We start from the raw sequence: 114872 nt of genomic DNA, 5'->3' as shown, positions 1-114872 counted from the left end.
TCGGCACGCGCCGACCGGGCGGCGGTCGACAGCTCGGCGATCCGCCGCTCGGCCTGGTGGCGCTGGGTCTCGGCCTCCTTCTGGGCCGCCGCCACCACCCGCACGGTCTCCTTACGGGTGTCCACCTCGGCGCGGGCGGCCTCCAGCTGGGCGCGCAGCCGCTCGCCCCGGCGTTCGGCCTCGGCCCGGCGGTCGCGGGCGTCGTCCACCGCCGCCTGGATCTCCAGCGTGCTCTGCGCCTTGGCCGCGCCGCCCGCCGCCTCGACCGCGCCCACGACGTCGCCCTCGGGCGTGATCGCACGGACGCCCGGTTCGCGGGACACCAGCGCGCGGGCCGCGTCCACCGACGGAACGCACGCGACCTGGTGGAGCGCGCGCCGGACCGCGGGACGCAGGTCGTCGGCGACCTTGACCAGGTCGACCGCCCATCGGGCGTCGTCCGGCAGGACCGGCCACGGGCCGTCCGCGGCGTCGCCGCCGCCGGCCACCAGCAGCGTGGCCCGGCCGGCGTCTGCCGACCGCAGCCACTCGATCGCGTCCACAGCGCTGTCCACCGACGCCACCGCGACCGCATCGGCGAGTCCACCGAGCGCCGCGGCGAGCGCCGCCTCGTACCCCACTTCGACGCTGAGCAGCCCGGCGACGCCGCCGAGCAGTCCGGGCACCTGGTCACCGGCGGACAGCAGGGCACCCGCGCCGTCCTTCCGGGACAGTCCGAGGGCCAGCGCTTCCTGGCGGGCCTTCCACTCCGACGCCTCGCGCTCGGCGACCCGCTCGCTCTGGGTGAGCTCACGGACCCGCGCCTCGGCGACCTCCAGCTCCTCGCGGGCGGCGGCGTGCCGGGCGAACAGGTCGGTGTCGCCCTCGTCCAGCCCGTCGGCGGCCTCCTGGGCGACCTCCAATTCGGACTGTGCGACGTCGGTCCGCGCCCGGGCCTCGCCCAACGACGCGGAGAGCCGGGCGATCTCGTCCTCGGCCGCGGTTGCCCTGGTGCGCAACGCGTTGACCTGGCCGGTCAGCCGCGCGAAGCCTTCCCGGCGGTCGGCGACCGCCTTCATCGCGGCGACGTGGGCGCGCTCGGCGTCGTAGGCCCGCCGCTCGTACTCGGCCCGGGCCTCGGTCGCCTCGGCCAGACGCTCCTGATCGGCCTCCAGCGCCTCGGTGAGCGCCTCGTGCTGCCCCCGGACCACGGCGGCTTCCTGTTCGAGCACCTCCGGGTCGCGGGTCGGGCGGCTCTCCTCCGGCTCGGCCGAGAGGTACCGCAGACGTTCGTCGGCGAGCTGCGCCAACCCGCGGAAACGCTCCTGCAACGCGGACAGCCGGTACCAGGTGTCCTGCGCACGGGCGAGCACCGGGGCGTCGGCCGCCATCGCGGCGTCCAGTTGGGCCTCCCGCTCGCGGTCGGCCTCCAGATCGGCCTCGACCTGCACCCGCCGGGCCCGGACCGCGGCCTCGTCGGCGACGTCCTGCTCCAGCGCCGTGCGCAGGGTGACCAGGTCGTCGGCGAGCAGCCGCAGCCGCGCGTCCCGCAGGGCGGATTGGACACCGGCGGCCCGGCGGGCGACCTCGGCCTGACGCCCCAACGGCTTGAGCTGACGGCGCAGCTCGGCGGTGAGGTCGGTGAGGCGGGTGAGGTTCGCCTGCATGGCGTCGAGCTTCCGCAGTGCTTTTTCCTTGCGTTTGCGGTGCTTCAAGACGCCGGCGGCTTCCTCGATGAACCCGCGACGGTCTTCCGGGCGCGACTGGAGGACGCTGTCCAGCTGCCCCTGGCCGACGATGACGTGCATCTCCCGGCCGATACCCGAGTCCGAGAGCAACTCCTGGATGTCGAGCAGACGGCACGAATCGCCGTTGATCTCGTACTCGGAGTCGCCGGTACGGAACAGGCGCCGGGTGATCGACACCTCGGCGTACTCGATCGGCAACGCACCATCGTGGTTGTCGATCGTCAGCGTGACCTCAGCCCGCCCGAGCGGCGCGCGACCCGCGGTACCGGCGAAGATGACGTCTTCCATCTTGCCGCCCCGCAGCGCCTTCGCACCCTGCTCGCCGAGCACCCAGGCGATCGCATCGACGACGTTGGACTTGCCCGAACCGTTCGGCCCGACGACGCACGTGATGCCGGGCTCGAACCGCAGGGTCGTCGACGAAGCGAAGGACTTGAAGCCCCTCAGCGTGAGGCTTTTGAGGTGCACGACTCTCCGGCTGGTGGGATCTCCGCGCGGTCGTCCCTGCGCGGACAGGCGCGAGTAGGGGAAGGTTTTGGACGACCATACCTTCCCCACCAGCGGCTATCTGCGCAGACGGGTTCGTGTCGGGGCGGGCCGGTGCGGCGGCCCCCCACAGCACAGCCGGGGCGGTGCCTTGAGTAGTTCTGCCGGATCGGACGGGCTGGTGACCAGCGAAGCCCTCGCCCAACCGGATCTGCCGGGTCCTCGGCGGGGTGCTGACCCTTCGCCGCCCGGCCCGGTCGAGGTCAGACGGGCTGGTGCTCCAGCTCGGAGACCCGGCTCAGCTCCGAATCGCGGTCGGAAAGCTCGGCAGCGAGTCGGTCGTTCTCGGCGCGGAGTCGAGCGATCTCGAACTCCAACGTCCGTACCGTCCCGCGCAGCCGCACTACCTCGTCGCGCAGTCGGCCGTCGGCAACATTGCCGACATGGCCGAAGAGGGCCTTCGCCATGGTGTCTCCTCGTATGGGCGTTCGAACGCCGTGTTTATGGTGACCCGTGGACGCGCAGACACCGACCCCACTGGCGATACCGACCCGGGCAACCAGGCTGGTCCTCGCAGGGCCGGTACGTGTAGGGCGACGGTCAACCCCTGCTCACGCAGTCCACTGAAATGGTCCGCAAACAGCTTACGGTCTCTCGCGGCCAAGGTCACGCCAGGCGTGGGGATGTGGTCTGCCACATTCGGCCGTACCCGTCTCAGCGCTCGGAAAAACCCGACAGTCCACCCTTCGGGGGACTGAATCGTTCGGCGACGTGATCGACGTGACCCGGAGTTCCGCCGCCACGCAGCAAGGCCAGCAGCGCATCGCAGTCACTTCGGGGTCCTTCGGCGACCACCTCGACCCGTCCGTCGGCCGCATTCCGGGCCCAACCGACCAGTCCGAGCTCCAGCGCGCGGCTCCGCGTCCACCACCGGAAGCCGACTCCCTGAACCCGGCCACGGACCCACGCGGTCAGTCGAACCGGGTCGGGCAGCGGTACGTCTTGGGGGTGACGAGTCACTTGACGCGGGCTGCCATCCTCGGATGGTTCACCCGGGTACACGGGAGTGCTCACAGAGCCCAACTCTAACCGCGCATTAAACCGACCTTGTAGTTGCGGCGTGGGCCTGGTGCGTCGGCTGCGGCGGTTCCTAGGCTCGCCGCCGATGGAGCAGCAACGGAGCAGTTACCAACCACGCCACCGGCGGGCCGACAGGGTCAGCCCGACCCCCTGGCGTTCCGCCGGGGGACGCGGCAGCGCACGTGAGCGCGCCGGCTTCAGCACGCGCAGCGTCCTCGTGCTGGTCGTGCTCGCCGCCATCGCCGTCGGTGCGTGGATCCCGTGGTACCTCGGGCGCGCCGGCGCCGACACGCTGCAGACCGCGAAGGGTTCCCCGGTGTCGATCGACGCCCCGGCGAGCCAACCGGTCGAGGCGGCGACCACCGACCCGGCCAAGTCCGGCGGTGACACCGCGAGCCGCTCCAAGAGGCCGGCGGCCGCCGGGCCCGGTGCCACGCCCACCTCCGCCGCGCCGTCGGCGAGCGCCGCCCAGTCCCCCAGCAGCGCCGGGTCGTCGGCGCCGACCGCCGAGAAGAGCGCCGAAGAGCCCTCCACCGCACTGGCCGGGCCGGCCAACGAGAGCGATCAGGTCATCGAGCTGGTCAACACCGCGCGGGCCGAGGCCGGATGCGACCCGGTCCACGCCGACTCGCGTCTGGCGGCGGCCGCGCTGAAGCACAGCGAGGACATGATCGCCCGCGACTACTTCGCGCACATGACGCCGGACGGCGTCTCGCCCTGGGACCGCGCGAAGGAAGCCGGGTACGAGGTGCCGACCGGGGAGAACATCGCGCTGGGCCAGAAGGACGCCGCGGCCGTGATGGACGCATGGATGAACAGCGCGGGACACCGGGCGAACATCCTGAACTGCGCCTCGAAGGCGGTCGGGATCGGCGTGGCCACCGACTCGGCGGGCACCCCTTACTGGACCCAAATGTTCGGCGCTGAGTAGGGGGCGGCCCGCCCGGTCAGGTTCGGGCGCGGCTGAGTAGGGCCGTCACGCGGCTTTGGAGTTCGCGGGGGCTGAAGGGCTTGACGATGTAGTCGTCGGCCCCGACGCTGAACCCGGCCTCGACGTCGGACTCCTGGCCGCGGGCGGTGAGCAGGATGACCGGGATCGCGCTGGTAACCGCGTCGGCCCGCAGTTCGCGACACACGTCCAGCCCCGACATGCCCGGCATCGCGACGTCGAGAACGATGATGTCGGGGACCGCCCGGCGCGCCTCGGTGAGCGCCGTGGCGCCGTCGGTCGCGGTGATCAGCTCGTGCCCGGCCGCGCTGAGCTTGAAGGCGACCAGGTCGAGGATGTCGCGGTCGTCATCCGCGACCAGGATCGTGCTCATCCCGCGCCCCCCGTGCGAGTTGACCCTAGATAGAAGATGTAACCACAAATAGGGGGCTTTATCCGCACCTACCACCGCGCTCGGCGGGGCCGTGGTTGACACTTCGGGCAGGTGTACGAGGAGCGGTTCATGAACGCGTCGCGGCGGATCAGCGTCCCGCAGCGCGGACACGCCTGATCCGCGCGGCCATAGGCGGCCAGCGACCGCTCGAAGTACCCGCTCTCCCCGTTCACGTTGACGTACAGCGCGTCGAACGATGTCCCGCCCTGCTCCAGCGCCTCGAGCATCACGTCCCGGACGGCGTCGAGCAGGCGACGGATCTGCGGCCCGGTCAGCGACTCGGTCGGGCGCGCGTAGTGCAGCTGCGCACGCCAGAGCGCCTCGTCGGCGTAGATGTTGCCCACGCCGGAGATCAACGTCTGATCCAACAACGCCCGTTTGACGCCGGTGCGCTTGCGCCGCAGCGCGACCGCGAACGCGTCCGGATCGAAGTTCGGGTCGAGCGGGTCACGGGCGATGTGCGCGATGCTCGGCGGGACGTTCTCGCGGTCCCAGTGGTCGACCGCATTGCCGGGGACCGGTAGCGGCTCCACCGACAGGCCACCGAACGTCCGCTGGTCGACGAAGCGCAGCTCGCGGTTCTCGTGGTCACGACCGTCGTCCGGAGCGAACCGGATACGGGCGCGCAGATGCGTCTCGTCGGGCGCGTCCGGAGGCTGGACCAGGAGCTGCCCACTCATGCCCAGGTGGCCGACGAGCGCGTCACCGCCGTCGGTCGGCAGCCAGAGGTACTTGCCGCGCCGGTGGGCGGCGAGCAACGTCCGGCCGGTCAGGACCTCGGCGAAGTGCAGCGGTCCGGCGGTGTGCCGGCGGATCGATCGGGGGTTGTAGACCTCGACCGTCTCGATCGGGCGACCGAGGATCCAGCGGTCGAGGCCGCGGCGGACGACCTCGACCTCGGGGAGTTCAGGCATCCGGTCAGCCGTCGGACTCGCGAGCAGAGCCGTCGTCGTCGGGCGCGGACCCGTCGGCGGGTACCGGGCCATCGGCGGATGTGGAGCCGTCGGCGGATGTGGAGCCGTTCAGGACGCCGACGTTCCGGATCTTCCGGACCTCGGCCTGCGGGGCCCTGGTGTCGGCGGCTCCCGGGTCGGCGAACGCCGGGTTGACCGCGCTCTGCGCAGGCGCGGCCCCTGGCGTCGCGCTGCTCCCGGCGTCGATGCGGTTGCGCAGCGTGCGCCAGGCGAGCTCGGCCGCTTTCTGCTCGGCCTCCTTCTTGCTCCGCCCCTCGCCGGTGCCCAGTTCCTCGCCCCCGACGACCGCCGTCGCGGTGAACGTCTTGGCGTGGTCGGGACCGGCCTCGGTGACCCGGTACTCCGGGACGCCCAGCGCGTTGCTCGCGGTCAGCTCCTGCAGGCTCGTCTTCCAGTCCAGCCCGGCGCCGCGCTGCGCCACGTCGGCCATCAGTTCGTCGAACAGCCGGTGGATCACCTTGGACGCGGTCTCCAGGCCGTGTTCGAGGTAGACGGAGCCGAGCAGCGCCTCCAGCGTGTCGGCGAGGATGCTGGCCTTGTTCCGGCCGCCGGTCGCCTCCTCGCCCTTGCCGAGCAGGAGATGCGCACCCAGGCCACCGGGCCCCAGGTCGCGCGCCACGCCGGCCAGCGCACGCATGTTCACCACCGACGCACGGAGCTTGGCCAGCTGGCCCTCCGGCAGGTCGGGGTAGCTCAAGTAGAGCGAGGACGTGATGACCAGGCCCAGCACGGCGTCCCCGAGGAACTCCAGCCGCTCGTTCGTCGGCAGCCCGCCGTTCTCGTACGCATACGACCGATGCGTCAGCGCGCGTTCGAGCAAATCCGCGTCCAGCTCGACGCCGATCGCTTCCTCCAGCAGCGCTGCGGGGGGTCGCTCCCTCATCGCCGTGCCTTCTCTCAGGTCGCCGCCGGTGCGGCGGTCATTCGTGCCTGCGGGCGGTTCTGCTGCCGGGCGGCCGACCGGTGCTGCTCGTCCGGATCGGCTTCCGGCGGTGGTGCGATCTCGGACGCCTGCGCGGAGTGGTCGAGCACCGCGCGGAGGTGGAGCAGATAGTTGTCGCGGACGGCGGCCGCGGCCAGCGCGACGCAGTCGGCGACGTCCGCGGAGCCAGCCGCTCCGTGGCCGATGACGACGGTCCCTGCGACGCCGAGCAGCGTCGCGGCCCGGCGCGAGCCGCCACCCAGGACGCCCGACGCGGAGCTCGCGAAGTTCCTCGCAGCCCCGTGCGGACAGGAACTGTTGGAGCAGACACCGTTCGGACCGGCGCCGTTGGTCGCGGCGTCGTTCGTCGCAGCCAGCGCCAACGAGCCCTCCAGGGTCTTCAGCACGACGTTGCCGGTGAATCCGTCGGTGACGACGACGTCGGCACGTCCGCCGAGCGGGATGTCGTAGCCCTCGACGAGGCCGACGTAGTGCAGGCCACTGCCGGTCAGGCCGCGATCGGCCTTCTTCCGGAGCGAGTCGCCCTTGCCCGGCTCGGTGCCGACCGACAGCAGACCCACCCGCGGCCAGTCGAGACCGAGCGCCGTCCGGGCGAACGCGGAGCCGAGGCGTCCGTGCCGGACCAGATCGGCGTCGGAAGCTCCGGCGTGTGCACCGACGTCCAGAAGCACCACGGGATGAGCGACCGCGGGCAGTACCGCCGCCAGCACGGGACGGCGGTACCCCGGAAGCTTGCCCAGCTCGGTGACGGCAGCGGCGACGGCGGCGCCGGTCGGACCGATGCTCACCACCGCGTCCGCGGCACCGTTGCGGACCGCCTCGACGGCGAGCCGCACCGAGGTCCGACGGTTGCGGACCGCCCGCACCGGGGCGTCCGCCATACCGACTCCCTCGTCGGTGGGGAGCAGCGTCACCCGGTCGGCGACCGAAGCCCACCGCGGCCGCAGGCCGGACGGGCCGGCCACGACCAGGTGGAGCTGAGGGTCCTCCGCGAGGGCGGCGAGCGCTCCTTCGACGACGACGTCCGGCGCGCGATCGCCGCCGAGCAGGTCGAGAGCGACCCGAACCGGACGTGTGGCCATCACCGCAGCGTCAGTGGACGCCGTGGCGAGGTCACACGCCGGATCACCGGGTCGGGATCTCCTCCGGCTCAGACCGCGACAACCTGACGGCCGTTATAGGTGCCGCAGTTGGAGCACGCCGTGTGCGGCAGCTTCGGCGACCGGCAACGGTCACACGGCTGGGTGTTCACCACGGTGGTCTTCCACTGGGCGCGGCGCGAGCGGGTGTTGCTGCGCGACATCTTCCGCTTCGGTACGGCCACGGCTCTAGCTCCTGATTTCTCTGGTCGCCGGCCCCGGGGGGCCTTCGGTCACGAGGCCCCGAGGTGGGGCCGACGTTCGTTCAGTTCGGCTGGCTACCGCGGTGGGCGCCGAAGGCGTCCGTCGACTCCGACGCCGGCTCTTGCAGCGACTGCAGCGCGGCCCACCGGGGGTCGGTTACGTCGTGCGAGTGCTCCGGCGGCAGATCGTCCCAGTGCACCCCGCAGTCGGGGCACATCCCGGGACAGTCGTCGCGGCACAGCGGGTTGGTCGGCAGCGCGAGCACCACCGCATCCCGCAGCGCCGGCTCCAGGTCGAGGAAGTCTCCCTGCAACCGGCTGACCTCGTCCTCGTCGGTGGTGTCGTCCGTCTCGCTGTCCGGGTAGGCGTACAGCTCCTGGATGTCCACGACGAGGGTGTCCTGGAACGACTCCAGGCAGCGACCGCACTCACCCTCGAGCGGCACGGTGACGGTGGAGGAGGCGAGTACGCCTTCCAACACCGACTCGAGCCGTACGTCGAGGTCGAGCGTGGTCCCTGCCGGGACCCGGACCAGGTCCAGCGCGAGGCCCTCCGGCACGGGGACGGGGCGGCGTAGGCGCTTCATCGACCCTGGACGGCGGCCGACCTCGCGTGCATCGAACACGAGGGGCTTCCGGGGGTCGAGGCGCTCCTGCGTCTTCCTGTTCTCGGGCATGATGATCTCTCGGCGCTGGTGAGGCCGTCGGGGAACTCTACCTGAGTCCGACGCCCCCAGTCGATTCGGCCTCTCATGAGGTCCGACGTACAAGCGTACTGCGAACAAATCCAAGCGCCGAAGGCGCTGATGCTCTGACGTGGAACCCGCCCTCAGAAGGGGAGGGGGCGTTCTTCTTGGGCGGGGTCGAAGCCTTGGGCGGCGTCGTAGCCGCCGATCTCGGAGAGCGCCCGCATCTTGTCGCGGCCTCGCTCGACCGTGGCCAGCGTCCGGTTCAGCATCTGCTCGAAGTTGGCGAGCGTCGTGTCGACGTACTCCTCGACCTCGTCGCGCAGCCGCTGGGCCTCTGCCCGCGCCTCACCCACGATCCGGGCGGCCTCGTGCTCGGCCGAGACCGTCACCTCGGCGACCGACACGAGCCGGGAGTGCTCCACCTCACCCTCGCCGATGATCCGGTCGGCCTCGCGCTGCCCGGCGGCGATCACCTTGTCGCGCTCGTCGAGCAGCGCTTGGGCGCGTCGGATCTCGGTCGGGAGGTCGGCCCGCAACTCGTCGAGCATCGCGAGCAACTCGTTGCGGTTCACGATCGCGTTCGACGACATCGGCATCGAACGCGCCGACTCCACGAACGCGCTGATCTCGTCGATTCGGTCGAGAGGATCCACAGCACTGCTCCGGTTCGATAGCTCCGACGGTCAGATCTGCTGCCCGGCAACAGAACCCTTACAGCCTCCGGCCCTCTCCGAGATCGAGTGACCCCGGTAGTCGCCGGTCGAGAAGAGTTCTTGCCCCGCGGGAGACCAGGCACACGTCATCTGCCCGCGGCGTCATCCTGCCGCCTCCGGGTGCCTCCGGCGACCTCGACGGGCATTGCAGGACTTACGTCTGAGTGGAGAGCCGCTCGACCAGCCGACGCCGTACCGCCTCCGGCACGTGCGCGGACACGTCGCCACCGTACTTGGCGACCTCTTTGATCAGGCTGGAGGAGAGGAACGAGAACAGCGGGTTGGTGGCCATGAACAGCGTCTCGACGCCGGCCAGGCCGTGGTTCATCTGGGCCTGCTGGAGTTCGTAGTCGAAGTCGCTGACCGCGCGGAGCCCTTTCACGACGACCGGGATGTCGTTCGCCTTGCAGTAGTCGACGAGCAGCCCCGTGAACGTGTCCACCCGGACGTTCCCGTACGAGGCGGTGACCTCGGTCAGCAGCTCGATGCGCTCTTCCACCGTGAACAGACCGGCTTTGCGGGGATTGATCAGGACTGCCGCCACGACCTCGTCGTACAGGCGGCTCGCCCGTCCGATGATGTCGAGGTGACCGTTGGTCACAGGGTCGAAAGATCCGGGACACACCGCGCGTCTCACGAACGGCGACCGTACCAAAGGGTTCCTTCGCCGTATCGCCGCTCACGTACCGCGACCAGTGGCTTCGGCCACACCCAGGGCTGGTCCCGGGTGCGGCGTTCCACGATCACCAGGGCGTCTGAACCGAGCCAACCAGAGGATTCGAGGTCGGTGAGTACGGCCGCCAGTGCCGCTGCGGCCAGCTCGTACGGCGGATCGGCGAAAACCAGGTCGTACCGGCGTGAAGCGGGCGACGCGGCGAACCGCTCGACCGGTCCGGACCAGATCTCGGCGCCCGGCAGCTTCAGCGCGCCGACGTTCGCGCGCAGCGTCCGGACCGCGCGGGGGTCGGACTCGACGAGCAGGGCGTGGGCGGCCCCGCGGGACAGCGCTTCGAACCCGACCGCACCCGATCCGGCGTACAGGTCCAGCACGGCCGCGCCGTCGAGGTCGAGCGTCGCCTGCACCGCGCTGAACATCGCCTCCCGCGCCCGGTCGGACGTCGGGCGGGTGCCGCGGCCCGGCGGCACGTCGATCCGCCTGCCACCGGCGGCGCCGGCCACGATCCGGGTCACGTCTTCTCCAGGTAGTCGGCCGCGTCGGCGTCGACCAGCGCGTCGACGGCGGCGGCCAGCCCCGGGTACGCCCGTAGCTCCGGGTCCTCCGCGACCAGCGTCATCGCCTCGGTGCGGGCGTCGCGGATCAGCTCTTCGTCGTGCAGCAGCGAGAGCAGCTTGAGCCGGGAACGCCGCCCCGACTGGGCGACGCCGAGCACGTCACCCTCCCGACGCTGTTCGAGGTCGAGCTGCGCCAGCTCGAAGCCGTCCGTGGTGCTGGCCACCGCGTCGAGGCGTTCCCTGGCCTTCGTCCCCGCCGGAGCGTCGGTGACCAGGAGGCACAACCCGGCCGCGCTCCCCCGCCCGACCCGGCCGCGCAGCTGGTGGAGCTGGCTCACGCCGAAGCGGTCGGCGTCCATGATCACCATGACCGTGGAGTTCGGCACGTCGACGCCGACCTCGATCACGGTCGTGGCCACCAGGACGTCGAGGCGGCGCGCGGCGAAGTCGGCCATCACCGCGTCCTTCTCGTCCGGGGGCAGTTTGCCGTGCAGTACGCCGATCCGGAGCTCGGCGAGCGGCCCTTCAGCGAGCCTCGGCGCGACGTCGAGCACCGCCAGCGGCGGACGCTTCGCCGACGCGTCGTCCTCGGGCGGCGGCTCGACCTCGGGGTCGTCGGCCCCTCCAGCCCTACGCCCCCCACCCGCCCGCTCTTGATCGGAAGCTGCGCTTCCGGGCTCCTCTTCCGCGTCACCGGCGAGCGCCTCACCGATCCGCGGGCAGACCACGTAGGCCTGGTGACCCGCGGCCACCTCCTCGGCGACCCGCTGCCAGGCGCGCGCCAGCCAGGCCGGCTTCTCGGCGACCGGCACCACCGACGTGGCGATCGGCGACCGGCCACTGGGCAGCTGGGTCAGCGCCGACGTCTCCAGATCGCCGAACACGGTCATCGCGACCGTCCGCGGGATCGGCGTGGCGGTCATCACCAGCACGTGCGGCGGCGTCTCGCCCGCCTTCGCCCGTAGCGCGTCGCGCTGTTCGACGCCGAAGCGGTGCTGCTCGTCGATGACGACCAGGCCCAGGTCCGCGAACTCGACGCCCTCCGAGAGCAGCGCGTGGGTGCCGACGACGATGCCCGCGGTGCCGTCGGCGGCCTCGGCCAGCGCCGCTCGGCGGGCCGCTGCCGGGAGCGAGCCGGTGAGCAGCGCGACCCGGGTGGCGGTCTCGGCCGCGTCCAGCTCGCCTGCCCTCGCCATCGGCCCGAGCATCGCGCGGATCGACCGGGCGTGCTGCGCGGCGAGCACCTCGGTGGGGGCCAGCAGGGCGGCCTGCCCTCCGGCGTCGACGACCTGCAGCATCGCCCGCACGGCGACGACCGTCTTGCCGGAACCGACCTCGCCCTGGAGCAGCCGGTGCATCGGGTGCGCGGCCGCCAGGTCGTCGGCGATCTCCTGCCCGACCTCGGCCTGCCCCTCGGTCAACGCGAACGGCAGCGCCGCCTCGAACGCCGTCAGCAGACCGCCGGGCCGGGAGGGGCGTGCGGTGGCCGGACGTGCGGCCGCGGCCAGCCGCCGCTTGGCCAGCGTTGCCTGCAGACCGAAGGCCTCGTCCCACTTCAGCCGGTGCCTGGCCTGGTAGAGCTCGGTCTTGGAGGCCGGCTGGTGGATCGCGCGCAGTGCCGTGGAGAGCTCGACCAGATGACGACGGCGCCGGATGCCCTCCGGCATCGGATCATCGACGTCGGCGACGATGTCCAGCGTCGCCCGCACCGCCCGGGCGATCACCCAGGTCGGCACGTTCGCCGCAGCCGGGTAGACCGGGATCAGCGCGTTCGCGAACTCGGCGAGCGCGTTGCTGCCCTCGCCGTCGGCCAGCTCACCGGGTTCGGCCAGCAGCTGGTAGTCGGGCTGGTTGAGCTGGAGCTTGTCGCGGAACTGGCCGACCTTGCCGGAGAACAGCCCCCAGCGGCCGAGCGTCAGCTGCTTCTCTCGCCACGCCTGGTTGAAGAACGTCAGCTGCAGGTTGCGCCGGCCGTCGGTGACCGTCACCTCGAGCATCTTGCTGCGCGGCTTCTGCCGCATCGGGCGCACGCTGATCTTCTCGATCTTCGCCGCGACCGTGACGTGCTCGCCGATCTCCAGCGCACCCAGGTCGGAGACCTCGCCGCGCTCCGCGTACCGCCGGGGGTAGTGGTGCAGCAGGTCGCCGACCGTCTGCAGGTCGAGCTTCTCGGCCAGCGCGTTCGCGGTCTTGGCTCCGACCGCGTCGCGCAACGGCGAAGCGAGGGTGGGGCGCTGCACCGATGTCACCTCTCCGGCTCTGGTCGACCCTGGCGGCTCAACTCCTACCAGGCGCCTGCGACAAGTCCAGCCCGCCCCGGCCGCTCCAGCCGGCCCCGGCAGCGCGGCGCACCGCCTATTCGACGCCGAGCAGGACCACCGCGCGGGGCTGACCGCCGTCGAACAGGTGCACTTCGCAGAACGGCCAGCGGGCTCGGAGATGGGCGCTCAGCGCGTCGCCGAGCGTCGGGGCCGCGTCCGACCCGAGGACGACCGTCACGAGTTCGCCGCCGGCGTTGAGCAGGCGGTCCACGAGGTCCCGGGTGACCCGCTCGGTGTCCGCGCCGATCGCCACTACGTCGCCGTCGACCAGCCCCAGCACGTCACCGGCTCGGCAGGGGCCGACGACCGTCAAGCCCGCCTCCTCGGCGACCGTGACCTCGGCCCACCGGGTCGCCGCTGCGGCCTCCGCCATCGCGACGACGTCGTTCCGGAACGGCCGGGTGCCGTCCGCCACGGCCAGGGCGGCGATGCCCTGCACCGGGGAACGGGTGTGCAGCACCGAGACCGTGCAGTCGGCGTCGGCCGCGGCCGATGCCGCTTCGGCCACCGCGGCGTACGCGCCGTCGTTCGGCAGCAGGACGACCTCGGTGGCACCGCTGCGCTCGATCGCGGCGCGCAGCTCCCCGACCGTCGGAAACGTCCCCGGCGCCACCTCCACCGGTACCGCGCCCTCGGCGGCGAAGAGCTGGGCCAACCCGGCGCCCGGCACCACCGCGACGACGGCTCGCGCGGCGCTCGGGTCTGGGTCTCCACCGGAGCTGTGACCGGAATGGTCGTGTTCGTCCAATCCTCCGGTCACGATCAACGGGGTCACCACGACCTGGTGCGGGCGCCCGGCCACCAAGCCGGCCTCCAGCGCCGGGCCGATGTCGTGCGCGTGCACGTGGACCGTCCAGACCGCGTGTCCACCGTCGTCCGGGTCGGCGCACGCGACCACCACCGAGTCGCCGACCTCGGTCAGCCGGGTCCGCAGCGCAGCGATGCGGTGGTCGTCGCCGGTCGAGCCGTTGAGCGGGACGTCCAGCAGGTACTGGATCTCCCAGCCCTCCTGCGCGCCGAGGGCCGGCTGCTCGTTCACCGGGTCGGCGGGTGGCGCGCCGAGCGCGTCGAGGAGCGGCACGTCGTCCCGCACGACCGCGTCCAAGGCGTCCAGCATCACGACGAGGCCCCGCCCGCCGGCGTCGACCACACCGGGCAGTCCCATCGCGGCGAGCTGGGCAGGCGTGCTCTCCAGGGCGAGCGCAGCCGCGCGCAGCGCGGCGGCACTGACCACCGCGAGGTCGTCGGAATCGGCCGCGGTCGCGCCCCGCGCGGCCGCGTCGGCCACCGAGAGCACGGTGCCCTCCACGGGCTGGGCGACGGCTGCGTACCCGGCGGCGACCGCCGCCCGCAGGGACGCCGCCAGCGCGCGGCCGCGCACCGGCTCGTCGGCGGGCAGCGCGGCGGCCGCACCCGCGAGCAGCTGCGAGACGATCATTCCGGAGTTGCCCCTGGCGCCCAGCAGCGCGCCGCGCGCCATCCGCTTCCAGACGCCGCGAGCCGACTCGCCCCGCGCCGACTCGCCCCGCACCGACTCGCCCTGTCCGTTCGCCGCCACGGCTTCGACCGCCGCCTGCAGGGTGAGGACGAGGTTCGTGCCGGTGTCGGAGTCGGCGACCGGGAAGAAGTTGAGCGCGTCGATCTCCCGCTGCTCACGCCGGAGCGCGGCCAGCGTCGCGGCGCACCACCGCCGGACCGAACCGGCGTCGAGGCGGTCTGGCACGCAACCCCTCCCGGTCCGACCCGTGGCTGCCACGGTCCTGTCTCGCACGTATGGTGGCCCATCCGCCCGAGCCGCCACCCGGCGCCCCGGCCCGAGCTGCCGCCGTCGGTCCGCCCCACCTGGCCGTCGGTTTGGCGCCGGTCAGTGGAGTAGGTAGGCTGTTGCGGTGCCCCGCTCCAGGCGGGCGCGTCCACGTGTTCAGAACGTGGTCAGGGCGGTTCTGATCCCGGCCGCCTGTTGTCCAACCAGTGCAGGAGTGTTTCCGTGGCGAGCGTGTGCGACGTCTGTGGCAAGGGGCCGGGCTTCGGCATGTCGGTCTCGCACTCCCACCGGCGCACCCACCGCCGGTGGAACCCGAACATCCAGACCGTGCGGGTCCCGGCGGGTGGCGGCACGACCGTGCGCAAGCAGGTCTGCACCTCGTGCATCAAGGCCGGCAAGGTCGTCCGGGGCTGAGAGCCCCCGCCTGACCGTTCGACGACGCGTAGTCCGAGTGGGCTACGCGTCGTTCGTGTGTCCGGAGAACGTCACAGCTCCTTCGCGAAGTAGAGCGAACCCTCCTCCTCGACGTAGAGCCCGAACGGTGCGGCCTCGCGGTATCCCGCGGCCGTGTAGAGCGCCACGGCCTCCGGTTGCTGGTCACCGGCCTCCAGGATCAGCCGCGCGTACCCGGCCGCCGCAGCCGTGCGCTCCAGCTCGGCGAGGAGCGTCCGGGCGACGCCGCGACGCCGCGCGGCCGCCGCGACGAACATCCGCTTGATCTCGGCCGCCGACGCGCTCCCGCCCGGCAGCGGGTGCGCCCGCCAGCCCCCGCAGCCGACCGGTGTGTCGCCGATCCAGGCGACGACGAACCAGCCCTGGGGCGGTGCGAACTCCGCCGGGTCGACCGGCGTCTCGTCGTAGCCGCCGTAGCGGACCAGGTACTCCTGCTGGAGTGCCGCGATCAGCGTTCCGGCTTCGGGTGAGTCGAAAGCGGTCGGCCGCAGCTCGACTCCGGTGGCAGCGAGTGAATCCTGCTGAGGCGCCTCGACCTCGGGGTAGGCCGACGGTTGAGAAGGGTTCCCGGTCACGCCCACCACCGTGCCACAGCGCCCGGCCCGCCCCAGCCGGAGCGACTAACTCGCGCGGGACTCCGGGGTGCCCGCTCGGCCGCGCGCCAGCCACAGCGTGGAGCCCAGGCCCGCGCCGCGCCGCCGGCGGTGCGCGCCGGTGGTACGGCGACGACGGGCACGCGCGGGATCGACGGCCTCCCCGACCTCCTCCGCGCCGACGCCGACCGCCCCGGTGACCACGTCATCGTCGGCCACGTCGTCCGGCGACTGGTCATCCGCCGGGTCGTCCAGCACGTCGAAGACGTCGAGCCCCACGTCCAGACCCTCGTCCCGACGCTGTTCGGCCCCGACCGGAACCGGGTCCGCCTCCCGAACCGGGTCCGGCTCCCGAACCAGGTCCGGCTCTCGAACCGGGTCCGGCTCCGGGACGACGTCCGCAGCGGGCGCTTCGCCGAGGGCAGCGGCGACCAACACCTCCGCGGTCGGCAGGTCGGCGCTGTCCCACCGCGCGCCCGGGGTCGCCTGCGCGCCCACCGGCCGTTCGACCACGACCGGCTCCAGCACCGGCATCCCGGCCGGGAACGTCGGACGGGAGAGGTTCGGATCGTGCACCGCGAGCAGCTTGCGGCACTGGAGTGCGGTGGGGCGCGCGGCGGGGTCCAGTGCGGTCATCGCGCGGATCAGGCGACCGAGCGGCGCCGGCGTGTGATCCGGTACGACCGGCTCGCGGTGCAGCCGGGCCATCGCGGCCTCGAGCTGCCCACCGGGGTACTCGCGCTTGCCGGTCAGGCACTCCAGTAGGACCAACCCGAGCGCATACACGTCACAGGGCGGTCCGACCGGACCGCCCTGCACCTGCTCCGGCGCCAGGTAAGGCGCGGTTCCGACGACGACGCCCGAACCGTTGGTCTCCTCGGCGCCGGCGGGATGGGATATGCCGAAGTCCGCCAGGAACACTCCCCCGCCGTTCCCGCAGAGGACGTTCGACGGTTTCACGTCGCGGTGGACGATGCCGCGAGCGTGCACGTGGTGCAGCACGTCGGCGAGGACGGCCCCGATCCGGACGACGTCCTTCGGCGGAAGCGCGCCGGCAGCGATGCAGCGTCCGAGCGTCCGCCCCTCGATCAGCTGCAGCACCAGGTACTCGCGGTCGTCGTGCCACCCCGCGTCGTAGACCGCCACCAGCCCGGGGTGGTTGAGCGCGGCCAGCAGGCGGGCCTCGTCACCGCACCGCCGGTCGGAGTGCGCTCCGGCCCGAACCCGGAACATCTTCACCGCTACCGGCCGATCGAGTCGCAAGTCACGGGCCCGATAGACGTCCGAGGCGCCACCGCCGCCGAGGCGGTTCTCGATCTCGTACCGGCCGTCCAATACGAGCGGAGGAGGAGCGGAGGACCTGGTGTCGGTGTCGATCGCCTGCACAGTCCACCCTGCCCCTCGTTCACACGTCGGCCCGCTGGAGGTAGCGACTCACTGGAGGCGGGTTAGCCTCCGGCCCGAAGGACGAAACGCCGAATTCGACGCACACGGCCGGTGTGCACGCCTGTCTCGGGATGCCCATTCCAGGTCAAATCACCCATCGGCGACGATAGTCGAAGGCTGAGACGAAGCTCACCCAGGGGTGGAGCCGGGCTCAGCGGAAATGGTCGAAGCCCTGGTCAGCGCTGGGCTGCCCGTCGACGTACACACCACGGCCGCGCACCACACGGCCGATCGTCCGCCAGGATTCCGGAAGATCGACGCGTGCCGGGAACGTCGCGATCAATGCGTGATCTTCGCCCCCATCCAGCAGCCACCGGACCGGGTCGATCCCGAGCGCCTGGGCGGCGTCCCGCATCTGCGCCGTGACCTCCAGCACCTCGGTGGTGATCTCGATCGAGACGCCGCTGGCGACCGCGATCGAACGCAGGTCCGCGACCAGCCCGTCGGAGACGTCACACATCGCGGTGGCGCCGAGATCGGCTGCGGCCGGGCCTGCCGCGTACGGCACCGACGGGTACCGATGCGCGTCCACCAGCGCCCGGGGTGTCCGGAAACCGCGGGACAGCACCGCGAGACCCGCCGCCGACCAACCGACCCGGCCGGCGATCGCAACGACGTCACCCGGCTTGGCACCGGCGCGGGTCACCGGCTCCCGGCCACGCATCGAGCCGAGCGCGGTCACCGCGATCGTGATCCCGTGTTCGGAGCGCACCACGTCGCCGCCGACGACACCGGCCCCGATCAGGTCGCACTCCTCGCGCAGCCCGTCGTAGAACCCCTCCGCCCAGCTCACCTCGGTCTCACCTGGCAATGCCAAGGCGACCAGCAGCGCGGTGCCGACGCCGCCCATCGCGGCGACGTCCGCCAGGTTCTGCGCGGCGGCCTTCCGCCCCACGTCGCGCGGGCTCGACCAGTCCAGCCGGAAGTGCCTTCCCTCGACCAGCATGTCGGTGGTGGCCACGACCCGACCACCGCGGACGGCCACGAGCGCGGCGTCGTCGCCGGGCCCCAGCAGGGTCGCGCGACTCTGTGGCAGCCGGGGGAACAGCCGCTCCAGCAGACCGGCTTCCCCGATGTCCGAGACGGTCACGCCGCCCTCTCCTCCCCTGCCCGCGCCCGAAGCTCCCGCGGCCTAGAAACATCGCGCTGCCGCGACCTGGACCACACCGCTGACCCGGTGCCGGACTGGGCCATATTTCCGAACATGGTGGTGCGGTAGCGTGCACCCGTCCTACCATCCGTCGTTCCGGTACGGACGGTGTCGAATGGCGTTACAGGGAGCGTGTCCGTGGTCCAGGCATACATCCTCATCCAGACCGAGGTCGGCAAGGCCCGGGATGTTGCCGCTACGGTCAGCGACCTGCCCGGCGTCGTCCAGGTGGACGCGGTGACCGGCCCGTACGACGTCATCGTGCTGACCCAGGCGGAGAACGTGGACGAGCTCGGCTCGCTGGTCGTCAGCAAGGTGCAGAGCGTCACCGGTATCACCCGCACGCTGACCTGTTCGGTCGTCCACCTCTGACCGTGGCTACGACCGTGACCCCGGCGGCGAGCAGCAAATCCGACCGCTACCGCGCGGCGATGACCGCGACGCTGGTCGCGGTCCCGCTCGCGCTGTTGACCGGCCTGGGCATGTTCTGGTGGTCCGGCGGGTTCGCCGACGATCCGAAACCCGCCGCCACCGGACCGGTCACTGTCGACGTCGCGAAGGCCGACCCGAGCACCGAGACCGTCTGCCGCGCGCTGCTGGCCAAGCTGCCCACCACGCTGAGCGAGCACGCTAGCCGCCCGGTGGAGCCGGCTTCGGCCTCCGAACGGACCGCAGCCTGGGGGGATCCGGCGATCGTGCTCCGGTGCGGCATCGGTCCGCCGACGACCACCGCCGGCAGCACCGGTCAGCTGATCGTGATCGACGGGGTGGACTGGTTGGTCACCGAGGGTGAGAAGCAGACGTTCCTGCGGACGGTCGGCTTGAGCGTCGCGGTGGACCTGCGCCTCCCGGCCCCGTACAACGTGGGACGCCCCGGATCGCTGCTGCGCCCGCTGGCCGAGCCGATCCTGGAGGCGGTACCGCCCGCCCGCTGAGCCCGGTGCGTCCGTACCGCGCGACGGAAGCGGACGCACCGACGCGACCGGAACCGGACGCGGTTCAGCGCAGGCCGGAGCCACGTGCGACCGCGGTGCGCACCAGGCGTCCGACCAGCTCGTCGAAGGGCAGCCCGGTCTCCGCCCACATCCGGGGGAACATCGAGATCGGGGTGAAGCCCGGCATCGTGTTGATCTCGTTGACAACCAACCCGCCATCCGGCGTCACGAAGAAGTCGACCCGCGCCAGCCCCGCGCAGTCCAGCGCCTGGAACGCCCGGCAGGCGGCGTCCCGCAGGTTCGCGGTCACCTCGTCGGACAGCTTCGCCGGGACGTCGAACTCGCAGGCGTCGTCGAGGTACTTGGCCTCGAAGTCGTACCAGTCGTGGTCCGGGCTGACCAGGCGGATCTCGGCCGGGACGCTGGCCTCCGGCGGACCACCGTGCTCGCCCTCCAGCACACCGCACTCCACCTCACGGCCCACCACCGCGGCCTCGACCAGCACCTTGGGGTCGACGGCACGGGCGGCCGCGATCGCCTCGTCGAGCTGCGCCCAGTCGGTGACGCGGGTGATCCCGATGCTCGACCCGGCACGGGCCGGCTTGACGAACACCGGCAGGCCGAGCCGGCTCCGCTGCGCCTCGGTGAGCGTGCCGCCGTTACGCAGCACCACGTAGTCGCCGACCGCGAGACCCTCGGCCGCGAGCAGCTTCTTCGTGTACTCCTTGTCCATCGCCGCGGCGGACGCGAACACACCCGACCCGACGTACGGCAGGCCGGCCATCTCCAGCAGGCCCTGGATCGTGCCGTCCTCGCCGTAGGGACCGTGCAGCACCGGGAACACCACGTCGACGCCGGACAGTGCCCCGACGCCGACCGCCGGATCGGTGACCACCAGCCCGCCACGGGTCGGGTCGCCGGGCAGCATCACCTCCGCACCGTCCTTGACGGTGGGCAGTTCCCTGCCGACCGCCCGCAGTGCGGCTGGGTCGTCGGGTGCCAGCACCCAACGTCCTTCCGGGGTGATGCCGACCGGGATCACGTCGAACGCCTCCCGGTCGAGGCCGGCCAGCACCGCACCCCCGCTGACGCAGGAGATGGCGTGCTCGGTGCTGCGCCCGCCGAACACGACGGCGACGCGCAGCTTCTTTGATCCGGGGGTGGGATCGGTCATCACCCGGCAGACCCTACCTCCGGCGCCACGCCCACCGCCCACCCGCCCTGAAGCGGATTTCGCCGATATTCGCCCACCGGTTCGCACCCCCCGACCTGCTGTACCACCGGCAACCGGACAACTCCGGCGCGTTATCCGGACGCAGCGTCCAGGGCCGCCGTCAGGTCGGCGATCAGGTCCGCGGTGTCCTCGATTCCACATGAGATCCGGATGAACCCGTCCGGAACCACGTCGCCGCCCCACTGTGCCCGGCGGTCGATGCCGGTGCGGACGTCGCCGAAGCTGGTCACCGCGGACGCCAGCCCGGACGCCGCCAGCATCCGCTCGACGAACGCCGCGTCCGGCAGCACCGCCGAGAGCACACCGCCGTACCGGCGCATCTGCCGCGCCGCGACCGCGTGCGCGGGGTCGCCGGGCCGGCCCGGATAGCGCACTTCGCGCACCTCCGGGCGGGCGCTCAACAGCTCCGCGACGGCCAGCGCGTTGGCGGCCTGCCGCGCGAGCCGGACGTCGAGCGTCGCCAGCGAGCGCAGCGCGAGCCAGGCCTCGAACGGACCGGGGATCGCGCCGGTCCAGGTCCGCCACTGCCGCGCCTTCGCCGCGAGCTGCTCGTCCCGCGTGCTCACGTGGCCCAGCAGCAGGTCGCCGTGGCCGGCCAGTGCCTTGGTGTCGCTGGCCACCACCAGGTCGGCACCCAGGTCGAGCGGACGCTGGCCGAGCGGCGTCGCTGTGGTGTTGTCGACCGCCACGAGCGCACCGGCCGCATGGGCCGCCGCGCAGACCGCAGGGAGGTCGCAGACGTCCATCCCGGGGTTGCTCGGCGTCTCCAGCAGTACCAGCGCGGCGCCCTCGACCGGATACGGCCCGAGCGTCGGAGCCTCCCGGACCGTCACACCGAACGCGGCCAGCCGGTCGGCGGCGAGCGGCCGGGTCGCGTAGTACCCGTCGGACGGGATCACGACCGTGTCGCCGGCCTTCAGCAGTCCGAACAGGACGGCCGAGATCGCCGCCATCCCAGAGGCGAACGTCGTGGTGCGGACCGGATCGCCGGAGCCGGCCTCCAGCGCGGAGAGAGCCCGCTCCAAGTCGCGGTAGGTCGGGTTGTCCGGGCGGCCGTAGCCGTCGAGCGCGGGACCACCGGGAGCCGGCGCCAGATGGAAGACCGACGAGAGCACCGGCCCGGGACGAGCGGGTTCGCCGAGCGCGGCCGGCCGCTCCCCCGCGTGCGAAGCGAGTGTTCCGTCGCCGGGAACGACGGTCACGAGCGACGCTCCGGCTTCGGCTCCCGGCGCATCAGGTACTTCATCGCGACCGACGGCGCGATGCCCTCGTGGCACACCTGCACGACCTGCTCGGTGATCGGCATCTCCACCCCGACCCCGGCGGCCAGCTCGGAGATCGAGAGGCAGGACTTGACGCCCTCGGCGGTCTGCCTGCTGTGCGCGTACACCTGCTCGAGCGTCTCGCCGCGCCCGAGCCGCTCGCCGAACGTCCGGTTCCGGGACAGCGGCGACGTGCACGTCGCCACCAGGTCGCCCAGCCCCGCCAGCCCGGCGAACGTCATCGGGTCGGCCCCGAGCGCCACCCCGAGCCGCGCGGTCTCCGCGAGCCCGCGGGTGATCAGCGACGCCTTCGTGTTGTCGCCGAACCCCATGCCCTCGGCCATCCCGCAGGCGAGCGCGATGACGTTCTTCACCGCGCCGCCGAGCTCGCAGCCGACGACGTCGGTGTTCGTGTACGGGCGCAGGTACCACGTCGTGGACGCCCGCTGGAGCAACTCGGCCCGGGCCGGGTCGGTGCAGGCCACCACCGTCGCGGCGGGCTGCTCGGACGCGATCTCCTTGGCCAGGTTCGGGCCGGACACCACCGCGACCCGGCTGGCCGGTACCCCGGTGACCTCGATGATCACCTCGGTCATCCGCTTGTGCGTGCCGAGCTCGACGCCCTTGGCGAGGCTGACGAGTGTGGTGTCGTCGCCGAGCGCGTCGACCCAGTGCTCCAGGTTCGCCCGCATCGTCTGCGACGGCACCGCCAGCACGACCAGGTCGGCGCCGGAGAGCGCCTCCTTGTGGTCGGCGGTCGCTTTGAGCCGGTCCGGCAGCCGGACGCCGGGCAGGTAGTCGCCGTTCTCCCGGTGCTCGTTCAGCGCGACGGCCAGCTCCGGCCGGCGCGCCCAGATCGTCACTTCGCACCCGGCGTCGGCCAGCACCTTGCCGTACGCGGTGCCCCATGAACCGGCGCCCAGAACGGCGGCGCGCACCGTGTCCGCGCCGCTCACTGCGCCAGCCCTCGCGGCGACTCCTCGAGGGTGAACAGCGGGCCGGTCGGCGCCGGCTCACCACGCAGTTCGGCGAGGTCGTCCCGCAGCCGCCGCATGATCACGTCGGTGATCTCCTTGAGCACTGGTCCGGTCGGCGATGCGCCGACGTACGCGGACAGGTCGACCGGTGGCCCGGCCGACACGGTCACCGGCGTGCGCGGACGCAGTCTGACCTTGCTGGTGCGGTGGTCGTGGATCTGCTGCGCACCCCACTGCACGATCGGAATCACCGGCGCACCGGTGTCCAGGAACAGGCGGGCGGCGCCGGTCTTGCCCTGCATCGGCCACAGGTCGGGATCGCGGGTGATGGTGCCCTCCGGGTAAATCAACGGTGCTTCGCCGGCACGGATCCGTACCGCCGCGGTGTGTAGAGCGTCCCCGGCGTTACGGGTCGACCGGTGGACCGGGATCTGGCCGGACGACCGCAGCACGGTGCCGACCAACGGCACCCTGAACAGTCCCGACTTGATCAGAAACCGCATCTCGCGCGGTCGGTCGTAGAGGAAGTGGGCGATGACGAGCGGGTCGGCCCAGGAGGTGTGGTTCGCGACGAAGATCGCCGGGCCGGTCGACGGCACGTTGTCGTGCCCCAGCCACGTCCGGCGGGTGAAAACGGTGAGAAGCGGACGCACGATGAACTCCGCGAACCGCAGCCAGAATCCCCGGCGCACCGCAGTGCCGCCTCCTCGTCCGCGGGACCGAACGTCGCCGGCCTTCGAGCCACTCGCTTGCAGGAAACCTCACCCTACGCCGTACACCAGCGGGCCGGAGCCAGGCAGCGAAGACAGTGTTTCTCCGGCCCTACACCCCCCGCCCGCCCACCCTGAAGACGAAAGACCCTCGCCGCCACCCTGGAGACGGATAACCCGCGCAGTGTGAGGATGGGGGCGTGACGGGATGGTCGATCGTGACGCCGGTCAAACCGCTGGGACAGGCGAAGAGCCGGCTGCGTGCGACGCTGCCGGCCGCCGTCGCGTACTTCAGCGGCCCTGACCCGCTCGGCGCGCTGGAAGCACCGGACGAAACCGGTGACTGGCACGCCGAGGTGGCGCTCGCGATGGCGCTGGACACGGTGGCCGCGGTCCTCGCCGCGGACCGCGTCGACCGCGTCGTCGTCGTGACCGACGACCCGGTCGCCGCAGCCGCGCTCGGCGCGCTCGGCGCGGTCTGCGTTCCGGACACCCCGGGCAGCGGGCTGAACGCCGCGCTGCGACACGGCGCGTCGGTGGCCGCGCTGCTGAGCCGGACCGATCGCCGTGGTGCCCGCGGTACGGCGACGCTCGGCGCCGATCTCCCCGCGCTCCGAACGGCCGAGCTGGACGTCGCCCTGCGCACGGTCGAGCGGCTGGGCGTCCGCTCCTTCGTCCCGGACGCCGCCGGTACCGGCACCACGCTGCTCGCCGCACCCGGGCGCACACCGCTGAACCCGGCGTACGGGCCGGGGTCGGCACTCGTCCACGCGAGCGACGGCGCGGTCGACCTCGCGTCGGGCGGCCCGGAGATCGCGACTCGGCGCGTCGGTCCGTCGCTCCGCCAGGACGTGGACACCGCCGCCGACCTCGCCGCCGCCCGGGCGCTCGGGCTCGGGCCGCGGACCGCCGCGTTGCTCGCTTCCACCCCGTCCGTGTTCCCAGCCGGTTGCGCGGCGTGCTGATCGGTTCCACCTGCGTATTCGGCACAGTTCCCCGTTCGCGGCAACCGGGGTGCGCGACTAGAGTGGACGTCGTGACGAGCGTCCAGGGCACGGTGCGGCAGTTCGCTCCGGAAACCCGTGACGGCAGCGTGTTGCTCGACGACGGAAGCGACGTCCCGTTCGCGGCGGCGGCCTTCGACGCGGGCGGTCTTCTCCGGCTGCGCCCCGGCCAGCGGGTGCGGCTGGAACGGAACGCATCCGACGAGGTCACGCTGGTGACGATCGTCACGTTCCCCGGCGCCGGCTGACGTCGGACCGAGCATCGGGGCTACCCCGCCGGACGAGTTCGCGCGAAGTGCACGAACCGTCAAAGCAGGATTTGTGGACAGAGCCCACCCGACGGCGGGAAGGATGGAACCGTGAGCGCCACGACCGAGAGCACCGCGACCACCAGCGCGTCCGTGGCCCCCGCCGCGGACGACCAGGCGAAGCGGGCCGGCCGGGCCCGGGATGCCAACGGCCGGTTCCTCCCTCGCGGCGGTAACGGCACCGCGCCGAGCGAGGCCCCGACCGTCGAGGCTCCGACCGTCGAGGCTCCGATCGCCCACGAGCCGACCGCGAACGGCAGCGCGCCGGCCCACGTTCCGGCCGACGCGTTGGCTCCCGTCAAAGCTCCGTCCCGGGCCCGGGCGCCGGAGGCCGTCACCGCGGCCGAGGCCGCCGACGCCGCGGCGATTGCCGGTGGCCCGACCACGGCAGGCGTCGAGTCGCCGGCCGAGAGCGAGACGCCGGGCGCCCCCGCCGTACCGGAGACCGTGGCCGCACCCCCGGACGCCGCCGTGCCGCCCGCGAGCGAACTGGCCGAGGAGGTCGAGCAGCTCGCCGAGCAGGAGGACGACGCCCTCCCGCTGGCCGACCAGCCGCTGCCCGAGGGCCGGTTCCTCAACCGCGAGCTGTCCTGGCTCGACTTCAACGCGCGGGTGCTCTCCCTCGCCGAGGACAGCACGGTCCCGCTGCTCGAGCGCGCCAAGTTCCTCGCGATCTTCGCCTCGAACCTCGACGAGTTCTACATGGTCCGGGTGGCCGGCCTGAAGCGCCGCAAGTCGACCGGCCTCTCGGTCCGGTCGGTGGACGGTCTCTCCGCCGGTGACCAGCTCTCGCTGATCGCCCAGCGCTCGGCCGAGCTGGTCGAGCGGCACGCCCGCTGCTTCTCCGACGACGTCCAGCCCGCGCTGGAGGCCACCGGCGTCAAGATCCTGCACTGGGCCGAGCTCGGCGACGACGAGCAGCACCGGCTGCACCGGTTCTTCCGCGAACTGATCTTCCCGGTGCTCACGCCGCTGGCGGTCGACCCGGCACACCCGTTCCCGTACATCAGCGGACTCTCGCTCAACCTCGCCGTGGTGGTCCGCGATCCGGAGGGCGGCCAAGGCTCCGAGCGGTTCGCCCGGGTCAAGGTGCCGGACAACGTCCCGCGCTTCGTCGCCGTCGAGGGCGGCTTCCTGCCGGTGGAAGACCTCATCGCCGTCCACCTGAGCCAGCTGTTCCCGGGCATGCAGGTGGTCGAGCACCACCTGTTCCGGGTCACCCGCAACGCCGACCTGGAGGTCGAGGAGGACCGGGACGAGGACCTGCTGCAGGCGCTCGAACGCGAGCTCGCCCGCCGCCGGTTCGGCCCGGTCGTCCGGCTGGAGGTGGCCTCCAACGTCAGCGAGCACGTGCTGGAGCTACTCGTCCGCGAGCTGGACGTCGCCGAGCAGGACGTCCTGCGGGTGCCCGGTCTGCTCGACCTCTCCGGGTTGTTCGCGCTCGCCGGCGTCGACCGGCCGGACCTGAAGTTCGAGCCGTTCGTGCCGGCCACGCACCCGCGCTTCGCCGAGGGCGAGACGCCGCGCAGCGTGTTCGCGACGCTGCGCGAGGGCGACGTGCTGGTGCACCACCCGTACCACTCGTTCGCGACCAGCGTGCAGCGGTTCATCGAGCAGGCCGCGGCCGACCCGAACGTGCTCGCGATCAAGCAGACCCTTTACCGCACGTCCGGTGACTCGCCGATCGTCGACGCGCTGATCGACGCCGCGAGCGCGGGCAAGCAGGTCGTCGTCCTGGTGGAGATCAAGGCCCGGTTCGACGAGCAGGCCAACATCTCCTGGGCGAAGGCGCTGGAGCGCGCGGGATGCCACGTCGTCTACGGCCTGGTGGGCTTGAAGACGCACTGCAAGACGTCGCTGGTGGTGCGGAACGAGAACGGCCGGATCCGCCGGTACGCGCACATCGGCACCGGCAACTACAACCCGAAGACCGCGCGCCTCTACGAGGACCTCGGGCTGTTCACCGCCGACCCGGACGTGGGCCGCGACCTGACCGACCTGTTCAACGTCCTCACCGGCTACTCGCGGCAGACCGACTACCGGACGCTGATGGTGGCGCCGTACGGCGTCCGGCGGGGCATCGTCGAGCGACTCGAGCGCGAGATCGAGCACGTGAAGGCCGGCCGCCCCGGGCTGGTGCAGCTCAAAGCGAACTCGATCGTCGACGAAGGTGTGATCGACGCGCTCTACCGGGCCTCCCGCGCCGGGGTGAAGGTCGACTTGGTGATCCGGGGCATCTGCGCGCTGCGGCCCGGGGTCCCCGGGCTGAGCGAGAACATCCGGGTCCGGTCGATCCTCGGCCGGTTCCTCGAGCACTCCCGGGTCATCCGGTTCGGCAACGGTGCGCCCGGCACCGAGGCCGAGGAGTTCTGGATCGGCTCGGCCGACATGATGCACCGCAACCTCGACCGCCGCGTCGAAGCGATGGTGCGGGTCAGCGACGACCAGGCTCGCCGAATGCTCCGGGCGACGCTGGACACCGCGCTCGCCGCCTCGGCCGCCGGTTTCGATCTCGGCCCGGACGGCGCGTGGACGCGTCGGCAGGGCACCACCGACCGACCGCTGCGTGACGTCCAGGAGAGGTTGCTGGCCCGCATCGTCGGCTGACACCGCCATCACGGCGCAGACCAGGAACGGACGTCCATTGCGCGAGGAAGAACTGAAGTTCGGGGTCCACGGGAGGTTCGTCCTCCCGGACCTGACGGCCGCCCTCGGCAACGGACGCCGGGTGGAGGCGCAGGGACGGCAGGTGCTCACCGCCGTCTACTACGACACCACCGATCTGCGGCTGGCCCGGCTCGGCATCACGCTGCGGCACCGCACCGGCGAGGACGGTCCGCCCTGGCACCTCAAGCTGCCGAAGGGTGCGACGGCAGCCGGCGCGACCGTGCGCGACGAGATCGCCGTCGACGGCCCGGCCGACGCGCCGCCGACCGAACTGACCGACCTGGTGACCGCCTGGGTCCGCACCGCGCCGCTCGTGCCGGTCGCGACCCTGCGCACCGACCGCGACCGGTACCTGATCGTGGACGGCTCGGGGCCGCTGGCCGAGCTGGTCGACGACACCGTCGAGGTGTCCGAGGGCCGTGGTTTGCTCGCCGACGGATCCGGTGTCCGGACGACGTTCCGGGAGCTGGAGGTCGAGCGCAAGGCCGACGGCAAGAAGGCCGGCCGTGCGCTGGAAGCGACCGCCGCCGCCCTCGTGCAGGCGGGTGCGGTCGGGGGCGCGACCACCCCGAAGCTGGTCCGCGCGCTCGGCCGGCGGGCCACCGCTCCGCCGGATCTGCCGGTCGCCGGCGAGGTCACCGAACGGTCGTCGGCCGCGGACGCGATCGGGTACGTGCTGCGCCGGTCGGCGCGCCGGCTCCTCGACTACGACGTCCGGGTGCGCCGCGGCGAGCCGGACGCCGTGCACCAGGCGCGGGTCTGCTGCCGCCGGCTCCGCAGCGATCTGCGGACGTTCGGACCGCTGGTCGACCGGGAGTGGGCCGCACCGCTCGACGCCGAACTGCGCTGGCTCGCCGCGGCGCTCGGTGGCCCCCGGGACGCCGAGGTGCTGCGCGCCCGGCTACGGTCGACCGCTGAGACCGACCCACTCGCGCCACTGGACGCTGCGGTCGTCGCGCGGATCGATTCGATCCTCGGTGACCGGCAGCGCACGGCGCTGAAGAATCTGGACGCCGCATTGACCTCGGACCGTTACCCGGCCCTGTTGGACCTGCTGATCGACACCGTCCGCACGCCGGAGACCGTGGAGCTGGCCGGCCAACGGGCCGTCTGGGTCCTGCCGTCGATGGTCGAGGTGGTCTGGGACAAGCTCGCCCGTAAGGCCGGCAGGTTGACACTGGACGACCCGGACGACACCTGGCACGCCGCCCGGATCCATGCCAAGCGTGCGCGGTACGCCGCGGAGGCCGTGGCGCCGGTCGTCGGTGCGCCCGCGACCCGGCTGGCCAAGGCGTGCGCGGAAGTGCAGGAAGTCCTCGGCGAACACCAGGACGCCGCGATCGCCGCCGACGAGTGGCGCGACATCGCGCTCGCCCACGCGGACGACACCGAGCTGGTGATCACCTGCGGACGGCTGGTCGAGCGGGAGCGTGCCGCGGTCCACGCGTCCCGGGCCCGGTACGCACCGGTCTGGGAGCGGACGAACCAGCCGAGGCTGACCGGCTGGCTGCGCGGATGACGTCGGAGAACCACGCCGAGGTGCGAGCCGCCGGCGGTGTCGTCTGGCGGCACGGGGCCGACGGTGTGGAGATCGCGCTGATCCACCGCCCGCGCTACGACGACTGGTCGCTGCCGAAGGGCAAGCTCGATCCGGACGAGCACGAGCTGGCCGCGGCCTGCCGCGAGGTGATCGAGGAGACCGGGCTGCAGCCGGTGGTGGGACCTCGGCTGCCCTCGACGTCCTACTTGGTGCCGCCGCGTGGGGGTCAGCACCGCAGTACGGGTACCGGCCTGGTGCCCAAGATCGTGGACTACTGGGCGATGCGCGCCGTGGAGGGCGAGTTCACCCGCAACGAGGAAGTGGACGGCCTGGTCTGGCTCTCCCCGGAGCGCGCCGTCGAGCGGGTGACGCACTCCCACGACGCCGGCGTCGTGCGGGCGTTCGCGGGCCTCCCCGAGATCACGGCCACCGTGCTCCTGGTCCGGCACGGGAAGGCCGGTGACAAGCAGACGTGGCCCGGCCCGGACGCCGAGCGTCCACTGGAGGCCAGTGGGCAGGCCCAGGCGGTGTGGTTGGCCGACTTGGTCCCCTGGTTCCGGCCGGTGCGCGTGCTCTCGTCGGACAAGGTCCGGTGCCGGCAGACGGTGGAACCGCTGGCCGCAGCGCTCGGTCTCGACGTCGTGACGGACGCGGTGTTCGACGAGGAGACGTTCGGCGACGATCCCGCCGCGGTCGTCGGCCGGATCCGCGAGCTGGCCGCGGGCGGAGACGTCACCGCGGTGTGCAGCCAGGGTGGGCTGATCCCGGGCGTCATCACCGACCTCGCGGACGCCGACGGGTCGATCGTCGACGCCAACCCGACCGCGCACCGCAACGGCGGGCTCCGCAGCCGCAAGGGCAGCATCTGGGCCCTGCACTTCGCCGGTGAGCGGCTGGTGCAGGCGGATTACCTGCCGAGCATCCGCCCGGAGAGCAACCCGTAACGACTCCCGGGGCCGTGCCCCGGGCCCGGGCGGTTCCGCGGGCCCGAGGCGGCTCCACGGCCCGAGCGGTCGACGCCGACCCGAGCGGTTGACGCGAACCCGAACTGTGCAGCGGCCCGGACCCTGATCAGCGGGTCCGGACCGACCGGCCCGCGGGACCGGTGAGAACGCCGCTTCCCCGCGACGTCTCGATCGAGGACCAGTCAGCAGCGCTGGATGGTTCTCGTTGTCCCGCGGCCGGTACCCCGGTCATCGCACCTGGGTGTCTTCCTACTTCTTCTTCTTGCCGCCCGACGCGGTCTTCGCCTTCTTGCCTGCCGCCTTCGGCGCGGTGTTCGCGGACCCGGCCGAGGCCGGCTTGCTACCCGCGCCGGCGCGGGCCTTGGCCGGTGCCGCCTTCGTCGCGGTGGCCTTGGCGGTGGCGGTCTTGGCCGGAGCCGCCGCTGCGCTGGTCTTGGCCGGTGCTGCCTTCGCCGCGCTCTTGGCCGGCGCCTTGGCGGCAGTGGCCTTCGCCGTGGTGGCCTTCGCGGTGGTGGCCTTGGTCGCGCCCGACTTCGCCGGGGTGGCCTTCGCCGCCGTGCTCTTCGTCGCGGTCGCGGCCCGGGACGTCGTTGCCTTGGCCGCGGTCGACTTGGTGGCCGCGGTCTTCGTCGGCGTGGCCTTGGCCGCGCTCTTGGCGGGCGTCGCCTTCGCGGTGGCCTTGGTCGCGGTGGCCCCGGTGGACTTCGCGGCCGCGGCCTTGGTCGCCGTGGCCTTGCTCGCTGTGGCCTTGCTCGCGGAGGCCTTGGTCGCCGTCGCCTTCGTCGCCGTGGACTTCGCGGCCGTGGACTTCGTCGCCGTGGCCCGCGAGGTCCTGGCCGGAGCGGCCTTCGTCGCGGTGGCGGTGGCCGTCGACTTCGCCGGAGTCGTGGCCTTGGTGGCCCGCGTCGGTGTTCCGTTGACCGCCCGCGACGTCGTCGAGCGGGTTGCCGTGGATCGCGCCGGACGAGTCGCGCCGTTCCGGGCCGCGGCGGCGACCGGGGCCGACGTGGACGCCGCGACCGGTGCCGAGATCGACGCCACCGGAGCCTTCGCGAGCTTCTTCGTTCCGGTAACGATGTCCTTGAATCCCTGCCCCGCCTTGAAAGCCGGGGTGAACGTCTTCTTCACCTTCACGGCTTCCCCGGTACGCGGATTCCGCGCGGTCCGCGCGTTCCGCACTCGCTTCTCGAAAGTGCCGAAGCCGGTGATCGCCACTCGTTCTCCCCGGGCGACGGCCCGCTGGATCTCCTCGATAACGCCGTCGAGGGCCGCGGTCGCGGATCGACGGTCGCCGAGGCGCTGCACGAGCGTCTCGATCAGTTCGGTCTTGTTCACTAGTTCCCCCTCAAAGTGCGCATCAAGTACGAATGCGCGCAGGCCGGACGCCTCGGCGCGAACGTTAGGCCCGCTTTCGAGAACGCACAATGACCACGGGAGGACGAATTTCGTTGTGTCGTAACGGTTTCTCCTCGCACACGCCCGGTTTACGCGTGAGAAGCGCTCTGTTCCGGCAAAAACGAAGCGGCCGGAATCCGTTGCCCGCAACGAATTCCGGCCGCCAGAGCCGAGAGGAAACGCCTTGCAGCGCCTACTGAGCCGCGCTCAGCGTCCGCGGCAACCAGCTCGGACGCTGCTTCTCGAAAGCGTCGACGGCGTCCGCGTGGCGCAGTGTGAGGCCGATGTCGTCGAGCCCTTCCATCAGCCGCCAACGGCTGTACTCGTCGAACTCGAATTCCTCGATCCGGTCGCCGACCCGCACCTGCTGCGCGTCCAGATCGACGGTGATCTCGGTGGTGGGATCCGCCTCGATCGTCTTCCAGAGCCACTCCACGGTCGCTTCCGGGAGGACAACCGTGAGCAGACCTGCCTTGAGCGAGTTACCGCGGAAGATATCGGCGAAACGCGGCGAGATGACGACCTTGAAGCCGTAGTCCTTCAACGCCCACACCGCGTGCTCACGCGACGATCCGGTGCCGAACTCAGGCCCGGCGACCAACACCGTGGCGTTCGCGTATTGCGGCTGATTGAGCACGAACTCGGGATCGGCGCGCCACGCCGAGAACAGCCCGTCCTCGAACCCGGTGCGGGTGACCCGCTTCAGGTAGACGGCCGGGATGATCTGGTCCGTGTCGACGTTGGACCGGCGCAGCGGCACCGCCCGGCCGGTGTGCGTGGTGAATTTCTCCATCGTTCTCAGCTCCCGACGGGGGTCTCGACGGGCGGCAGGTCGGCCGGTGCCGCCAGGTGGCCAGTGATCGCGGTCGCCGCCGCGACCAGCGGCGAGACCAGGTGGGTCCGGCCGCCCTTGCCCTGCCGTCCCTCGAAGTTGCGGTTCGAGGTGGACGCCGAACGCTCACCGGGCGAGAGCGTGTCCGGGTTCATGCCCAGGCACATCGAGCATCCGGCCTGGCGCCACTCCGCACCGGCTTCGCTGAAGACCTTGTCGAGTCCCTCGGCCTCGGCCTGCAGGCGTACCTGCACCGAACCCGGGACGACGAGCATCCGGATGTTCTCGGCGATGTGACGCCCGCGCAGCACCGCCGCGGCGGCCCGCAGGTCCTCGATCCGGCCGTTGGTGCAGGAGCCGAGGAAGACCGTGTCGACGGTGATCTCGCGCAGCGGCGTGCCTGCGGTGAGGCCCATGTACTCCAGCGCGCGTTCGGCGGCGGCCCGGGCGGCCGGGTCGGTGAACGCGGCCGGGTCCGGCACCGATGCGCCGAGCGGCAGTCCCTGGCCCGGGTTGGTGCCCCAGGTCACGAACGGCGTCAGCGCGCTCGCGTCGATGTCGACCTCGACGTCGAACGTGGCGTCGTCGTCGGTCGGCAGCGTCTTCCAGTACTCGACCGCCGTGTCCCAGTCGGCGCCCTCCGGGGCGTGCGGGCGCCCCTTCAAGTACGCGAACGTGGTCTCGTCCGGCGCGATCATGCCGGCGCGGGCGCCCGCCTCGATCGACATGTTGCAGATCGTCATCCGACCCTCCATGGAGAGCTCGCGGATGGCCTGACCCCGGTACTCCAGGACGTGACCCTGACCGCCGCCGGTGCCGATCTTCGCGATCACCGCGAGGATGATGTCCTTCGGCGTGACGCCCTCGCCGAGCGCCCCGTTCACGTTGATCGCCATCGTCTTGAAAGGCCGCAGCGGCAGCGTCTGGGTCGCCAGGACGTGCTCGACCTCGCTGGTGCCGATACCGAACGCCAGCGCACCGAACGCGCCGTGGGTCGAGGTGTGGCTGTCGCCGCAGACGACGGTCATGCCCGGCTGGGTCAGCCCCAGCTGCGGGCCGATGACGTGCACGATGCCCTGCCCGGCGTCGCCCATCGGGTGCAGTCGCACGCCGAACTCGGCGCAGTTCTTGCGCAGCGTGTCGACCTGCACCCGGCTGACCGGGTCGGCGATCGGCTTGTCGATGTCGACGGTCGGGACGTTGTGGTCCTCGGTCGCGATCGTGAGGTCCGGACGACGCACCGGACGGCCGGCCAGGCGAAGCCCCTCGAACGCCTGCGGGCTGGTCACCTCGTGGACGAGGTGCAGATCGATGTAGAGCAGGTCGGGTTCCCCCGGCTGCGAGCGCACCACGTGCGCGTCCCAGACTTTCTCCGCGAGCGTTCGGCCCATGTCAGGCTCCCAACCTCATGACTTCCTGCGATGTGGGATGGTAGTTTCGTCTTGTGGGACAGACTATCAGCGGTGTCGGTGTTCTCGACAAGGCCGTAGCGATCCTCGAGGCCACGGTCGACGGCGCCAGCCTGGCCGAGCTCGTCGAGCGTTCCGGCCTTCCCCGGGCAACCGCGCACCGCCTCGCGCAGGCGCTCGAGGCGCATCGGCTGCTCGTTCGCGACGAGGCCGGACGCTGGCGTCCCGGGCCGCGGCTGGCCGAACTGGCCAACGCCGCTCCCGACGCGCTGCTGACCGCGGCGTCGCCGGTGCTGGCCCAGTTGCGCGACGCGACCGGGGAGAGCACCCAGCTCTATCTTCGCCGCGCGGACGAGCGGATCTGCGTGGCCGCCGCCGAACGGTCGAGTGGTTTGCGTGACACGGTTCCGGTCGGCACCGCGCTGCCGATCACCGCGGGCTCCGGCGCACAGGTGCTGCTGGCCTGGGAGCCGCCGGAGTCGGTGCTTCCGCTGCTGCCGCGGTGCCGGTTCAGCGGGCGGACGCTCGCCGAGGTGCGGCGTCGCGGGTGGGCGTCGAGCGTCGCCGAGCGGGAGCCCGGCGTCGCGTCGGTGTCCGCGCCGGTGCGGGACCGGCAGGGGCGCGTGATCGCCGCGATCTCGATCTCCGGCCCGATAGAGCGCCTCGGCCGCCGCCCCGGCGAGCGCCACGCGGTGCAGGTCATCCGGGCGGGCCAGCGCTTGTCCGGGCTGTAGCAGGGGCTCTTGCACAAGCATGGGAACCACGACGGCCCCGGGCAGGAGCCCGGGGCCATCGCACGTGTGGTGGGCGCCGGCGGGCCACAGGGGCACGCGGCGCGGTAGGTCAGCGGACCCGGCGTCTGCGGGTGGCGAGCACGAGGCCCGCGCCGGCGGCCAGGGTGAGGCCACCGAGGGCCGCGATCATCGGGCCGTCGTCCCGGCCGGTAACCGGCAACTGCGGCTGGTTCTCCGCGGTCTCCGGCACCGCGGGCCCGGTGGCGACTCCCTCACTGGGCGTAGGGCTCGCCGGCACGGCCGGCTGCGTCCCGACACCCTCGCTGGGCGTCCCGCTCGGCGTCGGGCTCGCCGCGGGCACGACGGGCTGCGTACTGGTCTCCTCGCCCGGCGGCGTCGTCTCCGGCACCTGCGGCTGGCCGGTCGGCACGACGGGCTGGTTCTCCGCCTCCTCGGGCGGCGTCGTCTCCGGCACCTCCGGCCCGCGGGACGCACCCGGCACCACCGGGTTGGCCTCTGGGGTCTCCTCCTCGGCCGGAGCACTGGCCTGGTTCGGCACCCCGGCCACTGCCGGGACACCGGGCAGCAGTTCGAGCTGGTCCGCGTTCGCGGTCGATCCGCCCGCGAGGACGAACGCCGTGACCGCGGCTCCGACGGTTGCAGCGCCCGCGTGCGCGAGGCGGCGGAACCTGGGCTTCATATCAACACCTACCTGTCCACAGTCAGTGGACCCGTCTGGATCCCTCAAACCTGTACATAGCTCTGTCACAGGTCATTTAACAGGATGAATCAGACGCGGGTGATGTTCGCGGGCCTTACGGGACTGGAAAGCGTGTCTGGGGCGAACCATCTTTTATCCGTACGGCGCGTTGCAGCGAGACACGCGGAGGACCTCACCGCCAGGCTGCTGGCCGAGGGAGTCAGTAGTCGATCGGTGCGGGCGGACGAGTCTCGTGCCAGACGAACCAGGCGACCACCGCGAGCACCGTGAGGATGAAGAGCACGAGCTCGATTCGTAACCCGGGAGGGCGCATGGAGGTTGGGCGCGCCAGGAGCCCGTCCGGTTCCGCGCCGACCCGCGACGGCCAGGTAACGGAACGACAAAGGCCCGGTCGCACGAGTGCGACCGGGCCTTTCACTTGTAGCCCCGACCGGATTCGAACCGGCGCTACCGCCTTGAGAGGGCGGCGTCCTAGGCCGCTAGACGACGGGGCCCTAGGACAACGTTCAACTGAGGGGTCGAACGCTGTTGGAGCTGGGGTACCAGGACTCGAACCTAGACTAACGGAACCAGAAACCGTCGGGCTGCCAATTACCCCATACCCCAATATTGCTGTACTACCGAGCTTCTTGCTGCGAGGCGTCTGCTTGGCGGTCATCCGCTCGCAACGTCAGTAACTCTAGCCGAGACTTCCGCCCGCTCCCAAATCGGCCCCACCCCGGGCGGTGGCCGGTGGGCGGACGGACCGAGCCCGCCACCGGCCCCGCACTCCAGGGCTAACCGATCGTCTCGCGGGCGGCCCGCAGCCGCGCCAGGGTCTGTTCCGCGCCGAGCAGCTCCATCGACTCGTAGAGCGGCGGCGACACCGTTCGGCCCGTGATCGCGGCCCGGACCGGCGCAAACGCCTTCCGCGGCTTGAGCCCGAGGCCGTCCACCAACGCCGATTTCAGCGCGTTCTCGATCTCCGGGGCCGCCCACGGCGCCAACCCGTCGAGCACCGCGATCGTCGCGTCCAGCACCGGGGCGGCGTCGGGACCGAGCACCTTCGCCTGCACGTCGGCGTCGACAGTGATGTCTTTCACGAACAGGAACCCGAGCATGCCGCGCGCGTCGCCGAGGACCGGCATCCGCTCCTGGACCAGCGGCGCAGCCGCGGTGATCAGCGCCCGCTCGGCCTCGGTCGGCTCCGGGGACACCAGGCCGGCGCCCGCGAGGTAGGGCACCAACCGCTCGGCGAAGTCGTCCGGCGCGAGCAGCCGGAGGTGCGCGGCGTTGATCGCCTCGCACTTCTTGCCGTCGAAGCGCGCCGGGTTCGGGCTCACCCGCCGGACGTCGAACGCCTCGGTCATCTCCCGCAGCGTGAAGATGTCGCGGTCCTCGGCGATCGACCAGCCGAGCAGCGCGAGGTAGTTCAGCAGCCCTTCGGGCAGGAAACCGCGCTCGCGGTAGTGCAGCAGGTTGGCCTGCGGGTCGCGCTTGGAGAGCTTCTTGTTGCCCTCCCCCATGACGTACGGCAGGTGCCCGAACTCCGGTACCCGCTCGGCCACGCCGACGTCGATGAGCGCACGGTAGAGCGCGATCTGCCGCGGGGTGCTGGGCAGCAGGTCCTCACCACGCAGGATGTGGGTGATCCGCATCAGCGCGTCGTCGACCGGGTTCACCAGCGGGTAGAGCGGGTCGCCGTTCCCCCGCACGACGACGTAGTCCGGCACCGTGCCGGGCGCGAACGTGACGTCGCCGCGGACCAGGTCGGTCCAGCCGATCGAGTCGTCGGGCATCCGGAACCGCAGCACCGGCGACCGGCCGGCGGCGCGGAACGCGTCCTTCTCGGCGTCGGTGAGGTTCCGGTCGTGGTTGTCGTAGCCGAGCTTCGGGTCGCGGCCGGCGGCACGGTGCCTGGCCTCGATCTCCTCGGCCGTGGAGAACGACTCGTAGAGGTACCCGGCGTCGGTGAGCTTCGCGACGACGTCGGCGTACACGTCCCGCCGCTCCGACTGCCGGTACGGCCCGTACGGACCACCGACTTCGGGGCCCTCGTCCCAGTCCAGGCCGAGCCAGCGCAGCGAGTCCAGCAGCTGCTGGTACGACTCCTCCGAGTCGCGGGCGGCGTCGGTGTCCTCGATCCGGAACACGAACGTCCCACCGTGGTGGCGAGCGAACGCCCAGTTGAACAGGCAGGTCCGGACCAACCCGACGTGCGGGTTACCGGTGGGCGACGGACAGAACCGCACTCGTACGGACGGATCGCGGTGCAGGGTGGTCGACACGGAAATCCTTCAGGCGCGGTTGGCTACGGGGTTGGTCAGGGTGCCGAGACCCTCGATGCGGACGCTGACCGAGTCGCCGGCGACGATCGGCCCGACGCCGGAGGGGGTGCCGGTGAGGATCACGTCGCCGGGCAGCAGCGTCATCACGTGCGAGACGTAGGAGACCAGCGTCGGGACGTCGAAGATCATGTCCTTGGTACGGCCGTCCTGCTTCACCTCGTCGTTGACCAGCGCCTGCACGCCGACGTCGGCGTACTTGAGGTCGGTCTCGATCCACGGCCCGATCGGGCAGAACGAGTCGTAACCCTTGGCCCGGGTGAACTGGATGTCCGCGCGCTGCTGGTCGCGGGCGGTGACGTCGTTGGCGCAGGTGTAGCCGAAGACCGATTCCATCGCCTTCTCGCGGCTCACCGCGCGGGCGCCCTTGCCGCCGATCACGACGGCGAGCTCGGCCTCGTGCTCGACCTGCTTCGAGTCGACCGGGAGCCGGATCGGCGCGCCCGGACCGATGACCGTGGTCGGCGGCTTGAGGAACAGCAGCGGCGCGCTGGGGACCTGGTTGCCGAGCTCGCTGGCGTGGGCGGCGTAGTTGCGGCCGATGCCGACCACCTTGCTGGGCAGGATCGGCGGTAGCAACTGGACGTCGGCGAGCGCCCACCGTTCGCCGGTGAACTGGATGCCGGCGAACGGCACACCCTCGATCTCCGCGATCGTCAGCGCCTCCGGATCGTCGGTTCCGGCCGGCCCTTCCACGACGCCGAAGGCACGGCCGCCGGGGTGAGCGAAGAGCGCGATGCGCACGGTTGTACTCCTGGGTCCGAGGAAAGTCGTTGTGCCGCAACCCTAACCCCGGGTAGTCCCCCGCATTCCGGCGATATCGCGCCGGGCACCGACCCCAACCCACCGCCGGGGGTTGGGGCCGGGCGTCCCTCAGCGCCGCTCGTACGTCGCGTAGGCGAAGTCGGCGGGGAGCTGGCCGCCGGTCAGGTCCTGCGCCCAGAGCGCGAAGAACGCCCCGGTGAACCCGGACACCTTCTCCCTCGCGTCGTAGATCTCCAGCGCGTACTCGTCGGAGAGCCGGGTGGCGTCGTGCGTCTCCGGCCACCACTGCAGCGCGCCGTCACCGATCGCGTACCCGAAGCGCAGCGACGCGCGGTCGAGCTCGGCACGCAGCGTCACGCCCGCAGCCGGGTCGGCGACCGGGACCGGCGCGCTGGCGTTGACCAGCCGGCCCCGGTCGGAGACCAGCACGTCCACGCACGGCCCGTGCACCTCGTGCCAGGTGAGCCGGGCGTACGCCCAGTTGAGCGTGTTGTAGTACGCCGCGACTCCGGCCATGTGGCGGAACGTGGCCGGCGCGGAACTCACCCGGGTCTCGAACGCACAGGACAGGTGCTCGATCCGGCGTCCGACCAGACTGGAGTCGCGGAGCGAGACCGGCGATTCGCCGCCGTAGAGCCGCAGCTGCCCGGGGCGCTCGGTCAGGCTGAGCCAGTCCGACGAGGGGGGCCGCCGCAGCGTGCTCCACGGCGATCCGAGCACCAGCGCGTCGAAGTCGTCCCGCTCCGGCTCGGCCGGCCACGGGTGCGGCTCGAGACGCGGCGCGACCACCTCGCTGCTGGGCCGCCCGCCCGGAACCCGGGGCCAACCGTCCGCGCTCCACTCCACCCGCTGGAGCGCGGTCTCCCGCCCCAGAACGCAGCGTCCGCGCTCGGTGAGCGGCCGCCCGGTCAGGTGCGCGAGGTACCACTCCCCGTCCGGTGTCGCGACGAGCGAGCCGTGACCCGCCTTCTGCAGCGCCAGCGTCGGGTCGGGCCAGGACGTCAGCATCGGCCCCGCCGGGTCCACCTCGTAGGGCCCGGCGATCGTCCGCGACCGCGCCACCGTCACCTGGTGCTCCCACTGCGTACCGCCCTCGGCGGTCACCAGGTAGTACCAGCCGTCGTGCCGGTAGAGGTGCGGGCCCTCGACCAGCCCGGCCTGCGTACCGGTGAAGATCGTCGTCGGCTCCCCGCGCAGCCGCCGCGCCGCGCGGTCGTACTCCTGCAGCACGATGCCGGCGAACACCTCGCGCCCCGGCCGGAAGTCCGCGGCCATGCTGAGCATCCAGCTGCGGCCGTCGTCGTCGTGGAACATCGACGCGTCGAAGCCCAGCGAGTGCAGCCGCACCGGCTCCGACCACGGACCGGTGATGTCCGGGGCGGTGACGACGAAGTTCGGGGTGTCCCAGAACCCACCGCCGTACGTGCCGACGTTCGAGTACACCAGGTAGAACAGCCCATCGGCGTAGGACAGGCAGGGCGCCCACACCCCGCCGGAGTCCCGGACGCCGCGCATCTGGAGGAGTTCCTCGGTGGTCAGCGCCCCGCCCAGCGACCGCCAGTGCACGAGGTCGCGCGAGTGGTGCAGCCCGACCCCCGGGAACCATTCGAACGTCGAGGTCGCGAGGTAGTAGTCCTCCCCCACCCGGAGAATCGACGGGTCGGGATGGAAGCCGGTCAGCACCGGGTTCTGGATCACTGCGGGCGGTGCCGCGAGTTCCGTCACGGAGTCGAGCGCCATAAAGATCCTCACTTACCGAATCCGGCGGCCAGGCCGCTGAGTAGGTGACGTCGGCCGAAGAGGTAGAGAGCCAGGACGGGCAGCGCGGAGAGCACCACCGCGGCGAGCAGCCCCGGGACGTCGGTGCCGTACTGGCTCTGGAAGTTCCACAGCCCGAGCGGGAGCACCCGCTGGTCCGCGCTCTGCGTCAGGACGAGGGGGAACAGGAAGCCGTTCCAGGCGTTCAGCCCGGCGAAGATCCCGACGCTGGCCAGGGCCGGCCGGGAGAGCGGCAGGACGAGCCTCCGGAACAGCACGCCCGGCCCGGCGCCGTCGACCGTCATCGCCTCGTACAGCTCGCCGGGGATGTCCCGGAGCGCGCTGGTCAGCACCACCACACCCATCGGCAGCGAGAACGCGGCGGTCGGCAGCACGATCGCGGTGAGGCTGTCGTAGAGGTTCAGGCGGGTGATGATCAGGTAGATCGGGATGATCACCGCCTGCGCCGGGATCGCCAGCCCGACCAGGAACAGCGTGAAGCCCATCCGCACCGCGCGACTACGCCCCCGCACGATCGCGTAGGCGGCGGGCAGCGCGAGCACCAGCACGAGCACAACGGTGGCCACCGCCGCGATCACGCTGTTGCGGAGGAACGTCGCGAAGCCCAGCTCCAGGACGTTCGAGTAGTTGTCGAGCGTCACCGAGGTGGGCGGATCCAGCGGGCCGTCGGTGACGTAGGCGTCCTGGGTGCGGATGCTCGTCACCACGATGAAGTAGATCGGTACCGCGACGATCAGGAACCAGACGCCGGCCGCGAGGCCGGCCGGTACGTTGCCGACCCGGCGGCGCCGGGGTTTGCCCGGGCTGCTCCGCTGGGTCCGGGTCTCCGGTCGGGTCATCACTTGAGCGCTCACAGGCCCTCCCGGTCACTCGCCATCCGGTGGTAACCGGTCGTCCGCACGACGACGACCGAGAGCACGGTGCCGATGATCACCAGCAGCACCGCCAGGACGCTGGCGTAGCCCATGTCGAACGCGACGAAGCCCTCTTGGTACATGTGCAGCGGGAGGACCTTGGTCGCGTTACCCGGGCCGCCGTTCGTCAGCAGCAGCACCGATTCGAAGTACGTCACGGAGCCGACCAGCATCATCACCGAGGACGCGACGATCGTGTTCCGCAGCTGCGGCAGCGTGATCGCGAAGAACTGCCGGACGGTGTTCGCGCCGTCGAGCTGCGCGGCCTCGTAGAGCGAGGCCGGGATCTGCCGGGTCGCCGCCTGGTAGAGCAGCGTGTGGAACGGTACGAACTGCCACGCCAGGACGAAGATGACGGTCGGCAGCGCCCGGGAGGGGTCGCCCAGGAAGTTGCCGTCCGGGGCGCCGAGGTACTTCCCCCAGGACGCTGCCAGCCCGAAGTTCGGGTCGAGCAGCGAGACGAAGACGAGCGCGATCGCGGCCGTCGAGAGCAGCAGCGGCAGGAAGAACACCGTGGACAGCACCGCCCGGAACCGCTGCGCACCGGCCGACCAGACGCCCAGCAGCAGGGCGAGCGGCGTCTGGACGAGCCAGGTCCCCACCGTGAGCAGGGCCGTCGTCCGCAGCGACGGCAGGAAGTCGCTGTCGTCGAGCAGCGCGGACCAGTTCTCGGTGCCGACCCACTGGGGAGTGCCGAGGCCGTTCCAGCTGGTGCCGCTCAGGTACACGACCACCGCGATCGGCACGAGGCCGAACAATGCGAAGAACACCGCCGCGGGGGCGGCCCAGACGAATCCGGGCCGCTCCCGTAGAGAGACGCTACTCACTGGGCCTGCGCCATGTCGTCGGCGAAGGCCTGGGCGGTCATTTGTTGCAGGAACAGCTTCTGCAGGTTGCTCAGCAGCCGCTTGGCGACGTCCGGCGAGACCGCCTGGTCCCAGGACTGCGCGAACGCCGGGGCGGTCGAGACCATCTTGTAGACGTCGGTGTTGAACTCGGCGTTCGGCTTGCCGGCGAGCTTCGCGTCCGCGCCCTTCGTCGCGGGCACCGCACCACTCTTGATCAGGTCGTCGATGTACGCGTCGGAGGCGACGGTCGTGGTGAGGTAGTCGATCGCCGCGTCCTTGTTCTTCGACCCGCTCGCGACCGAGAAGTAGTTGCTCGGGTTGCCGACCAGGTTGCCGGGCTCGCCGACGCCACCGGGAACGGTCGGGAACGGGAACCAGCCCAGGTCCTTCTTGGCGAAGGCCGGGTTGTTCGTCAGCTGGTTCGGGTACTCCCACGTGCCCATCAGGAACATCGCGGCCTTACCGGTCGCGAGCAGCTTCGACGCACCAGCGTTGTCGTAGTTGATCGACGCGAAGTTGGTGCCGAACGCGCCCATCTTCGCCAGGTCCTGGCACATCTGGAGGGCCTTGACGACGGCCGGGTCCTGCCAGGCCGCGCCGCCGCTCTTCGCGATCGCGGCGAATTTCTCGGGTCCACCGATGCGGTCGAGGAAGTACTCGGCGTACATCAGCTCGGTCCAGCCCTGCGAGCCGGGCAGCGCGATCGGCGTCACCTTCTTGGACTTGAAGGTGTCGACGAGCTTGAGGAATTCGGGGTAGGTCTTCGGCGGCTGCACGCCGGCCGCGGTGAAAACGGCCTTGTTGTAGAAGAAGATCACCGGCTGGGTGCCGGTCATCGGCAACCCGTACTGTTTGCCGTCGATCTTCGCGGTGTCCATGACGTTCGCCAGAAATGCGTCCCGCACTTCGGGTTTCTTCGCCAGCGTGTCGTCGAGCGGCTCCACCTGATCGGCCTGGACGAACTGGGCCAGGTTGCCGCCGCCCCAGTTGAAGAAGACGTCGGGCGCGTTGGGCGATCCCATCGCGACCTGGATCTTCTGCTTGTAGGCGTCGTTGATGTAGGTGCTCAGCGTCGCCTTGTTGTCGGAGTCCTTGTTGTACCGGTCGACCGAGGCCTTGACGACCGGCGTCAGGCCGGCGTCCTGAAGAGCCCACACCTGCACTTCGTCGGTGGCCCCGGGTCCGGAGCTACCGCATCCGGCTAACGCGAGTGCCGTAGCCGTCGCGAGAGCAATTGCTGTTCGAGAGAAAAGCGCACGTCGGCGCATGGTCCGCACCAGTCCTTCCCCACGTCTTTGGGTTCGAAAGGTTTCGAGCGGGTTGAGGTGCACGGACGGTAGGGGGAGCGCTCTCACCGGTCAATGAGCCCGCAAATCACGATCCGATAACGTTGCGACGCTTTCGAAAAGTTTCGGCCCTACGCTGCGCATCACCGAGTGAGGAGCGTGCATGCCAGGACGAACGACGATCGCGCAGATCGCCCGCTCGGCCGACGTGTCGGTGTCCACCGTGTCGAAGGTGCTGAACGGCCATACCGACGTCGCGGACGAGACCCGCCGCCGGGTGCAGCGCCTGCTCGACGAACGCGGATACCGACGCCGCCGGGCCGCGCACCACCGCAACCACGGCGACCTGCTCGACCTGGTGATCAACAACCTCGACAGCGCGTGGGGGCTGGAGATCCTGACCGGCGTCGAGGAGGTGGTCGAGTCCGCCGGTATCGGGCTGGTGATCTCCGCCGTGCACAGCCGCGCCGCGCTGACCCGGCGGTGGCTCGACTCGCTGCTGGCGCGCGGCTCGCAGGGCGCGATCCTGGTGCTCTCGGACTTGGACCCGGCCCAGCGCGAGCAGCTCCGCCGCCACGGGACGCCGATCGTCGTCATCGACGGGGTGAGCCAGCCACCGCCGGACGTGCCGTCGGTCGGCGCGACGAACTTCGCCGGCGGGTACGCGGCGACCGAGCACCTGATCGGGCTGGGACACCGGCGCATCGGCGTCATCGGAGGGCCGGAGCAGCTGGCCTGCACGCGCGCCCGCATCGCCGGCTACCGGGCCGCCCACGAGGCCGCCGGGCTGCCGGTGCCGCGCCACCTGCTGCGGTACGGGAACTTCTACCACGACGGCGGGCTGCGGGCCGCGCGGTCGCTGCTCGAGCTGCCGGAGCCGCCGACCGCCATCTTCGCCGGCAGCGACATGCACGCGATGGGCGTGTACGAGGCGGCGAGACAGTTCGGTTGCCACGTCCCCGGTGACCTGAGCGTCGTCGGGTTCGACGACTTGAACTTCGCGTCCTGGACCGCGCCCGGGCTCACCACCGTCCGGCAACCGCTGCACGAGATGGGGGCCACGGCGGCCCGGACGCTGCTGCGGCTGATCGGCGGAGAGTCGCTGGACTCGACGAGCATCGAGCTCGCGACGAGCCTCGTCGTCCGGGACAGCACCGCACCCCCGCGCTGACGGTTTCGGGGTCGCTGCCCGGCCGGCCGTACGATGGGCGGCGTGATCGTGCTGCCGTTCGAGGAGTGGACAGCACGGCGGGATGCCCACGCAGCGGACGTGGACGCACTCCTCCGGGACCACCTGGAGCGACGCCGCCGCGGGCAGCGCCATCCGGTCGAGGACTTCTTGTTCGAGTACTACTCTCACCGTCCGGGGCAGCTCCGGCGCTGGCATCCGGGTGCTTCCGTGGTGCTGGCCGGCGCCCGGCCCGAGGACTTCCCGGGGCATCATCGCGTCGAGGGTGGCGTCGCGCTGGATCTGGACGCGTTCCTGGCCCGGCGGGGCGACACCCTGCGATGGGTCCGCGACCTGCTCGCCGCCACCGCGACCCGCCCGGCCCAGCTGGGATGCTTCGGCCTGCACGAGTGGGCGATGGTTTACCGCTCGGACGAGGTCCGCCACACCACCTGGCCGCTCCGGCTCGGTCCCGAGCGGACGAACGCGGTCGTCGAGGAGCGCGGCGTCCGCTGCAGTCACTTCGACGCGTTCCGGTTCTTCACCGAGCCCGCGCGGCCGCTCAACGTCCTGCAGCCGCGCCGGGAGACACAGACGCAGCTGGAGCAGCCGGGCTGTCTGCACGCGACGATGGACCTCTACAAGTGGGCCTACAAGCTCACCCCGCTGACGCCGTCCGAGCTGGTCCTCGACTGCTTCCGGCTGGCCCGCGACGTGCGGGAGCTGGACATGCGGGCGAGCCCGTACGACTTCTCGGCGCTCGGGTACGTCCCGGTGCCGATCGAGACCCCCGAGGGCCGTGCCGAGTACGTCGCCGCCCAGCGCACGTTCGCCGAGCGCGGCACCGCACTCCGAAGCCGTCTCCTCGCCGTCTGCGCCCGAGCACTCACCGACGAGCCGGCGAGCGCCTGACCGTCAGAGCGCGAAGATCGCGAGCAGGATCGCGGTGATCGCCAGGCTGATCAGGATCGAGCCGAGGCAGCCGACACGGTTCGAGAAGAAGAAGAACATGCCGCGAGGGCTACCCCGCTTCGATTCCGCCTAACGCGCGGCGCCGCGGTGCATGGTGCGGCGCCGCGCGTCTGGGCTCGTGCGCCGGACCGCCCCCGCGGATCGCGCGGAAGGCCGGTCTCGTGCGCTGCCGGTGGCCCCGCGGATCGGCGCGGGTCCGCCGGCGTCGCCCTGCTGGTCGACACGGTGGGAAGAGCAGCGTGGAGCGAGGGTCAGGACGGGGCGAGGGCCGGGACTCCGGCGCGGCGGACGCCGTACTCGATCGCGTCGATCAGTGCCCGGCAGGAGGCCTCGATGACGTTCTCGTGCACGCCCACCGTCGTCCACTCGGTCGTGTGGTCGGTGGTGTCGATCAGCACGCGGGTGACCGCGTCGGTGCCGTACCGGCCGTCCAGGATCCGGACCTTGTAGTCCGCGAGCTCCAGGTCCGCGAGCGTCGGGTAGAACCGGGTGAGCGCCTGACGCAGCGCGCGGTCGAGGGCGCTGACCGGGCCGTTGCCCTCCGCGGTGCAGATCACCCGCTCGCCGTCGACGGTCACCTTGACCGTCGCCTCGCTGACCACCGCCCCGCCTTCGTGCTGCTCGGACAGGACGCGGTAGGACTCCAGGCGGAAGAACAGCGGCGCGGCGTCGCCCTCCAGCTCCGAGCGGACGAGCAGCTCGAACGACGCGTCCGCGGCCTCGAACGACGAGCCGGAGGCCTCCAGCTCCTTCACCCGCGACACCACCCGACCCACCGCGTCGGGCTCGTCGGTGAGGTCGATCCCCAGCTCACGCGCCTTCAGCTCGATCGAGGCGCGACCGGCCATCTCGGTGACCAGGATCCGCATGTCGTTGCCGACGACCGAGGGTTCGAGGTGGTTGTAGAGCTCCGGCGCCACCTTGATCGCGCTGGCGTGCAGGCCGGCCTTGTGCGCGAACGCGCTCGCGCCGACGTAGGGCTGGTGGGTGTCCGGCGCGATGTTCGCGATCTCCGCGATCGCGTGCGAGACCCGCACCAGCTCGCCGAGGCACTCCTCCGGCACCACCTGCCGGTTCATCTTGGTCACCAGCCCGCCGATGACCGCGAACAGGTCGGCGTTGCCGGCCCGCTCCCCGTAGCCGTTCGCGGTGCCCTGGACGTGCGTCGCCCCGGCCTCGACCGCCGCGAGCGTGTTGGCGACCGCGCACGCGGTGTCGTCCTGGGCGTGCATGCCGACGCGGAACCCGGTCCGCGCGATGACCTCCGACACCACCCGTCCGACGCCCATCGGCAGCATGCCGCCGTTGGTGTCGCAGAGCACCCCCACGTCGGCACCGGCCTCGAACGCGGCTTCCAGCACCCGGATCCCGTAGTCCCGGTCGTGCTCGTAGCCGTCGAAGAAGTGCTCGCAGTCGAGGAACACCCGGCGGCCCTCGCCGACCAGGTAGGCGACGGTGTCCCGCACCATCGCCAGGTTCTCCTCGTAGGTCGTCCGCAGCGCGTCGGTGACGTGCCGGACGTCGGACTTCGCCACCAGGCAGACGACCGGCGTCTGCGCTTCGAGCAGCGCGGCCACCTGCTTGTCGTCCTGGACGCGGACGCCGGCGCGCCGGGTCGAGCCGAACGCGACCAGCTGGGCGTGCTTCAGCGACAGCTCGTCACGCGCGCGGGCGAAGAACTCGGTGTCCGTGGGCAGCGCGCCCGGCCAACCGCCCTCGATGAACCCGACACCGACCTCGTCCAGCAGCCGGGCGACCGCGAGCTTGTCGGTCGCGGAGTACGAAATCCCCTCGCGCTGTCCGCCGTCCCGGAGCGTGGTGTCGAAGACGTGGAAGCTGTCATCCAAAGGAGCGGTGGGCGCGGTGGACATCGTGTGGACCTCTCAGCGCGGTCGGGTACGGCTCGAACCGGGCCCGGGCGCAGCAGGAGAGCAGACCCGGGACCAACAAAAAGACCCCCCACGCTCGTGGGAGGTCTGCGCGTCAGCGTGGTGCGTGCTGGCGCGCTAGCTGGTAATGCAGAACCGGGTCACGGCTCGATACTGACACATCCCGAGCGCGGGAGGTGGTGCGACCCGCGCTTGTGTCCAGATGCTGGATTCAATGTGACGGTATTCACCCGACACAGTTCCGCAATGCTGCCGAAAGACGATGGAGCTTTTCGACGTGTCTCAAAGGTTCAGGCGGGTTGCTGGCCTTTGAGACACGGCTTTAGTCGAGGAGGCCGCATGACCCGTCGTCCGCTGGTCGGGATCACCTGTTACGTCGAGCAGGCTCGGTGGGGGGTGTGGGACTTCCGGGCTTCGCTGATCCCCCAGGCGTACGTCGACGCGGTGACCGCCGCCGGGGGCCGTGCGCTGGTGCTCCCGCCGGACACCACGGACGACGCGGTGCTCGACGTGCTCGACGCGCTGATCGTCGCCGGGGGCGTGGACGTGGATCCGGCCCGGTACGGCGCGGAGCCGCACCCGAGCACCGACGCGCCACAGCCGTTACGCGATGCGGGCGAGCTGCTGCTGATCCAGGGCGCGTTCGCCCGCGACCTCCCGTTGCTGGGGGTCTGCCGGGGCGCGCAGCTGATGGCGGTCGCTCGCGGCGGGACGCTGATCCAGGACCTGCCCAGCGGAATCCACCGCGAAGTGCTCGGGGTGTTCAGCTCGCACCCCGTCCGCGCGGAGCCGGGCAGCGGCGTCGCGCGCATCCTCGGCGACGCCGAGCTGAAGGTGAACGCCCATCACCACCAGGCGGTCGACGACCCCGGCGCGCTGGTAGTGACCGCGTGGGCGGAGGACGGCACGATCGAGGCGGTCGAGGATCCGACCCGGACGTTCGCGATCGGCGTGCAGTGGCACCCGGAGATGCTCGACGATCCGCGCCTGTTCGTCGCACTCGTCGACGCGGCCTCGCAAGCCCGAGTACTCTGAGTCGAGTATTCGGATTGGAGGAGGCGGTCATGGTGCGTCGCCGGGTCTCGAACCCCTTGGCCCTCGCCGCGCTCACGCTGCTCCAGGAACGCCCGATGCACCCGTACGAGATCTCCTCGACGCTGCGGGAGCGGCACAAGGACGACAGCATCAAGCTCAATTACGGCTCGCTGTACTCCGTCATCGAAGCGTTGCAGCGCCACGGGTTGATCGAGGCGCAGGAGACTTCCCGTGCGGGCCGTCGCCCCGAGCGCACGGTCTACGCGATCACCGAGGCCGGCCACCGGGAGGTCGAGGACTGGCTCAGCGAGCTGGTGGCCCGCCCCGCCAAGGAGTACACCCAGTTCGAGGCCGCGCTCTCATTGCTGGGTGCGCTGCCGGTGGACGACGCCGTACGGCTGCTGCGCCTGCGGCTGGACACGCTGACGCTCGCCGCGCGGTCGTGCGAAGCGGTCCGGAGCGCGCTGGCCGGCTTTCCGCGAATCTTCGTGCTGGAGACCGAGTACGAAGCGGCCATGCGCGACGCGGAGATTCGGTTCGTGCGCGACCTGCTGGACGACATCGAGACCGGCACGCTGAGCGGGCTCGACGGCTGGCGTCGGATCCACGAGCTGCGCGCCGCCGGCCTGCCGCCCGAGGAGATCGACGCGAAGCTCCGCGCCGAGTTCCCGGTGCTCGACACCGGCCTGGGCGAGCTCGCCCGCCGGGCCGAGGCGTCGTCGGAGGTGAGGCCGCCGGAGAGCCGCTGAGAGGACAGACATGGCCCCCGGACCGGCGCGCCAACGCCGGACCGAGGGCCATCCCGAATCCCCGAGTCGAGCCCGCCGGAGCGGACGACGATCCCGAGAGTCGCATCTTCAGGGTACCGTCGCCGCCTCCGTCGGCTCGGCCGTCGACCCCGAAAGGGTTCGTCATGCCCGAGTACGACCGCGCGGTGAGCCCAGCGATCCGCGCCACCGACCTGACCAAGACCTACGGACGCGGCGCCAGAGCCGTCCATGCGTTGAAGGGCGTGAGCTTCCAGGTCGCGCCCTGCTCCGTCTTCGCGATGCTGGGCCCGAACGGCGCCGGTAAGTCCACCACCGTCAAGATCCTCAGCACGCTCAGCCGCCCGGACGGTGGTACCGCCGAGATCGCCGGGCTCGACGTCCTGCGACAGCCCGCCGCGGTCCGAGCCGCGATCGGCTACGTCTCGCAGCGCCCCGGCTTCGACCAGATGGCGACCGGCCGGGAGAACCTGGTGCTCAGCGCCCGGCTGCGCGGCCTGTCGCGCCGGGCCGCGGCGCGGCGGACCACCGAGCTGCTCACCGCGTTCGGCCTCGAGGAGCCCGCCGACCGGCTGACCCGCACCTGGTCCGGTGGCATGCAGCGCAAGCTCGACGTCGCAATGGGGCTGGTGCACCAACCCCGGGTGCTGTTCCTGGACGAGCCGACCACCGGCCTCGACCCGGAGGCGCGGGCCCAGCTCTGGGCCACGGTCACCGCGCTCACCCGCACCAGCCAGCTCACCGTCGTCCTGACCACGCACTACCTGGACGAGGCCGATCAGATGGCCGACCACCTGGTGATCGTCGACCGCGGCCAGGTCGTCGCCGAGGGAGACCCGGCCGCGCTCAAGGCCGACCTCGGCGGCGACACGGTCCAGGTCGACCTCCAGACCGCCGACGACACCGGACGCGCCGCCGCGCTGCTGGAGCAGCTCGCAGGCGTGGTCCACGTGCGACGCGACGGCCTTCGTCTGCGCGCACAGGCCCGGGACGCGGCCGACGTGCTGCCGGACGCGCTCGCCGAGCTCCGGCGCGCCGGGGTGCCCCTGCTCGGCGCGGGACTCAGCCGCGCGTCGCTGGACGACGTCTACCTGCGCTACGCCGGCCGGGCGTACCGGGCTACGACCGACGTCGAGGGCAGCGAGGTGGCGGCATGACGCTCGCGCTGTCCCAGACCGGGTTACTTACCGTCCGTTCGCTCCGGACGCTGCGCAGGCAACCTGTCTACCTCGCGTTCTCGCTCGTCCAGCCGCTGGTCTGGCTGCTGCTGTTCGGCACGGTGTTCAGCGCGATCGGGAAGCTGCCCGGCTTCGGCGAGGACTCGTACCTGGCGTACCTCACGCCGGGCGTGGTCGCGATGACCGCGATGCTCGTCGCGAACTGGGCGGGCACCACGTTCATCCAGGACATCGAGCGCGGCGTGATGGAACGGACGTTGAGTTCGCCGGTCCGGCGCGGATCGTTGGTGGCTGCGTCGGTCTGCTACCAGGGGATCAGCATGGTGATCCTCGGGCTGCTGGTCTTCGGCGCCGCGTGGGTAGCGGGGGTTCGGTACTCCGGCAGCTGGGTCGGGGTCCCGGTCGCGATCGGACTCGCGGTCCTGCTCGCTGCCGCGTTCACCGGCTTGTCGGACGCGCTGGCGCTGCTGCTCCGCTCGCAGGAGGCGCTGATCGGCCTGTCGCAGTTCCTCACGCTGCCGCTGTCGTTCCTGTCGTCGGTGATGATCGCGCCGGAGCTGATGCCGTCGTGGGTGGCGTCCGCGGCGAAGTGGAACCCGCTCGACTGGGCGGCGTCCGGTAGCCGGGAGGCGCTGTCGGCGAACCCGGACTGGGGCCTGGTGGGCCGGGACGCCGCCCAGCTCACGGTGCTCGCCCTGGTGCTCGGTTTCGTTGCGGCGGGCGCCTTCCGCGCCTACCAGCGCTCGTCCTGAGTCGGCGGACCCGATACCTTGACCTACTCGTACCAACGAGTGTTATGGTCGTGGCGTCGGGTCCTCCGCTCAGGCACAGTGACGTGCATGGGCGATGGGGACGGAACGCCGTCGGAAGGAGGCGCCATGGGCGCCGAAGCGATTCCGGACTGGATGCGCATTCCCCAGGGGCAGTGGACGGCCGACGACTTGGACCTGGTGCCCGAGGAGGTCGGCCGCTGTGAGGTGCTCGACGGAGCACTTATCGTGATGTCTCCCCAGCGCGCGTTTCACTCGATCGTGATCCGGCGCCTCGCGAACCTGCTGGAATTCGCGGCACCGCCGGAATGGAAAGTCCTCACCGAGATGACTGTTCGCATCGACGAGCACAACCGACCGGAGCCGGACATCGTGGTACTCCGGCCGGGCACGTCCCTCAGGAGAGACACGACGACCTGCTTTCCGCCGGATATGGCGCTAGCGATCGAGGTCGTCTCGCCGGACTCGATGTTCCGTGACCGAGTCATCAAGCCGGAAAAGTTCGCCGCCGCCGGCATCCCGCAGTATTGGCGCATCGAAGACGATCACGGTGAGACAGTCGCCCACCTCTTCGCGCTGAACGATCGCGGGAAGTACGTCGAGACGGCGGTCGAGCGCGGCAAAGTCCGCCTCGACCAGCCGTTTCCGCACTTCCTCGATGTCGATCGGCTTTATCCCTAGAGCGGGGTTACGTACGCGCCGGAGATGCCGCCGTCGACCAGGAACTCGCTCGCCGTGATGAACGACGAATCGTCGGACGCCAAGAACGCGACCGCCGCCGCGATCTCGGTCGCCTCCGCGAACCGCCCCATCGGAATGTGCACCATCCGCCGCGCGGCCCGCTCCGGGTCGGAGGCGAACAGCTCCCGCAGCAGCGGCGTGTCCACCGGCCCGGGCGAGATCGCGTTGATCCGAATCCCCTCCCGCGCGAACTGCACGCCCAGCTCCCGCGACATCGCCAGCACCCCGCCCTTGGACGCGGTGTAGGAGATCTGCGACGTCGCCGCCCCCATCCGCGCGACGAACGACGCGGTGTTGATGATCGAGCCCTTGCCCTGCTTCTGCATCACCGGGATCTGCGCCTTGCAGCACAGGTACACCGACGTCAGGTTGACTTCCTGCACCTTCCGCCAGGCGTCCAGGCCGGTGGTGAGGATCGAGTCGTCGTCCGGCGGGGAGATGCCCGCGTTGTTGAACGCGATGTCCAGCCGCCCGTACGTGTCCACCGCGGCTCCGACCATCGCCGCGACGTCCGACTCCGACGTCACGTCGGTACGGACGAAGATCCCGTCGACCTCCTTCGCCGCCGCCTCACCGGCAGACGAGTCGACGTCCGCGACCACCACCCGTGCACCCTCGGACGCGAACCGGCGCACGGTCGCCAGCCCGATACCGCTCCCCCCACCGGTGACGATCGCCACCCGGTCAGCCAGCCGTTCCATTCGGAGTTCCTCCGTCGCCCAGAATCTCAGACAGCAATGAACACGTTCTTGACCTCGGTGAACGCGGCCAGCGCGTCCGGGCCGAGTTCCCGACCCAGCCCGGAGCGCTTGAAGCCGCCGAACGGCGTCGAGTAGCGCACCGAGGAGTTGGAGTTGACGCTCAGGTTGCCCGCCTCGACGCCGCGCGCGACCCGCAGCGCCCGGCCGACGTCGCGCGTCCAGATCGAACCGGACAGCCCGTACAGCGTGTCGTTCGCGATCCGCACCGCGTCGTCCTCGTCGTCGAACGGCAGCACCACGACGACAGGACCGAACACCTCCTCGGTGACGATCCGGTCGGTCGGGCCGGAAGGCAGCACCACGGTCGGCGGGAACCAGAAGCCCGGACCGTCCGGCGCCTCCCCGGCGAAAGCCACCGAGGCGCCCTCGACGAACCCCGCCACCCGGTCCCGCTGTGCGGCGCTGACCAGCGGCCCCATCTCGGTGGCCGGCGAGTTCGGGTCGCCCACCCGAACTCCCCGCACTGCGGGCTCCAGCAACGAGAGGAACTTCTCGTACACCGACCGCTGCACCAGGATCCGCGACCGCGCGCAGCAGTCCTGCCCCGCGTTGTCGAACACTCCACCCGGCGCGGACGCCGCGGCCTTCTCCAGGTCGGCGTCGGCGAAGACGATGTTCGCGGACTTCCCGCCGAGCTCCAGCGTGACCCGCTTGAGCGTCGACGCGCACTGGGACATCACGTGCTGCCCGACGGCCGTCGAGCCGGTGAAGACGATCTTCGCGACGTCCGGGTGCTGCACCAGTCGCTCACCCGCGACCCGCCCGGAGCCGGGCAGCACGGTGAACACACCCTCCGGAAGACCCGCTTCGAGGGCCAGTTCGCCCAGCCGCAGCGCGGTCAGCGGCGTCAGCTCGGCGGGTTTGAGCACGACGGTGTTCCCGGCAGCGAGCGCCGGCGCGAAGCCCCACGCCGCGATCGGCATCGGGAAGTTCCACGGCACGATGACACCCACCACGCCGAGCGGTTCGGCGAACGTCACGTCGATGCCGCCGGCGACCGGGATCTGCTTACCGAAGTTCCGCTCCGGCGCCGCCGCGTAGTACTCCAGGACGTCCCGGACGTTCCCCGCCTCCCACCGCGCCGAGCCGATCGGGTGCCCCGCGTTGCGGACCTCGAGCAGCGCCAGCTCCTCGAGATGTGCGTCCACGACGTCGGCGAACCGCCGGAGAAGGCGCGCCCGGTCGGCCGGAGCGACGTCCCGCCAGGCCGGCCACGCGGCCCGCGCGCGGGAAACCGCGGCGTCGGTCTCCTCGATCGAGGCCAGGTGGACGGAGGCGACGACCTCGGCGGTCGCCGGGTTGACCACGTCGTGGGCGCCGACGGCGTCCAGCGTGTTGGTGCTCATGAAGCTCCTGATCTACAGACGCTCGAAGCCGCGGCGCAGCTCCCAGTCGGTCACCGCGGCGTCGAACGCGGCCAGCTCGACGTCCGCGGCGTTGAGGTAGTGGTCGACGACGTCGTCACCGAAGGCCTCCCGGGCCAGCGCCGAGCCGGCGAACGCCTCGCGTGCGTCCCGCAGCGTCTTGGGCACCCTCGGCGCGTCCGAGACGTACGCGTTGCCGACGAGCTCCGGCTCCAGCGGCAGTTCCTCGTTGATACCCGCCAGCCCGGCGGCCAGCATCGCCGCCGACGCCAGGTACGGGTTGACGTCCGCGCCCGGCACCCGGTTCTCCGGCCGCAGCGCAAAGCCGTGGCCCACTACGCGCAGCGCGCAGGTGCGGTTGTCCCGTCCCCACGCGATCGCGGTAGGCGCGAAGCTGCCCTCCGCGTACCGCTTGTACGAGTTGATGTTCGGCGCGAACAGCAGCGTCAACTCCGCCAGGTACTTCAGCTGCCCGGCGAGGAAATGCTCGAACAGCGTCGAGAAGCCCTCACCGTCGGCGAAGACCGGAGCGCCGGAGAAGTCACGCAGCGACAGGTGGATGTGGCAGGAGTTCCCCTCCCGCTCGTTCACCTTGGCCATGAACGTAATGCTGACGTTCCCCTGCGCCGCGATCTCCTTCGCGCCGTTCTTGTAGATCACGTGGTGATCGCAGGCGGCGGTGACCTCGTCGTACTTGAACGCGATCTCGTGCTGGCCGAGGTTGCACTCGCCCTTCGCCGACTCGACGGTCAGCCCGGCCCTGGACATCGACAGCCGGATCCGGCGCAGTAACGGCTCGATCCGGGCGGTGCCGAGCAGCGAGTAGTCGCTGTTGTACTGGTTCGCCGGGGTGAGGTTGCGGTAGTCGGCGTTCCAGGCGTCCTCGTAGGAGTCGTTGTAGACGATGAACTCCAGCTCGGTGCCGGCGTAGGCCTTCCAGCCCCGCTCGGCGAACCGGTCGGCTTGCTTGCGCAGAATCTGGCGCGGCGAGGCCACCACCGGCGACCCGTCGTGCCACTCCAGGTCGGCGAGCAGGCCGACGCTGCCGGGATGCCACGGGATGTGGTGCAGCGTGCTGAGGTCGGGCCGGAGGACGAAGTCGCCGTAGCCGGTGGACCACGAGCTCATCGCGTAACCGGAGACGGTGTTCATGTCGACGTCCACCGCCAGCAGGTAGTTACATCCCTCGGCGGCGTGACCCAGCACGTCGGAGAGGAAGTACTCGGCGTCCAGCCGCTTGCCCTGGAGGCGGCCCTGCATGTCGGTGAAGCCGAGCACGACGGTGTCGACCTTCCCGCCGGCGATCTCCACGCGTAGCTGTTCGAGATCCAACCGACCCGCCTCCTAGGTGCGCTCCGTCTGCTGGGCGCAACGTAGAACGTGCGGGCGTCTCGCGCAATGGTCTCCGTTCAGACCTTTACGTGGACGCAATACGCGAGGTCATTTCCACTGCACACGGTCACCGAGCCCGGCCGCCTCGTACGCGCCGCGCAGCGTGGCGAACCCCTCGGTGAAGTGTCCCCAGCCCTCGTAGTGAACCGGGACGATCCGCCGCGCACCGAGGATCGTGGCCGCCTCGGCGGCCTGTGCGCTGTCCAGCGTGAGCAGCGAGCCGTCGAAGTAGACCGTACGGACCGCACCGGCGAAGAGCACGGCCACGTCGACCGGCCCGAACCGCTCGGCGATCTGCGTGACGAGTTCCAACGACGCGTTGTCGCCGCTGACGTAGACCGTGGGGAGATCCTGGCCGGTCAGGACGAAGCCCGTCACCTCCCCCAGTGCCGCCTCGGCGCCCTCGGGACCGTGCCGGGCCGGCACGGCGGTCACGACGACGTCGCCCTCCAGCGTGACCTCCTCCCACGGCGCCAATCCCCGCACCGAGCCGCCGAGACGAGCGGCCCCCTCGCGGGTCGTGAGCGTGAGCGGTACGTCGCCGAGCAGCGCGCGGCCGGCGTGGTCGAGGTTGTCGGCGTGCTGGTCGTGCGAGAGCAGGACCACGTCGAGGCGCCCGAGGTCGGCGGCGCTCGCGAGGGGAGGCGTCGTCTTGGTGAGGAACCGGCCGTCGGGGAGCGGGTAGTCGCCCGGCGCGTCGAACGTCGGGTCGGTGAGCAGGCGCAGGGAGCCGTACTCGATCAGGGCGGTGGGACCACCGAGGGGACGGACGTTGACGATCATCGAGTTCTCCTCACGGATACGTATGGGGTTATCCGTGACACTAGGTGTTAGTCACGGATGAAGGCAAGCGGTACCGTGAGAACCGTGGAACTACTCGACCTCGCTCCTCCGCCCGCGCCCGGGGCCGTCGAGCACCCGGCCCTCGACTTGGCCGACAGCGCGGTGGCTCTCCCCGGTGGGCAGCGCCTCGATCTGCTGGGGACTCCGGAGGACGCGACGCGGTGGCTCGTCGAGCGCGGTCTCGCACCGGACGACGCCGCGCTGCAGGAGGTGTGCGCCGGGCGGCTGCGCGCGCTCCGAGGTCACGTGCGCGCGCTGATCGCGGCCCGGATCGACGGCCACCCGGCTTCGACGGAGGCGCTGGACGCCGTCAACGAGGCGCTCAGCCGGGTCCCGACCGCGGCTCTGCTGCGGTGGGACTCCTCGACGGGCTTCACGCGGAGATCCACGCACCCCACCGACCAGATCGTCGACCATGCGCTCGGCACCCTGGCGGCCGACGCGGCGGACCTGCTCAGCGGCCCGGACGCCGCCCGGCTCGCCGCGTGCGACTCACCGCCGTGCATCCGGTACCTGCTGCGCTCGGGTCGGCGGCAGTGGTGCTCCGTGCGGTGCGGTGACCGAGCCCGGGCGGCCCGCGCCTACGCCCGCCGCACCGGCGCCCCGCGCGCCTGACCGCCGCCGAGGGCTACCCCGCGTGACCGCGCGGAACGACGCCGCGTTGCAGTTCAGAGACTCCGTGGAGTGCGATTCGGCGTCGATCCACCCGGACCGGCTAGTGGAGGAAGCCGCGGAGCAGGGCTGCGGTGGCGTCGCAGTGCCGGGCCATCGTGGCGGCGGCGCGGTCGCCGTCGCCCGCCAGGATCGCCGCGACGATCTCGGCGTGCTGGGCGTCCGAGTGCGCGATGTTGTGCCCCAGCACGGGGATGAGTTCGAGCAGCCCGGACAGCCGGCCCTGCACGTCCGCGACGGCCGCGATCAGCGGGGCGTTGCCGGTGATGCTCGCGATCGCCAGGTGCAGACGCGAGTCGGCTCGGCGCCGGACGGCGTCCTCGGAGGCGGCGGCGACCTCGGCGAGGCACCCGGTGAGGTACTGCTGGTCGGCGGTGGAGAGCGCGGTCGCGGCGGCGAGCGCGGCCGCGCCGGGCTCGATGATCCGGCGGTAGTCCAGCGCCTGGGTGAGCGTCTCCCCCATCGAGCGCGCGACCGCGTGGACGTCCTGGTCAGCGGGGAGCCGGTACCGGACGAACGTGCCGCCGCCCCGGCCGCGGCGGGAGGTGACGAACCCGGCGTCGGCCAGTGCCTGCAGGGCATCGCGGAGCGTCATCCGGCTGACGCCCAGCATCGTGGCGAGTTCACGCTCGGGCGGCAACCGGTCGGTGACCGCGCCGAGCCGAATCGCGGTCGCCAGCCGCTCGACCGTCACCTCGAACGCGTTCCCGTCCCGAACCGGCCGGAACAACGTCCGCGCCACGGCCGCATCCGGCTCCGTGCCGCCGTGAGGCCCCGCCCCGGACCCGGCAGCAGCGCTGTCGGGGGGCCTGGCCCCGTGAGGCCCCGCCCCGGACCCGGCAGCAGCGCTGTCGGGGGGCCTGGCCCCGTGAGGCCCCGCCCCGGACCCGGCAGCAGCGCTGTCGGGGGGCCTGGCCCCGTGAGGCCCCGCCCCGGACCCGGCAGCAGCGCTGTCGGGGGGCCTGGCCCCGTGAGGCCCCGCCCCGGACCCGGCAGCAGCGCTGTCGGGGGGCCTGGCCCCGTGAGGCCCCGCCCCGGACCCGGCACCGGGGCGGGGGGCCTGTGGGGTCATCCCCCGTCGACGCCGGGGATGCGGCCGTTGCGGAACGCGTCGACGAAGAGCCGGTGGTCGTCGCGGACCTGCCGCGCGTACCCCAACCCGAACGTCACCAGATCGGTGGCGAACTCCTCGTCCCGGTCACCGATCGCGGTGACGATCGCTTCCTCGGTCTGGAACTTCACCAGACTCTGCTCGCTATCGGCGTCCGACACGCAGTGCACCTTCGCCACCGCCTGTCCGAGCTGGTCGAGCAGCGGCAGGATGTCGTCCGGCTCGTTCACGTCCGACCAGTCGATGTCGTTCTCGTAGGGCGAGAGCTCCTGCACGACCTGGCCGACGCCGTCGATCTCCGTCCACCCCAGCCACGGGTCGGCGTGCGCCTGCAGCGCGCGCTGCGACACCGCCGTGCGGTGTCCGTGGTGCTGGAAGTAGCCGCGGATCTCCGCGTCCGGAATCACCCGGCTGGGCGACGCGACGTTTCCCTGCTTCATCGAGAGCACGACGTCGTTCTCCAGCGCCTGGGTAGCGCCCTCCACCAGCAGGTTGTACGCGGGTAGCCCGGCCGATCCGATCCCGAACCCGGACCGCCCGACGATGTCCTTCACCAGGTAGCTGTGGACGTCCTTGCGCTTGCCCGCCGGGATCGTCTCCAGGTACCGGCGGAACGCGTCCTCCACCGTGGCCTTCTCGGCGGCGTCGAGCAGCCGGACGCCCGGTCCCTCCCGGAACACCCGGTCGGAGTTCCGGATCGTCGTGGTCCGCTGCAGCAAGGCGATCCGGGTCTGCATCCGGGAGTCGAGCAGGACGTTCCGGAGGACGCCGGTGGCACTGTCCAGCGTCAGCCGGAACTCCTCGTCACCGTGGTGCGCGACGAACCGCCGCACGGTGCTCAGGTACGCGTCGGACACCGCGCGGATCATTCGCTCGATCGTCGCGTCCGACAGTGCTTTTCCGAAGCCGAGCAACGCGAGGCTCGCCGCAAGACGCTGCAGGTCCCAGGTGTAGTGGCCGACGTAGGCCTCGTCGTAGTCGTTGACGTCGAACACCAGGACGCCGGACGAGTCCATGTACGTGCCGAAGTTCTGGCAGTGCAGGTCGCCCTGGATCCAGACCCGGCGGGTGCGCTCGTCGGTCCACGGGTCCTCGACGTCGATCCGCTCGTCGGTGACGTCGGCGTAGAACACGCAGGCGCTGCCGCGGTAGAACGCGAACGGATCGGCCGCCATCTTCCGGAACTTCGTGCGGAACGCAGTGGGGGCGGCCTCGATCAGCGGCTCGAACGCGTCCACGAGGACCTGGATCAGCTCGCCCTCCCGCTCCTCCGCGGGGCGGGCCGCGATCGCCTCGATCAGCGCGGACGCCGGCGTGTCGCTCACTGCGCGAGCCGCTGGAAGGACAGGAACACGGAAGCCTCCTTGGCGCGATGCGCGGACGTACGCGATCCACGCCCGCCAAGCGGCAGCGTAAACCTCCCGAGCCAACGGTGGTCGGCCGCCGTCACCGCGTCCGGCCCCTCCCGGACGGGAACCCGAACCCCGACCGAACCCGCCGCCTCAGAGGCGGACGACCCAGCCGTGCTCGTCGGCGACGCGACCGTGCTGGATGTCGAGCAGCTTGCCGCGCAGCCGCATCGTCACCTCGCCGGATCCGCCGTCCGCGACCGGGAACTCGCCGTCCGCGCTCTTCACGTGCCCGACCGGCGTGATCACCGCAGCGGTGCCGCACGCGAACGCCTCGGTCATCCGCCCGCTGGCGGCCGCCTCGCGCCACTCGTCGGTGGAGATCCGCCGGACCTCGGTACGCAGTCCGAACTCTTCGGCGAGCAGCAGGATGCTGTCCCGGGTGACGCCAGGCAGCAGCGACCCGTTGAGCTCGGGCGTGACGAGGGTGTTGTCATCGAAGACGAAGTACAGGTTCATCCCGCCCATCTCTTCGATGTACTTGTGCTCGATCGCGTCGAGCCAGACGACCTGGTCGCAGCCCTGCGCGGCGGCCTGGGCCTGGGCGACCAGGCTCGCGGCGTAGTTACCCGCGCACTTGGCCTCGCCGGTGCCGCCCGGCGCGGCCCGGGTGAAGTCGGTGGAGAGCCAGACGCTCACCGGCTCGACGCCGCGCGGGAAGTACGCACCGACCGGGGAGGCGATCAGCACGTACAGGTACTCCTGCGCCGGACGGACGCCCAGGTACGGGTCGGTCGCGAACATGAACGGCCGCAGGTAGAGGCTCGTCTCGGGCGCGCTGGGCACCCACTCCTGATCGCGCTCGACCAGCACCCGGATCGACTCGAGGAACAGTTCCTCGGGGAGCTGCGGCATCGCCAGTCGCGCCGCCGACCGGTTGAACCGGCGGGCGTTCTGCTCCGGCCGGAACAGCCCGAGCCCACCGTCGGGGTGGCGGTAGACCTTGAGGCCCTCGAAGATCTCCTGCCCGTAGTGCAGGGCGGCGGTGGCCGGGTCGAGGCTGATCGGGCCGTAGGGCTCGAGGCGGGCGTCGTACCAGCCCTTCCCCTCCGCGTACCGGATCGTCACCATGTGGTCGGTGAAGACCCGCCCGAAGCCGGGGTCGACCAGCAGGGCGGCCCGTTCCTCGGCGGTGGCCGGGTTCGTGGTCGGGCGAACGTCGAAGTCCAGGGTGCTGCTCATGGCGGTCCTTCCGCTTCGCTGAGGGTCGGCCCGACCACGAAGGGGGCCGACTCGAATTTACCGCCCGTTCAGGCGGCGGTGGCGGCCAGCGGTCCCGGAACGACGAACGACCCGGGGCCGCGTGGCCCCGGGTCGTCGAAGACGAGCGTCAGCTCACGCGCGAGGCGATCCGGTCGCCTACCTCCGCGGTGCGTACGGGTACGCCCGGCTCGCGCGCGGCCAGATCGTCGGCGACGGCGTTTTCGACCTGGGTTGCCGCCTCGGTGTGGCCGAGGTGCTGCAGCAGCAGCGACACCGACAGGATCGTGGCGGTCGGGTCGGCGATGCCCTGGCCGGCGATGTCCGGCGCCGAGCCGTGCACCGGCTCGAACATCGACGGGAACGCCTTGGTCGGGTTGATGTTGCCGCTCGCGGCCAGCCCGATGCCGCCGCTGATCGCGGCCGCGATGTCGGTCAGGATGTCGCCGAACAGGTTGTCGGTGACCACGACGTCGAAGCGCTGCGGCTGGGTGATGAAGAACATGCTCGCCGCGTCGACGTGCAGGTAGTCAGTGGCGACGTCCGGGAACTCCTTGCCCACCTCGGCGAAGGTCCGTGCCCACAGGTTCCCTGCGTTCACCAGCACGTTGTTCTTGTGGACGAGGGTCAGCTTCCGCCGTGGGCGGGCCGCAGCGCGGGCGTAGGCGTCCCGGACCACGCGCTCGACGCCGCTGCGGGAGTTGAGGCTCTCCTCGGTGGCGACCTCGCGCGGAGTGCCCTTGGCGAGCACACCGCCGGCGCCGACGTAGAGGCCCTCGGTGCCCTCGCGGACCACCACGAAGTCGATGTCGCCAGGCTTCACACCGTTGAGCGGGCTGGACACACCCGGGTAGAGCCGCGCCGGGCGCAAGTTGACGAAGTGGTCGAACGCGAACCGCAGCTTGAGCAGCAGCCCCCGCTCGAGGACGCCCGGCGGGACGCCCGGGTCGCCGACGGCGCCGAGCAGGATCGCGTCGTGGCCGGCCAGCTCGTCCTGGACCGAGTCGGGCAGGACTTCACCGGTGGCGTGGTAGCGGCGGGCACCGAGGTCGTACTCGGTGGTGCTGACGCCCGGCAGCACTGCGCCGAGCACCTTCAGTCCCTCGGCCACCACCTCGGGGCCGATACCGTCTCCGCCGATCACCGCGAGGTTCGTGCTCATGGCGCCACCTTAGCGGAGGATTCCCAAGCTTCGGTACGCAGGTCTCACACTGCGGACAGGTCGACGGTGCTTGCCGCGTGTGCTCCTATGGCCGCCGCCAGCCGCTGCACGAGGTCGCCCGGCACCACCTGATCGACGGCGAGCGCCATCAGCGACTCGCCGCCGCTGAACGCCCGGGCCACCTGCATGCCGGCGATGTTCACCCCGGCGTCCCCGAGCAGCACGCCGAGCGTCCCGACCACACCGGGACGGTCGGTGTACTGCAGGAACAGCAGGTGCCCGTCGGGCACGAGGTCGATGTCGAACCCGTCGATGCTCGTGAGCTTCTGGACGAGGCGCGGACCGGACAGGGTGCCGGACACGCTCAGCGTCCGGCCGTCGACGAGCACACCGGAGACCGTCACCAGGTTCCGGTACTCCGGGCTCTCCGACTCGGTGGTCAAGCCGACCTCGACGCCGCGCTCCTTCGCCAGCAGCGGCGCGTTCACGAACGTCACCGACTCCTCGACGATGTCCGCGAACACACCCTTGAGCGCGGCCAGCTCCAACACGCTGACGTCGTACTCGGCGATGTCACCCCGGACGTCGACGGTGATCGACTGCGCCAGACCGCTGGCCAGCGCGGTGAACACCCGGCCGAGCTTCTCCGCGAGCGGCAGCGAGGGCCGCACCTCCTCGGCGACGACGCCGCCGGCCTGCACGTTCACCGCGTCCGGCACGAACTCGCCGTTCAACGCCAGCCGGACGCTCCGCGCGACCGCCAGACCCGCCTTGTCCTGCGCCTCCACGGTGGAGGCTCCGAGGTGCGGGGTGGCGACGACGTTCTCCAGCCCGAACAGCGGCGAGTCGGTGCACGGCTCGGTGGCGTAGACGTCCAGCCCGGCGCCCGCCACCCGGCCGTCGACCAGCGCCTCGTAGAGCGCCTTCTCGTCCACCAGGCCGCCGCGCGCAGCGTTGATGATCCGGACCCCGCGCTTGACCAGCTGCAGCTCCTTCTCGCCGATCAGCCCCACGGTCTCCGCCGTCTTCGGCAGGTGGATCGAGATGAAGTCGCTCTCGGCGAGCAGCTCCTCCAGGCTCACCAGCCGGACGCCGATCTGCGCGGCCCTGGTGGGCTGGACGTAGGGGTCGTAGGCGATCAGCCGGGTGCCGAACGCGGCCATCCGCTGGGCGAACAGCACGCCGATCCGGCCCAGCCCGACGACGCCGATCGTCTTGTCGGAGATCTCCACGCCCTTGTAGCGCGAACGCTTCCACTCCCCGTTTCGGAGTGCGGCGTGCGCTGGGGCGACGTTGCGTGCACTGGCCAGCAGGAGGGCGATCGCCTGCTCGGCCGCCGACACGATGTTCGAGGTCGGGGCGTTGACCACCATGACGCCACGGGCGGTCGCGGCCGGGACGTCGACGTTGTCCAGTCCGATGCCGGCCCGGGCCACGACCTTCAGCCGCGGTGCCACGGCGAGTGCCTCCGCGTCGATCTGGGTCGCGCTGCGGACGAGGACCGCGTCCGCGTCGGCGAGGGCCGCGAGCAACGCGGGCCGGTCAGCGCCGTCGACGTGCCGGACCTCGAAGTCCCGGGCGAGCACGTCGAGCGCGGACGGTGCGAGTTCCTCGGCGACGAGGACGACAGGCTGGGACACGTCAGGGGCCCTTCGGCGATCGGGTGAACTTTCTCGACCGGCGTTCTCGCAAGTCGCGTGACCTCGGTGGAGGCCGGATGTCGAGAAGGTTCACTGTCGGCATCGTTGCGTCACGGCACCCTTCGCCGATCGGCGACCGGCGGATGGCAGCGATGCCGATAGTAGGGAAGATCGGTCCGCATCGGGGATCGGCAGACACGGGTTCGTGACGGTCCTCACCGTGATCACCTGGCGCCGAATCGGCGGAAATCCAGCACGAGAAACAGACGTCAGCCCCGTCACACGGGTTCAACGCGCCGCGTCGGACGCTCTGCGGGCGCGCGTACGCCGGGCACAATGAGAGTTCTTCAGCCTCTGTCGTTGCGGCTGGATGGCGGGAACGACGTAGGCCGAGCTACGGAATTCAGGAGCAGGGTGAGCCAGGACAGCATGCAGCGAGACACCACGAGCCGCGGATGGGCGGCGGCCGGACTGCTCGGCGCGGTGCTGTCGCTCGGATGGACGGCGGTCGCGGTCGCGTTCGTCCTCCCGGCGTTCACCGGCTCCCCACCGGCCGCCGTCGGCGACGGGATCGCACTCGGCATGGTCGTGCTCGGCGTCCTGCTGCTCGCCGCGATCGCCGCGGTCGGGGCACGGGCGGCGTGGAAACGCGCGTACCACGGAGCGACCGAGGAGCCACGGCGCCTGATGACGGCCGGGCTGTGCACGGTGGTGCTCGCCGGGTGGCCGGCGGTGGGCGCGCTCACCCGAGGCGTCGACGGCATCCTCGACCCCACCGGAGCCGGCGCGCTCGCCCTCACGCTCGTCGGCGGCGTAACGCTCGTCGTAATGCACCGAACTCGAGTCGCCGAGGCCTGCGGCAACTAAGCGTGGTGCGGGCGCTCGCCCACACCACGCTTAGTTGCCGCAGGCGCAGGCGCGCTCACTTGTCGAGCGCCGCCAGGCGCGCGCAGTTGCTTNGACAGTCGAGCGAGCCGACGCCGTGACATCAGGGGGCCGTCACAAGGAGGCTCGCTCGCCTGTCATCCGTCGCTCTCAGCGGGCCGCCCACTCAAGCGGTTTCGGTGATGGGACGGTCTACCCACGACATCAAGCCGCGCAGCTCCTTGCCGACGACCTCGATCGGGTCGGCGGCGTTCTCCTCGCGCAGCTTGTGGAAGTTCGCCCGGCCGTTCTCGTCCTCGGCGATCCAGTTGCGGGCGAAGGTCCCGTCCTGGATCTCGGTGAGCACCTGCTTCATGGCCTTCTTCGTCTCGGCGGTGACGACCCGCGGCCCGGAGACGTAGCCGCCGTACTCGGCGGTGTCGCTGACCGAGTAGTTCATCCGCGCGATGCCGCCCTCGTACATGAGGTCGACGATCAGCTTCAGCTCGTGGAGGCACTCGAAGTACGCGACCTCCGGCTGGTAGCCGGCCTGGGTCAGCGTCTCGAAGCCGGCCTTGACCAGCTCCTCCACGCCGCCGCAGAGGACCGCCTGCTCGCCGAACAGGTCGGTCTCGGTCTCCTCGGTGAACGTGGTCTTGATCGCGCCGGCGCGGGTGCCGCCGATCGCCTTCGCGTAGGACAGCGCGAGCGCCAGCGCGTTGCCTGAGGCGTCCTGCTCGACCGCGACCAGCACCGGAACGCCCTTGCCGTCGACGAACTGCCGACGAACGAGGTGACCGGGGCCCTTCGGCGCGATCAGGGCGACGTCGACGCCCGCCGGGGGCTTGATCAGGTCGTACCGGATGTTGAGGCCGTGCCCGAAGAGCAGGGCGTCGCCATCCTTCAGGTTCGGGGCGATGTCGTTCGCGTAGATCGTGCGCTGCGCGGTGTCCGGAGCGAGCACCATGATCACGTCCGCCTCGGCGCTGGCCTCGGCCGGGGTGACGACGCGCAGGCCGGCCTCCTCCGCCTTCGGGCGGCTCTTGGAGCCCTCCGGCAGGCCGACGCGGACGTCGACGCCGGAGTCACGCAGGCTCAGCGCGTGGGCGTGACCCTGGCTGCCGTAGCCGAGCACGGCGACCTTGCGGCCCTGGATGATCGACAGGTCCGCGTCGTCGTCGTAGAAGAGCTCGGCGCGGAGGTTTTCAGAGGCCATGACTGGAGTTCTGTCCTTTCGGATATGGGTGATGCGGTGCCTGACCAGGTCAGGCGCTGTGTGCCTGAAGCGCTCAGGCGCTGCGCTCGACGCTACGCAATGCCACTGAGGGCGCCGCGATCGACCGGGGTCCCCGCCCGATCGCGACCATGCCGGACTGAACCATCTCCTTGATTCCGAACGGCTCCAGCACCCGGACGAGCGCCTCGAGCTTCTCGGCGGTACCGGTGGCTTCGACCGTGACCGAGTCGGTGGAGACGTCGACCACGTGGGCCCGGAACAGTTCGACGGTCTCGAGCACGTGCGAGCGGGTCTGCGGGTCGGTGCGGACCTTGACGAGCATCAGCTCGCGCTGGACCGACACCGAGGTGTCGAGCTCGACGATCTTGATCACGTTGACCAGCTTGTTCAGCTGCTTGGTGACCTGTTCGAGGGCGAGCCCCTCCACCGTCACGACCACGGTCATCCGGGAGATGTCGGGGTGCTCGGTCGGCCCGACCGCGAGCGAGTGGATGTTGAACCCGCGCCGGCTGAACAGGCCGGACACCCGGGCGAGGACGCCCGGCTTGTTCTCGACCAGCACCGAGAGAGTGTGCTTGCTCATGTGTTTGTCCGGTCCCCTCAGACCTGGTCCTCGCCCCACACGGGGCGGACGTCACGGGCGGCCATGATGTCGTCGTTGCTGGTACCGGCCGCGACCATCGGCCAGACCATCGCGTCCTTGCCGACCACGAAGTCGATGACGACCGGCTGGTCGTTGATCTCCATCGCCTTCTCGATCGTCGCGTCGACGTCGCCGGCCGTTTCGCAGCGCAGCCCGACGCAGCCCAGCGCGTCGGCCAGCTTCACGAAGTCGGGCACCCGCTGCTTGTGGGTCTTCAGGTCGGTGTTCGAGTAGCGCTGGTCGTAGAACAGCGTCTGCCACTGCCGCACCATGCCCAGGTTGCCGTTGTTGATGACGGCGACCTTGATCGGGATGCCCTCCAGGGCGCAGGTGGCCAGTTCCTGATTGGTCATCTGGAAGCAGCCGTCGCCGTCGATCGCCCACACGGTGGTGTCGGGCTTACCGACCTTGGCGCCCATCGCGGCCGGGACGGCGTAGCCCATCGTCCCGGCGCCGCCGGAGTTCAGCCAGGTGTACGGGTTCTCGTACGAGATGAACTGGCTGGCCCACATCTGGTGCTGGCCCACGCCCGCGGCGAAGATCGTCTCCGGTCCGGAGATCTTCCCCAGCCGCTCGATGACGTACTGGGGTGCCAGCGTGCCATCGGGGCTCTCGTCGTAACCCAGCGGATAGGTTTCGCGGGTCTTGTTCAGCTGCGCCCACCAGGGGTCCAGGTCACCGCGGTGGCCGGCCTGGTGCTCGGCCTGCAGCGCCACGACCAGCTCGGCGATGACCTCGCGGGCGTCGCCGACGATCGGCACGTCGGCGGTGCGGTTCTTGCTGATCTCGGCCGGGTCGATGTCGGCGTGGACGATCGTCGCGTGCGGCGCGAAGCTGTCCAGGTTGCCGGTGACGCGGTCGTCGAAGCGCGCGCCCAGCGCGACGATCAGGTCGGCCTTCTGCAGCGACGTGACCGCGGCGACCGAGCCGTGCATGCCGGGCATGCCCAGGTGCTGCGGGTGGCTGTCGGGGAACGCGCCGCGCGCCATCAGCGTGGTGACGACCGGCGCGCCGGACAGCTCGGCCAGCACCTTCAGCTCGCCGGACGCCCGCGCCTTCAGCACGCCGCCGCCGACGTAGAGCACCGGGCGCTTGGCGGTGGTCAGCAGGCGGGCGGCTTCCCGGACCTGCTTGCCGTGCGGGTGCACGGTCGGGCGGTAGCCGGGCAGGCTCAGCTGCGGCGGCCAGGAGAACCGGGTCTGCGCCTGCAGGATGTCCTTCGGCAGGTCGACCAGGACCGGGCCGGGGCGGCCGGTACCCGCCAGGTGGAACGCCTCGGCGATGACCTGCGGGATCTCCTCGGCGTGCTTGACCAGGAAGTTGTGCTTGGTGATCGGCAGCGTGATGCCGCAGATGTCAGCTTCCTGGAACGCGTCCGTGCCGATGGCCGCGCTGGGCACCTGGCCGGTGATCGCGACGATCGGCACCGAGTCCATGTAGGCGTCGGCGATCGGCGTGACGAGGTTCGTCGCGCCCGGTCCGGACGTCGCCATGCAGACGCCGACCTTGCCGGTGGCCTGCGCGTAACCCTCGGCGGCGTGCCCGGCCCCCTGCTCGTGCCGGACCAGGATGTGCCGGACGCCGGGGGCGTCGTACAGCGGGTCGTAGGCGGGAAGAATGGCGCCGCCCGGGATGCCGAAGACCACCTCGGCGCCGACCGCCTCCAGGGAGCGGACGAGCGACTGGGCACCCGTGACCGATTCGTGGGCCGGCGGGGTGGCTGGTGCGTTCATGGCATGGCCTCTTCGTGTAGCGGTGCGCTGCGGAGCTGTCTTCAAGTTCTCGGGCAACAAAAAACCCCTCGTGCCGGTGGCACGGGGGGTGAGCGCGTCGACGAGGTGCTGGGTCGACGCGCTAGCTGAGTACGAGAATCAGGGTGGATCGCACGTTGGCCACGCTATGCCGTGTTCCACGGCGCGTCAAACCCATCCCACTCTGTGGTCTCACGGGTCGCGCGGCGCCGCCCGCCTGCGGTGACGAACAGCATCTGGACGCTACGCCGCGGGGCGTAGCGTCCAGATGCTGTCGAAGCCGGTGTCAGCCGCAGACGGCGCCGGTGGCGGCGGAGCCGACGAGCTTGGCGTACTTCGCGAGCACGCCGGTCTCGTACGCCGGCGGCAGCGGCTTCCACTCCGACCGACGCCGCTCCAGCTCGCGCTCGTCGACCAGCAGGTCGAGCGTCTGGGCGTTGAGGTCGAGCCGGATCCGGTCGCCCTCGTGCACCAGCGCGATCGGGCCGCCGTGCGCGGCCTCTGGCGCGACGTGCCCGATGCACGGTCCGGTGGTGCCGCCGGAGAACCGCCCGTCGGTGAGCAGCAGGACGTCCTTGCCGAGACCGGCGCCCTTGATCGCCCCGGTCACCGCGAGCATCTCGCGCATGCCCGGCCCACCCTTCGGGCCCTCGTTACGGATCACGATCACGTCACCCTTCTTCAGGGTGTTGTGGGTGACCGCGTCCATCGCGGCCTGCTCGCCCTCGAAGACGCGAGCGGTGCCCTCGAAGACCTCGTACTCGATGCCGGCCGACTTGAGCACCGCACCGTCGGGCGCCAGCGAGCCCCGCAGGACCGTGATGCCGCCGACCGGGTGGATCGGGTTGCTCATCGCGTGGATGATCTTGCCGTCCGGGTCCGGCGGCGCGATGTCGGCGAGGTTCTCGGCCAGCGTCTTACCGGTCACGGTGAGGCAGTCGCCGTGCAGGAGGCCGGCGTCGAGCAGCGCCTTCATCACGACCGGGACGCCGCCGATCTCGTCGACGTCGGTCATCACGTACTGCCCGAACGGCTTCACGTCGGCCAGGTGCGGGGTGCGCTGACCGATCCGGTTGAAGTCCTCCAGCGTGATGTCGACCTTCGCCTCGTGCGCGATCGCCATCAGGTGCAGCACCGCGTTGGTCGAGCCGCCGAGCGCCTGGACCAGCGTGATCGCGTTCTCGAACGCCTCGCGGGTCATGATCTGGCGAGCGGTGATGCCGTTCTTGATCAGGTTGATCACGGCCTCGCCCGACTTCACGGCGTAGGTGTCGCGACGACGGTCCGGCGCGGGCGGCGCCGCCGAGCCCGGCAGCGACATCCCGAGCGCCTCCGCGGCGCTGGCCATCGTGTTCGCCGTGTACATGCCGCCACAGGCACCCTCGCCGGGACAGATCGCCCGCTCGACCCGGTCGACCTCCTCACGGCTGATGAGCCCGCGAGCGCACGCGCCGACGGCCTCGAACGCGTCGATGACGGTGACCGTACGGCCGTCGATCTTGCCCGGCAGCGTGGAACCGGCGTAGAGGAACACCGACGCCAGGTCGAGGCGGGCCGCGGCCATGAGCATGCCGGGCAGGGACTTGTCGCAGCCGGCCAGCAGGACGCTGCCGTCCAGCCGCTCGGCCTGCATGACGACCTCGACGGAGTCGGCGATGACCTCGCGGCTGACCAGCGAGTAGTGCATGCCGACGTGGCCCATCGAGATGCCGTCGGACACCGAGATCGTGCCGAACTCCATCGGGAAGCCACCGGCGGCGCGCACGCCCTCCTTGGAGGCCTTCGCCAGCCGGTCCAGCGAGAGGTTGCACGGAGTGATCTCGTTCCACGACGAGGCGACGCCGATCTGCGGCTTGGCGAAGTCCTCGTCCTTCATGCCGACCGCGCGGAGCATGCCGCGCGCGGCGGCCTTCTCCAGGCCGTCGGTCACATCGGTGCTGCGTGGCTTGAGCGAATTCTTTTCGACCGGCGCCTGCTGAGGTCGCTCGCCCTCAGGTGAGGCCGGGGGTTGAAAAGAGTTCGAAGGGTGTTCCTGGGTCATTCGGTTTCCTCGGCAGGGCCTTCCGGGGAAGGCGCGGATGAGCGGACGGCCGGCGCGGGCCGACCGACCGCCGGCGGGGGAGCGTCCGTGGGCCGGGGCCGCGGTGGCGGCGGAGGGCACCGGATGGGTGCCGTCGGGACGACGACCCGGACAGGCGGGCGGGCGCGGTGTTCAGAGCCTACGCCGCCGCCCTTCGCACTGCGGCAATGCCGATCGTCTCCGGGCGCCCGTGCCGCCTCGGGGCCCGCGGGCGCTCCGAGGCCGACGGGGCTGGTGGGAGCGTCGGGACGCGGAGCGGACTGCGCCCCAACACCGGGAACCTGCGAGAATGGAGGCGTGACCACGCAGACCCCGACCCGACCGATCCGCGTCCGGTTCCGGCAGAGCTTCGCCACGATCGCCGCGGTCTTCCTGACGGCGGTCGGCGCGTTCACGATCGCCGGACAGGCGTGGATCTACGCCCCGGTCATGCTGATCCCGATCGCGGCGCTCTGGTGGGCGCTCCGTACCGGGGTCGACGTCGACGCCGACCACCTCACGATCCGGCGTCCGTTCGGCCACCGCACCCTGCGCTGGGACGAGATCGAGGGGTTCATCTCCGCACGCGGACGTGTATCGGTACAGCTGACCGAGGCCGCCGGTGCCGGCGTCCTGCGGCTACCCGCCGTTACTCCGGCGACGCTCCCCCGGCTGATCGCTTCGGTCTCCCCCGCCAAGCCCACTCCGGACGCCTGACCGCGCGCCGCCGTCGGCCGCTTCCGCACAGGCGTTCGTAGCCGAGGCGTGACCGACGGCAGTGGAGGTCCCCGGTTAGGCTCGTGCCATGTCCGGGCCCATACGGCGACGCCGTGCGTTGGTTCTGCTGGCGACGTCCCTCGTCCTCGCGCTGACCGGATGCTCGCTCGGCGCGCCGGACGAGACCGAGAGCGGCGAGTCACCCAACCTGCCGACCCCCAGCGCGTCCCCGACGGCACCCGGCGGCTCCGCCGAGGACGACGGGGTCGGCGTCCAGGTGCTGGCGAAGAACCTGCAGGTGCCGTGGGGCGTGGCATTCCTCCCCGACGGTAACGCGGTAGTCACCGAGCGGGATACCCGACGCATCCTCCGGGTCACCCCCGGCGGCCGGGTGACCCCCATCCAGACGATCAACGACGCCTACTCCGGCGGTGAAGGCGGCCTGCTCGGCATCTCGGTCTCGCCGAAGTACGAGACCGACAAGACCGTCTTCATCTACTACACGACCCGGAGCGACAACCGGATCGCGTCGCTGCGGCTGGGCGAGGAGCCGCAGCCGATCGTGACCGGGATTCCGGTCTCCGGCATCCACAACGGAGGACGGCTCGCGTTCGGCCCGGACGGCTACCTCTACGCAGGCACCGGCGACGCCTCGGAGCGAGGCCTATCGCAGGACCTGAAGAGCCTGGGCGGCAAGATCCTGCGGATGACGACGGCCGGTAAGGCCGCGCCGGGCAACCCGTACCCGAACTCGCTGGTCTGGTCGCGCGGTCACCGGAACGTCCAGGGTCTGGCGTGGGACTCGAAGAAGCGGCTGTGGGCGACCGAGTTCGGCCAGAACGAGTGGGACGAGGTCAACCTCATCACCAAGGGCGGCAACTACGGCTGGCCCACGGTGGAGGGCAAGGGCAACGACCGCCGCTTCACCAACCCGGTGCTGACCTGGACGACGGACGAGGCGTCGCCGAGCGGCGCGGTGATCGTGGGGTCGAACCTGCTGGTCGCCGCGTTGAAGGGCAAGCGGCTGTGGGTCGTGACGCTCGATCCGGAGAACGGCACCGTGGTGGGTGATCCGCGCGCGACGCTGCAGAACCGGTACGGGCGGCTGCGCACGGTCGTGTCGGCGCCGGACGGATCGGTGTGGGTGGCGACGTCGAACCGCGACGGGCGCGGTGACCCCACCGTGGACGACGACCGCATCCTGCGGATCATTCCGCCGGGGTCCAGCGGCGTGGACGTGATCTGACACTCCGTGCAGGGTTAGCCGACGGGCAACTTCGGTAATGAGAATGCTTCGTGGGTTCTGACTCGATTCCGACGACCGGCGACGACCGCGACGAGGCCCCCGGGAAGCATCCCGGGGGCGCGAAGCCGTCGGACGCGGCGACGCCTCCCGAGCCCCCCGACGGTGCCGCCACCCGGGACGGCGAGCCGACGCGGGATGGCGGGACGGCGCGGGAGGGCGGGACGGCGCCGGCCGGAGAAACCGCCCGCGGGACGGCGTCCGCTGCGGATGACGGGGAAACCGACGCACCGACGCACGGCAGGAGCCGACTGAGCCGACTGAGCGGACCGCGCTGGCTGCGCACGAGCGCAGCGATCTTCCTGATCGCGCTGATCGGCGCAACGCTCGGGCTGCAGCTCGGTGGCCGTGCCGAGGTGGAGATCGGGCCGTTCCAGATGCAGCTGGCGGCGCAGCCGTCGCTGACCGGCGGCTCCCAGCTCCGGATCCCGCCGCTCGGCGCGATCTCGGTGGACAGCCACCGCGGACCGATCCGGCTGGTCGCCCGGGTCGACGGGCTGAACGAGTCGGAGACCAGGCAACTGATCGCCGACCCCGCGCGGATCGAGGAGGCCACCGACCTGACCACCGACGACATCCGGTCGGCGGTGACGACGCTCGCGCTGCGCTCGGTCGGGGCCGGGGTGCTGGGTGCGTTGCTGCTCGGTGCGGTGGCGTTCCGGAGCGTCCGGAAGACGCTGATCACCGGCGGGGTCGCGCTGGTGCTGCTCGGGGGCAGCGGTGGCCTGGCGGCCGCGACCGTCAACCCCAGCAGCCTGAGTCAGCCTCGCTACGAAGGGCTGCTGACCAACGTCCCGGCGCTGATCGGTGACGCCCGATCGATCTACGACAACTACGGCCAGTACCAGGGTCAGCTGGTCCAGATCCTGACCAACATGAGCAAGGTCTACGAGGCGGTCTCGACGCTGCCGACCTACCAGCCGGACCCGAACACGATCCGGATGATGCACGTCAGCGACCTGCACAACAATCCCACCGCCTGGAGCGTGATCGGGACGATCGGCAGTCAGTTCCAGGTCAACGCGGTGCTCGACACCGGCGACCTCACCGACTGGGGCAGTGCCGCCGAGGCGAACCTGTACGCGCAGAACGTCGCCGCGCTGAAGGTGCCGTACGTGTTCATCCGCGGCAACCACGACTCCGCCGAAGTGGCGACGGCGGTGGCCGCCAACCCGAACGCCGTGGTCCTCGACGACCAGGTGCGGACCGTCGCCGGGCTGGTCGTGGCGGGCGTCGGCAGCAGCCGGTTCACACCCGACAAGTCCACCGGCGACGACGACGCGGGCAAGGACGTCGAGGCGGAGGCCGGTGAGGCACTCTCGGACACGGTGCTGCGGTACAACCGGGAGAACGAGAAGTCCGTGGACATCATGATGGTCCACGAGCCGGCCGCGGCCGAGCCGCTGAAGGAGCGTGGGCCGCTGATCCTCGCCGGGCACACGCACCAGCGGAAGGTCGAGGCGCTCGACAAGGACACCCGGCTGATGATCGAGGGGTCCACCGGCGCGGCGGGGCTGCGGGGTTTCGAGGGCGACACGCCGAAGTCGTTCCAGATGACCGTGCTCTACTTCGCCCAGGACGGCGCGCTCAAGGCGTACGACGAGATCACGGTCAGCGGCGCCGGGCAGTCGCAGGTGGAGCTGCGCCGGGTGATCATCGGCGAGAGGAACGCAGGGCCGACGGAGCCGTCGGCGACGGTGACCGCGACGCCGAGCGGCACGGTCACCGTGACCCCATCGACGCCGCCGAACACCGCACCGGTGCTCCCGTCGCCGTCCCCGACGACGCCGACGGGTTCACCGACCCCGACGCCCTAGTCCTGGACCCTGACCATGTCTCCGTCCCGGTAACGCCACGTCCAGACGCGTCCCGGGTCTTGATCGTTCGTGATACTGATCAGGCCGTCGTCGGCGATCCTCACGTCAATCGGAACGGCCGAGTTCTCGGGATACCGCGAGAAGGCATGGATACCGGCGATCGCGGTGAACTCGTCCGGCCCTCCGCTCAGCACGAACAGTTGCTCGAGGGGCGGCGCGAGCGACTTCTTCACGTTCGGATCGCAGTTCGTCTCGGAATCCGGCACACACGGGGTGGGGAATGCCGTCATCGCGCACGACAGCGTGACCAGGTACTCGGGGGTGCCGTCCTGGTTGAGGTCGGCGCTGAGCATCGGGCCGTCGGTGACGACGTAGGCGAATTTGCGACCTTCGTAGGTCACGGCCGCCTTTCCGTCCTGGAACGTCACGACCGGCCCTCGGCAGCTCGCGTCCGCCTTCGTGCCGAGGTCCACGCGCGCGGAGCGGACCGACTGCTTCCAGGCGTCGTCGTCCTGGCTCGGGTTCGGGTTCGTGGTCGTGGACTCCGACGACGACGCGGTCGCCGGAACCAGCTGGTCCGTCTGCTGGCCGGGTCCGATCACGAGCGCGCTCGCCCCGGCCAGCGCGAGCACCGCCGCGGCGACGCTGACGACCGCTGTGCGCCGCCGCTGCCGGCGGACCGCGGCGCGGACGGTGGCGCCGCCCGGCCCCGTCATGGTCGGCGCGGTGGACGCGCGGAACGACGCCATTCGAGCGCCGAGCTGATCAGTGTTCACGAAGGACCCTCTCTCGGTCGGTGTGGGCGATCTCGTCAGGTCCGAGGTGGGTCGCCAACCGGCCGCGGGCGCGGTGGAGCCAGGACTTGACGGTGCCGACCGGAACGCCTTCGCGGTCGGCGATCTCCTCGATGGGGAGGTCACCCAGGTAATGCAGGACGATGGCCCGACGCTGGGTCGGCGGCAGCGTGGCGAGGGCCGCGACCAGGTCCAGCCACGCGGCGTCCGGACCCGGTATCGGCTCCGCTCGCTGCTGACGCCGGTGAGCGAACGCGACGCGGACCCGCCGCCAGCGGCTGATCGCCAGCCGGTAGGCCACCGTGCGCACCCAGGCGACCGGGTCGCCGTAGCCGGACACCCGCGACCAGCGACGCCAGGCGCGGGCGAACGCTTCCTGGGTGATGTCCTCGGCCTCGGCCCGATCTCCGAGGTAGGCCGCGATCTGGGTACCGATGCCCGCGAAGTGTCGGGCGTAGAACTCGTCGAACTCGCGCTCCGCGCTACTAGGGGCCGTCACACCAGTTCCCTTGGTTGGTTGTTGACGAACACTTGTCACGCGGCGGCCGCGGCGAGGGTTGCGGTGACCGAAATCTTTCTGGCTGACGCCAAGTGGACGCTACGGGGGCGCGCGTAGCGTCCACTTGGAGTCGCGTGCTCCGGGGGCCACGTGCTCCCGGGGTCAGTGCGGTGGACCGGCGAGCGCCTCGGCCCACGTGTCGGCGTAGTCGCGGAGTGGGCCGAGCGCGGTCATCAGCTGCGCCCCGAGGGGCGTCAGGCGGTTGACGCCGGCGTCGTCGGTGGCGACCAACCCCGCCGTCCGGAGTTCGCCGAGTCGGGTGGCGAGCACGGTCGGGCTCATCCGGTCGCACGCCGCCTGGAGCGCCCGGAAGCCGAGCGGCTCGTCCCGCAGCTCCCAGAGCACTCGCAAGGTCCAGCGTCGACCGAGCAGGTCGAGCAACGCCATGACCGGCCGTCCGGTCGCCGAGCCGCGAACCCGGGTGCCGGGAAGTGGGGTGCCGGGAAGTGGGGTGCCGGGAAGTGGGGTGCCGGGAAGTGGGGTGCGCTCAGTCACCCCGCCATGCTACTAATTCCATAGCGCTACTGAATTCGTATCGGAAGGATGCTCATGACGCTCGCGCCGATGGAACCGCCGTACCCGCCGGAGGTCGCCCGCTTTTTGGAGAAGTGGATGCCGCCGGGCTTCGATGCACCGCCGCTGGCGCTGTTCCGCCTGCTCGCCGTACACGAGGACCTCTGCGATCGGGTCCGGCCGATGGCATCCGGGCTGCTCAACCACGGCCTCTTACCGGCGGCCGACCGGGAACTGCTCATCGCACGCGTGACCGCCCGCCTGGACGCGGAGTACGAGTGGGGCATCCACGCGGTGGTACAGGCGCCGATCGCCGGGCTCTCCGCGGCGGTGCTGCGCGCCAGCGTGCACGGCGGTCCGGACGACTTCCCGGATCCGGTGCAGGGGCTGCTGGTCCGGGCCGCGGACGAGCTGCTCGACGACGGCCGCCTGAGCGCGACCGTGCTCGACGAGTTGGCGGCCGTCCGGAGCTCCGCCCAGATCATCGAGATCGTGCTGCTCTGCGGCTGGTACCGGACGCTCGCGACGCTGATCCGCTCGGCGGATCTGCCGCCCGAGGAGTGGGCGGCCCGCTTCCCGTCGTAACCAGGCCACTTCCGGCGCCGATGGCCCGGTTCGCCCACCGTTACGCCCGCTAGCGTCAGATGTCGTGACTACCAGCGTTCTCCGCCTCGACACCGTCCGGGACCAGTTCACACCGGACCCCGGCTTCTTCAATACGGCCAGCCTCGGCGCTCCACCCCGCGCGACCGTCGACGCCGTCCGCGCCGCGGTCGACGCGTGGTCCTACGGGCGCGCCACCGCCGGTGACTTCGACGTCTCGGTGGTAGGGGCCCGGGAGGCCTTCGCCCGGATCGCTGGGGTACCGGCCTCGTCGGTCGCGGCGGGTGCGACGGTGTCACCGCTCGTCGGCCTGATCGCGGCGGCCGTGCCGGACGGCGCCGAGGTGCTGGTCGCCGACGACGACTTCACGTCGCTGCTGTTCCCGTTCGCGGCGCAGGCCGGCCGCGGGGTCACGCTGCGGTCGGTGCCGCTGGCGTCGCTGCCGGGCGAGGTCCGGGAGAGCACGGCGCTGGTCGCGGTGAGCGCGGTGCAGTCAGCCGACGGCGCGCTGCTCGACCTCGCCGCGCTCCGAACGGCGGTCGAGGCGACGGGTGCCCAACTGTTGCTCGACACCACCCAGGCGACCGGGTGGCTGCCGCTGGATCTCACCTGGGTCGACTATGCCGTCTGCGGTGCGTACAAGTGGCTGCTGTCGCCGCGCGGCAGTTCATTCCTGGTCGTCCGCCCGGACCGGCTCGACTCGCTCGTCCCGCACGCCGCCAACTGGTACGCCGGGGCGGACATCTGGGCGTCGATCTACGGGCTGCCGCTCCGGCTGGCGTCGGACGCTCGCCGGTTCGACACGTCACCGGCCTGGTTCTCCTGGGTCGGGACGGCGACGTCGCTGTCGTTGCTGGCCGACCTGGACGCCGACGAGGTGCACGCGCACGACGTCGCGCTGGCGAACCGGCTGCGCGCCGGGCTCGGGTTGCCGCCGGGCGCGTCGGCGATCGTGTCCGCGCCGGTCGACGCGGCCGGTCAGGAGCGGCTTCGTGCCGCCGGCATCCGGACCGCGATCCGCGCCGGCGCGGTGCGCTTCTCGTGCCACCTCTACACGACCGAGGCCGACGTCGACCTCGCGCTCAACGCCCTGGCCGGCTAGCCGGAGCCGCGCCACCGCCGCGAGCCGTGCACAGTCTTCTCCCCCATAGGGGACGCAACCGTGCGCGGCTCCGCGATCCGGCCCGAGAAACGCAGCGGCCCCCGCCAGGAGCGGGGGCCGCTGAACGGAGCAGGGTCAGGAAGCGCCCAAGCGCTCGAGAATCAGCTCGCGAACGGTCTTGGCGTCGGCCTGGCCCTTGGTCGCCTTCATTACGGCGCCGACGAGAGCACCGGCCGCCGCGACCTTGCCGCTGCGCACCTTCTCCGCGACGTCCGGGTTGGCGGCGATCGCCTCGTCCACCGCGGCACCGAGCGCCCCGGTGTCGCTCACGACCTCCAGCCCGCGCGCCGCGACGACCTCCTCCGGCGATCCCTCACCGGCCAGGACGCCGTCCAGCACCTGCCGCGCCAGCTTGTCGTTGATGCGTCCGGCGTCCACCAGAGCCTGAACGCCCGCCACCTGCACGGGCGTGATCGCCAAGGCGTCGAGCTCGGTGCCGGTCTCGTTCGCCCGGCGGGCGAGCTCGCCCATCCACCACTTGCGGGCGGACTCCGGCGACGCACCGGCGGCGATCGTGGCCTCGATCAGCTCGACGGCGCCCGCGTTCACCACCGACGCCCAGTCGTGGTCGGACACGCCCCAGGCTTGCTGAATTCGCTTCCGACGCTCCGCCGGGGGCTCCGGCAACGTCTTGCGCAGCTCCTCCACCCACGCCGGGTCCGGCGCGATCGGCACCAGGTCGGGCTCGGGGAAGTACCGGTAGTCGGTCGCCTCCTCCTTGCTGCGGCCCGGCGTCGACTCCCCGGTGTCCTCGTGGAAGTGGCGCGTCTCCTGGGTGACCTTGCGCCCGGCGTCGAGCACACCGGCCTGGCGGATCATCTCCGAGCGCACCGCCCGCTCCACCGAGCGCAGCGAGTTGACGTTCTTCGTCTCGGTCCGGGTGCCCCAGGGTTCCCCGTGCCGGTTCAACGACGTGTTCACGTCGCAGCGCATCGAGCCCTGCTCCATGCGGACGTCGGACACGTCCAGGCCGCGGATGACGTCGCGCAGCGCGGTGACGTACGCGCGGGCCACCTCCGGGGCGCGGGCGCCGGTGCCGGTGACCGGCTTGGTGACGATCTCGACCAGCGGAATCCCGGCCCGGTTGTAGTCGACGAGCGAGTGGGTGGCCCCGTGGATCCGACCGGTGGAGCCGCCGACGTGCAGCGTCTTACCGGTGTCCTCCTCCATGTGGACCCGCTCGATCTCCACCCGGACGGTCTCGCCGTCGACGTCCACGTCGAGGTAGCCGTTGACGCAGATCGGCTCGTCGTACTGACTGATCTGGTAGTTCTTCGGCATGTCCGGGTAGAAGTAGTTCTTCCGCGCGAACCGGCACCAGCTCGCGATCGAACAGTTGAGCGCGAGTCCGATCCGGATCGTCGCCTCGACCGCGGCGCCGTTGACGACGGGCAGCGAGCCGGGCAGTCCGAGGCAGACCGGGCAGACCTGGGTGTTCGGCTCGGCGCCGAACGTCGTGGCGCAGCTGCACCACATCTTCGTGTTGGTGCCGAGCTCGACGTGCGTCTCCAGCCCGATCACCGGCTCGTAACGCGTGACGACGTCCTCGAACCCCACAGCGGTGACCGTCACTTCGTCCCCTCCAGAACGGGCGCGCGGTCGGCGAGCGGACCGCCCAGCGCCGCCTCGATCGCGGCCGCGACCCGGTAGCAGCGGTCGTCGGCCAACGCCGGAGCCATGATCTGCAGACCCACCGGCAGGTCGTTACCGCCGCCCGGAGCGGGGGCCAGGCCCGCCGGCACCGAGATCGCCGGTAGCCCGGCCAGCGGCGCGGGCAGCGTGCACAGGTCGGACGCGTACATCGCCATCGGGTCGTCCACCCGCTCGCCCAGCTTGAACGCCACGGTCGGCGTCGTCGGGCTGACCAGTACGTCGCAGGTCTCGAAGGCGGCGGCGAAGTCCCGGCTGATCAGCGTCCGGACCTTCTGCGCCTGCCCGTAGTACGCGTCGTAGTAGCCGGAGCTCAGGGCGTACGTCCCGATCATGATGCGCCGCTTGACCTCGGGCCCGAACCCGGCTTCCCGGGTCAGCGACATGACCTCTTCCAGACCGCGGACGCCGTCGTCGCCGACCCGCAGGCCGTACCGGACCGCGTCGAACCGCGCCAGGTTGGACGACGCCTCGCTGGGGGCGATCAGGTAGTAGGCCGCCAGCGCGTACCCGAAGTGCGGGCAGGAGACCTCGACGACCTTCGCGCCCATCTCCTCGAGCTTCGCGTATGCCGCCCGGCAGGCCGCCTCGACGCCCGGCTCGTAGCCCTCGCCACCCAGTTCCTTGACCACGCCGACGGTCAGCCCGGCCAGGTCACCGTGCGCACCCTCGCGGGCCGCCGCGACGACCGGCGGCACCGGCACGTCCAAGCTGGTGGAGTCCATCGGGTCGTGCCCGGCGATGACCTCGTGCAGCAGCGCGGTGTCGAGCACCGTGCGGCCGAACGGACCGGCCTGGTCGAGTGAGGACGAGAACGCGATCAGCCCGTACCGCGACACCCCGCCGTACGTGGGCTTGTGGCCGACGATGCCGGTCACCGCAGCGGGCTGGCGGATCGAGCCACCGGTGTCGGTGCCGATACCGATCGGCGCCTCGAACGCGGCCACCGCAGCGCTGGAGCCGCCGGAAGACCCACCCGGCGTGCGGGTCAGGTCCCACGGGTTGCGGCTCGCGCCGTACGCGGAGTTCTCGGTGGACGAGCCCATCGCGAACTCGTCCATGTTGGCCTTGCCGAGGATGACGATTCCGGCCTCGCGCATCTTGCGCGTGATCGTCGCGTCGTACGGCGGAACCCAGCCCTCGAGGATCTTCGATCCCGAGGTCGTCTGCAGGCCGCGGGTGACGACCACGTCCTTCAATGCCAGGGGTACGCCTGCCAGCGGCGAAAGCTGCTCACCGTTCGCGCGGTGCTCGTCCACCGCCTGGGCGCAATCCAGCGCACCGTCGGAGTCCACGACCAGGAACGCGCGGACGTCGTCGTCGACGGCGCGAATCCGGTCGAGGTGGGCGCGGGTGACTTCGACCGCGGAGACGTCGCCGGACGCGATCTTCGCGGCGGTCTCGGCGGCGGTCAGACGGGTCAGGTCGTCGGGCATCCTCACTCCTCCTCGGTCAGGATGCGCGGGACCCGGAAGCGGCCGTCCTCGGCCGCGGGGGCGGCGAGCAGCACCATCTCCCGGTCGATGGAAGGCCGGATTTCGTCGGCCCGGAGCACGTTCGTGAGCGGCACCGCGTGGCTGGTCGGCGGGATGTCGTCAGCGGCGACCTCGCCGACGCGGGCGACCGCGCCGAGGATGATGTCGAGCTGACCCGCGAACATGTCCAACTCGTCGTCGGTGACCGCGAGCCGGGCGAGCCGGGCGAGGTGCGCTACCTCCTCGCGGGAGATGGCGGGCATGCGAATGCTTCCCCTCGATTGAGCAATACTCGCTGCATCCTACGGCGCGGGGCCGGACGTCCCGCACCGCATAACCCGGCCGCGCGCGCCGGGCTCCCGTGCGGCGACGCCGCGTGGACCGAGCCCGGTGGTCAGTCGCGGTCGCCGGCGGCGTCGGTGAGCGCCGGAACGATCGGCACCGTGCCGGAGACCAGTTCCAACGTCAGTCCGGCGGTGAACGGGCGACGCAGGGCCGCCAGCAGCACCTCGGCGACGTCGTCGCGGGAGACGCTGCCGCGCTCAACCTCGACGTCGAGCGCGACCCGTCCGGTGCCCTGCTCGTCGGTGAGTGCCCCGGGCCGAATGATCGTCCAGGCCAGATCCCGGGCGCGCAGGTCGTCGTCGGCCGCCTTCTTCGCCCGCAGGTAGGCGGCGAAGACCGGGTCGGTGCCCTCCGGCGGTTCCTTGTCGGCGCCGATCGACGACACCATCAGATAGCGATCGACACCGGCTGCTTCGGCCGCGTCGGCGAGCAGCGCGGCGGCCCCGCGGTCGACGGAGTCCTTCCGGGTCGCGCCGCTACCCGGCCCCGCACCGGCTGCGAACACGACCGCGTCGGCGCCCCGCACCACGGCGGCGACCTCGTCCACCGAGGCGTTCTCCAGGTCGAGGACGACGGCCTCGGCACCGGCTGCCTCGACGTCGGCCACGTGGGCGGGATTCCGGACCAGCCCGACCGGCTGATCACCATCCGCGCTCAACAGCCGCGCCAGCCGCAGTGCGATCTTCCCGTGTCCCCCGGCGATGACTACGCGCATATCTCCAACCTAGCTCGCCGGGTGCTCGACAGGCCGCGCACGAATACCGCTGGGCAGGGGTGGAATGCTGGAGGCGTGCCTGGCCCGCTGCGCGTTCGAGGCTCGGTCGTCGTTCCGGAGGCCGAGCTCTACTGGCGTTTCTCCCGGTCGAGCGGTCCCGGCGGGCAGTCGGTCAACACCGCCGACTCCCGGGTCGAGCTCTCCTGGGACCTGGAGAGCAGCTCCGCGCTCAGTCCGGTGCTCAAGGACCGGGCCCGGGAGCGGCTGGCCGGGCGCCTCGTCGACGGCGTGGTCACGGTCGCCGCCTCGGAGCACCGCTCGCAGTACCGGAACCGCCTGGCTGCGGAGGAACGGCTCGCCGCGCTGCTGGCCGAGGCGATCGCGCCGCCGCCGCGTCCCCGGCGTCCCACCCGGCCGAGCCGCGGTTCGGTCGAGCGCCGCCTGAGCGAGAAAGCCCGGCGCTCGCAGACCAAGCGACTCCGGGGCGACTCCGGTCGCGCCGAGGACTGAGCAGTGTCGCTGGAGCAGCCGCCGTGTGCGCGGTAAGAAACAATTAGGGACCTGCACTCGACGCCATTCCGGCGGCGCCTAATTGATGCTCATCCGACGAACAGCGGATACCGATGATCGCGATCCTATTGTTTCTCCAGTCGCCCGGAAAGAGCGACGCTGGATACACGATCAAGGAGTCCGACATGGCTTTCTCCCACCTTCCGGTTCCGCAGCCGAAGAAGCGCAAGCCCACCGCGAAGCCGACGAAGAAGACCCGCAAGCCGGCTGCCGCGCCGACCGCGCGCTGAGCATCCCGTCGATCCGCAACAATCCGCGAAAGGACCGCCCCACCATGAGTTTTCGTCAGCTCCCCACGACCGCCAAGCCGTCCTCCACTCCGCCCGCGCAGCGGAAGACCAAGCGTCGTACCGCGGCGCAGACCACGACGAAGCGTCCGTGCAACTGACGTGACGAACCAGGGCGGCGGAATTCGATGACGCCGCATTCGGAGTAGCCGGGCCAGCGCCGGCGCCGATGGCCAGATCCGCCGTCGGCGCCGGCGCGCTCGGCGTCCACGCAATTGTTCGAGAAAGCCGCACCCATGACATCCACCGGCACCGACGCATCGCCGGAGAAGACGCTGACCCTGTTCCGCCGCTTCTGGCCGCTGATGCGCCCGGATCGGTGGCGACTGGTCGGTGCGGTGCTCCTGCTCCTGGTCGCCACCGCGTGCGAGCTCGCCGGCGTGTGGGTGTTCGGCCGAATCACCGACGACGTCCTGACCACGGGTGTGCTCGGAGCGCTGGTGCCGCTCGCGGTGTTCTGGCTCGGCGCCGCGGCGCTGGGTGGGCTCGCGCACTTCGTCGGGGACTGGCTGTCGGCGGCGGCCGCCGAGCGGTTCGTGGCCCGGCTCCGGAACCACACGTTCGGGCACGTCGTCCGGCTCTCCCCCGGCACCGTCGACCGGATGGAGCACGGCGACCTCGTCGCCCGGCTGACCGACGACGTCGAAGAGGTCGAGGAAATCGTCGGATCGGGGCCGGTGCAGGCGGTCTCCGCCGCGTTGAGCGTGCTCGCGTTCGCGGTGGCCGCCCTGATCCTGCGCTGGGAGCTCGCGCTGCTGACGTTCGCGGCCGCGCCGCTGCTGTGGTTCGCCGCGCGTCGGTTCTCCCGGCGGATCGGTGCGGTCGCCCAGGACGAGCGGGAGACCAACGGCGAGGTGGTCGCGGTGGTCGAGGAGAGCGTCTCGGCGGTTGCACTGGTGCAGGCCTACAACCGGGAAGAGCTGGTCAGCGGGCGAGCCGCGGCGGCCGGTGGACGATGGGCGCGGCTCCGGATCGCGCAGGCGCGGACGAGCGGCGCGTACGGACCGCTGGTGAGCGTCGTCGAGACGGTGTGTGTGCTGGCGATCGTCGGGGTGGGCGCCTGGGAGATCGGCGCGGGGCGGCTCAGCCTCGGCGGGTTGCTGACCTTCGCGGGCTTCGTCAGTTACCTCTACCCGCCCGTCCAGAGCCTGGGGCAGCTGGCGTTGGGCCTCGCCGCAGCGCGCGCCGCCGGTGCGAGGATCACCGAACTGCTGGACACCGCCCCCGAAGTGACCAACCGCCCGGGGGCGCTCCGGCCCGACGTCGTCCGCGGGGAGCTGGAGCTGCGGAGCGTCGGGTACCGCTACCCCGGCGCCGGACGCCCGGCCCTGGAGGACCTGTCGGTGCGGGTACCAGCCGGGCGAACCGTCGTCGTGGTCGGCGCGAGCGGCGCCGGGAAGTCGACGCTCACCCGGCTGCTGCTGCGCTTCGTCGACCCGGAGTCCGGGCAGCTCCTGCTGGACGGCGTCGATCTGCGGGACTACTCGCTCGACGCGCTCCGGAATTACGTCACGTTGCTGCCGCAGGAGACGACGATCCTGCACGGCACGGTCCGCGAGAACATCGCATTCGGACGCCCGGACGCGACCGACGCGGACATCGTCGCGGCGGCGACCGCCGCCGATGCCGACCTGTTCATCCGCGCGCTCTCGGACGGGTACGACACCGTGCTGGGGGATCGCGGCCGTTTCCTCTCCGGCGGTCAGCGGCAGCGGATCGCGATCGCGCGCGCATTACTCCGGAACTCGCCGGTGCTGGTGCTCGACGAGCCGACCACCGGATTGGACACCGACGCGGTGCGCCGGCTGCTCGGCCCGCTGCGTCGCCTGATGGCCGGACGAACGACGGTGCTGATCACGCACGACCTACGGCTGGCGACCGAGGCGGACCACGTCGTCGTGCTCGCCGGCGGCCAGGTCGCCGAGCAGGGTGCGCCCGCCGACCTGCACCGCACCGACAACGGGCACTACCGCGCGCTCCTGCACCGCTGGTCCGTTGCGGTCGCCGCACCGTCGCGCTGACGCTCGGCCCGGCGGGACGGGTGACGGCGCAGGGCGCGGATCGTGAGCGCCGTCGCTGCCGCCGCGGCGGCGACGCTCCACAGCGCCACGGCGCCGCTGTCGGTCGCCGGGAGCAGCACGAGAAGCCCCACCGCGACCAGGACGCGAAACACGACGACCGGCGCCCACAGGGCACGTGACGAGAGACCGAGAACGTCAGCGATGGCGCCCGGCACGAACGCCAGCGCCACCGTTGCCGCGAACAGGCCGGCCCCGAACGGCCACACCGCGGCGCCACCGGCCAACCCCGTTACCGCCGCGACGACCAGCACGCCGCGCTGCCGACGCCGGCCCGCGCGGAGCAGCGCTCCCTCGAGCCCGACACCGAGCACACAACAGGCCAGAACCCACCCGATCGGCCGGTGCGCGGCCCCGGAACCGACCTCGGCCCCAACGCCACTGCCCACCACAGCGACCACCACCGGCACCAGCCCCAGCACGACCGCGGCGGCCGCACCCGCGACCACCAGCGGCCGTCCCCCGAGACCGGCGGATCCCCGCAGCTCCACTCCACCAAGCGCCATGCCTGAACCCTGCCGGGTGACGCGCCCGGGCACAGTCAGGCGGTACACCGGATGGAGGGTAGAGCTAGCCCTACCCTCCCGCCGCGTCGGCTGGGGCCGCCTCCGCGTTCGGGTCACCGATCGAGGCGACCTCGCGGGCCGCGTCTGGCCCGTCGGCGAGCAGCACCTTGAACCCGGCCTCGTCCAGAACCGGCACCTTGAGCTGCACTGCCTTGTCGTACTTGGACCCGGGCGACTCCCCCACGACCACGAACCCGGTCTTCTTGGAGACCGAGCCCGACACCTTGCCTCCGCGGTTCTGGATCTCCTCCTTGGCCGAGTCGCGGCTGAAATCCTCCAGCGAGCCGGTGACCACGATCGACACGCCCTCGAGCGGCCGCGGACCCTCGTCGCTCGCTTCCTCCTCCAACCGAACCCCGGCGGCCCGCCACTTCTCGACGATCGCGCGGTGCCAGTCGACCTCGAACCACTCGTGCACCGCGGTGGCGATCGTCGGCCCGACGCCCTCCGCGGTGACCAGCTCCTCCGCGCTCGCCTCGGCGATGCGGTCGATCGAGCGGAACGACCGGGCCAGGGCCTGCGCCGCGGTCGGGCCCACGTGCCGGATCGACAGCGCCACCAGGACCCGCCAGAGCGGACGCTCCTTGGCCGCGGCCAGCTCGACGAAGAGCCGCTCGGTGTTCTTCGTCGGCACCGAGGGCTGCTTGGGCGTGCCCTTGGTGTAGAAGAACGGTACGAGCTCCTCGTCGCCGGTCTTCTTGTTCACCCGCTTGATCGCTACCTCGGCGAGGTCTTCCGGGGCGAGCGCGAACAGGTCGCCCTCGTCGGTGAGCGGGGCTTTCGCCGGCGCGTCCGGCCGGGTCAGCGCGATCGCCGCCTCGTACCCGAGCGCCTCGACGTCGAGGGCCGAGCGGCTCGCCAGGAAGAAGATCCGCTCCCGCAGCTGCGCCGGGCAGGTCCGCGAGTTCGGGCAGCGGATGTCGACGTCGCCCTCCTTGGCCGGGCGCAGCTCGGTGCCGCACTCCGGACAGTGCGTGGGCATCACGAACTCGCGCTCGGCGCCGTCGCGGAGGTCGACCACCGGCCCGACGATCTCCGGGATCACGTCGCCGGCCTTGCGCAGCACGACCGTGTCGCCGATCAGCACGCCTTTCCGGCGCACTTCGTTGGCGTTGTGCAGCGTCGCCATCTCCACCGTGGAGCCGGACACGAGCACCGGCTCCATCACACCGTAGGGAGTGACCCGGCCGGTGCGTCCGACGTTGACGCGGATGTCGAGGAGCTTCGTGTTGACCTCCTCCGGCGGGTACTTGAACGCGATCGCCCACCGCGGTGCCCGGGACGTCGAGCCCAGCCGCCGCTGGGCGCCCACCTCGTCGACCTTCACGACGACGCCGTCGATCTCGTGCTCGACCGAGTGCCTGTGCTCGCCGAAGTTCGCGATGTAGGCGCGCACCTCGTCCAGCGTGTCGAGCACTGTGTAGTGCGAGGACACCGGCAGGCCCCACGCCTTCAGCCGGTCGTAGGCCTCGGACTGCCGGGTGAGGGCGAAGCCCTGGCGGGCACCGATGCCGTGCACCAGCATCCGCAGCGGCCGGGACGCGGTGACCCGCGGGTCCTTCTGCCGCAGCGAACCGGCGGCGGCGTTGCGCGGGTTGGCGAACGGCGCCTTGCCCGCCTCCACCAGGCTCGCGTTGAGGTCACCGAACGCCTCGACCGGGAAGAACACCTCGCCCCGGACCTCGACCAGAGCCGGAACGTCGTGGCCACCGTCGTCGGAGAGCACCGTCGGTACGTCGGCGATCGTGCGGACGTTGAGCGTGACGTCCTCGCCGGTCACGCCGTTGCCGCGGGTGAGTGCCCTGGTCAGCCGGCCGTTCTCGTAGAGCAGGTTGATCGCGAGCCCGTCGATCTTCAGCTCGCACAGATAGTGGATCTCGGTCCCGACCTCGCGGTGCACCCGCTCGGCCCACTCGGTGAGCTCCTCCTCGCTGAACGCGTTGTCGAGGCTGAGCATCCGCTCCAGGTGGTCGACCGCGGTGAAGTCGGTGGAGAACGTGCCGCCGACCCGCTGCGTCGGCGACTCGGGCGTCCGGAGGTCGGGGTGCGCCTCCTCGATCGCCTCCAACTCGCGCAACATCCGGTCGTAGTCGGCGTCGGACACCGTCGGCGCATCGGAGACGTAGTACGCGAACTGGTGGCCCAGGATCTCCTCGGCCAGCACGTCGTGCTGCTTCCTTACCTCGGGTGGGGCCGGGTCGACCGTCACGTCCTCCGACGTCGGGTTCGGAACGTCTGTCTCGTCCACGCCTCAGGCCTCCGGATCCTTGACGAGGCTGCGCCCGGCCGCCCGGACCTGCGCCAGCACTGCCCGTGCGCGGTCGTCGGTGGCACCCGCCAGCCCGCACGTGGGCGTGGTCACCACCTGGCTCGCCAGCGTCGCCGGGTCGAACCCCAACCGCTGCCAAAGCGTCCGCACGACAGTCACGCTAGCGGCCGGGTCCGACAATTCCCGTGCTCGCGCGCGCTGTGCGGTCCGCACGTCGGCCGCGTTACCGGCGATCGGGGCCCCGGACGGCGGGACGGCGGGTACCACCCCGGCGAACAGCCCGAGCCCGGCGTCCAGCTCCTCACCGATCGTGTCGATCGTCTTCGGGCTCCAGCGATCGATCGGACCGAGCAGCGTCAGATCGGCGGAGACCGCGACCGCGCCCGCGCGCCGGAACAGCGCCCACGGCACGTCGCGAGCGCAGCAGTGCAGCACGACCGGGGCGCCGACCTTCTCCACCAGCGTCGCCAGCGTGGCTTCGACCGTGCTCTCCTCGGGGCGGCGCACCGTCCCGTAGCCGCTGGGCGTCGTGATCCGGCCGGCCAGCACCGCGGGCAGCGACGGTTCGTCCAGCTGCAGCAGGAGCGACGCGCCCGGCACCCGGCGCCGCAGGTCGGCGAGGTGCGTGATCAACCCGTCGAGGAGGGAGGCGGAGAGGTCCCGCACCGCGCCCGGATCCGACAGCGCCTTCGCCCCGTTGTGGAGCTCGACCGACGCGGCCAGCGTCCAGACTCCGGCGGCCTGCACCTTGAGCGGACCGGTGTAACCGTCGGCGTGCTCGGTCAGCGCGTCGAGATCCCGTTCCAGCAGGTCGAGCGCCCGCCGCAGGTCACGGCCCGGGCGGTCGACCAGCCGCCAGCCGGACGGTTGGAGGTCGACCGGCAGATCGACGAGGAACGACGCGCCGCGGCCGATCAGGTCGGCTCCGGGGCCACGGTCGGGCAGCTCGGGCAGGTGCGGCAGGTCGGGCAGCTCGCCGAGCACGGTGCGAACGGCCTCGACGACGTCGGTACCCGGCATCGAGCCGACGCCGGTCGCTGCCCCGGCCGTCCACGCATGAGTCGATTCCACAGCGCAAACCTATGGCCCCGGCCGCGTCCGTGTCCCATCGCGTCCGCACCGGGCCCGCACCGGGTCCGCGCCGGGTCCGCGCCGCGTCCCGTTCGGTCACTTTTCGGGAAGGCCACCTCTGCCGACGCCTCGAGAGGTGCTCTTCCGGAAAACTCGCCGCGGGCTCGCCCGGCGCCTACCCCGCCCGGCGCCCGCACGGCCCGGCGCCCGCACGGCCCGGCGCCCGCACGGCCCGGCGCCCGCACAGCCCCGCGCGGTCAGGCGAGTAGCGCTCGTAGGTGCTCGCACGCGCGGTCGAGGGCCTCCTCGGCCGGCACATCGATGTCCGGCCGCACTCCGGTGCCCTCCCAGTTGCGGCCGGTGCGCGGGCTCACCGACCGCGCGGCCGGGATCGTCGCCCGCAGGTGCGGATGGATCTGGACGCGGTCGACCGGATGCGCCCCGCCCCGCGTCGTCTCGCCGATCAGCGTCGCCCGCCCGAGCTCTTGCAGGTCCCAGGCCAGCTCCTCACCGCCGGAGAACGTGGACGCGCTGGTCAGCACCGCGACCGGCCGCTCAGCTCCGAACCACGGGCCGGGCACGAAGGACGACGTCCAGTACTGCCGGGTCTCGTCGGTCCCCCGGTGGTAGATGTCGTTGAGGTGCACGGGCTCGGGCCCGAAGAGGTAGCTGCAGACGAACGCGACCATGTCCGGCGACCCGCCGAGGCACCGCCGCAGATCGACGACGAGACCGTCGGCGCCGTCGGCGAGCGTCATCGCCGCGCTCATCGCCGGTCCCGCGATCGCCGGTGGCCAGAGAAGCTCTACCTCGACGTAGGCCAGGTTGCCGTCGAGCCGCTCGACCTTGCTCACTCCGCCGGCGCCACGGGCCGCTTCCCGAGCGGCCTGGGCGTACTCGGCCGCGTCGTCGGTGGGCTTCTCCCCGGTCGTCAGTGGCAGGGCCTCGGCGGTGAACTGCAACCGCAGGTGCTTGTCGCCGTTGATCGATTGCAGATCCTCGGTGACGAGCTTCGCCAGAACTTCGGGTTCGGTGCCGTCGGCATAGCGGCCGGCTGCCCGCGCGGACCGCACCACCGCCGTGGCCCGCGCACCGACGTCCGGAAAGACGTACTGGCCGAGTAACTCGAGGGTCCGGTCGACGATCGCGTTGATCTCCGTGCTCCGCATGGGGCTCTGGCCTTCCGCCGTGAGTGCCTGCCCTCGGCAGTGAACACCGCGTTTGACAAAGCGTCAAGAACTATTGACTCTTGGGTCGTGGACGACAGTCTCGAGGTCTCGCAGGCCGCGCAGTACAAAGCGCTGGGGCACCCGCTGCGGCACCGCATCCTGTTCGCGCTGGGCACCGAACCCGCGACGATCAGCGGGCTGGCCCGGATGCTCGACCAGCGCAAAGGCAACATCGCCCACCACCTCGGTGTGCTCCACGACGCCGGCCTGGTGCGAATCGTCGAGTCTCGTCAGGTGCGCGGCGGCACCGAGCACTACTACCTACGCGCCGCCCGGCGACTCATGTTCACCGGCTCCGGAGCGGGAGCCCAGGGGCCGGTCATCGTCCGCGCGGTCGCCGACGAACTCGCGACGGCCGAGCCGGTGGGCGGCCGCATCCGCAACGTCCGGCTCACCGCGGAGCAGGCCGAGACCGTCGCCGCCGCACTCGAGAAGCTGGTCGACGACCTGCCGGACGCCGGGGACGACGCCGAGCGCTACGGCATCCTCGTCACGCTCTACAAACCGCGACCGGCCGACACCCCCGAGCAGGGCGCCTGCCGGTCGCAGGCGGATCAGGCGGTCACGTCGTAGACCGTGGTGCCACCGACCGTGGTCGCGGTGTAGTTCGCCGCAACCCACTCGCGGCTCGCGGTCTCGATCGTGGCGGAGCCGATCACGGTGTCGCCGATACCGTCCGCCGTCGGCTCGTAGAGCACCACGGCCTGGCCCGCCGCGACGCCGCGCGCCGGCGCGTGCAGCCGGACGGTCCAGCCCTCGTCGGCCGGCGTGACGGTCGCGGCGAACGTCTGCCCGTGGGCCCGCAACTGCGCGACGCACTCGAACGACGTCGAGCGCGCTCCGCTCGTCCAGACCGGCCGGGTCGCGATCACCTCGTCGACGTCGAGCGCCTCGGCCGGACCGACCCGCACCGTGTTCTCCACCGGAGAGATGTCGAGGACGTAGCGCGGCTTGCCGTCGGGTGCCGGGCGACCGAGCTTGAGGCCGCGGCGCTGGCCGACGGTGTACGCGTAGGCGCCGTCGTGGCTACCGAGCACCTCGCCGGTGGCAGCGTCGACGATGTCGCCGGGCGCCTCGCCGAGCGTGCGCTTCAAGAAGCCCGCGGTGTCGCCGTCGGGAATGAAGCAGATGTCGTGCGAGTCGGGCTTCTCCGCGACGCCGAGGCCCCGTCGCGCCGCCTCGGCACGAACCTCCGCCTTGGTGGAGTCGCCGAGCGGAAACATCGCGTGCGCCAGCTGGTCGGGTCGGAGCACCGCGAGCACGTACGACTGGTCCTTGCCCTCGTCGACCGAGCGACGAAGCTTCGGACCGTCCGGGGTCTGCTCCAGCCGGGCGTGGTGGCCGGTCACCACCGCGTCGAAGCCGAGCGCGAGCGCGCGGTCGAGCACCGCCTCGAACTTGATCTTCTCGTTGCAGCGCAGACACGGGTTCGGGGTGCGCCCGGCCGCGTACTCGGCGACGAAGTCGTCGACCACGTCGCGGCCGAACTCCTCGGCCATCGCCCAGACGTAGAACGGGATACCGATCACGTCGGCCGCACGAGCGGCGTCGCGGGAGTCCTCGACCGTGCAGCAGCCGCGCGCGCCGAGCCGGTGCTGCTGCGGAGAGGGCGAGAGGGCGAGGTGGACGCCGGTGACGTCGTGGCCGGCTTCCGCCGCGCGGGCCGCCGCCACCGCGGAGTCGACCCCGCCGGACATCGCCGCCAGCACCCGCATCGGACCGTGCCTCCTCATCACCGCGCTACGGCTACGAGCGTACTTGCCGCCGGACGCGACGGCCCGCGCGCCGCCGTTCGTTCGACGCCCGCGGGCGCCGAACCCGGAGTTACGCCAAATCCGCCGCCACGAGCGGCGTGGAGGCGGATTCGACGTAATTGAGCGGGCGGGCGTCAGTCGGGACGGACCGAACGCGGACGCACGTCGGTGATCAGGCCGTACTCGACCGCGTCCGGTGCGGTCAGGAAGCGGCCGCGCCGGAAGTCGTCGATCAGTTCGTCGAGCGGACGCCCGGTGAGCTCGGCGAGCCGCCGGTGGAACGAGTCGACGAGCGATTGGTTCGCGGCGGCCTCCCCGGCGATCTCACCCGCCGTACCGGTGATGCGCGGCAGTGACGGATCGGACAGCCGGAACCGCGCGTGCGGGTGGGCGTACCGCTCGGCGACGGCGGTGAGCAACGCCAGACTCCCGCCGCCGAGTTCGCCGACGACCAGCGCGTTCACCGGCACCACCAGCGCGTCCAGCGTGTCGACGAGCGTCCAGACCGCGGTGAGGTCGGCGTTGACGCTGTTCAGGCGGAGCGTCACCGGCTTGTGCGTCCGGGAGTCCAGCAGCAGGAGCCGGGCGGCGATCCGGCTGGCGACGTCGTCGTCGATCGGCCCGTTGACCTGGACGATCCGCTGGTCGAGCAGCCGGTCCTCCCAGAGTTCCCGGACGTCCTCGACCGGCGGGTGCGGCGGCGGTGTGGGTGGCCAGTACGGCTGCGGGCGCGGCTCTACCGGTTGCTGCGGTTGCGCGGGTTGCCAGCCGGGCGGACGCCACTCGGGCTGCGGCGGCCCGGGCTGACCGGGCCACGGGCGCGAGGGCCGCTCCGGAGGAAACCAGGTCGCGGAGTTCATCGGATCACCACCGTCGATCGGACGGACGTGCGGCCGGGCTGGCCGCCGTCGGGGGCAACTGCGCAGGCGCCGGACGCCCGGCCGCGGGCGAGTTCGGGCCGGGCGTCTCGCCCGCACCCGGACCACCGCCCTCCGGCCCGTCCCCCGCACCCGGCGGACGCGCCGGCGACACCTGGGCCGCCGGCGGGGAACCGGCTCCTCCGGTGCGGTCGGCCGGGCTCGCCGGACCTCCCGGACCCGCCACACCGGACTGGCCCGACAGACCTCCGGGGCCCGGGAGACCGGCCGCCGTGGGCGGGAGGTGGGTGGCGGCTGCGGGGGCGAAACCGGGTGCGACACCCGGGTAGGGCTGCACGGACGGGCCGGGGGCCGCGAACGGGTCGCCGCCGCCCACCGGCCGGAGTTCGATCGGCCGCCCGGGCTGAGCGGGGCCGCCGGTGCGGGCCGGGTCGAAGCGGAGCGAGACGTCGAGCCGCCCACCGAGCGCCTGGGCGTAGCGATCGAGCGTGGACATCCGGGGGTCGACCTCGCCCGCTTCGAGACGGGCGATCGTCGACTGCGACGTGCCCATCCGCGCGGCGAGCTCGGTCTGCGAGAGTCCGGCGGCGCGCCGGTGGTCGGCGAGCACGCCGATCGTCTCTCGCCGCCGCCGCAGCGCCGCCTCTCGGAACCCCGGCAGGCGGGGTAGCTCCTCGTCCATATCAAGAACGGTATCTCGTATATGAGATAGACGCACTCCGCCAAGAGCGAACGAGCCGGGAAGGAGGGATGCGACCACAAAGTGTGGTCTCGAGCCGGCGGCACACCCTTCTTAGGTGCGCGCCGCGAAAAATCAGCCGCGGCGCACGAGCGGACCCGCGGCGACTACGCCTTTCGGACCTGGCCCGCGCGACGGGCGCGCTCGACCACGCCGCCGATCGCCGCGACCAGCGCGTCGATGTCGGTCACCGTCGACGTGTGCCCGAGCGAGAAGCGCAGCGACCCGCGGGCCCGCTCGATCCCCGAGCCCATCGCCACGAGCACGTGACTCGGCTGCGCTACGCCCGCCGAGCACGCCGAGCCGGTCGAGCACTCGATCCCCCGGGCGTCCAGCAGCATCAGCAGCGCGTCACCCTCGCAGCCGGGGAACGAGAAGTGTGCGTTCCCCGGCAGCCGGGAATCGCCAGCCCCCGGACCGTTCAACACCGCGTCCGGCACCTCGGCCAGCAGACGCGACACCAGCTCGTCGCGGAGCTCCCCGACCGAGACCGCGAACGACTCCTGCGCCTTCACCGCACTCTCCACCGCGACCGAGAACGCGACGATCGCCGGGGTGTCGAGCGTCCCCGACCGCACGTCCCGCTCCTGACCACCGCCGTGGAGCAGCGGCACGCACGGCACGTCCCGTCCGAGCAGCAGCGCACCGACGCCGAGCGGACCACCGACCTTGTGGCCGGTCAGCGTCAACGCGTCGACGCCGGACGCGCCGAAGTCCACCGGCACCTGCCCGACCGCCTGCACGGCGTCGGTGTGGAACGGCACCCCGGCCGCCCGCGCGATCGCGGCCAGCTCGGCCACCGGCTGCACGGTGCCGACCTCGTTGTTCGCCCACATCACGGTCACCAGCGCGACGGTGTCGCCGTGCCGGTCGAGCGCCTCGCGGAGGACGTCCGGCGCGACCCGTCCGTCGGCGTCCACCGTGAGCAGCTCAACGGTGGCGGACTCCCGATCGCGCAGCCACTCGACCGCGTCCAGCACCGCGTGGTGCTCGACCGCCGACGCCAGCACGACCGTCCGCCGTGGATCTGCGTCCCGACGCGCCCAGAAGATGCCCTTGACGGCCAGGTTGTCGCTCTCGGTGCCACCGCCGGTGAAGAGCACTTCCGAGGGGCGGGCCCCCAGCGCGGCCGCGAGCCGCTCCCGGGCCTCCTCGACCGCTCGCCGCGCCCGTCGCCCCGCCGCATGCAGTGAGGACGGGTTACCGACAACACCCAGTGCACCGGTGAGCGCGGCGACCGCCTCCGGCAGCATCGGCGTTGTCGCCGCGTGATCGAGGTACACCATGACGGCGTTCAGCCTATCCGGCGCCGGTGCTCGCCCGGCGGCGAAGGTTGGGTGCCGCTGACCGCCGCAGGCGCGGTGCGACGAGGATGCCCACCACCGCCACCCCGACCATGACGAGATCGATCACCCCGAAGGCGGTCGACAGCCCGAACGTGCCCGCGGTCGCCGCCGCCACCAGGACGCCTCCGAAGCCGATCGTCAGCGAGCTGAGCAGCGCGTCGGAGATCTGCAGGCTGGCACTGTTCCGGCCACGATCGGCGTCGGTGGAGAACTCCAGCAGCAGCACGGCGAGGGACGGCATCACCAGCCCCATCCCGAGACCGCCGAAGATCCAGGCCGGGAACGCCACCCACGCCGAGCCCGGCACCCACGCGATGACCGCCATCGACGCGCACGCGATCCCGACCGCGGCCATCCCGGTGCTGACCACCACCGACCGCGGCAGCTTCGGGTACCGGCCCTGCAGCCAGGACGCGCTCGACCAGCCGAGCGCGCCGAACGTCAGCGGCAGCCCCGCGCCGACCGCGCTCCAGCCGTGCACCGAGCTGAGCGTCAGCGGGACCAGCGTGTCCACCGCGAAGAACGAACCGGCCGCCAGCCCGCGCATCAGGACGACGGTCGGCAGGCCCGAGCGCGCGGCCGCGGTACCCACCGGCAGCAGCACCCGGACGGACACCACGACCGCCACCACACCGAGCACCGCAAGCGGCACCGCCACGGCGTCCAGCCGCTCGCCGGCGAGCTGGAGCAGGACGACACCGACGCCGGCCAGCAGTGCGAACGGCCAGCGCGCCGCCGTGCCACCGCGGTACGTGCCGGACACCGCTGGTGGCCCGGCATCACCCCGGTCGCGCGAGCCCGACCGCCGCAGACCCGGGACGATCAGCACCGCGCCGACCGCCACCAGCGGCAGCAGCCCGAGGAACACCAGGCGCCAGTGCGCGTGCTCGGCGAGCGTCCCCGCGACGACCGGGCCGATCAGCCCCGGCATGACCCAGCCGATCGCGGTCAGACCGAAGACTCGAGGGTGCAGCTCGGCCGGGTACCCGGCGCCGATCATGACGTACATGACGACGATCAGGACGCCGCCGCCGAAGCCCTGCACCAGGCGTCCGGCCACCAGCTGGGCCATCGTCGTGGCGGTACCCGCGATCAGCAGGCCGGCCGCGAACGTCGCCAGTCCGGCGAGCATCGGTTTCGCCGGGCCGAGCCGGTCGGACACCTCACCGGCCAGAACCATGCCGAGCAGGTTCGCGACCATGAACGCGGAGAACGGCCAGGCGTAGTACGCCATGCCGTCCAGCGACTCGACGACGATCGGCATCGCCGTCACCACCGACATCGCCTCGAAGGCCACGATCGTGACGATCAGCAGCAGGCCGATGCTCGTCGCCCGGTAACCCTTGCCGAACACGCTGGGCCGGGTCTCTTGGGGTGCGGCCGGCTCCGTTCGGGCGTCAGAGATCGAGTCGGTCACCCCTTGCACGTTACGACGTCGATCCGACGGATTTTCCGTACTGTTCCCACGATCACCCGCCGAAACGTCGCCGTGCCGGACGTCCACCTCGAATACGTCGCTCACGCCTACCGACGCTAGGAGCTCAACCGCAGTTGAGGTCAAGCGACTCGCACACNGCCGGGCACCCTGAGGGGTGCCCCCCCGTCGGGAAGCAGAAGGGCTCAGCCCTTGCGCTTGCGGACCTCCTCGGCGGCCTGCGGGGCCACCGAGAACAGGTCACCGACCACGCCGTAGTCGGCGAGCTCGAAGATCGGCGCCTCGGGGTCCTTGTTGACCGCGACGATCGTCTTCGAGGTCTGCATGCCGGCCCGGTGCTGGATCGCACCGGAGATGCCCAGCGCGACGTACAGCTGCGGCGAGACGGTCTTACCGGTCTGCCCGACCTGGAACTGGTGCGGGTAGAAGCCGGAGTCGACCGCGGCCCGGGACGCGCCGACGGCCGCGCCGAGCGAGTCGGCGAGCTCCTCGACGACCTTGAAGTTGTCGGCGCTACCGACACCACGACCGCCGGAGACGACGATCTGCGCGTCGGTGAGCTCCGGACGCGAGCCGCTGGACTCCACGACCCGGTCCAGGATCTTCGCCTTGGTCGCCGACTCGTCCAGCGCAACCGACACCGACACGACCTCGCCGGCCGCCGGAGCCGGAGCGGCGTCGACCGCGCCACCCCGCAGGACGTAGATCGGGGTACCGGTGGTGACCTGGCTCTTCACCATCACCTGGCCGGCGAAGACGGACTGCGTCGCGACACCGTCCGCACCGAGCGACACGACGTCGTACAGCAGACCGGACTCCAGCTTGACCGCCAGCCGACCGGCGATCTCCTTGCCCTCGGCGGTCGCGGCGATCAGGATCGCGGCCGCGGACGATTCCGTGGCGAGCTGCGCCAGGATCTGGGCCTTCGGCGCCACGAGGTAGGAGAGGACGTCGTCCGACTCGGCCGCGTAGATCTTGGCCGCGCCGAACTCCTTCAGCGTGTCCGCGTAGCCCGCCGCGGTGCCCGGCGTACCGACCACGACCGCGGACGGCTCACCCAGCTCCCGAGCGGCGGTGAGCAGCTCGGTCGTGATCTTCTTGACGGCGCCGTCGACGTGCTCGACGAGAACCAGCACTTCAGCCATGGGTGTGATCCTCCTCAGACGATCTTCTCGGCGGCCAGGTATGCGACCAGCTTCGAGCCGCCGTCACCCTCGTCCGTGATCTTCTCGCCGGCCTGACGCGGGGGGCGGGGGGCGGCGTCCACGACCTTCGAGGTGGCAGCGCCCAGACCCACCTCCGAGGCGTCCACACCGAGGTCGGCCAGCGACTTGGTGTCCACCGGCTTCTTCTTCGCCGCCATGATGCCCTTGAAGGACGGGTAGCGCGGCTCGTTGATCGTGTCCCAGACGCTCACGATCGCCGGGGTCTGCGCCTCGACGACCTGGTAGCCGTCCTCCAGCTGCCGCTCGATCGTGAGCTTGCTGCCGTCGACGGTGAGCTTGCGGGCGCCGGTGAGACCGGCGACACCCAGACGCTCGGAGAGCATCGAGGCCATGGCGGCGGCGCGACCGTCGGTCGACTCAGCGCCGGCGATGACCAGGTCCCACTCGAGACCTTCCAGCGCCTTGGCGAGAACCTTCGAGGTGGCCAGGGCGTCGGAGCCGTGCAGCGCGGCGTCGTTCACGTGCACCGCACCGTCGGGGCCCATCGAGAGCGCCTTGCGGATCGACTCGGTGGCCTTGTCCGGACCCATCGTGAGCACGGTGACCGTGCCGCCGACGGCTTCCTTGACCTTGAGGGCTTCCTCGATCGCGTACTCGTCCATCTCGTTGATCACGAGGCTGGCCGAGTCGCGCTCCACGGTCTTGTCGTCTGCGCGCAGTGACCGTTCGGTACCGGAGTCCGGAACCTGCTTGACCAGTACGACGATGTTCATGGGTCTGTTCAGACCTCCTGCTCAGATCGTCCACGGACTCGTGCCCCCGCGGTCGGTAGCCGGGGCAGCACCGGGTCCGCGCGCACGCTGGGTAATACAGTCACAAGTGATGTTACCCGCCGGTAGCATCGCGAGGCACCCGGAGTTAACGACGGACCTTGTTAGCCATATCACCACGTCCCGTGACGTCAGTCAGCATGTCTCCCGTCACTCTTCCCGGCACGGCGGGCACATGATCGGGTCTCCAGGTCCGTGGAACCTCGGATGCGCCCTGCCACTACAGTCCGCCCAGTGGAGTTGAGTCTCACTGGCGAGCGGACGCTGCCCGGCATCGCAGCGGAGAATTACTGGTTCCGGCGGCACGAAGTCGCGTACCTCGCCACCCGCCCGTGGGTGCGTGGCGCCACCGTGCTCGAAGCCGGCGCGGGTGAGGGTTACGGCGCGGACATCCTCGCGCGCGTCGCCCGCCGGGTGATCGCGGTGGACTACGACGCCACCGCCTGCGAGCACGCCGCGAAGGCCTACCCGGCGCTCACCGTGGCCCGAGCGAACCTGGGCGAGCTGCCGTTCGCCGCGAACAGCGTCGACGTCGTGGTGAATTTGCAGGTCATCGAGCACCTGCGGGACCAACCGCGGTTCCTCGCCGAGTGCGCCCGGGTGCTGCGTCCGGCCGGCACGCTGGTCTTGAGCACCCCGAACCGGCTGACGTTCTCCCCCGGGCTGGACGCACCGGTCAACCCGTTCCACACCCGCGAGCTGTCCGCCGCCGAGCTCACCGAGCTGCTCGAGCCGCACTTCCGCGTCGACCGGATGTACGGCGTCCACCACCGCGGACGCCTACGCCGCCTGGACCGCCGGTACGCAGACGTCGTCCCGCCCGTGCCCGCCCCGAGCGGCATCGTCGCCGCGCAGTTCGCGTCGCCTCCCGCCACCTGGCACCCGGCGCTGCGGTCCGCGGTCGCCGCGGTGAGCCATCGCCACTTCACGCTCACCGAGCAGAACATCGACGCCTCTCTCGACCTGTTCGTCGTCGCGCACCGCAAGTGACCCCACCCGTCGGCACGTTCTGCCTGGTTCTCCACACCGACCTGCCGTAGCTACCGCACGCGGGTGCGTGGCCGCTTTCCCGAAGCCTCGCCACGCCGCCCGCGCCACCAGAGGTGGCTTGCCCGGAGATCCGCCACCGGGTGGCGGGCGGGGAAGGCGGAGCGCCTACCGTGCCGGTGTGGACGCTCGACTACGCGCGCTGGCGGATCTGGACGTGGCCGGGACCCGAGAGGGATGCGGCCGACACGAGTACGACGGGGTGGTGCAGGACCTCTCACCGGACGGCGTCCAAAGCGGACTGAACAGACTCGGCGGCTCCGCCTACGACGACCCGCACGACGAGGCGCACGTCGTCGCGTTCGAACAGCGGGCCCGGGTGACGTTCGGCGAACTCGCCCTCCATCGCCGCAATCCGCTGCTCCACGTCAACAACCTCGACCTGGCCTGCTACGACCGCGAGTACGCACCGGCGGCCGACCGGGCCGAAGCGAAGGCACGCCACCTGGCGGCGTGGCCGGACGGGGTGGACGCCGCGATCGGCGCGCTGGACGCGGTGCCCGCCCCCGTTGCCGAGGCGTGCCTCGGCGGCGCGGTCGGGCTCGCCGCCGGGCTCCATCCGGACCGGGACGCCGTACCGCTCGCCGCCCACGCACGGCTCGTCGAGCACCTGCGCACGCTCGCGGCGACCAGCGAGGCCCCGGTCGAGCTGGGCGCCGACGCGCTGACCGCACTGCTCTCCAGCGCCGAAGCCGTCCCGGTCGACCTCGGCGCACTCGCCGACACGGGCGAGGCCGAGCTGACGCGCCTACGGGAGCTGCTCGACGACGCGTGTGCTCGGATCGCACCCGGGCAGCCGACGCCGGTCACGGTGGCGCAGCTGGTGGCCGACCATCCCGACCTCGACGGCGTCCTCGCCGAGGCGCAGGCGGTCACCGACGAGGTCATCGCCTGGAGCAACACCAGCGGGCTGATGCCGCCGACCGACGGCGTGTGCCTGGTCGGCCCGGCGCCCGAGTCGCGGCAGTGGGCGATGGCGATGATGGACTGGGCCGCGCCCTACGAGCTCGACGCGCCGTCGTGGTACCACGTGACGCCGCCGGACCGGAACTGGCCGCCGGAGGAGCAGGCCGAGTGGCTGTCGGTGTTCAACCGAGCGAGCCTGCCCGCGATCACCGTCCACGAGGTCGCGCCCGGCCACTTCACCCACGGTCGCGCCCTGCGGCGGCTCGACTCCGACGTCCGCCGGCTACTGCTCTCCGACGCGTTCGCCGAGGGGTGGGCGCACTACGTCGAGGAACTCGCTCTGGAGGAGGGCTTCCGCGCCGGCGACCCGCGGTTCGCGGCAGGCGTCGCGTTGGAGGCCCTGGTCCGGGTGGTGCGGCTGCTGTGCGCGATCGGACTGCACACCGGCGCGATGACCGTGCCGGAAGCCACCCAGCGCTTCACCGACCAGGCGTTCCTCGCCGGTCCGGCCGCGCTGTCGGAAGCGCGCCGGGGGACGTTCGACCCGACCTACGGCCGCTACACCTGGGGCAAGCTCGCGATCCGCGATCTGCGGGAACGGGCGAGCGCCTCACCCGGCTTCACGCTGCGCGGCTTCCACGACGCGCTGCTGGCCCTCGGCTCACCACCGCTCGGCCTTCTGGACACCGCGTTCCGACCCTCCTGACCAGGAAAAACAAAACTCTCAAAATCTTTTCGTGGACGCGTCGATCCTCGGCGAGGTTGTTCGGCGTACCGAGTGACAGCACGAAACAGCGACCGAGGAGCTTCCCATGGGTTACATCAAGTCCGGCCTCTTCATCTCCCTCGACGGTGTCGTCGAGGCGCCGGAGACCTGGCACTTCCCCTACTTCGACGACGAGATGGGCGCGGCCGTCGGCGCGCTGATGGACGTCGACGCCACGCTCCTGGGCCGCGTGACCTACGACGGGTTCGCCGACTACTGGCCGAAGGCTGACCCCACCGACCCGATGACCGCGGCGATGAACAGCGCGCGGAAGTACGTCGTCTCCAACACGCTGACCGAGGCGACGTGGGAGAACTCGTCGGTGATCAGCGGAGACAGCGACGAGGTGACCGCGGAGCTGACGAAGCTCAAGGCCGACGCCCGGATCGGCACCACGGGCAGCGTCGCGCTGGTGCGTTGGATGCTGGAGCGAGGGCTGATCGACGAGCTCCACCTGCTCGTGCACCCGCTCGTCGTCGGGCACGGGAAGAAGCTCTTCGAGCAGGGCACGACCCTCCCGTTGACGCTGCTCTCGTCGACTACGTTCGGCACCGGCGTGGTGCACCTCATCTATACCAACGAGACGAACTGAGAGTGGGGACACCGCCGTGCGCTACATGGTGATGCACTACCAGACCCAGGCGATGGAGGACGGGGTCCCGCCGACGCCCGAGGAGCAGGCCGCGATCGGCGAGTACATGCAGGAGGCGGCGATGTCCGGCGTGCTGCTCTCCGGCGAAGGTGTCGCGTCCAGCCGGCTCGGCGCTCGGGTCGAGGTGAACGAGGGCGCGGTCCGTGTCATCGACGGTCCGTTCGCCGAGGCCAAAGAGCTGATCGCCGGCTTCGCGATCCTCGAGGTGGACTCGCTGGCGGAGGCCGTGGAGCACGCCCGCAAGTTCGCGCTGCTCGTCGGCGCCGAGCGGGTGGACGTCCGGAAGGTCGTCGAGTTCGAGGACCTCCAGCAGTCGTGAACACCGGCTCGACCCCCACAGCGCCGGACGGCCCGTCCGGGGCGTCGACGCCGCCCGACGACCGGATCGTGGCCCCGTCGGATCCGGGGAGGGTGGAGTCGACGCCGCCCGACGACCGGATCGTGGCCCCGTCGGATCCGGGGAGGGTGGAGTCGACGCCGCCCGACGACCGGATCATCGCGCTGTGGAGGGTGGAGTCTCCCCGCTTGATCGCCCGGCTGATGCGCCTGGTCGGTGACCTCGACACCGCCGAGGAACTCAGCCAGGACGTGTTCGCCGCGGCGATCGAGAAGTGGCGGCGGGAGGGCGTCCCGGACAATCCGGCGGCATGGTTGAACACCACCGCGAAGTTCCTCGCCGTGGACCGGATCCGCCGCCGCGACACCCAACGCGGCAAGTACCAGCTGGTGGCCGCCGCACAGCCGCAGACGCTGGAACACGACCTGGACGAGATCGTCGACGGCGACCTGGCGGACGACCTGCTCGGCCTGATCTTCATGGCGTGCCACCCGCTGCTGTCCCCCGACGCACGGTCGGCGCTCACCCTCAAGCTTGTCTGCGGACTGAGCACCGAGGACGTCGCCCGCGCGTTCCTGACCCCGGCGCCGACGATCGCCCAGCGCGTCGTCCGGGCCAAGCGGACGCTCGCCGCGGCGAAGGTTCGCTTCGAGCTTCCGCCCCCGAGCGAGCGGAAAGCCCGTCTGGACGCCGTCCGGGAAGTCGTCTACCTGGTCTTCAACGAGGGCTACTCGGCGACCAGCGGAGACCGGTGGATCCGCGGTGACCTGTGCGCGGAGGCTCTCCGGCTCGGCCGGATGCTCGCGGCGCTGACGCCGAACGACACCGAGACGCTCGGCCTGCTGGCGTTGATCGAGATCCAGGCATCGCGGCTGAGGGCCCGCGTCGGCCCGGACGGCGAGCCGGTGCTCCTCAACGACCAGGACCGTTCCCGCTGGGACCGCCTCCTCATCCAGCGGGGCCTGGCCAACCTCGAGCGGATCGAGCGGCTCGGCGGCACCGCCGGGCCGTACGCGCTGCAAGCCGCGATCGCGGCCTGTCACGCGCGGGCCGCGGTCGCCGCGGACACCGACTGGGAGCAGATCGCCGCGCTCTACGACGGGCTCGCTCGGATCAGCCCGTCACCGGTCGTCGAGCTCAACCGCGGCGTCGCCACCGCGATGGCGTTCGGTCCGGAGGCCGGCCTGGAGATCGTCCGGCCGCTCTTCGACGTCCCGGGTATGCGCGAGTACCACCTGCTCTACGCCGTCACCGGTGACCTGCTGTGTCGCTCCGGCGCGCACGAGGAGGCCCGCGAGCATTTCCTGCGAGCCGCCGCGATGACCCGGAACACGCCCGAGCGCACGACGATGCAGGGCCGCGCCGCCGACTGCGCTGCGGGACACACTATTCAGCTATAACCGTCCGCGACGGCAACCTGCTCGCCACCGCCGACCCACCCTGACATCCGCCGCGCCACCACCCGCCCGGCCGGCCGGTCTTTCCGAAACCCGCCTCGCCAGGGCACCGAGTGAGGTGGTTTCCCGAAAACCCGCCGCCCCAGCCACCGGGAGCGGTGGCCTTCCCGAAAACCCGAGGGCTGCGCTCGCGTGCAGCTTCAGGGAGCGGTCGCGGTCATCGCGTAGACCGCGTACCCGTTGCGTCCCTGGCGCTTGGACGTGTACATCGCCGCGTCCGCCTGCCGGAGCAGCGAGCTCGCGTCCGACGTGCCCGGCTCGGCGAGTGCTATCCCGATGCTGCATCCGACGCGGGGCACGCCGGGGTCCGTGGGCTGCGCCGCGTCGATGCCGTCGATGATCGCGCCGGCGATCGACGCTGCTTGCTCGGTGTGCGCCACGCCGTTCAGCACGACGGCGAACTCGTCACCGCCCATCCGGCCCACCGCGTCCCGCTCCCGGCAGGCGCCCCGGACCACCGCGCTGATCGTCTGCAGCACCCGGTCACCCGCTGCGTGCCCGCGGACGTCGTTGACCTGCTTGAACCCGTCCAGGTCGAGGAAGAGGACACCGACCGGGTAGCCGCCGGACGCGCCGTCGGCCAGCGTCTGGTCCAGCGCGAGCAGCAGAGACGTGCTGTTGAGCAGGCCGGTCAGCGCGTCGTGCGTCGCTGCGTACGCGATCCGGTCCTGTGCGGCGCGCCGGTCGTTGATGTCGCGGTGGTGCCCGACGATCGCTCGGACGCCCTGGTGCGCGATCAGGTTGCGGACCACGAACTCGTGCCAGTGCCAGAGCCCGTCGGCGTGCCGGATCCGCATCTCCATCGCGTGCTCGATCTCCGGATGGCGGTGGATGCGCGCGTTGAACTCGACAGCGCCCGGCTGGTCGTCCGGGTGGATGTGCGCCCACAGTCCGTCGCCGAGCAGGGCGTCCGGCGGATGGCCGGTGATCCGCTCGGCCGTCGGGCTGACGTAGACGATCCGCCCGTCCGCGTCGGTGAGCGTAATGATGTCGGAACCGTCCTGGACCACCGCGCGGAACAGTTCCTCGCTGCGCCGGAGCGCCGCCTCGGCCTCTTCCCGCTGCCGGACCGCCTCGCCGAGGACGTAGCTGGTGGTGACGGTGCCGACCGTGACCAGCGCCGCCACTCCGTGGACCTCGGGCTGCGGCAGATAGTTGAAGAGGCCGGCCGCCACCGCCACCTCGCCGATCGCGATCGCGGTCGCGCTGCACACCGCGACCGGCCGCCACGCCCGGGACCCGGCCTGGCGCACGAACCACGAGAGCAGGTGCAGGTGGGCGACGGCGAGCACCGCGCCCCAACCGATCGCGTAGATCAGCGTCGTGTTGAGCGCGATCCGCAGCCCGACCCGGAACCACAGCCGCCCGCCGTCGGCACCACCGGCCAGCCGACGCTGGATCTCGGGCTGCTGGAGCACGGAACCGGCCACCAGCAGCACGACGAACACCCAGAACGGAGCGTGGCCGGCCAGGCCGAAGTGGCGCAGAACCGCGAGGACGAGGAGCACGACCAGCGGTTCCGCCCCGTATCGGGCCCGACGCGCGACCACGCGGACGACCGCGCCCACGCTGCTGCTCGTGGCGGACTCCACGCTCCCCCATCGACCGCTGTCCGGCCGACTCAAGCACTCCGGCCCGACGCGGTCAGTCCCCGGTGACCAGGCGCCGCCGCACCTGCAGAAACTCTCGCTCGGCCGGATTGTCGGCCAGCGCGATCGCCGCCTCGTACGCCTGTGACGCCTCCACCGGGCGGTCGAGACGCCGGAGCAGGTCGGCCCGGGTCGCGTGCCACGCGTGGTAGGGAACCAGGTTGAGCGGGTCGACGACGTCCAGCGCGGCCGCCGGGCCCTCGACCTCGGCGAGCGCCACCGCCCGGTTGAGCGAGACGACCGGCGACGGCGCCACCACCGTCAGCTGGTCGTAGAGCGCCAGCACCTGCCGCCAGTCGGTGGCCGGGCCGTCGGTGTGCACCGCGTTGATCGCGGCGAGGATCTGGTAGTAGCCCGGCCGCTGCCGACGCAAGCACTCGCGGACCAGCGCATGGCCCTCGGCGATCTGCGGCCCGAGCCACCGTTCACGGTCCTGCTCGGTGAGCGGCACCAGCGTCTCGCCGTCGAACCGAGCCGGGCGGCGGGCATCGGTCAGCAACATCAGCGCGAGCAGTCCGATGACCTCCGGCTCGTCCGGCAGCAGCTCTCGGAGGAGCCGGGCGAGCCGGATCGCCTCGGCGCACAGCTCCTCCCGGAGCGGCACGTCGCCGCTGGTCGCGAAGTAGCCCTGGTTGAAGACCAGGTAGATGACGGCCATCACCGAACTGACCCGGGCGGGAAGGTCGTGTGCGAACGGCACCCCGAACGGGATGCGCGCTGCCTTGATCTTGCGCTTGGCTCGCGTCAGCCGCTGCGCCATCGTGGTCTCGGGGACGACGAACGCGCTCGCGATCTCGGCCATCGACAGCCCGGCGACGAGCCGGAGCGTGAGGGCGACGCGCGCCTCGACGGCCAGGGCCGGATGGCAGCACATGAAGATCAGGCGGAGTCGGTCGTCGTCGACGGCGCCGAGCGGGTCGGACGGTTCCTCGGGCGTGAGCACCGCGGCCTCCTTCTGCCGGGCGTGCCGGGCGGTGTCCCGGCGAATCCGGTCGAGCGCCCGGTGGCCGGCCGTCGTCACGAGCCAGCCGCCGGGGTTGGGTGGCAGCCCGTCGCGGCGCCAGGTGCGCACCGCGACGAGCAGAGCTTCAGCGGTCGCCTCCTCGGCTACGTCGACGTCGCCGTAGCGGCGGACCAGCGTCGCGACCACGCGCGCGTACTCCGCGCGGACGATCCGCTCGACGTCCGCGTCCGTGACCGCCGCGCCGTTCGTCGGAGCGCCGCTCGTGCCGGACCCGGCCGCCGGGGTGGCGTCCGGGTCCGCGGGCCCGGCGAGCTCGGGCCCCGCGAGCTCGGGCCCCGCGAGCTCGGGCCCGGCCCCGCGGGCGGGGTCGGGCATGGGCTCGGGCACCGGCTCAGTCCTCGGGCTGGAACGGACGCACCTCGACCGGGTTGGCGCACGCCTTCGACGCCTTGGACGCCCAGCGCAGCGCCTCGTCGAGGTTCCCAGCGGTGATCACCCAGAACCCGCCGAGGACTTCCTTCGTCTCGGCGAACGGGCCGTCCACCAGCACGGTCTCCGCTCCCTGGCCGTCGACCACGGTTGCGGTGTCCGGCGGCATCAGGCCGCCCCCGAAGACCCAGATCCCGGCGTCGGTGATCTCCCGGTTGAACGCGTCGACGGCGGCGAACTGTGCCTGCATCTCCGCCGGGTCGACATCGGTCGGGAACCCGCCACGGTGGTGCACTGAGAGCATGTACTGCTGTGCCATGACGATCGCTCCTTGGGTTCGTGTGAGGGCTAGCTGATCTGGCTGCTGCCGTCCACCACGGCGAAGCCACCGGCGGCGAACGGTACCGGCTCGAGCACCAGCGCAGTCACCCCCGTGGGCGTCGTCTCTGCGCTCACCGTGCGGAAGCCGCTAGGGGGCGCGTCGGGGGCGAACAGCCGCTTGCCGTCTCCGACGGTCACCGGGAAGACCATCACGCGGTAGACGTCGATCAGGCCGGCGCTGTGGAGGGTACGGGCGAGCTGGGCGCATCCGTGGAGCTGGAGCTCCTTGCCCGGCTGCTTCTTCAGGTCGCGGACCGCGGCCAGGACTTCGCCCCGGATGACCGTGCTGTTCTGCCAGCTCGCGTCGGCATCGGTCAGTGTGTTCGAAACGACGTGCTTCGGGAGGGTGTTGAGCTTCGCCGCGACCACGTCGTCGGGGTCGGTGACCAGCGGCCAGTGGGCAGCCATGATCTGGTAGGTGAGGCGGCCGTAGAGGAGCGCTTCGGTCTGCTGGAAGTAGGCGTCGACGAAGCGGCCTAGGGCGTCGTCGAAGAACGGCACCACCCAGCCACCCCGGTCGAAACCGCCGCTGCGGTCCTCGTCGGGAGCGCCGGGGCCCTGCACGACGCCGTCGAGCGTGGTGAACATGTTGACGCTGAGCTTCATCGGGCGCTCCGTCCATTCGTAGTGGGTGCTTCCACCCCCACTACGAAGCCCGACGCCGCCCTACGACACCGTCCTCAAGAATTTTTTCTGCGCAACGAAGCGTGGTGTGGGCGAGCGCCCACACCACGCTTCGTTGTCATGCCAGGTTCGACGAGCGCGGGTAGGCGTCGGCGGGGTCGGTGAGGACGTTGACCAGGTACGGGACGCCCGCGTCGAAGGCCCGACGCAGCGCCGGACCGAGGTCACCCGGCTTCTCCACGGTCTCCCCCGCGCCGCCGAGCGCGCTGACCACGTCGTCGTAGCGCAACCCCGGCTGCAGGTCCGCCGCGACGTCGTAGCCGTAGACGAGCTGCATCGGATGCTTCTCCAGCCCCCAGATGCCGTTGTTGCCCACGACCATGACGACCGGCAGCTGCTGCCGCACCAGCGACTCGACGTCCATCAGCGAGAACCCCGCGGCGCCGTCGCCGAACAGCACGCAGATCTGCGCGTCCGGCCGGGCCACCCGCGCGCCGATCGCGTACCCGGCACCGGTGCCGAGGCAGCCGTACGGCCCCGGGTCGAGCCAGCAACCCGGCGTGTACGAGTCGAGGTAGCGCCCGCCGTACGAGACGAAGTCGCCGCCGTCGCAGATCACGACCGCGTCCCGGTCGAGCACAGTGCGCAGCTCGCCGTAGATCCGCGCGGGCTTGATCGGGTCGGTGTCGGCCCGCAGCACGTCGAGCTCGGACGCCCGGGCGGCATCTTCGAGGTCGCGGAGCTGCGCGATCCAGCCCTCGTGGTCGGTGCGCGGCCCCGCGTAGTTCGCGAACGCGGTGAGGATCGTGTCGAGGTCGCCGACCGGCGCGGCGGCGGGCGTCACGTGCCCGGCCTTCTGCGACGGTGCGTCGACGACGTGCACCACCTTGGCGTCGCCGAACGTCCCGAACGCCAGCCGGAAGTCCAGCGGCGTGCCGACCACGACCACGACGTCCGCGGTCTTGAACGCCTTGCCGCGCACCCGGGCGAACGCCAGCGGGTGATCGGCCGGGATGCAGCCGCGGCCCTGCCCGTTGGAGAACACCGGGACTCGCAGCGCCTCGGCCACCGCCACCAGCGCGAGCTCGGCGGAGCCCGCGTAGACGTCTGAGCCGGCGACGATCACCGGCCGCTCGGCGCCGGCGATCAGCGCCGCAGCGGTGGCGACCTCGTCGGGGTCCGGCTCGATCACGGCGGGCACCGCGGGGGGCTCGATCCGGGACGTCGCCCGGTCGAAGACCACGTCCATCGGCAGGTCGAGGAAGACCGGACCCCGGTGCGGAGCCAGCGCCAGATCGGCGGCGGCGCCCACGTCGGCGGCCATCCGGTTGACGTCGGTGACGGTGGCGGCGTGCTTCGTGATCGGTGCGAGCACCGGGACGTGGTCGAACTCCTGGAGCGACCCGGCGCCCCACCGCGCCTGCGGCGCCCGGCCCCCGAGGACCACGACCGGCGACCCGTTGAACTTCGCCGACGTGACGCCGGAGACGCCGTTCGTGACGCCGGGGCCGGCGGTGAGCACCGCGAGGCCAGGACGGCGGGTCAGCTTGGCGGTCGCCTCGGCGGCGAATACCGCACTCTGCTCGTGCCGGACGTCGACCAGCCGGAAGCCAGTGGTGTGGGCCGCGTCGTAGAGCGGGAAGACGTGGCCGCCGGAGAGCGTGAACATCGCGTCGACGCCGCGGGCCCGCAGCGCCGCGAGCGCGAGGTCACCGCCGTGACCTTCCAATTCGGTGCCAGGGCCACCGGGCTCCGTGGGTTCAGTCATCGGTCGGTCTCCTCCTCGTCGAGCGACTCCGTCGATACGCGACACCCTACTTGCGGGTAACCCGTCAGGGGATGACATTCCGTATGTCAGTCCCCTGCGCTGCCCGTGGCGCCGGCTGGTGGTTGTCGCGCTGCGAGTGCGGTGGTGACGCTTGGCGCTGGAGTCCGCGAAGAACGCCGCCCCGAGGGCGGAGTGCGGTGGTCAGGTCCCGGTCAGCGCACCTTCCGCCAGAACACCTCGGTGGCCCCCGCGTCGGTGACCGTCGTGTAGATCTCGCCGGACACAGCCATGCCCGGAACGTCCCAGTAGACGTATCGGCCCTGGTCGGACGTGCTGTGCCCGGTGATGAAGTTGCCCTGCCGGACCTGCTTGTCGTCGGTCCAGAACGTGTCGCCGTCGACGACGAGCGAGTCGTCGGAGAAGCCGCCACGCGCCGACTGTGCGTACGAGTCGCGGTCGGCGAGCGTCTTGTAGCGCAGGAAGTAGACCTGGTACTGCGCTCCGTACGAGCACTTCAGTGCCTCGGCCGCGTTGTTCGCCGCCGGGATCGTCGCGGTGATCACCTCGCACCGGTCGGCGGTGGCAGCTGCTCGTCGCGCGAAGTTCCGGAGGTCGGGGTCCTTGAACTGGGCGAGCAGCGGCGGGTCGGACGGTGACGGCGAGGTGGACGGCGACGGCAGCGCGACCGATTCCGACGGCTTCGGGTCCGGTTCGTCCCCATCCGTGAAGGCCCAGACGCCCAGCGAACCGACGATCACGAGCAGGACGACGACGCCCGCCACGATGCCGAGGATCAAGCCGGTCTTGCTCTTCTTCGGCGGGGGCACCGGCGGGTAGCCGCCGCCGTAGCCGGGCGACCCGTAATCGGCAGCCGGGTAGCCCGAGGTCGGCGCGCCCGGGTAGCCGGACGTCGGCGCACCCGGATAACCGGACGTCGGCGCCCCGGGATAACCAGAGGTCGGTGCACCGGGATAACCGGACGTCGGCGCACCCGGATAACCGGACGTGGGCGCGCCGGGATATCCGGAGGTGGGGTACTGCTGGTACTCGTTCCCTGGCGGTAACGGCTGTCCGCTGTCCGGATGCGGTTGGCCGGTGGTCGGGTCGTACGCGGGCTGATACCCGCCTGGCTGAGCGTAGGGGTCGCCGTATCCCGCACCATTGGGGTCGTAGGCGCCGGGTTGCTGCCCCTCGTTCCCCCGCTGCTGCCACCCATGCGGGTCTTGTGGGTAGGTCATCCCGCTCTCCTCCACCGGTTGCAGCGCGCACACGCTCGGCGCCGCCAGGGTAGGCGACCGCTGTGAATATCGCTCTGGGGGGTCGGGAAACGGACTGGAATTCCGAATCCTTCGTTCCCTCTTAGCTCATCGTGGATACCTGGGACCGGTGAGCTCGACATCCCATGCCGAACCACAACGGCACTCCGGTTCCAGCTTTCCCTCCGACACCCGGCGCGCGCGGCGCTGGTCCGAACTCGACGTTCTCCGCTTCCTCGCCGCCGCGGCGGTGGTCGCGTTCCACTGGATGTTCCGGTCGTCCACCGGCGGCGATCCGCTGGCCACGACCGGTTTCGAGGACGTCGCGACGTTCTTCCGCTACGGGTACCTCGGCGTCGACGTCTTCTTTGTGATCAGCGGGTTCGTCATCCTGCGCAGCGCGTGGGGCCGGACCACCGGCTCGTTCCTGCTCAACCGCGCCGGGCGCCTGTACCCGACGTTCTGGGTGGCGTGCACGCTCACCGCGGTACTGGTCACGGTGCTGCCCGGGGACCGGTTCGCGGTCACGTTCGGACAGTGGGCGGCGAACCTGACGATGGGCAGCGAAGCGTTTGGAGTGACCTACGTCGACGGCGTCTACTGGACGCTCCTCGTCGAGCTCGCGTTCTACGGTCTGGTCGCGCTCGGCACGGTCGTGGGGCTGACCGCGAATCGTGTGCTGATCGGGGTCGGGGCGTGGTTGGCCGTGTCGTTCGTCCACCAGGCCTGGCCGCTCTCCACCGACTGGTCGCGGGTATTCGTCCCAAACTGGGCACCGTACTTCGCCGCGGGCGTCGGCTTCGCGCTGCTCGCGAAGGAAGGGCCCGGCGAGGACCTCACCCGCGGCCAGCGAGCGGCGACCGCCGTGCTGACCGCGGTGTCGTGCGCGTGGGCGACGGTGCTCGGCGTGCAGTTCGCCGACTCGCTGACGTCCAAGTACGGGGTGACGTTCTCCGGCGGTGTGGTCGTGGGGGTGCTGCTCGTCACGTTCGCCGCCTTCGCCGCGCTGGTGGCGGGGGTGACGGTGCCCGGCGCGGCTCGGATCGGATTCCTCGGCGCGCTCACGTACCCGCTCTACCTGGTCCACGAGAACATCGGGTACGCACTGCTGACGATCGGCAACACCTGGCTCGGGCTCAACCGCTGGGTGGTGCTGGCCGTCGTCACCGGGGTGATCGTCGCGCTGGCGGTGGCGCTCCACCGGTACGTGGAGATGCCGACCGGCCGCCGGGTCGGTCACTGGAGCCGGGCGCTGCAGGCACGCCGTCGTCGGCACACCCGCCGGCCGAGCCTGCCCGAGCTCTGGCGTCGAGGTTGGCGCGCTTCCCCGGGCACGTCCGTCCGGGGCACGTCCGGCACGGGCACGGCCGGCGCGGGCACGTCCGGCACGGGTACGGCCGGCGCGGGCACGTCCGGCACGGGCACGGCCGGCACGGGCACGGCCGGCACGGGCACGGCCGGCGCGGGCCCCGCGGGACCGGTCCGCACCGCGGTGACGGTCCGGCCGCGGCTCACCCCCGATCGGACGGGAGCGAGCCGCGAGTCGAGGCCGCCTACGCCGGCTTCACGCCGGTGACCAGCGCGTGGCCGACGTCAGCACCGCCCGCCCCGCGCCGTCGGACGCCGGGGTGGTGGCGGCGGCGTCCTCGGTCGGCTTCCTCAGGCTCCCTTGAACTCCGCCTTGCCCGGCCCGTTGGCCAGGAAAGACTCCATTCCGATCCGCTTGTCCTCGGTGGCGAACAGGCCCGCGAAGAGGTGGCTCTCCAGCCGGAGCCCCGACTCGAGATCACCGTCCAACCCGTTATCGATCGCGGCCTTCGCGGCCCGCAAGGCGTACGCCGGTCCCTTCGCGAACCGCGAAGCCCACTCCACCGCCGCGGTGTAGACGTCGTCCGGCGCGACGACCTTGTCCACCAGACCGATCGCCAACGCCTCGGCGGCGTCCACGAACCGGCCGGAGTAGATCAGGTCCTTCGCCTTGGCCGGACCGACCAGCCGCGTCAGCCGCTGCGTCCCACCCGCGCCGGGGATGATGCCCAGCAGGATCTCCGGCTGCCCGAGCTTCGCGTTGTCGCCGCAGACCCGGAAGTCCGCGGTCAGCGCCAGCTCGCACCCGCCTCCGAGCGCATACCCGGTGACCGCCGCGATCACCGGCTTGGGGATCCGCGCGACCGCGGTGAACGCACCGGTCAGCGCTTCGGCCTTGGCGACCATCCCGGTGTAGTCGGTGTCCGCGAACTCCTTGATGTCCGCGCCTGCCGCGAACACCTTCGGCCCGCCGTACAGCACGACCGCCCGGACGTCGTCCCGGCGGCCCGCCTCTCCGGCGACCGCACGCAACTCGTCCTGGACCTGGCCGTTGATCGCGTTCATCGGTGGCCGGGCCAGCCGGATCGTGCCGACTCCCTCCGCCACGTCGAGCGTCACGAATTCACCGGTCATCCGCTCCGACCACCCTTCTCCGGACGGCGGGCCGCCCGGCGTCGATGCCGTTGGCGGCAGCCTACCGGCGGGTAGTCTCGGGGTGCGGCGCCGGGCGGGTCGCGGCGCCGCGTAACCTACCCGACGAGCGAGAGCACCGAGACCGTGTCCGTATCGCGGTTGCTCACCCAGGCGGTACGCCCGTCCGGGGACACCGCCACGACCCACGGGTCGCCGCCGACCCGCACGTCAGCCGTCCGCTTCAGCGTCTTCGTATCGACGACCGTCACGGTGTCGGCGCCGGTCGCGGCGTAGTACGCGTGCCTCCCGTCGGCGGAGAGCGCGACGCAGCGCGGGTCTCCGCCGACCGGGACCGTCGCGATCGTTCGCCGCTTCCGCAGGTCCACCACGGAGGACGTGTCGACGTCGAAGTTCGCGGTGAACGCCCGGGCGCCGTCCTGCGTCACGACGACGCTGTGCGGGCTCTTGCCGACCGGGATCGTCGCGGTGACCGCGGTGGTCCGGGTGTCCACGACCGTGAGCAGGTTGGACTCGTGGTTGGCGAGATAAGCCCGGTCACCACCGCCCGGGGCAAAAGCCACCCAGTGCGGTGCGGGCCGCACCTCGAGGTTCATCACGAGCTGGTTGATCGTGGTGTCGATGACCAGCACGACGTTGCGGTCGTGGTCGGGGACGTAGAGCAGCACGCCGTCCGGCGAGACCGCCAGCGCGTACGGGTGCGACTCCTGGCCGGCCTCGACCGGTATGCGGGTCACGACGGTCCGCTTCACGGCGTCGACGACGACCACGGTGTTACCGCCACCGTCGTCGTTGTGGGTCGAGACGTAGAGACGGTCACCCTTCGGGCTCATCGCGAGATACTGGGGTTGGTCGCGCGTCGGGATCGTGCCCACTACCCGGCGCTCCTCGGTGTCGATCACCGAGACGGTCCGGGCGTCACTGTTCGCCACGTACGCGCGTCGGCCGTTCGGCGCGAACACGAGGCCCTGCGGGCCGTCGCCGACCTTCACTGTCGCGGCGACGGTCGGCCGCGGGACGCTGGCCGGCGCAACGTCGCTCGGGGCGGACGACGAGGAGGCCCGCGTGGTGACCGACGGCACCGTGCCGGCCGACGTCCCGGGACGGTCGGTGTCGCGCCCGGCCAGCCAGAGGCCAGCACCGGCGGCCAGCAGCGCGAACGTCACCAGACCAGCGATCAGCGCAGTGCGGAGGGACCGGCCTCCCGGTGGGGGCGGTTCCGGGTCCCGGCGGTGGCTGGCCAGGGTGGGCGGTGAGTACGGCTCTGGACGGGGCCGACGCCGGCCTCCGCCGGACTGTTCCGGCGGCGTGCGGGGCGTCGAGGTCGGCGGCTCCACCGGCGGCGGCCGGAGCACCAGCGCATGGCCCAGGCTCGGAGTCCCGCTGCTCGGCACCGGGCGCACCGGACTCCGATCCGTGCCCGCCATCGGCCACGGGTCCGCGCCCTGCGGCGAGCCGCCGCTCGGGATGGGGCCGCCGTTGTGCCGCGGGTGGGGCTGCACTGGGGCGCACACCTCGTCAGGGGTGTCCCGGCTGACGGTGGGACTCTCGTCGACGGGCTCGCCGGCGTAACGATCGAGCACGCCCGAGACCGGGCGCCCCGCCCGATCCGCGAGCCGGAACGGTGCCTCCCTGGTCAACCCGAACGCGTCCCGGAGCTGTCCGACCAGCGCACTGCAACTGTCCGGCCGCGCGTCCGGCCGCTTCGCCATCGCCGAGAGCAACACCGCGTCCGCGGCCACCGGCAGGTCCGGCGCGGCGGACGAGAGCGTCGGGGGCGGTGCCGAGATGTGCGCCCACATCATCGCGACGTAGTCGTTCCGCGCGAACGGCGGCGCTCCGGTCAGTACGTGGTAGAGGACGCATCCGAGCGAGTACACATCGGCGCGGTGGTCCACCGGCTGGTTCGCGATCTGCTCCGGAGCGACGTACGCGATCGTGCCCAGGAACTGTCCTGCGGTGGTGAGTCCGGTGACGTCGGCGCTGCGCTTGGTCAGTCCGAAGTCGGTGAGGTAGACGTGGCGGGCGGCCAGGTTCATGCCGTGGGCGTCGTCGGTGCCGGTGAGCAGGATGTTGCCGGGCTTCACGTCGCGGTGCACGAGCTGGCGGGCGTGCGCGGCGTCCAGCGCGGCGGCGACCGAGGTGAAGACCGTGACGGTCTCCGACGGCGTCAACCGACGTCGGCGCTTGAGGACGGCGTCCAGGTCCTCGCCGTCGACGAACCGCATGACCGTGTAGAGCATCCCGTCGATCTCGCCGGCCTGGTAGATCGGCAGGACGTTCGGGTGGTCCAGCGAGGCGGCGAGCTCGCTCTCCCGGGTGAAGCGGGCCCGGAACGTCGGGTCGGACGCCAGCTCGGGCGCGATGAGCTTCAACGCGACCGGTCGTCCGAGGCGCCGATCACGCGCCTTGTACACGACCGCCATGCCGCCCCGGGCGACGAACGACTCCACTTGGTACCCGTCGACGTCCTCGCCGATGTCGAGGACCATCTCGTCGTGTCGGCCCATGAGTCAGCCGCCACCGGTCGGTAAGAGGCCGGCAGCGTCCGCGGTGACACTCGGATCCACCGTAGCGCCCCCGATCAGCGACGACGGGACTACCCTCTGTCCACTCTAGGCCGTAGCCGCTCGGATGGGCTTGCCTTTTTTGTCGCATTCCCGCCAGCGCCGAACGGATTTTCGGGAAGGCCACCTCTCAAGACGCCCCCAAGAGGTGGCCTTCCCGAAAATCGCGGCAGACGGGGTAGCGCGGCGGCGCGGCGGCGCGGC

Annotated in this window: 104 protein-coding genes and 2 tRNA genes (1 of these 106 running past the window's edge); 33 read left to right on the top strand and 73 right to left on the bottom strand. The window is 71.5% G+C overall.

Features of this window, described 5'->3' with window-relative positions:
• From smc to ABEB28_RS23700, 3 genes are all read right to left on the bottom strand, one after another.
• On the bottom strand, positions 1-2195 hold the 5' portion of the coding sequence (smc, locus tag ABEB28_RS23710) for a chromosome segregation protein SMC (protein WP_345730381.1). Its footprint begins 1375 nt before the window's first position; only the first 2195 of its 3570 coding nucleotides appear in the window; the start codon lies at positions 2193-2195; the stop codon falls past the left edge of the window.
• Between the two features lie 281 nt (positions 2196-2476).
• A complete protein-coding gene (locus ABEB28_RS23705) occupies positions 2477-2680 on the bottom strand; it encodes a hypothetical protein (protein ID WP_345730380.1) in 204 nt (67 codons plus the stop codon).
• 247 nt (positions 2681-2927) lie between these two features.
• Positions 2928-3206: an acylphosphatase gene (locus ABEB28_RS23700; RefSeq protein WP_345730423.1), complete on the bottom strand. Its 279-nt coding sequence runs from the start codon at positions 3204-3206 to the stop codon at positions 2928-2930.
• 172 nt (positions 3207-3378) lie between these two features.
• Here ABEB28_RS23700 and ABEB28_RS23695 point away from each other — a divergent pair, with 172 nt between their 5' ends.
• Positions 3379-4224 carry a CAP domain-containing protein gene (locus ABEB28_RS23695; RefSeq protein WP_345730379.1) on the top strand — a complete coding sequence of 282 codons (846 nt, stop codon included), beginning with the start codon at positions 3379-3381 and terminating at the stop codon, positions 4222-4224.
• 16 nt (positions 4225-4240) lie between these two features.
• Here the strand turns inward: ABEB28_RS23695 and ABEB28_RS23690 are convergent, their stop codons facing one another.
• The 11 genes from ABEB28_RS23690 to ABEB28_RS23640 all read right to left on the bottom strand — a co-directional run bounded on the left by ABEB28_RS23690 (position 4241) and on the right by ABEB28_RS23640 (position 14613).
• The gene (locus ABEB28_RS23690; protein WP_345730378.1) at positions 4241-4615 is read right to left on the bottom strand and encodes a response regulator transcription factor; all 375 of its coding nucleotides are present in this window, start codon (positions 4613-4615) and stop codon (positions 4241-4243) included.
• Between the two features lie 68 nt (positions 4616-4683).
• Positions 4684-5589, bottom strand: a complete 906-nt coding sequence (gene mutM, locus ABEB28_RS23685; RefSeq protein ID WP_345730377.1) for a bifunctional DNA-formamidopyrimidine glycosylase/DNA-(apurinic or apyrimidinic site) lyase — start codon at positions 5587-5589, stop codon at positions 4684-4686.
• A gap of 4 nt (positions 5590-5593) precedes the next feature.
• Positions 5594-6532: a ribonuclease III gene (rnc, locus tag ABEB28_RS23680; protein WP_345730376.1), complete on the bottom strand. Its 939-nt coding sequence runs from the start codon at positions 6530-6532 to the stop codon at positions 5594-5596.
• Between the two features lie 14 nt (positions 6533-6546).
• Positions 6547-7674, bottom strand: a complete 1128-nt coding sequence (locus ABEB28_RS23675; RefSeq protein WP_345730375.1) for a phosphate acyltransferase PlsX — start codon at positions 7672-7674, stop codon at positions 6547-6549.
• 68 nt (positions 7675-7742) lie between these two features.
• On the bottom strand, positions 7743-7916 hold the full coding sequence (gene rpmF / locus ABEB28_RS23670; protein ID WP_073250615.1) for a 50S ribosomal protein L32: 174 nt from the start codon (positions 7914-7916) through the stop codon (positions 7743-7745).
• Positions 7917-7996: 80 nt separating this feature from the next.
• Positions 7997-8611: a YceD family protein gene (locus tag ABEB28_RS23665; protein ID WP_345730374.1), complete on the bottom strand. Its 615-nt coding sequence runs from the start codon at positions 8609-8611 to the stop codon at positions 7997-7999.
• Positions 8612-8763: 152 nt separating this feature from the next.
• Entirely contained in the window at positions 8764-9276 is a 513-nt protein-coding gene (locus ABEB28_RS23660; protein WP_345730373.1) for a hypothetical protein, read from the bottom strand.
• A gap of 214 nt (positions 9277-9490) precedes the next feature.
• The gene (coaD, locus tag ABEB28_RS23655; protein WP_345730372.1) at positions 9491-9973 is read right to left on the bottom strand and encodes a pantetheine-phosphate adenylyltransferase; all 483 of its coding nucleotides are present in this window, start codon (positions 9971-9973) and stop codon (positions 9491-9493) included.
• The gene (rsmD, locus tag ABEB28_RS23650) at positions 9970-10527 is read right to left on the bottom strand and encodes a 16S rRNA (guanine(966)-N(2))-methyltransferase RsmD (RefSeq protein ID WP_345730371.1); all 558 of its coding nucleotides are present in this window, start codon (positions 10525-10527) and stop codon (positions 9970-9972) included. Before rsmD ends, coaD begins: the two co-directional genes overlap by 4 nt.
• Positions 10524-12818, bottom strand: coding sequence for an ATP-dependent DNA helicase RecG (recG, locus tag ABEB28_RS23645; protein ID WP_345730370.1), 2295 nt, complete (start codon positions 12816-12818; stop codon positions 10524-10526). The genes rsmD and recG overlap by 4 nt, the downstream gene beginning before the upstream one ends.
• Before the next feature lie 106 nt (positions 12819-12924).
• The gene (locus ABEB28_RS23640) at positions 12925-14613 is read right to left on the bottom strand and encodes a DAK2 domain-containing protein (protein ID WP_345730369.1); all 1689 of its coding nucleotides are present in this window, start codon (positions 14611-14613) and stop codon (positions 12925-12927) included.
• Between the two features lie 264 nt (positions 14614-14877).
• Here ABEB28_RS23640 and rpmB point away from each other — a divergent pair, with 264 nt between their 5' ends.
• A complete protein-coding gene (gene rpmB / locus ABEB28_RS23635; protein WP_035857150.1) occupies positions 14878-15069 on the top strand; it encodes a 50S ribosomal protein L28 in 192 nt (63 codons plus the stop codon).
• 71 nt (positions 15070-15140) lie between these two features.
• On the opposite strand, the gene ABEB28_RS23630 is transcribed toward rpmB, so the two are convergent.
• From ABEB28_RS23630 to ABEB28_RS23620, 3 genes are all read right to left on the bottom strand, one after another.
• Positions 15141-15683, bottom strand: a complete 543-nt coding sequence (locus ABEB28_RS23630; RefSeq protein ID WP_345730368.1) for a GNAT family N-acetyltransferase — start codon at positions 15681-15683, stop codon at positions 15141-15143.
• A 45-nt stretch (positions 15684-15728) separates the two neighbouring features.
• The gene (locus ABEB28_RS23625) at positions 15729-17087 is read right to left on the bottom strand and encodes a serine/threonine-protein kinase (protein ID WP_345730367.1); all 1359 of its coding nucleotides are present in this window, start codon (positions 17085-17087) and stop codon (positions 15729-15731) included.
• Between the two features lie 211 nt (positions 17088-17298).
• Positions 17299-18237 (bottom strand): thiamine-phosphate kinase, encoded by a 939-nt coding sequence (locus tag ABEB28_RS23620; protein WP_345730366.1) that lies wholly within the window; start codon positions 18235-18237, stop codon positions 17299-17301.
• 198 nt (positions 18238-18435) lie between these two features.
• On the opposite strand from ABEB28_RS23620, the gene ABEB28_RS23615 reads away from it, so the two are divergent.
• Both ABEB28_RS23615 and ABEB28_RS23610 read left to right on the top strand, forming a co-directional pair.
• Positions 18436-18669 carry an Lrp/AsnC family transcriptional regulator gene (locus tag ABEB28_RS23615; protein WP_345730365.1) on the top strand — a complete coding sequence of 78 codons (234 nt, stop codon included), beginning with the start codon at positions 18436-18438 and terminating at the stop codon, positions 18667-18669.
• 2 nt (positions 18670-18671) lie between these two features.
• Positions 18672-19232, top strand: coding sequence for a DUF3515 family protein (locus ABEB28_RS23610; RefSeq protein ID WP_345730364.1), 561 nt, complete (start codon positions 18672-18674; stop codon positions 19230-19232).
• A gap of 64 nt (positions 19233-19296) precedes the next feature.
• Here the strand turns inward: ABEB28_RS23610 and ABEB28_RS23605 are convergent, their stop codons facing one another.
• The 4 genes from ABEB28_RS23605 to ABEB28_RS23590 all read right to left on the bottom strand — a co-directional run bounded on the left by ABEB28_RS23605 (position 19297) and on the right by ABEB28_RS23590 (position 23397).
• The gene (locus ABEB28_RS23605; protein ID WP_345730363.1) at positions 19297-20406 is read right to left on the bottom strand and encodes a D-alanine--D-alanine ligase family protein; all 1110 of its coding nucleotides are present in this window, start codon (positions 20404-20406) and stop codon (positions 19297-19299) included.
• Between the two features lie 131 nt (positions 20407-20537).
• On the bottom strand, positions 20538-21668 hold the full coding sequence (locus ABEB28_RS23600; protein WP_345730362.1) for a cystathionine gamma-lyase: 1131 nt from the start codon (positions 21666-21668) through the stop codon (positions 20538-20540).
• Complete coding sequence (locus tag ABEB28_RS23595; RefSeq protein WP_345730361.1) at positions 21665-22684, bottom strand: NAD(P)H-dependent glycerol-3-phosphate dehydrogenase; 1020 nt, start codon at positions 22682-22684, stop codon at positions 21665-21667. Before ABEB28_RS23595 ends, ABEB28_RS23600 begins: the two co-directional genes overlap by 4 nt.
• Positions 22681-23397, bottom strand: coding sequence for a lysophospholipid acyltransferase family protein (locus ABEB28_RS23590; RefSeq protein ID WP_345730360.1), 717 nt, complete (start codon positions 23395-23397; stop codon positions 22681-22683). Before ABEB28_RS23590 ends, ABEB28_RS23595 begins: the two co-directional genes overlap by 4 nt.
• Positions 23398-23615: 218 nt before the next feature.
• Here ABEB28_RS23590 and ABEB28_RS23585 point away from each other — a divergent pair, with 218 nt between their 5' ends.
• The 5 genes from ABEB28_RS23585 to ABEB28_RS23565 all read left to right on the top strand — a co-directional run bounded on the left by ABEB28_RS23585 (position 23616) and on the right by ABEB28_RS23565 (position 29878).
• Positions 23616-24380, top strand: coding sequence for a 2-phospho-L-lactate guanylyltransferase (locus tag ABEB28_RS23585; RefSeq protein ID WP_345730359.1), 765 nt, complete (start codon positions 23616-23618; stop codon positions 24378-24380).
• Positions 24381-24451: 71 nt separating this feature from the next.
• Complete coding sequence (locus ABEB28_RS23580; RefSeq protein ID WP_345730358.1) at positions 24452-24667, top strand: hypothetical protein; 216 nt, start codon at positions 24452-24454, stop codon at positions 24665-24667.
• 291 nt (positions 24668-24958) lie between these two features.
• Positions 24959-27334 (top strand): RNA degradosome polyphosphate kinase, encoded by a 2376-nt coding sequence (locus ABEB28_RS23575; protein ID WP_376980927.1) that lies wholly within the window; start codon positions 24959-24961, stop codon positions 27332-27334.
• Positions 27335-27371: 37 nt separating this feature from the next.
• Positions 27372-28913, top strand: a complete 1542-nt coding sequence (locus tag ABEB28_RS23570; RefSeq protein WP_345730357.1) for a CYTH and CHAD domain-containing protein — start codon at positions 27372-27374, stop codon at positions 28911-28913.
• Positions 28910-29878 carry an NUDIX hydrolase gene (locus ABEB28_RS23565; protein ID WP_345730356.1) on the top strand — a complete coding sequence of 323 codons (969 nt, stop codon included), beginning with the start codon at positions 28910-28912 and terminating at the stop codon, positions 29876-29878. Before ABEB28_RS23570 ends, ABEB28_RS23565 begins: the two co-directional genes overlap by 4 nt.
• 270 nt (positions 29879-30148) lie before the next feature.
• Here the strand turns inward: ABEB28_RS23565 and ABEB28_RS23560 are convergent, their stop codons facing one another.
• The 3 genes from ABEB28_RS23560 to leuC all read right to left on the bottom strand — a co-directional run bounded on the left by ABEB28_RS23560 (position 30149) and on the right by leuC (position 33517).
• On the bottom strand, positions 30149-31234 hold the full coding sequence (locus ABEB28_RS23560; protein ID WP_345730355.1) for an HU family DNA-binding protein: 1086 nt from the start codon (positions 31232-31234) through the stop codon (positions 30149-30151).
• A 253-nt stretch (positions 31235-31487) separates the two neighbouring features.
• A complete protein-coding gene (leuD, locus tag ABEB28_RS23555; protein WP_345730354.1) occupies positions 31488-32087 on the bottom strand; it encodes a 3-isopropylmalate dehydratase small subunit in 600 nt (199 codons plus the stop codon).
• Between the two features lie 5 nt (positions 32088-32092).
• Positions 32093-33517 (bottom strand): 3-isopropylmalate dehydratase large subunit, encoded by a 1425-nt coding sequence (leuC, locus tag ABEB28_RS23550; RefSeq protein ID WP_345730353.1) that lies wholly within the window; start codon positions 33515-33517, stop codon positions 32093-32095.
• A gap of 65 nt (positions 33518-33582) precedes the next feature.
• Between leuC and ABEB28_RS23545 the strand changes: the two genes are divergently transcribed.
• Complete coding sequence (locus tag ABEB28_RS23545; protein ID WP_345730421.1) at positions 33583-34269, top strand: IclR family transcriptional regulator; 687 nt, start codon at positions 33583-33585, stop codon at positions 34267-34269.
• A gap of 109 nt (positions 34270-34378) precedes the next feature.
• On the opposite strand, the gene ABEB28_RS23540 is transcribed toward ABEB28_RS23545, so the two are convergent.
• The 9 genes from ABEB28_RS23540 to ABEB28_RS23500 form a co-directional block, all read right to left on the bottom strand.
• Positions 34379-34969 (bottom strand): LPXTG cell wall anchor domain-containing protein, encoded by a 591-nt coding sequence (locus ABEB28_RS23540; protein WP_345730352.1) that lies wholly within the window; start codon positions 34967-34969, stop codon positions 34379-34381.
• A gap of 442 nt (positions 34970-35411) precedes the next feature.
• Positions 35412-35484, bottom strand: a tRNA-Glu gene (locus tag ABEB28_RS23535).
• Positions 35485-35524: 40 nt separating this feature from the next.
• Positions 35525-35596: transfer RNA gene (locus ABEB28_RS23530), tRNA-Gln, on the bottom strand.
• A 170-nt stretch (positions 35597-35766) separates the two neighbouring features.
• Positions 35767-37257, bottom strand: a complete 1491-nt coding sequence (gene gltX / locus ABEB28_RS23525; protein ID WP_345730351.1) for a glutamate--tRNA ligase — start codon at positions 37255-37257, stop codon at positions 35767-35769.
• A gap of 9 nt (positions 37258-37266) precedes the next feature.
• Positions 37267-38058: a fumarylacetoacetate hydrolase family protein gene (locus tag ABEB28_RS23520; RefSeq protein ID WP_345730350.1), complete on the bottom strand. Its 792-nt coding sequence runs from the start codon at positions 38056-38058 to the stop codon at positions 37267-37269.
• A 129-nt stretch (positions 38059-38187) separates the two neighbouring features.
• Positions 38188-39819, bottom strand: coding sequence for a glycoside hydrolase family 43 protein (locus ABEB28_RS23515; protein ID WP_345730349.1), 1632 nt, complete (start codon positions 39817-39819; stop codon positions 38188-38190).
• 8 nt (positions 39820-39827) lie between these two features.
• The gene (locus ABEB28_RS23510) at positions 39828-40712 is read right to left on the bottom strand and encodes a carbohydrate ABC transporter permease (RefSeq protein WP_345730348.1); all 885 of its coding nucleotides are present in this window, start codon (positions 40710-40712) and stop codon (positions 39828-39830) included.
• Positions 40709-41599, bottom strand: a complete 891-nt coding sequence (locus tag ABEB28_RS23505) for a carbohydrate ABC transporter permease (RefSeq protein ID WP_345730347.1) — start codon at positions 41597-41599, stop codon at positions 40709-40711. Before ABEB28_RS23505 ends, ABEB28_RS23510 begins: the two co-directional genes overlap by 4 nt.
• A complete protein-coding gene (locus tag ABEB28_RS23500; protein WP_345730346.1) occupies positions 41596-42777 on the bottom strand; it encodes an extracellular solute-binding protein in 1182 nt (393 codons plus the stop codon). Before ABEB28_RS23500 ends, ABEB28_RS23505 begins: the two co-directional genes overlap by 4 nt.
• A 292-nt stretch (positions 42778-43069) precedes the next feature.
• Between ABEB28_RS23500 and ABEB28_RS23495 the strand changes: the two genes are divergently transcribed.
• On the top strand, positions 43070-44077 hold the full coding sequence (locus ABEB28_RS23495) for a LacI family DNA-binding transcriptional regulator (RefSeq protein WP_345730345.1): 1008 nt from the start codon (positions 43070-43072) through the stop codon (positions 44075-44077).
• A gap of 33 nt (positions 44078-44110) precedes the next feature.
• Positions 44111-44986: a 3-methyladenine DNA glycosylase gene (locus ABEB28_RS23490; RefSeq protein ID WP_376980915.1), complete on the top strand. Its 876-nt coding sequence runs from the start codon at positions 44111-44113 to the stop codon at positions 44984-44986.
• A gap of 311 nt (positions 44987-45297) precedes the next feature.
• Here ABEB28_RS23490 and cimA read toward each other — a convergent pair whose 3' ends face one another.
• Positions 45298-46917, bottom strand: coding sequence for a citramalate synthase (gene cimA, locus ABEB28_RS23485; protein WP_345730343.1), 1620 nt, complete (start codon positions 46915-46917; stop codon positions 45298-45300).
• 357 nt (positions 46918-47274) lie between these two features.
• Between cimA and ABEB28_RS23480 the strand changes: the two genes are divergently transcribed.
• From ABEB28_RS23480 to ABEB28_RS23460, 5 genes are all read left to right on the top strand, one after another.
• Positions 47275-47970 (top strand): gamma-glutamyl-gamma-aminobutyrate hydrolase family protein, encoded by a 696-nt coding sequence (locus tag ABEB28_RS23480; RefSeq protein ID WP_345730342.1) that lies wholly within the window; start codon positions 47275-47277, stop codon positions 47968-47970.
• 29 nt (positions 47971-47999) lie between these two features.
• On the top strand, positions 48000-48719 hold the full coding sequence (locus ABEB28_RS23475; RefSeq protein WP_345730341.1) for a PadR family transcriptional regulator: 720 nt from the start codon (positions 48000-48002) through the stop codon (positions 48717-48719).
• 164 nt (positions 48720-48883) lie between these two features.
• Complete coding sequence (locus ABEB28_RS23470) at positions 48884-49894, top strand: ATP-binding cassette domain-containing protein (protein ID WP_345730340.1); 1011 nt, start codon at positions 48884-48886, stop codon at positions 49892-49894.
• Positions 49891-50667, top strand: coding sequence for an ABC transporter permease (locus ABEB28_RS23465; protein WP_345730339.1), 777 nt, complete (start codon positions 49891-49893; stop codon positions 50665-50667). The genes ABEB28_RS23470 and ABEB28_RS23465 overlap by 4 nt, the downstream gene beginning before the upstream one ends.
• A 126-nt stretch (positions 50668-50793) precedes the next feature.
• Positions 50794-51366, top strand: coding sequence for a Uma2 family endonuclease (locus ABEB28_RS23460; RefSeq protein WP_345730338.1), 573 nt, complete (start codon positions 50794-50796; stop codon positions 51364-51366).
• Here the strand turns inward: ABEB28_RS23460 and ABEB28_RS23455 are convergent.
• The 4 genes from ABEB28_RS23455 to ABEB28_RS23440 form a co-directional block, all read right to left on the bottom strand.
• The gene (locus ABEB28_RS23455) at positions 51363-52127 is read right to left on the bottom strand and encodes a 3-oxoacyl-ACP reductase (protein WP_345730337.1); all 765 of its coding nucleotides are present in this window, start codon (positions 52125-52127) and stop codon (positions 51363-51365) included. The two genes, ABEB28_RS23460 and ABEB28_RS23455, sit on opposite strands and share 4 nt — an antisense overlap.
• Positions 52128-52153: 26 nt before the next feature.
• Positions 52154-53533, bottom strand: a complete 1380-nt coding sequence (locus ABEB28_RS23450) for an aldehyde dehydrogenase family protein (protein WP_345730336.1) — start codon at positions 53531-53533, stop codon at positions 52154-52156.
• 12 nt (positions 53534-53545) lie between these two features.
• Positions 53546-54883 (bottom strand): glutamine synthetase family protein, encoded by a 1338-nt coding sequence (locus tag ABEB28_RS23445; RefSeq protein ID WP_345730335.1) that lies wholly within the window; start codon positions 54881-54883, stop codon positions 53546-53548.
• Positions 54884-54991: 108 nt separating this feature from the next.
• Positions 54992-55726 (bottom strand): MBL fold metallo-hydrolase, encoded by a 735-nt coding sequence (locus tag ABEB28_RS23440; protein ID WP_345730334.1) that lies wholly within the window; start codon positions 55724-55726, stop codon positions 54992-54994.
• Between the two features lie 84 nt (positions 55727-55810).
• Here ABEB28_RS23440 and ABEB28_RS23435 point away from each other — a divergent pair, with 84 nt between their 5' ends.
• Positions 55811-56401 carry a CGNR zinc finger domain-containing protein gene (locus tag ABEB28_RS23435; RefSeq protein ID WP_345730333.1) on the top strand — a complete coding sequence of 197 codons (591 nt, stop codon included), beginning with the start codon at positions 55811-55813 and terminating at the stop codon, positions 56399-56401.
• Between the two features lie 100 nt (positions 56402-56501).
• Here the strand turns inward: ABEB28_RS23435 and ABEB28_RS23430 are convergent, their stop codons facing one another.
• From ABEB28_RS23430 to serA, 5 genes are all read right to left on the bottom strand, one after another.
• Positions 56502-57200 (bottom strand): FadR/GntR family transcriptional regulator, encoded by a 699-nt coding sequence (locus ABEB28_RS23430; RefSeq protein WP_345730332.1) that lies wholly within the window; start codon positions 57198-57200, stop codon positions 56502-56504.
• Between the two features lie 326 nt (positions 57201-57526).
• Positions 57527-58894 carry a DUF2252 domain-containing protein gene (locus ABEB28_RS23425; RefSeq protein ID WP_345730331.1) on the bottom strand — a complete coding sequence of 456 codons (1368 nt, stop codon included), beginning with the start codon at positions 58892-58894 and terminating at the stop codon, positions 57527-57529.
• 177 nt (positions 58895-59071) lie between these two features.
• Positions 59072-60160, bottom strand: coding sequence for a branched-chain amino acid aminotransferase (locus ABEB28_RS23420; protein ID WP_345730330.1), 1089 nt, complete (start codon positions 60158-60160; stop codon positions 59072-59074).
• Between the two features lie 148 nt (positions 60161-60308).
• Positions 60309-61340 carry a 3-isopropylmalate dehydrogenase gene (locus ABEB28_RS23415; RefSeq protein ID WP_345730329.1) on the bottom strand — a complete coding sequence of 344 codons (1032 nt, stop codon included), beginning with the start codon at positions 61338-61340 and terminating at the stop codon, positions 60309-60311.
• A gap of 44 nt (positions 61341-61384) precedes the next feature.
• Positions 61385-62980 carry a phosphoglycerate dehydrogenase gene (gene serA / locus ABEB28_RS23410; RefSeq protein WP_345730328.1) on the bottom strand — a complete coding sequence of 532 codons (1596 nt, stop codon included), beginning with the start codon at positions 62978-62980 and terminating at the stop codon, positions 61385-61387.
• 414 nt (positions 62981-63394) lie between these two features.
• Here serA and ABEB28_RS23405 point away from each other — a divergent pair, with 414 nt between their 5' ends.
• Positions 63395-63847 (top strand): hypothetical protein, encoded by a 453-nt coding sequence (locus tag ABEB28_RS23405; RefSeq protein ID WP_345730327.1) that lies wholly within the window; start codon positions 63395-63397, stop codon positions 63845-63847.
• A 184-nt stretch (positions 63848-64031) separates the two neighbouring features.
• Here the strand turns inward: ABEB28_RS23405 and ilvC are convergent, their stop codons facing one another.
• The 4 genes from ilvC to ilvD all read right to left on the bottom strand — a co-directional run bounded on the left by ilvC (position 64032) and on the right by ilvD (position 69516).
• Positions 64032-65060, bottom strand: coding sequence for a ketol-acid reductoisomerase (gene ilvC, locus ABEB28_RS23400; protein WP_345730326.1), 1029 nt, complete (start codon positions 65058-65060; stop codon positions 64032-64034).
• A 73-nt stretch (positions 65061-65133) separates the two neighbouring features.
• Positions 65134-65664, bottom strand: a complete 531-nt coding sequence (ilvN, locus tag ABEB28_RS23395) for an acetolactate synthase small subunit (RefSeq protein ID WP_345730325.1) — start codon at positions 65662-65664, stop codon at positions 65134-65136.
• A gap of 17 nt (positions 65665-65681) precedes the next feature.
• Positions 65682-67502: an acetolactate synthase large subunit gene (locus ABEB28_RS23390; RefSeq protein WP_345730420.1), complete on the bottom strand. Its 1821-nt coding sequence runs from the start codon at positions 67500-67502 to the stop codon at positions 65682-65684.
• 259 nt (positions 67503-67761) lie between these two features.
• A complete protein-coding gene (gene ilvD / locus ABEB28_RS23385; RefSeq protein WP_345730324.1) occupies positions 67762-69516 on the bottom strand; it encodes a dihydroxy-acid dehydratase in 1755 nt (584 codons plus the stop codon).
• 336 nt (positions 69517-69852) lie between these two features.
• Between ilvD and ABEB28_RS23380 the strand changes: the two genes are divergently transcribed.
• The 3 genes from ABEB28_RS23380 to ABEB28_RS23370 all read left to right on the top strand — a co-directional run bounded on the left by ABEB28_RS23380 (position 69853) and on the right by ABEB28_RS23370 (position 73371).
• Positions 69853-70251, top strand: coding sequence for a PH domain-containing protein (locus tag ABEB28_RS23380; RefSeq protein WP_345730323.1), 399 nt, complete (start codon positions 69853-69855; stop codon positions 70249-70251).
• Positions 70252-70339: 88 nt separating this feature from the next.
• On the top strand, positions 70340-71497 hold the full coding sequence (locus ABEB28_RS23375) for a PQQ-dependent sugar dehydrogenase (RefSeq protein WP_345730322.1): 1158 nt from the start codon (positions 70340-70342) through the stop codon (positions 71495-71497).
• Between the two features lie 50 nt (positions 71498-71547).
• Positions 71548-73371 carry a metallophosphoesterase family protein gene (locus ABEB28_RS23370; RefSeq protein WP_345730321.1) on the top strand — a complete coding sequence of 608 codons (1824 nt, stop codon included), beginning with the start codon at positions 71548-71550 and terminating at the stop codon, positions 73369-73371.
• On the opposite strand, the gene ABEB28_RS23365 is transcribed toward ABEB28_RS23370, so the two are convergent.
• The 3 genes from ABEB28_RS23365 to ABEB28_RS23355 form a co-directional block, all read right to left on the bottom strand.
• Positions 73368-74147, bottom strand: a complete 780-nt coding sequence (locus tag ABEB28_RS23365; RefSeq protein WP_345730320.1) for a hypothetical protein — start codon at positions 74145-74147, stop codon at positions 73368-73370. The genes ABEB28_RS23370 and ABEB28_RS23365 overlap by 4 nt on opposite strands.
• A complete protein-coding gene (locus tag ABEB28_RS23360; RefSeq protein WP_345730319.1) occupies positions 74137-74664 on the bottom strand; it encodes an RNA polymerase sigma factor in 528 nt (175 codons plus the stop codon). Before ABEB28_RS23360 ends, ABEB28_RS23365 begins: the two co-directional genes overlap by 11 nt.
• Positions 74665-74826: 162 nt before the next feature.
• Complete coding sequence (locus tag ABEB28_RS23355; RefSeq protein WP_345730419.1) at positions 74827-75111, bottom strand: winged helix-turn-helix transcriptional regulator; 285 nt, start codon at positions 75109-75111, stop codon at positions 74827-74829.
• Positions 75112-75273: 162 nt separating this feature from the next.
• Here ABEB28_RS23355 and ABEB28_RS23350 point away from each other — a divergent pair, with 162 nt between their 5' ends.
• Positions 75274-75822, top strand: a complete 549-nt coding sequence (locus ABEB28_RS23350) for a carboxymuconolactone decarboxylase family protein (RefSeq protein ID WP_345730318.1) — start codon at positions 75274-75276, stop codon at positions 75820-75822.
• Positions 75823-75886: 64 nt separating this feature from the next.
• Complete coding sequence (locus tag ABEB28_RS23345) at positions 75887-76942, top strand: aminotransferase class V-fold PLP-dependent enzyme (protein WP_345730317.1); 1056 nt, start codon at positions 75887-75889, stop codon at positions 76940-76942.
• A 135-nt stretch (positions 76943-77077) separates the two neighbouring features.
• Here ABEB28_RS23345 and gatB read toward each other — a convergent pair whose 3' ends face one another.
• From gatB to ABEB28_RS23325, 4 genes are all read right to left on the bottom strand, one after another.
• Positions 77078-78574: an Asp-tRNA(Asn)/Glu-tRNA(Gln) amidotransferase subunit GatB gene (gatB, locus tag ABEB28_RS23340; RefSeq protein ID WP_345730316.1), complete on the bottom strand. Its 1497-nt coding sequence runs from the start codon at positions 78572-78574 to the stop codon at positions 77078-77080.
• Positions 78571-80088 carry an Asp-tRNA(Asn)/Glu-tRNA(Gln) amidotransferase subunit GatA gene (gene gatA / locus ABEB28_RS23335; RefSeq protein WP_345730315.1) on the bottom strand — a complete coding sequence of 506 codons (1518 nt, stop codon included), beginning with the start codon at positions 80086-80088 and terminating at the stop codon, positions 78571-78573. The genes gatB and gatA overlap by 4 nt, the downstream gene beginning before the upstream one ends.
• Before the next feature lie 2 nt (positions 80089-80090).
• Positions 80091-80390 (bottom strand): Asp-tRNA(Asn)/Glu-tRNA(Gln) amidotransferase subunit GatC, encoded by a 300-nt coding sequence (gene gatC, locus ABEB28_RS23330; RefSeq protein ID WP_345730314.1) that lies wholly within the window; start codon positions 80388-80390, stop codon positions 80091-80093.
• Positions 80391-80521: 131 nt separating this feature from the next.
• Complete coding sequence (locus ABEB28_RS23325; protein ID WP_345730313.1) at positions 80522-81187, bottom strand: SDR family oxidoreductase; 666 nt, start codon at positions 81185-81187, stop codon at positions 80522-80524.
• 75 nt (positions 81188-81262) lie between these two features.
• Here ABEB28_RS23325 and arfB point away from each other — a divergent pair, with 75 nt between their 5' ends.
• Both arfB and ABEB28_RS23315 read left to right on the top strand, forming a co-directional pair.
• Positions 81263-81697, top strand: coding sequence for an alternative ribosome rescue aminoacyl-tRNA hydrolase ArfB (gene arfB, locus ABEB28_RS23320; RefSeq protein ID WP_345730312.1), 435 nt, complete (start codon positions 81263-81265; stop codon positions 81695-81697).
• Positions 81698-82280: 583 nt separating this feature from the next.
• Positions 82281-84065 carry an ABC transporter ATP-binding protein gene (locus ABEB28_RS23315; RefSeq protein WP_345730311.1) on the top strand — a complete coding sequence of 595 codons (1785 nt, stop codon included), beginning with the start codon at positions 82281-82283 and terminating at the stop codon, positions 84063-84065.
• On the opposite strand, the gene ABEB28_RS23310 is transcribed toward ABEB28_RS23315, so the two are convergent.
• From ABEB28_RS23310 to ABEB28_RS23295, 4 genes are all read right to left on the bottom strand, one after another.
• Entirely contained in the window at positions 84011-84628 is a 618-nt protein-coding gene (locus ABEB28_RS23310) for a hypothetical protein (RefSeq protein WP_345730310.1), read from the bottom strand. The genes ABEB28_RS23315 and ABEB28_RS23310 overlap by 55 nt on opposite strands.
• A 70-nt stretch (positions 84629-84698) precedes the next feature.
• Positions 84699-86936 (bottom strand): NAD-dependent DNA ligase LigA, encoded by a 2238-nt coding sequence (ligA, locus tag ABEB28_RS23305; protein WP_345730309.1) that lies wholly within the window; start codon positions 86934-86936, stop codon positions 84699-84701.
• A gap of 3 nt (positions 86937-86939) precedes the next feature.
• Positions 86940-87977 (bottom strand): uroporphyrinogen decarboxylase/cobalamine-independent methonine synthase family protein, encoded by a 1038-nt coding sequence (locus ABEB28_RS23300; RefSeq protein ID WP_376980931.1) that lies wholly within the window; start codon positions 87975-87977, stop codon positions 86940-86942.
• Between the two features lie 308 nt (positions 87978-88285).
• Positions 88286-89197 (bottom strand): S41 family peptidase, encoded by a 912-nt coding sequence (locus ABEB28_RS23295; protein WP_345730307.1) that lies wholly within the window; start codon positions 89195-89197, stop codon positions 88286-88288.
• Positions 89198-89284: 87 nt separating this feature from the next.
• On the opposite strand from ABEB28_RS23295, the gene ABEB28_RS23290 reads away from it, so the two are divergent.
• Positions 89285-89830, top strand: coding sequence for an ArsR/SmtB family transcription factor (locus ABEB28_RS23290; RefSeq protein WP_345730306.1), 546 nt, complete (start codon positions 89285-89287; stop codon positions 89828-89830).
• On the opposite strand, the gene mnmA is transcribed toward ABEB28_RS23290, so the two are convergent.
• From mnmA to ABEB28_RS23255, 7 genes are all read right to left on the bottom strand, one after another.
• On the bottom strand, positions 89812-90972 hold the full coding sequence (gene mnmA / locus ABEB28_RS23285; RefSeq protein WP_345730305.1) for a tRNA 2-thiouridine(34) synthase MnmA: 1161 nt from the start codon (positions 90970-90972) through the stop codon (positions 89812-89814). The genes ABEB28_RS23290 and mnmA overlap by 19 nt on opposite strands.
• A gap of 173 nt (positions 90973-91145) precedes the next feature.
• Positions 91146-91871: an ATP-dependent Clp protease proteolytic subunit gene (locus tag ABEB28_RS23280; RefSeq protein ID WP_345730304.1), complete on the bottom strand. Its 726-nt coding sequence runs from the start codon at positions 91869-91871 to the stop codon at positions 91146-91148.
• 4 nt (positions 91872-91875) lie between these two features.
• Positions 91876-92571: a helix-turn-helix domain-containing protein gene (locus ABEB28_RS23275; RefSeq protein WP_345730303.1), complete on the bottom strand. Its 696-nt coding sequence runs from the start codon at positions 92569-92571 to the stop codon at positions 91876-91878.
• A gap of 164 nt (positions 92572-92735) precedes the next feature.
• Positions 92736-93914, bottom strand: a complete 1179-nt coding sequence (locus ABEB28_RS23270; RefSeq protein ID WP_345730302.1) for a cysteine desulfurase family protein — start codon at positions 93912-93914, stop codon at positions 92736-92738.
• 13 nt (positions 93915-93927) lie between these two features.
• Complete coding sequence (locus ABEB28_RS23265) at positions 93928-95391, bottom strand: MFS transporter (RefSeq protein ID WP_345730301.1); 1464 nt, start codon at positions 95389-95391, stop codon at positions 93928-93930.
• Positions 95392-95594: 203 nt separating this feature from the next.
• Positions 95595-96554 (bottom strand): electron transfer flavoprotein subunit alpha/FixB family protein, encoded by a 960-nt coding sequence (locus tag ABEB28_RS23260; protein ID WP_345730300.1) that lies wholly within the window; start codon positions 96552-96554, stop codon positions 95595-95597.
• A 14-nt stretch (positions 96555-96568) separates the two neighbouring features.
• Positions 96569-97348 carry an electron transfer flavoprotein subunit beta/FixA family protein gene (locus ABEB28_RS23255; RefSeq protein ID WP_345730299.1) on the bottom strand — a complete coding sequence of 260 codons (780 nt, stop codon included), beginning with the start codon at positions 97346-97348 and terminating at the stop codon, positions 96569-96571.
• 291 nt (positions 97349-97639) lie between these two features.
• On the opposite strand from ABEB28_RS23255, the gene ABEB28_RS23250 reads away from it, so the two are divergent.
• The 5 genes from ABEB28_RS23250 (at position 97640) to ABEB28_RS23230 (ending at position 102513) form a co-directional block, all read left to right on the top strand.
• Positions 97640-98395, top strand: a complete 756-nt coding sequence (locus tag ABEB28_RS23250) for a class I SAM-dependent methyltransferase (protein WP_345730298.1) — start codon at positions 97640-97642, stop codon at positions 98393-98395.
• A 178-nt stretch (positions 98396-98573) separates the two neighbouring features.
• Positions 98574-100064, top strand: a complete 1491-nt coding sequence (locus ABEB28_RS23245; RefSeq protein WP_345730297.1) for a DUF885 family protein — start codon at positions 98574-98576, stop codon at positions 100062-100064.
• 106 nt (positions 100065-100170) lie between these two features.
• Positions 100171-100716, top strand: a complete 546-nt coding sequence (locus ABEB28_RS23240) for a dihydrofolate reductase family protein (RefSeq protein ID WP_345730296.1) — start codon at positions 100171-100173, stop codon at positions 100714-100716.
• A gap of 25 nt (positions 100717-100741) precedes the next feature.
• Positions 100742-101095, top strand: coding sequence for a YciI family protein (locus tag ABEB28_RS23235; RefSeq protein ID WP_345730418.1), 354 nt, complete (start codon positions 100742-100744; stop codon positions 101093-101095).
• A 146-nt stretch (positions 101096-101241) separates the two neighbouring features.
• Positions 101242-102513, top strand: a complete 1272-nt coding sequence (locus ABEB28_RS23230; RefSeq protein ID WP_345730417.1) for an RNA polymerase sigma factor — start codon at positions 101242-101244, stop codon at positions 102511-102513.
• Between the two features lie 197 nt (positions 102514-102710).
• Here ABEB28_RS23230 and ABEB28_RS23225 read toward each other — a convergent pair whose 3' ends face one another.
• The 6 genes from ABEB28_RS23225 to ABEB28_RS23200 form a co-directional block, all read right to left on the bottom strand.
• Entirely contained in the window at positions 102711-104162 is a 1452-nt protein-coding gene (locus ABEB28_RS23225) for a diguanylate cyclase (protein WP_345730295.1), read from the bottom strand.
• 52 nt (positions 104163-104214) lie between these two features.
• Positions 104215-105570, bottom strand: coding sequence for an RNA polymerase sigma factor (locus ABEB28_RS23220; RefSeq protein WP_345730294.1), 1356 nt, complete (start codon positions 105568-105570; stop codon positions 104215-104217).
• A 4-nt stretch (positions 105571-105574) separates the two neighbouring features.
• Positions 105575-105931, bottom strand: coding sequence for a YciI family protein (locus ABEB28_RS23215; RefSeq protein ID WP_345730293.1), 357 nt, complete (start codon positions 105929-105931; stop codon positions 105575-105577).
• Positions 105932-105960: 29 nt separating this feature from the next.
• The gene (locus ABEB28_RS23210) at positions 105961-106599 is read right to left on the bottom strand and encodes a dihydrofolate reductase family protein (RefSeq protein WP_345730292.1); all 639 of its coding nucleotides are present in this window, start codon (positions 106597-106599) and stop codon (positions 105961-105963) included.
• Positions 106600-106735: 136 nt separating this feature from the next.
• Positions 106736-108385 (bottom strand): acetolactate synthase, encoded by a 1650-nt coding sequence (locus tag ABEB28_RS23205; RefSeq protein ID WP_345730291.1) that lies wholly within the window; start codon positions 108383-108385, stop codon positions 106736-106738.
• A gap of 212 nt (positions 108386-108597) precedes the next feature.
• Positions 108598-109623: a hypothetical protein gene (locus ABEB28_RS23200; protein ID WP_345730290.1), complete on the bottom strand. Its 1026-nt coding sequence runs from the start codon at positions 109621-109623 to the stop codon at positions 108598-108600.
• Positions 109624-109771: 148 nt separating this feature from the next.
• Between ABEB28_RS23200 and ABEB28_RS23195 the strand changes: the two genes are divergently transcribed.
• On the top strand, positions 109772-111217 hold the full coding sequence (locus ABEB28_RS23195) for an acyltransferase family protein (protein WP_345730289.1): 1446 nt from the start codon (positions 109772-109774) through the stop codon (positions 111215-111217).
• Between the two features lie 83 nt (positions 111218-111300).
• Here the strand turns inward: ABEB28_RS23195 and ABEB28_RS23190 are convergent, their stop codons facing one another.
• Both ABEB28_RS23190 and ABEB28_RS23185 read right to left on the bottom strand, forming a co-directional pair.
• A complete protein-coding gene (locus ABEB28_RS23190) occupies positions 111301-112083 on the bottom strand; it encodes an enoyl-CoA hydratase/isomerase family protein (protein ID WP_345730288.1) in 783 nt (260 codons plus the stop codon).
• 116 nt (positions 112084-112199) lie between these two features.
• Complete coding sequence (locus ABEB28_RS23185; RefSeq protein WP_345730287.1) at positions 112200-114611, bottom strand: protein kinase domain-containing protein; 2412 nt, start codon at positions 114609-114611, stop codon at positions 112200-112202.
• Between the last annotated feature and the right edge of the window lie 261 nt (positions 114612-114872).

This window comes from Cryptosporangium minutisporangium (genome assembly GCF_039536245.1).
GTDB classification, from domain to species: Bacteria; Actinomycetota; Actinomycetes; order Mycobacteriales; family Cryptosporangiaceae; genus Cryptosporangium; species Cryptosporangium minutisporangium.
The sequence above is the reverse complement of the archived record's forward strand: the minus strand, read 5'-3'. Positions and strand labels throughout refer to the sequence as shown.

What these genes read in the sequence shown, in the direction of transcription:
- ABEB28_RS23705 (WP_345730380.1), bottom strand. Translation starts at nt 2,680, where the DNA reads ATGGCGAAGGCCCTCTTCGGCCATGTCGGCAATGTTGCCGACGGCCGA.
- ABEB28_RS23695 (WP_345730379.1), top strand. Translation starts at nt 3,379, where the DNA reads ATGGAGCAGCAACGGAGCAGTTACCAACCACGCCACCGGCGGGCCGAC.
- ABEB28_RS23690 (WP_345730378.1), bottom strand. Translation starts at nt 4,615, where the DNA reads ATGAGCACGATCCTGGTCGCGGATGACGACCGCGACATCCTCGACCTG.
- mutM (WP_345730377.1), bottom strand. Translation starts at nt 5,589, where the DNA reads ATGCCTGAACTCCCCGAGGTCGAGGTCGTCCGCCGCGGCCTCGACCGC.
- rnc (WP_345730376.1), bottom strand. Translation starts at nt 6,532, where the DNA reads ATGAGGGAGCGACCCCCCGCAGCGCTGCTGGAGGAAGCGATCGGCGTC.
- ABEB28_RS23675 (WP_345730375.1), bottom strand. Translation starts at nt 7,674, where the DNA reads ATGGCCACACGTCCGGTTCGGGTCGCTCTCGACCTGCTCGGCGGCGAT.
- ABEB28_RS23665 (WP_345730374.1), bottom strand. Translation starts at nt 8,611, where the DNA reads ATGCCCGAGAACAGGAAGACGCAGGAGCGCCTCGACCCCCGGAAGCCC.
- ABEB28_RS23605 (WP_345730363.1), bottom strand. Translation starts at nt 20,406, where the DNA reads ATGACCGATCCCACCCCCGGATCAAAGAAGCTGCGCGTCGCCGTCGTG.
- ABEB28_RS23565 (WP_345730356.1), top strand. Translation starts at nt 28,910, where the DNA reads ATGACGTCGGAGAACCACGCCGAGGTGCGAGCCGCCGGCGGTGTCGTC.
- leuD (WP_345730354.1), bottom strand. Translation starts at nt 32,087, where the DNA reads ATGGAGAAATTCACCACGCACACCGGCCGGGCGGTGCCGCTGCGCCGG.
- leuC (WP_345730353.1), bottom strand. Translation starts at nt 33,517, where the DNA reads ATGGGCCGAACGCTCGCGGAGAAAGTCTGGGACGCGCACGTGGTGCGC.
- ABEB28_RS23540 (WP_345730352.1), bottom strand. Translation starts at nt 34,969, where the DNA reads ATGAAGCCCAGGTTCCGCCGCCTCGCGCACGCGGGCGCTGCAACCGTC.
- ABEB28_RS23515 (WP_345730349.1), bottom strand. Translation starts at nt 39,819, where the DNA reads ATGGCGCTCGACTCCGTGACGGAACTCGCGGCACCGCCCGCAGTGATC.
- ABEB28_RS23495 (WP_345730345.1), top strand. Translation starts at nt 43,070, where the DNA reads ATGCCAGGACGAACGACGATCGCGCAGATCGCCCGCTCGGCCGACGTG.
- ABEB28_RS23490 (WP_376980915.1), top strand. Translation starts at nt 44,111, where the DNA reads ATGGGCGGCGTGATCGTGCTGCCGTTCGAGGAGTGGACAGCACGGCGG.
- cimA (WP_345730343.1), bottom strand. Translation starts at nt 46,917, where the DNA reads ATGTCCACCGCGCCCACCGCTCCTTTGGATGACAGCTTCCACGTCTTC.
- ABEB28_RS23480 (WP_345730342.1), top strand. Translation starts at nt 47,275, where the DNA reads ATGACCCGTCGTCCGCTGGTCGGGATCACCTGTTACGTCGAGCAGGCT.
- ABEB28_RS23475 (WP_345730341.1), top strand. Translation starts at nt 48,000, where the DNA reads ATGGTGCGTCGCCGGGTCTCGAACCCCTTGGCCCTCGCCGCGCTCACG.
- ABEB28_RS23470 (WP_345730340.1), top strand. Translation starts at nt 48,884, where the DNA reads ATGCCCGAGTACGACCGCGCGGTGAGCCCAGCGATCCGCGCCACCGAC.
- ABEB28_RS23465 (WP_345730339.1), top strand. Translation starts at nt 49,891, where the DNA reads ATGACGCTCGCGCTGTCCCAGACCGGGTTACTTACCGTCCGTTCGCTC.
- ABEB28_RS23460 (WP_345730338.1), top strand. Translation starts at nt 50,794, where the DNA reads ATGGGCGCCGAAGCGATTCCGGACTGGATGCGCATTCCCCAGGGGCAG.
- ABEB28_RS23455 (WP_345730337.1), bottom strand. Translation starts at nt 52,127, where the DNA reads ATGGAACGGCTGGCTGACCGGGTGGCGATCGTCACCGGTGGGGGGAGC.
- ABEB28_RS23450 (WP_345730336.1), bottom strand. Translation starts at nt 53,533, where the DNA reads ATGAGCACCAACACGCTGGACGCCGTCGGCGCCCACGACGTGGTCAAC.
- ABEB28_RS23440 (WP_345730334.1), bottom strand. Translation starts at nt 55,726, where the DNA reads ATGATCGTCAACGTCCGTCCCCTCGGTGGTCCCACCGCCCTGATCGAG.
- ABEB28_RS23420 (WP_345730330.1), bottom strand. Translation starts at nt 60,160, where the DNA reads ATGAGCAGCACCCTGGACTTCGACGTTCGCCCGACCACGAACCCGGCC.
- ABEB28_RS23415 (WP_345730329.1), bottom strand. Translation starts at nt 61,340, where the DNA reads ATGAGCACGAACCTCGCGGTGATCGGCGGAGACGGTATCGGCCCCGAG.
- ilvC (WP_345730326.1), bottom strand. Translation starts at nt 65,060, where the DNA reads ATGGCCTCTGAAAACCTCCGCGCCGAGCTCTTCTACGACGACGACGCG.
- ilvN (WP_345730325.1), bottom strand. Translation starts at nt 65,664, where the DNA reads ATGAGCAAGCACACTCTCTCGGTGCTGGTCGAGAACAAGCCGGGCGTC.
- ilvD (WP_345730324.1), bottom strand. Translation starts at nt 69,516, where the DNA reads ATGACCCAGGAACACCCTTCGAACTCTTTTCAACCCCCGGCCTCACCT.
- ABEB28_RS23375 (WP_345730322.1), top strand. Translation starts at nt 70,340, where the DNA reads ATGTCCGGGCCCATACGGCGACGCCGTGCGTTGGTTCTGCTGGCGACG.
- ABEB28_RS23355 (WP_345730419.1), bottom strand. Translation starts at nt 75,111, where the DNA reads ATGGCGTTGCTCGACCTGCTCGGTCGACGCTGGACCTTGCGAGTGCTC.
- ABEB28_RS23350 (WP_345730318.1), top strand. Translation starts at nt 75,274, where the DNA reads ATGACGCTCGCGCCGATGGAACCGCCGTACCCGCCGGAGGTCGCCCGC.
- gatA (WP_345730315.1), bottom strand. Translation starts at nt 80,088, where the DNA reads ATGCCCGACGACCTGACCCGTCTGACCGCCGCCGAGACCGCCGCGAAG.
- gatC (WP_345730314.1), bottom strand. Translation starts at nt 80,390, where the DNA reads ATGCCCGCCATCTCCCGCGAGGAGGTAGCGCACCTCGCCCGGCTCGCC.
- ABEB28_RS23325 (WP_345730313.1), bottom strand. Translation starts at nt 81,187, where the DNA reads ATGCGCGTAGTCATCGCCGGGGGACACGGGAAGATCGCACTGCGGCTG.
- ABEB28_RS23315 (WP_345730311.1), top strand. Translation starts at nt 82,281, where the DNA reads ATGACATCCACCGGCACCGACGCATCGCCGGAGAAGACGCTGACCCTG.
- ABEB28_RS23310 (WP_345730310.1), bottom strand. Translation starts at nt 84,628, where the DNA reads ATGGCGCTTGGTGGAGTGGAGCTGCGGGGATCCGCCGGTCTCGGGGGA.
- ABEB28_RS23300 (WP_376980931.1), bottom strand. Translation starts at nt 87,977, where the DNA reads ATGCCGGGTACCGACGTCGTCGAGGCCGTTCGCACCGTGCTCGGCGAG.
- ABEB28_RS23295 (WP_345730307.1), bottom strand. Translation starts at nt 89,197, where the DNA reads ATGCGGAGCACGGAGATCAACGCGATCGTCGACCGGACCCTCGAGTTA.
- mnmA (WP_345730305.1), bottom strand. Translation starts at nt 90,972, where the DNA reads ATGCGGGTGCTGGCGGCGATGTCCGGCGGGGTCGACTCCGCGGTGGCG.
- ABEB28_RS23280 (WP_345730304.1), bottom strand. Translation starts at nt 91,871, where the DNA reads ATGAACTCCGCGACCTGGTTTCCTCCGGAGCGGCCCTCGCGCCCGTGG.
- ABEB28_RS23275 (WP_345730303.1), bottom strand. Translation starts at nt 92,571, where the DNA reads ATGGACGAGGAGCTACCCCGCCTGCCGGGGTTCCGAGAGGCGGCGCTG.
- ABEB28_RS23270 (WP_345730302.1), bottom strand. Translation starts at nt 93,914, where the DNA reads ATGGTGTACCTCGATCACGCGGCGACAACGCCGATGCTGCCGGAGGCG.
- ABEB28_RS23260 (WP_345730300.1), bottom strand. Translation starts at nt 96,554, where the DNA reads ATGGCTGAAGTGCTGGTTCTCGTCGAGCACGTCGACGGCGCCGTCAAG.
- ABEB28_RS23255 (WP_345730299.1), bottom strand. Translation starts at nt 97,348, where the DNA reads ATGAACATCGTCGTACTGGTCAAGCAGGTTCCGGACTCCGGTACCGAA.
- ABEB28_RS23240 (WP_345730296.1), top strand. Translation starts at nt 100,171, where the DNA reads ATGGGTTACATCAAGTCCGGCCTCTTCATCTCCCTCGACGGTGTCGTC.
- ABEB28_RS23235 (WP_345730418.1), top strand. Translation starts at nt 100,742, where the DNA reads ATGGTGATGCACTACCAGACCCAGGCGATGGAGGACGGGGTCCCGCCG.
- ABEB28_RS23215 (WP_345730293.1), bottom strand. Translation starts at nt 105,931, where the DNA reads ATGGCACAGCAGTACATGCTCTCAGTGCACCACCGTGGCGGGTTCCCG.
- ABEB28_RS23210 (WP_345730292.1), bottom strand. Translation starts at nt 106,599, where the DNA reads ATGAAGCTCAGCGTCAACATGTTCACCACGCTCGACGGCGTCGTGCAG.
- ABEB28_RS23205 (WP_345730291.1), bottom strand. Translation starts at nt 108,385, where the DNA reads ATGACTGAACCCACGGAGCCCGGTGGCCCTGGCACCGAATTGGAAGGT.
- ABEB28_RS23200 (WP_345730290.1), bottom strand. Translation starts at nt 109,623, where the DNA reads ATGACCTACCCACAAGACCCGCATGGGTGGCAGCAGCGGGGGAACGAG.
- ABEB28_RS23190 (WP_345730288.1), bottom strand. Translation starts at nt 112,083, where the DNA reads ATGACCGGTGAATTCGTGACGCTCGACGTGGCGGAGGGAGTCGGCACG.
- ABEB28_RS23185 (WP_345730287.1), bottom strand. Translation starts at nt 114,611, where the DNA reads ATGGGCCGACACGACGAGATGGTCCTCGACATCGGCGAGGACGTCGAC.